The organism is Vibrio sp. dhg (assembly GCF_003443775.1).
GTDB classification, from domain to species: domain Bacteria; phylum Pseudomonadota; class Gammaproteobacteria; order Enterobacterales; family Vibrionaceae; genus Vibrio; species Vibrio natriegens.
In genome coordinates, this window is sequence record NZ_CP028944.1 from 461,371 (window position 1) to 576,713 (window position 115,343).

The 115,343-nt window shown below is 45.7% G+C and carries 99 protein-coding genes (2 of these 99 only partly in view); 34 read left to right on the forward strand and 65 right to left on the reverse strand.

From position 1 onward, the window contains the following. The 6 genes from cobA to narL form a co-directional block, all read left to right on the forward strand. Positions 1 to 66: the 3' end of a uroporphyrinogen-III C-methyltransferase gene (gene cobA / locus DBX26_RS17800; protein ID WP_065301042.1), read on the forward strand. The gene continues 744 nt to the left of window position 1, outside the view; the window shows 66 of its 810 coding nt (coding positions 745-810); its start codon lies beyond the left edge, outside the window; the stop codon is at positions 64 to 66. Between the two features lie 43 nt (positions 67 to 109). Beyond that, entirely contained in the window at positions 110 to 2,650 is a 2,541-nt protein-coding gene (gene nirB / locus DBX26_RS17805; protein ID WP_118120299.1) for a nitrite reductase large subunit NirB, read from the forward strand. A gap of 35 nt (positions 2,651 to 2,685) precedes the next feature. Further along, complete coding sequence (nirD, locus tag DBX26_RS17810) at positions 2,686 to 3,012, forward strand: nitrite reductase small subunit NirD (protein WP_118120300.1); 327 nt, start codon at positions 2,686 to 2,688, stop codon at positions 3,010 to 3,012. 89 nt (positions 3,013 to 3,101) lie between these two features. After that, positions 3,102 to 4,571, forward strand: a complete 1,470-nt coding sequence (locus DBX26_RS17815; RefSeq protein ID WP_020333804.1) for a NarK family nitrate/nitrite MFS transporter — start codon at positions 3,102 to 3,104, stop codon at positions 4,569 to 4,571. Positions 4,572 to 4,744: 173 nt separating this feature from the next. Next, on the forward strand, positions 4,745 to 6,499 hold the full coding sequence (locus DBX26_RS17820) for a bifunctional protein-serine/threonine kinase/phosphatase (protein ID WP_118120302.1): 1,755 nt from the start codon (positions 4,745 to 4,747) through the stop codon (positions 6,497 to 6,499). 109 nt (positions 6,500 to 6,608) lie between these two features. Next, positions 6,609 to 7,253 carry a two-component system response regulator NarL gene (narL, locus tag DBX26_RS17825; RefSeq protein ID WP_118121226.1) on the forward strand — a complete coding sequence of 215 codons (645 nt, stop codon included), beginning with the start codon at positions 6,609 to 6,611 and terminating at the stop codon, positions 7,251 to 7,253. A gap of 176 nt (positions 7,254 to 7,429) precedes the next feature. Here narL and DBX26_RS17830 read toward each other — a convergent pair whose 3' ends face one another. The 4 genes from DBX26_RS17830 to DBX26_RS25750 form a co-directional block, all read right to left on the reverse strand. Further along, on the reverse strand, positions 7,430 to 8,290 hold the full coding sequence (locus DBX26_RS17830) for a sterol desaturase family protein (protein ID WP_065303468.1): 861 nt from the start codon (positions 8,288 to 8,290) through the stop codon (positions 7,430 to 7,432). 7 nt (positions 8,291 to 8,297) lie between these two features. Further along, a complete protein-coding gene (locus tag DBX26_RS17835; protein WP_118120304.1) occupies positions 8,298 to 9,308 on the reverse strand; it encodes a DUF2804 domain-containing protein in 1,011 nt (336 codons plus the stop codon). A gap of 180 nt (positions 9,309 to 9,488) precedes the next feature. Further along, a complete protein-coding gene (locus DBX26_RS17840) occupies positions 9,489 to 9,956 on the reverse strand; it encodes an OsmC family protein (RefSeq protein WP_118120305.1) in 468 nt (155 codons plus the stop codon). Between the two features lie 81 nt (positions 9,957 to 10,037). Then, positions 10,038 to 10,160, reverse strand: coding sequence for a membrane protein (locus DBX26_RS25750; RefSeq protein ID WP_014233989.1), 123 nt, complete (start codon positions 10,158 to 10,160; stop codon positions 10,038 to 10,040). 364 nt (positions 10,161 to 10,524) lie between these two features. Here DBX26_RS25750 and DBX26_RS17845 point away from each other — a divergent pair, with 364 nt between their 5' ends. The 3 genes from DBX26_RS17845 to DBX26_RS17855 all read left to right on the forward strand — a co-directional run bounded on the left by DBX26_RS17845 (position 10,525) and on the right by DBX26_RS17855 (position 15,543). Then, positions 10,525 to 13,185, forward strand: a complete 2,661-nt coding sequence (locus DBX26_RS17845) for an EAL domain-containing protein (RefSeq protein WP_118120307.1) — start codon at positions 10,525 to 10,527, stop codon at positions 13,183 to 13,185. Between the two features lie 186 nt (positions 13,186 to 13,371). Further along, complete coding sequence (locus DBX26_RS17850) at positions 13,372 to 14,751, forward strand: nodulation protein NfeD (protein WP_118120309.1); 1,380 nt, start codon at positions 13,372 to 13,374, stop codon at positions 14,749 to 14,751. A gap of 9 nt (positions 14,752 to 14,760) precedes the next feature. Beyond that, complete coding sequence (locus DBX26_RS17855) at positions 14,761 to 15,543, forward strand: slipin family protein (protein WP_014233986.1); 783 nt, start codon at positions 14,761 to 14,763, stop codon at positions 15,541 to 15,543. Between the two features lie 99 nt (positions 15,544 to 15,642). On the opposite strand, the gene choV is transcribed toward DBX26_RS17855, so the two are convergent. The 13 genes from choV to DBX26_RS17920 form a co-directional block, all read right to left on the reverse strand. Further along, the gene (choV, locus tag DBX26_RS17860; protein ID WP_118120311.1) at positions 15,643 to 16,827 is read right to left on the reverse strand and encodes a choline ABC transporter ATP-binding protein; all 1,185 of its coding nucleotides are present in this window, start codon (positions 16,825 to 16,827) and stop codon (positions 15,643 to 15,645) included. A 2-nt stretch (positions 16,828 to 16,829) separates the two neighbouring features. Then, positions 16,830 to 17,672: a choline ABC transporter permease subunit gene (choW, locus tag DBX26_RS17865; protein WP_118120313.1), complete on the reverse strand. Its 843-nt coding sequence runs from the start codon at positions 17,670 to 17,672 to the stop codon at positions 16,830 to 16,832. Positions 17,673 to 17,764: 92 nt separating this feature from the next. Then, positions 17,765 to 18,703: a choline ABC transporter substrate-binding protein gene (locus DBX26_RS17870; protein ID WP_065301030.1), complete on the reverse strand. Its 939-nt coding sequence runs from the start codon at positions 18,701 to 18,703 to the stop codon at positions 17,765 to 17,767. A 46-nt stretch (positions 18,704 to 18,749) separates the two neighbouring features. Then, positions 18,750 to 20,450, reverse strand: a complete 1,701-nt coding sequence (gene betA / locus DBX26_RS17875) for a choline dehydrogenase (RefSeq protein ID WP_118120315.1) — start codon at positions 20,448 to 20,450, stop codon at positions 18,750 to 18,752. 182 nt (positions 20,451 to 20,632) lie between these two features. Beyond that, positions 20,633 to 22,093, reverse strand: coding sequence for a betaine-aldehyde dehydrogenase (betB, locus tag DBX26_RS17880; protein WP_118120317.1), 1,461 nt, complete (start codon positions 22,091 to 22,093; stop codon positions 20,633 to 20,635). An 18-nt stretch (positions 22,094 to 22,111) separates the two neighbouring features. Then, positions 22,112 to 22,711: a transcriptional regulator BetI gene (gene betI / locus DBX26_RS17885; protein WP_118120319.1), complete on the reverse strand. Its 600-nt coding sequence runs from the start codon at positions 22,709 to 22,711 to the stop codon at positions 22,112 to 22,114. A gap of 625 nt (positions 22,712 to 23,336) precedes the next feature. Beyond that, positions 23,337 to 24,095 carry an SDR family oxidoreductase gene (locus tag DBX26_RS17890; protein WP_065301027.1) on the reverse strand — a complete coding sequence of 253 codons (759 nt, stop codon included), beginning with the start codon at positions 24,093 to 24,095 and terminating at the stop codon, positions 23,337 to 23,339. 9 nt (positions 24,096 to 24,104) lie between these two features. Further along, positions 24,105 to 25,001 (reverse strand): 3-hydroxyisobutyrate dehydrogenase, encoded by an 897-nt coding sequence (gene mmsB, locus DBX26_RS17895; protein ID WP_118120321.1) that lies wholly within the window; start codon positions 24,999 to 25,001, stop codon positions 24,105 to 24,107. A gap of 46 nt (positions 25,002 to 25,047) precedes the next feature. Continuing rightward, complete coding sequence (locus tag DBX26_RS17900; RefSeq protein WP_118121227.1) at positions 25,048 to 26,178, reverse strand: enoyl-CoA hydratase/isomerase family protein; 1,131 nt, start codon at positions 26,176 to 26,178, stop codon at positions 25,048 to 25,050. A 27-nt stretch (positions 26,179 to 26,205) separates the two neighbouring features. Beyond that, the gene (locus DBX26_RS17905) at positions 26,206 to 26,982 is read right to left on the reverse strand and encodes an enoyl-CoA hydratase (RefSeq protein ID WP_118120323.1); all 777 of its coding nucleotides are present in this window, start codon (positions 26,980 to 26,982) and stop codon (positions 26,206 to 26,208) included. 50 nt (positions 26,983 to 27,032) lie between these two features. After that, positions 27,033 to 28,187, reverse strand: coding sequence for an acyl-CoA dehydrogenase family protein (locus DBX26_RS17910; RefSeq protein ID WP_118120325.1), 1,155 nt, complete (start codon positions 28,185 to 28,187; stop codon positions 27,033 to 27,035). 84 nt (positions 28,188 to 28,271) lie between these two features. After that, positions 28,272 to 29,765, reverse strand: a complete 1,494-nt coding sequence (locus DBX26_RS17915; RefSeq protein ID WP_118120327.1) for a CoA-acylating methylmalonate-semialdehyde dehydrogenase — start codon at positions 29,763 to 29,765, stop codon at positions 28,272 to 28,274. Between the two features lie 70 nt (positions 29,766 to 29,835). Then, a complete protein-coding gene (locus DBX26_RS17920; RefSeq protein WP_118120328.1) occupies positions 29,836 to 31,014 on the reverse strand; it encodes a thiolase family protein in 1,179 nt (392 codons plus the stop codon). A gap of 209 nt (positions 31,015 to 31,223) precedes the next feature. Here DBX26_RS17920 and DBX26_RS17925 point away from each other — a divergent pair, with 209 nt between their 5' ends. From DBX26_RS17925 to DBX26_RS17950, 6 genes are all read left to right on the forward strand, one after another. Continuing rightward, entirely contained in the window at positions 31,224 to 31,610 is a 387-nt protein-coding gene (locus tag DBX26_RS17925; protein ID WP_005373242.1) for a MerR family DNA-binding transcriptional regulator, read from the forward strand. 45 nt (positions 31,611 to 31,655) lie between these two features. After that, positions 31,656 to 32,825, forward strand: coding sequence for an isovaleryl-CoA dehydrogenase (locus DBX26_RS17930; protein WP_065298804.1), 1,170 nt, complete (start codon positions 31,656 to 31,658; stop codon positions 32,823 to 32,825). A 104-nt stretch (positions 32,826 to 32,929) separates the two neighbouring features. Beyond that, positions 32,930 to 34,537: a carboxyl transferase domain-containing protein gene (locus tag DBX26_RS17935; RefSeq protein WP_118120330.1), complete on the forward strand. Its 1,608-nt coding sequence runs from the start codon at positions 32,930 to 32,932 to the stop codon at positions 34,535 to 34,537. 107 nt (positions 34,538 to 34,644) lie between these two features. Further along, positions 34,645 to 35,427, forward strand: coding sequence for an enoyl-CoA hydratase-related protein (locus DBX26_RS17940; protein WP_065303458.1), 783 nt, complete (start codon positions 34,645 to 34,647; stop codon positions 35,425 to 35,427). Next, entirely contained in the window at positions 35,420 to 37,480 is a 2,061-nt protein-coding gene (locus DBX26_RS17945) for an acetyl/propionyl/methylcrotonyl-CoA carboxylase subunit alpha (protein WP_162889743.1), read from the forward strand. The genes DBX26_RS17940 and DBX26_RS17945 overlap by 8 nt, the downstream gene beginning before the upstream one ends. Then, the gene (locus DBX26_RS17950; protein ID WP_162889744.1) at positions 37,461 to 38,363 is read left to right on the forward strand and encodes a hydroxymethylglutaryl-CoA lyase; all 903 of its coding nucleotides are present in this window, start codon (positions 37,461 to 37,463) and stop codon (positions 38,361 to 38,363) included. The genes DBX26_RS17945 and DBX26_RS17950 overlap by 20 nt, the downstream gene beginning before the upstream one ends. 107 nt (positions 38,364 to 38,470) lie before the next feature. Here the strand turns inward: DBX26_RS17950 and DBX26_RS17955 are convergent, their stop codons facing one another. Together DBX26_RS17955 and DBX26_RS17960 are read right to left on the reverse strand one after the other, a co-directional pair. Then, positions 38,471 to 40,372 carry an FUSC family protein gene (locus tag DBX26_RS17955; protein ID WP_118120338.1) on the reverse strand — a complete coding sequence of 634 codons (1,902 nt, stop codon included), beginning with the start codon at positions 40,370 to 40,372 and terminating at the stop codon, positions 38,471 to 38,473. A gap of 15 nt (positions 40,373 to 40,387) precedes the next feature. Next, on the reverse strand, positions 40,388 to 40,810 hold the full coding sequence (locus tag DBX26_RS17960; protein WP_014233965.1) for a MarR family winged helix-turn-helix transcriptional regulator: 423 nt from the start codon (positions 40,808 to 40,810) through the stop codon (positions 40,388 to 40,390). 399 nt (positions 40,811 to 41,209) lie between these two features. On the opposite strand from DBX26_RS17960, the gene DBX26_RS17965 reads away from it, so the two are divergent. Next, positions 41,210 to 42,187 (forward strand): DUF1852 domain-containing protein, encoded by a 978-nt coding sequence (locus DBX26_RS17965; RefSeq protein WP_118120340.1) that lies wholly within the window; start codon positions 41,210 to 41,212, stop codon positions 42,185 to 42,187. Between the two features lie 28 nt (positions 42,188 to 42,215). Then, complete coding sequence (locus DBX26_RS17970; RefSeq protein WP_118120342.1) at positions 42,216 to 43,244, forward strand: methionine synthase; 1,029 nt, start codon at positions 42,216 to 42,218, stop codon at positions 43,242 to 43,244. A 178-nt stretch (positions 43,245 to 43,422) separates the two neighbouring features. Here the strand turns inward: DBX26_RS17970 and DBX26_RS17975 are convergent, their stop codons facing one another. The 6 genes from DBX26_RS17975 to DBX26_RS18000 form a co-directional block, all read right to left on the reverse strand. Then, positions 43,423 to 44,100: a hypothetical protein gene (locus DBX26_RS17975; protein WP_118120344.1), complete on the reverse strand. Its 678-nt coding sequence runs from the start codon at positions 44,098 to 44,100 to the stop codon at positions 43,423 to 43,425. A gap of 582 nt (positions 44,101 to 44,682) precedes the next feature. Then, positions 44,683 to 45,669 (reverse strand): N-acetyl-D-Glu racemase DgcA, encoded by a 987-nt coding sequence (dgcA, locus tag DBX26_RS17980; protein WP_118120345.1) that lies wholly within the window; start codon positions 45,667 to 45,669, stop codon positions 44,683 to 44,685. Then, entirely contained in the window at positions 45,662 to 46,684 is a 1,023-nt protein-coding gene (gene dgcN, locus DBX26_RS17985) for an N-acetyltransferase DgcN (protein ID WP_065298812.1), read from the reverse strand. The genes dgcA and dgcN overlap by 8 nt, the downstream gene beginning before the upstream one ends. 82 nt (positions 46,685 to 46,766) lie before the next feature. Beyond that, positions 46,767 to 47,486, reverse strand: a complete 720-nt coding sequence (locus DBX26_RS17990; protein ID WP_020333775.1) for an ABC transporter permease — start codon at positions 47,484 to 47,486, stop codon at positions 46,767 to 46,769. A 10-nt stretch (positions 47,487 to 47,496) separates the two neighbouring features. Further along, the gene (locus DBX26_RS17995) at positions 47,497 to 48,213 is read right to left on the reverse strand and encodes an ABC transporter permease (protein ID WP_065298813.1); all 717 of its coding nucleotides are present in this window, start codon (positions 48,211 to 48,213) and stop codon (positions 47,497 to 47,499) included. Positions 48,214 to 48,275: 62 nt separating this feature from the next. Continuing rightward, the gene (locus DBX26_RS18000; protein WP_231119411.1) at positions 48,276 to 49,058 is read right to left on the reverse strand and encodes an ABC transporter substrate-binding protein; all 783 of its coding nucleotides are present in this window, start codon (positions 49,056 to 49,058) and stop codon (positions 48,276 to 48,278) included. A gap of 204 nt (positions 49,059 to 49,262) precedes the next feature. On the opposite strand from DBX26_RS18000, the gene DBX26_RS18005 reads away from it, so the two are divergent. Next, the gene (locus DBX26_RS18005; protein WP_020333771.1) at positions 49,263 to 50,246 is read left to right on the forward strand and encodes a LysR family transcriptional regulator; all 984 of its coding nucleotides are present in this window, start codon (positions 49,263 to 49,265) and stop codon (positions 50,244 to 50,246) included. 32 nt (positions 50,247 to 50,278) lie between these two features. Here DBX26_RS18005 and DBX26_RS18010 read toward each other — a convergent pair whose 3' ends face one another. Next, positions 50,279 to 51,322 carry a nitronate monooxygenase family protein gene (locus DBX26_RS18010; RefSeq protein ID WP_118120347.1) on the reverse strand — a complete coding sequence of 348 codons (1,044 nt, stop codon included), beginning with the start codon at positions 51,320 to 51,322 and terminating at the stop codon, positions 50,279 to 50,281. A 145-nt stretch (positions 51,323 to 51,467) separates the two neighbouring features. After that, the gene (locus DBX26_RS18015) at positions 51,468 to 52,328 is read right to left on the reverse strand and encodes a mechanosensitive ion channel family protein (protein WP_014233954.1); all 861 of its coding nucleotides are present in this window, start codon (positions 52,326 to 52,328) and stop codon (positions 51,468 to 51,470) included. A 310-nt stretch (positions 52,329 to 52,638) separates the two neighbouring features. Here DBX26_RS18015 and DBX26_RS18020 point away from each other — a divergent pair, with 310 nt between their 5' ends. Continuing rightward, positions 52,639 to 53,952, forward strand: a complete 1,314-nt coding sequence (locus DBX26_RS18020; RefSeq protein ID WP_118120349.1) for a molybdopterin-dependent oxidoreductase — start codon at positions 52,639 to 52,641, stop codon at positions 53,950 to 53,952. 5 nt (positions 53,953 to 53,957) lie between these two features. Further along, the gene (locus DBX26_RS18025; RefSeq protein WP_118120351.1) at positions 53,958 to 54,617 is read left to right on the forward strand and encodes a cytochrome c family protein; all 660 of its coding nucleotides are present in this window, start codon (positions 53,958 to 53,960) and stop codon (positions 54,615 to 54,617) included. A 32-nt stretch (positions 54,618 to 54,649) separates the two neighbouring features. On the opposite strand, the gene DBX26_RS18030 is transcribed toward DBX26_RS18025, so the two are convergent. From DBX26_RS18030 to DBX26_RS18075, 9 genes are all read right to left on the reverse strand, one after another. Then, on the reverse strand, positions 54,650 to 55,252 hold the full coding sequence (locus tag DBX26_RS18030) for a methyltransferase domain-containing protein (protein WP_118120353.1): 603 nt from the start codon (positions 55,250 to 55,252) through the stop codon (positions 54,650 to 54,652). 100 nt (positions 55,253 to 55,352) lie between these two features. After that, the gene (locus tag DBX26_RS18035; protein WP_118120355.1) at positions 55,353 to 56,555 is read right to left on the reverse strand and encodes a phenylacetate--CoA ligase family protein; all 1,203 of its coding nucleotides are present in this window, start codon (positions 56,553 to 56,555) and stop codon (positions 55,353 to 55,355) included. A 9-nt stretch (positions 56,556 to 56,564) separates the two neighbouring features. Beyond that, entirely contained in the window at positions 56,565 to 57,386 is an 822-nt protein-coding gene (locus tag DBX26_RS18040; RefSeq protein ID WP_014233948.1) for an ABC transporter ATP-binding protein, read from the reverse strand. Positions 57,387 to 57,465: 79 nt separating this feature from the next. Then, positions 57,466 to 58,710: an ABC transporter substrate-binding protein gene (locus tag DBX26_RS18045; RefSeq protein ID WP_014233947.1), complete on the reverse strand. Its 1,245-nt coding sequence runs from the start codon at positions 58,708 to 58,710 to the stop codon at positions 57,466 to 57,468. 310 nt (positions 58,711 to 59,020) lie between these two features. Next, positions 59,021 to 60,088, reverse strand: a complete 1,068-nt coding sequence (locus DBX26_RS18055) for a branched-chain amino acid ABC transporter permease (RefSeq protein WP_014233946.1) — start codon at positions 60,086 to 60,088, stop codon at positions 59,021 to 59,023. A gap of 11 nt (positions 60,089 to 60,099) precedes the next feature. Beyond that, positions 60,100 to 60,993, reverse strand: coding sequence for a branched-chain amino acid ABC transporter permease (locus tag DBX26_RS18060; RefSeq protein WP_020333763.1), 894 nt, complete (start codon positions 60,991 to 60,993; stop codon positions 60,100 to 60,102). After that, positions 60,993 to 62,945 (reverse strand): long-chain fatty acid--CoA ligase, encoded by a 1,953-nt coding sequence (locus DBX26_RS18065; protein WP_118120357.1) that lies wholly within the window; start codon positions 62,943 to 62,945, stop codon positions 60,993 to 60,995. The genes DBX26_RS18060 and DBX26_RS18065 overlap by 1 nt, the downstream gene beginning before the upstream one ends. Beyond that, a complete protein-coding gene (locus tag DBX26_RS18070; RefSeq protein ID WP_020333761.1) occupies positions 62,945 to 63,745 on the reverse strand; it encodes an ABC transporter ATP-binding protein in 801 nt (266 codons plus the stop codon). The genes DBX26_RS18065 and DBX26_RS18070 overlap by 1 nt, the downstream gene beginning before the upstream one ends. Positions 63,746 to 63,986: 241 nt before the next feature. Then, a complete protein-coding gene (locus tag DBX26_RS18075; RefSeq protein ID WP_118120359.1) occupies positions 63,987 to 65,624 on the reverse strand; it encodes an electron transfer flavoprotein-ubiquinone oxidoreductase in 1,638 nt (545 codons plus the stop codon). Between the two features lie 159 nt (positions 65,625 to 65,783). On the opposite strand from DBX26_RS18075, the gene DBX26_RS18080 reads away from it, so the two are divergent. After that, on the forward strand, positions 65,784 to 66,536 hold the full coding sequence (locus DBX26_RS18080; protein ID WP_065301005.1) for an electron transfer flavoprotein subunit beta/FixA family protein: 753 nt from the start codon (positions 65,784 to 65,786) through the stop codon (positions 66,534 to 66,536). After that, positions 66,533 to 67,459 carry an electron transfer flavoprotein subunit alpha/FixB family protein gene (locus tag DBX26_RS18085; RefSeq protein WP_118120361.1) on the forward strand — a complete coding sequence of 309 codons (927 nt, stop codon included), beginning with the start codon at positions 66,533 to 66,535 and terminating at the stop codon, positions 67,457 to 67,459. The genes DBX26_RS18080 and DBX26_RS18085 overlap by 4 nt, the downstream gene beginning before the upstream one ends. Before the next feature lie 73 nt (positions 67,460 to 67,532). Here DBX26_RS18085 and DBX26_RS18090 read toward each other — a convergent pair whose 3' ends face one another. From DBX26_RS18090 to DBX26_RS18105, 4 genes are all read right to left on the reverse strand, one after another. Continuing rightward, positions 67,533 to 70,742, reverse strand: a complete 3,210-nt coding sequence (locus DBX26_RS18090; RefSeq protein ID WP_118120363.1) for an HD domain-containing phosphohydrolase — start codon at positions 70,740 to 70,742, stop codon at positions 67,533 to 67,535. Between the two features lie 197 nt (positions 70,743 to 70,939). Continuing rightward, entirely contained in the window at positions 70,940 to 71,311 is a 372-nt protein-coding gene (locus tag DBX26_RS18095; RefSeq protein WP_014233938.1) for a DOPA 4,5-dioxygenase family protein, read from the reverse strand. 188 nt (positions 71,312 to 71,499) lie between these two features. After that, positions 71,500 to 72,408 carry an O-acetylserine/cysteine exporter gene (locus tag DBX26_RS18100; protein ID WP_020333755.1) on the reverse strand — a complete coding sequence of 303 codons (909 nt, stop codon included), beginning with the start codon at positions 72,406 to 72,408 and terminating at the stop codon, positions 71,500 to 71,502. Positions 72,409 to 72,634: 226 nt separating this feature from the next. After that, positions 72,635 to 73,837 (reverse strand): MFS transporter, encoded by a 1,203-nt coding sequence (locus DBX26_RS18105; RefSeq protein ID WP_014233932.1) that lies wholly within the window; start codon positions 73,835 to 73,837, stop codon positions 72,635 to 72,637. 166 nt (positions 73,838 to 74,003) lie between these two features. Between DBX26_RS18105 and DBX26_RS18110 the strand changes: the two genes are divergently transcribed. From DBX26_RS18110 to DBX26_RS18120, 3 genes are all read left to right on the forward strand, one after another. Beyond that, a complete protein-coding gene (locus tag DBX26_RS18110) occupies positions 74,004 to 74,882 on the forward strand; it encodes a LysR family transcriptional regulator (RefSeq protein WP_020333754.1) in 879 nt (292 codons plus the stop codon). 97 nt (positions 74,883 to 74,979) lie between these two features. Next, positions 74,980 to 75,738: a metallophosphoesterase gene (locus DBX26_RS18115; protein WP_118120364.1), complete on the forward strand. Its 759-nt coding sequence runs from the start codon at positions 74,980 to 74,982 to the stop codon at positions 75,736 to 75,738. Positions 75,739 to 75,895: 157 nt separating this feature from the next. Continuing rightward, positions 75,896 to 76,501, forward strand: coding sequence for an AAA family ATPase (locus DBX26_RS18120; protein WP_014233929.1), 606 nt, complete (start codon positions 75,896 to 75,898; stop codon positions 76,499 to 76,501). A 14-nt stretch (positions 76,502 to 76,515) separates the two neighbouring features. Here the strand turns inward: DBX26_RS18120 and amrA are convergent, their stop codons facing one another. Together amrA and amrB are read right to left on the reverse strand one after the other, a co-directional pair. Continuing rightward, positions 76,516 to 77,094, reverse strand: coding sequence for an AmmeMemoRadiSam system protein A (amrA, locus tag DBX26_RS18125; protein WP_065298828.1), 579 nt, complete (start codon positions 77,092 to 77,094; stop codon positions 76,516 to 76,518). Continuing rightward, entirely contained in the window at positions 77,072 to 77,875 is an 804-nt protein-coding gene (gene amrB / locus DBX26_RS18130) for an AmmeMemoRadiSam system protein B (protein WP_118120366.1), read from the reverse strand. The genes amrA and amrB overlap by 23 nt, the downstream gene beginning before the upstream one ends. 64 nt (positions 77,876 to 77,939) lie before the next feature. On the opposite strand from amrB, the gene amrS reads away from it, so the two are divergent. The 4 genes from amrS to DBX26_RS18150 all read left to right on the forward strand — a co-directional run bounded on the left by amrS (position 77,940) and on the right by DBX26_RS18150 (position 80,643). Beyond that, positions 77,940 to 79,028, forward strand: coding sequence for an AmmeMemoRadiSam system radical SAM enzyme (amrS, locus tag DBX26_RS18135; RefSeq protein ID WP_118120368.1), 1,089 nt, complete (start codon positions 77,940 to 77,942; stop codon positions 79,026 to 79,028). 194 nt (positions 79,029 to 79,222) lie between these two features. Continuing rightward, positions 79,223 to 79,606 (forward strand): Rrf2 family transcriptional regulator, encoded by a 384-nt coding sequence (locus DBX26_RS18140; protein WP_254063615.1) that lies wholly within the window; start codon positions 79,223 to 79,225, stop codon positions 79,604 to 79,606. A gap of 89 nt (positions 79,607 to 79,695) precedes the next feature. Next, positions 79,696 to 80,079: a DUF1360 domain-containing protein gene (locus DBX26_RS18145; protein ID WP_118120371.1), complete on the forward strand. Its 384-nt coding sequence runs from the start codon at positions 79,696 to 79,698 to the stop codon at positions 80,077 to 80,079. A 381-nt stretch (positions 80,080 to 80,460) separates the two neighbouring features. Continuing rightward, positions 80,461 to 80,643: a hypothetical protein gene (locus DBX26_RS18150; protein WP_014233923.1), complete on the forward strand. Its 183-nt coding sequence runs from the start codon at positions 80,461 to 80,463 to the stop codon at positions 80,641 to 80,643. A gap of 77 nt (positions 80,644 to 80,720) precedes the next feature. Here DBX26_RS18150 and nadE read toward each other — a convergent pair whose 3' ends face one another. Then, positions 80,721 to 82,811 carry an NAD(+) synthase gene (nadE, locus tag DBX26_RS18155; protein ID WP_118120373.1) on the reverse strand — a complete coding sequence of 697 codons (2,091 nt, stop codon included), beginning with the start codon at positions 82,809 to 82,811 and terminating at the stop codon, positions 80,721 to 80,723. Between the two features lie 238 nt (positions 82,812 to 83,049). Here nadE and DBX26_RS18160 point away from each other — a divergent pair, with 238 nt between their 5' ends. Continuing rightward, the gene (locus tag DBX26_RS18160) at positions 83,050 to 84,150 is read left to right on the forward strand and encodes a sugar diacid recognition domain-containing protein (RefSeq protein WP_118120375.1); all 1,101 of its coding nucleotides are present in this window, start codon (positions 83,050 to 83,052) and stop codon (positions 84,148 to 84,150) included. Between the two features lie 2 nt (positions 84,151 to 84,152). Here DBX26_RS18160 and DBX26_RS18165 read toward each other — a convergent pair whose 3' ends face one another. The 6 genes from DBX26_RS18165 to DBX26_RS18190 form a co-directional block, all read right to left on the reverse strand. Then, on the reverse strand, positions 84,153 to 85,298 hold the full coding sequence (locus tag DBX26_RS18165; protein WP_118120377.1) for a glycerate kinase: 1,146 nt from the start codon (positions 85,296 to 85,298) through the stop codon (positions 84,153 to 84,155). Between the two features lie 63 nt (positions 85,299 to 85,361). Beyond that, a complete protein-coding gene (gene garR, locus DBX26_RS18170; protein ID WP_118120379.1) occupies positions 85,362 to 86,246 on the reverse strand; it encodes a 2-hydroxy-3-oxopropionate reductase in 885 nt (294 codons plus the stop codon). A 20-nt stretch (positions 86,247 to 86,266) separates the two neighbouring features. Next, positions 86,267 to 87,037 carry a 2-dehydro-3-deoxyglucarate aldolase gene (garL, locus tag DBX26_RS18175; protein WP_118120381.1) on the reverse strand — a complete coding sequence of 257 codons (771 nt, stop codon included), beginning with the start codon at positions 87,035 to 87,037 and terminating at the stop codon, positions 86,267 to 86,269. Between the two features lie 19 nt (positions 87,038 to 87,056). Beyond that, positions 87,057 to 88,397, reverse strand: a complete 1,341-nt coding sequence (gene gudD, locus DBX26_RS18180; RefSeq protein ID WP_118121228.1) for a glucarate dehydratase — start codon at positions 88,395 to 88,397, stop codon at positions 87,057 to 87,059. Positions 88,398 to 88,408: 11 nt separating this feature from the next. Continuing rightward, on the reverse strand, positions 88,409 to 89,920 hold the full coding sequence (locus tag DBX26_RS18185; protein WP_118120383.1) for a tripartite tricarboxylate transporter permease: 1,512 nt from the start codon (positions 89,918 to 89,920) through the stop codon (positions 88,409 to 88,411). 35 nt (positions 89,921 to 89,955) lie between these two features. Further along, the gene (locus DBX26_RS18190) at positions 89,956 to 90,369 is read right to left on the reverse strand and encodes a tripartite tricarboxylate transporter TctB family protein (RefSeq protein ID WP_118120385.1); all 414 of its coding nucleotides are present in this window, start codon (positions 90,367 to 90,369) and stop codon (positions 89,956 to 89,958) included. 333 nt (positions 90,370 to 90,702) lie between these two features. Here DBX26_RS18190 and DBX26_RS18195 point away from each other — a divergent pair, with 333 nt between their 5' ends. Continuing rightward, positions 90,703 to 91,992, forward strand: a complete 1,290-nt coding sequence (locus DBX26_RS18195) for an MFS transporter (protein WP_118120387.1) — start codon at positions 90,703 to 90,705, stop codon at positions 91,990 to 91,992. A 111-nt stretch (positions 91,993 to 92,103) separates the two neighbouring features. Here the strand turns inward: DBX26_RS18195 and DBX26_RS18200 are convergent, their stop codons facing one another. The 3 genes from DBX26_RS18200 to garD all read right to left on the reverse strand — a co-directional run bounded on the left by DBX26_RS18200 (position 92,104) and on the right by garD (position 95,302). Next, positions 92,104 to 92,514 carry a hypothetical protein gene (locus DBX26_RS18200; protein ID WP_118120389.1) on the reverse strand — a complete coding sequence of 137 codons (411 nt, stop codon included), beginning with the start codon at positions 92,512 to 92,514 and terminating at the stop codon, positions 92,104 to 92,106. Between the two features lie 154 nt (positions 92,515 to 92,668). Continuing rightward, positions 92,669 to 93,706 carry an ABC transporter substrate-binding protein gene (locus DBX26_RS18205; protein WP_118120391.1) on the reverse strand — a complete coding sequence of 346 codons (1,038 nt, stop codon included), beginning with the start codon at positions 93,704 to 93,706 and terminating at the stop codon, positions 92,669 to 92,671. 45 nt (positions 93,707 to 93,751) lie between these two features. Continuing rightward, positions 93,752 to 95,302, reverse strand: coding sequence for a galactarate dehydratase (garD, locus tag DBX26_RS18210; protein WP_118120392.1), 1,551 nt, complete (start codon positions 95,300 to 95,302; stop codon positions 93,752 to 93,754). A 547-nt stretch (positions 95,303 to 95,849) separates the two neighbouring features. On the opposite strand from garD, the gene DBX26_RS18215 reads away from it, so the two are divergent. Further along, entirely contained in the window at positions 95,850 to 96,827 is a 978-nt protein-coding gene (locus DBX26_RS18215) for a D-glycerate dehydrogenase (RefSeq protein ID WP_118120394.1), read from the forward strand. An 81-nt stretch (positions 96,828 to 96,908) separates the two neighbouring features. Here the strand turns inward: DBX26_RS18215 and DBX26_RS18220 are convergent, their stop codons facing one another. After that, entirely contained in the window at positions 96,909 to 97,748 is an 840-nt protein-coding gene (locus DBX26_RS18220; RefSeq protein WP_118120396.1) for an aldo/keto reductase, read from the reverse strand. Positions 97,749 to 98,161: 413 nt separating this feature from the next. Here DBX26_RS18220 and guaD point away from each other — a divergent pair, with 413 nt between their 5' ends. Then, on the forward strand, positions 98,162 to 99,547 hold the full coding sequence (guaD, locus tag DBX26_RS18225; protein ID WP_118120399.1) for a guanine deaminase: 1,386 nt from the start codon (positions 98,162 to 98,164) through the stop codon (positions 99,545 to 99,547). Positions 99,548 to 99,578: 31 nt separating this feature from the next. On the opposite strand, the gene DBX26_RS18230 is transcribed toward guaD, so the two are convergent. Then, positions 99,579 to 100,523, reverse strand: coding sequence for a carbon-nitrogen hydrolase family protein (locus DBX26_RS18230; protein ID WP_118120401.1), 945 nt, complete (start codon positions 100,521 to 100,523; stop codon positions 99,579 to 99,581). 148 nt (positions 100,524 to 100,671) lie between these two features. On the opposite strand from DBX26_RS18230, the gene DBX26_RS18235 reads away from it, so the two are divergent. Beyond that, complete coding sequence (locus DBX26_RS18235; RefSeq protein WP_118120403.1) at positions 100,672 to 101,553, forward strand: LysR family transcriptional regulator; 882 nt, start codon at positions 100,672 to 100,674, stop codon at positions 101,551 to 101,553. On the opposite strand, the gene DBX26_RS18240 is transcribed toward DBX26_RS18235, so the two are convergent. From DBX26_RS18240 to DBX26_RS18290, 11 genes are all read right to left on the reverse strand, one after another. Continuing rightward, positions 101,550 to 101,828, reverse strand: a complete 279-nt coding sequence (locus DBX26_RS18240; protein ID WP_020333738.1) for a putative quinol monooxygenase — start codon at positions 101,826 to 101,828, stop codon at positions 101,550 to 101,552. The genes DBX26_RS18235 and DBX26_RS18240 overlap by 4 nt on opposite strands. A gap of 12 nt (positions 101,829 to 101,840) precedes the next feature. Next, positions 101,841 to 102,347, reverse strand: coding sequence for a GNAT family N-acetyltransferase (locus tag DBX26_RS18245; protein ID WP_118120405.1), 507 nt, complete (start codon positions 102,345 to 102,347; stop codon positions 101,841 to 101,843). A gap of 63 nt (positions 102,348 to 102,410) precedes the next feature. Next, entirely contained in the window at positions 102,411 to 102,641 is a 231-nt protein-coding gene (locus DBX26_RS18250) for a cysteine-rich CWC family protein (RefSeq protein ID WP_081280835.1), read from the reverse strand. Positions 102,642 to 102,725: 84 nt separating this feature from the next. Continuing rightward, the gene (locus tag DBX26_RS18255; RefSeq protein ID WP_118120407.1) at positions 102,726 to 103,478 is read right to left on the reverse strand and encodes an SDR family oxidoreductase; all 753 of its coding nucleotides are present in this window, start codon (positions 103,476 to 103,478) and stop codon (positions 102,726 to 102,728) included. Between the two features lie 70 nt (positions 103,479 to 103,548). Next, positions 103,549 to 104,178, reverse strand: a complete 630-nt coding sequence (gene catB / locus DBX26_RS18260) for a type B chloramphenicol O-acetyltransferase (protein WP_065298841.1) — start codon at positions 104,176 to 104,178, stop codon at positions 103,549 to 103,551. 181 nt (positions 104,179 to 104,359) lie between these two features. Beyond that, positions 104,360 to 104,836 (reverse strand): PaaI family thioesterase, encoded by a 477-nt coding sequence (locus DBX26_RS18265; RefSeq protein ID WP_118120409.1) that lies wholly within the window; start codon positions 104,834 to 104,836, stop codon positions 104,360 to 104,362. A 259-nt stretch (positions 104,837 to 105,095) separates the two neighbouring features. Continuing rightward, entirely contained in the window at positions 105,096 to 105,611 is a 516-nt protein-coding gene (locus DBX26_RS18270) for a cytochrome b/b6 domain-containing protein (protein ID WP_118120410.1), read from the reverse strand. After that, positions 105,604 to 105,888 (reverse strand): PepSY domain-containing protein, encoded by a 285-nt coding sequence (locus DBX26_RS18275; RefSeq protein WP_118120412.1) that lies wholly within the window; start codon positions 105,886 to 105,888, stop codon positions 105,604 to 105,606. The genes DBX26_RS18270 and DBX26_RS18275 overlap by 8 nt, the downstream gene beginning before the upstream one ends. 302 nt (positions 105,889 to 106,190) lie before the next feature. Beyond that, positions 106,191 to 106,955: a malonate transporter subunit MadM gene (gene madM / locus DBX26_RS18280; protein ID WP_118120414.1), complete on the reverse strand. Its 765-nt coding sequence runs from the start codon at positions 106,953 to 106,955 to the stop codon at positions 106,191 to 106,193. Between the two features lie 11 nt (positions 106,956 to 106,966). Next, the gene (madL, locus tag DBX26_RS18285; protein WP_014233903.1) at positions 106,967 to 107,353 is read right to left on the reverse strand and encodes a malonate transporter subunit MadL; all 387 of its coding nucleotides are present in this window, start codon (positions 107,351 to 107,353) and stop codon (positions 106,967 to 106,969) included. 463 nt (positions 107,354 to 107,816) lie between these two features. Next, positions 107,817 to 115,343: the 3' portion of a VCBS domain-containing protein gene (locus DBX26_RS18290; protein ID WP_118120416.1), read on the reverse strand. The gene runs 5,265 nt beyond the window's last position; only the last 7,527 of its 12,792 coding nucleotides appear in the window; the start codon falls outside the window, past its right edge; the stop codon is at positions 107,817 to 107,819.

Here is a 115,343-nt window from a genome sequence, read left to right on the forward strand (position 1 = left end):
TTACAACAACTTAATAACAAGAATATGGAAGTTCTTTCCGAATCAAGTTTACGTAGAAGCGCCTAATTACACGGCCATGAAAAGTCAGAATCACTAAGGGAATGAGATTATGAGTAAGCAAAAAATCATTGTGGTCGGTAACGGAATGGTTGGCCATAAATTTATAGACACGTTGATCCAGTCTGAACAGAACAACATTGAAGTCGTGACATTTTCTGAAGAGCCACGTCTGGCTTATGACCGTGTTCAATTGACCTCATATTTTACAGGCAAAACAGTCGATGATCTGTCGTTAACCAGCGAAGGTTACTACCAGTCAAACGGCATTAAATACCTGCTGAATGAGAAAGTGAGTCAAGTAAATCCAGACGACAAACAGATTGTCACTTCTTCAGGCCGTGTAGAAAATTATGACAAATTGGTGCTTGCGACAGGCTCGTACCCGTTTGTGCCACCAATTCCTGGTAACGAAAAAGAGTTCTGCCATGTCTACAGAACCATCGAAGATCTAGACGAAATCGAACGCTCAAGTAAAGAAAGCAAAGTTGGTGTGGTGATTGGTGGTGGTCTTCTGGGTCTGGAAGCAGCGAATGCAATCAAAAACCTGGGGCTAGAAACGCATGTTGTTGAGTTTGCCCCACGTCTAATGGCTGTTCAGCTTGACCAGGATGGTGGTGATTTACTTCGCCGTAAAATTGAAGCACTGGGTGTTACCGTTCATACAGAAAAAGCGACTAGAGAAATTATCGATGGTAACGAATGCCGTTACAGAATGAATTTTTCCGACGGCACTCATATTGATACCGACATGATCGTCTTTTCGGCAGGTATTCGCCCACAAGACGAGTTAGCTCGTAATAGCTCCATAGAGATCGGTGAGCGTGGCGGCATTGTGATTAACAACCACTGTCAGACAAACTACGACGATATCTATGCGATTGGTGAATGTGCATTGTGGGAGCAACGTATTTTTGGCCTGGTAGCGCCAGGCTACCAAATGGCGAAGGTTGCAGCTCAACATATCCTTAGCACTGATGAAGCAGCCCAATTTACGGGCGCAGATATGAGCACCAAATTGAAATTAATGGGTGTTGATGTCGCGAGTATTGGTGATGTCCATGGCCAGACTGCAGGTGCTTTGTCATACACATACAAAGATGAAATTGAACAAGTTTACAAACGCCTGATCGTCTCTGAAGATAAAAAGAAAATTGTTGGCGCCGTCTTAGTCGGTGATGCGACTGCCTACGGAAATCTGTTACAGATTCGCCAGAACGATCTTCCATTACCAGAGAACCCATCCGTGTTAATTCTGCCTAACGTGGCTGAAGATGAATCTGCTGGTCTGGGTATTGACGCTCTGCCTGACAGTGCTGTTATCTGTTCATGTTTCGATGTGACCAAAGGCTCGATTAAACAAGCTGTAGCTGCTGGCTGCACAACGATGGCGGCGCTAAAAGAGACGACTAACGCGTCAACATGTTGTGGCGGTTGTAGTGCACTGGCAAAACAAGTACTCGACAGCGAATTAGAAAAGCTAGGCGTGGAAGTGAACAACCATGTTTGTGAGCATTTTGCTTATTCACGTCAGGAACTCAGTGATCTTATTCGTGTAAACAAAATCAAAACGTTCGATGAGCTGTTAGAGCAATACGGTCAGGGGCTTGGCTGCGAAGTCTGTAAACCTACCGCAGGTTCTATCTTAGCTTCCTACTGGAACGACTATATCTTGCACGATGATCATATTGAGCTTCAGGATACCAACGATATTTATCTTGGTAACATGCAAAAAGATGGTACCTACTCTGTCGTCCCAAGAGTCGCAGGTGGTGAAATTACCCCTGAGAAACTCATCGTAATTGGCGAAGTCGCTCGTGATTTCGACCTTTATACCAAAGTCACTGGTGGCCAGCGAATCGACCTGTTTGGTGCACAGCTCAATGACTTACCTTTAATCTGGAAACGACTCGTTGATGCGGGCTTTGAGACTGGCCACGCCTACGGTAAATCCGTTCGTACCGTAAAATCATGCGTAGGCAGCACTTGGTGTCGCTACGGCGTTGGCAATAGTGTCGGTTTCGCTATCGATTTGGAAAATCGTTACAAAGGCCTTCGCTCACCTCACAAGCTCAAATTTGCTGTATCTGGCTGTACCCGTGAATGTGCTGAAGCCCAGTCAAAAGATATCGGTGTGATAGCGACAGACAAAGGATGGAACCTCTATGTCTGTGGTAACGGCGGTATGCGCCCTCGCCATGCCGATTTACTGGCCACAGACCTGGACGACGAAACGTTAATTAAGTATGTCGATCGCGTTCTGATGTTCTACATCCGCACCGCAGACAGACTGCAGCGTACTTCCGTCTGGCTTGAGAACCTCGAAGGCGGCATTGACTATCTCAAAGAAGTGGTGATTGACGACAAACTTGGGTTAGCAGATGAGCTGGAAAAATCGATGCAAGACAGCCTGGCAAATTACCAGTGCGAATGGAAGACCACCCTGGAATCTCCAGAGAAACTGCGTCGATTCAGCCACTTTATTAACAGTCCTGATCGTGATGAATCACTTCAGTTCGTTACCATCAGAGAACAGAAATTTCCGAAAAACACAGCAGACGAGCTTGCTATCGAAGTGGTCGAAGTTAGCTGATACCAATCTGGATATTTAATTTTAGGAGAATCGATATGAGTAACTGGATATCAATCTGTGAATCAACTGCCATCGCACCCAACACCGGAGTTTGCGCCAAAGTAGATGATAAACAAATCGCGGTGTTTTTCAGCCAGCGCACTAACTCTTTGCACGCCATTTCTAACTTTGACCCTATTGGTAAAGCCAATATTTTATCGAGAGGGATTCTTGGTTGTGTGGGAGAGATATTGTGTGTTGCCTCGCCTTTATACAAACAACATTTTTGTCTGGAAACAGGCAAATGCATCGAAAACCCAGAGTATAGCGTGCCGATTTATGAAGTCCGAAATAACAACGGCATGATCGAACTGAGACAGTAACGAGAAGCAAACGCCAAAAACTGTGGCATTGCCTTAACAACACAATCAAGGCAATGCCTTCGAAATGAATCTTATAAGGATTATTGAACATGGAAAGCTCAAAATTCACCCTCTTTTCTTTTAGTGGAAAAATGAAGATCCTCCATTTAAGCTGGATGGCATTTTTTATTACCTTTGTTGTTTGGTTTAACTTTGCACCGTTGCTACAAATGGTCAAAGAATCACTTGGCCTTTCAAGCCAGGAAATTAAAACCTTGTTGATTCTAAACGTTGCACTGACTATCCCAGCGCGCGTACTTATCGGCATGTTTACCGATCGATTTGGTCCGCGAATTGTGTATTCAGCACTGCTGGCTATCTGCTCCATCCCATGTTTTATGTTCGCCTTTGCAGATTCGTTTATACAAGCAGCCATTGCACGATTCCTGCTTGGCTTTATCGGTGCAGGTTTCGTTATCGGTATTCGTCTTGTTTCGGAATGGTTTCCGCATAATCAACTCGGAACCGCGGAAGGCATTTATGGTGGTTGGGGTAACTTTGGTTCTGCCGCAGCCGCATTTACACTACCAACTCTAGCATTAGTCTTTGGTGGCGAGGATGGCTGGCGCTATGCGATCGCTTTGACGGGTGTAATGAGCCTTCTGTTCTCTGTTGTGTTTTACAAGAACGTATCTGACACACCAAAGGGCGCAACTTACTTCCGACCTAAACACTTGTCAGCAATGGAAGTGACATCAAAAGGCGATTTCTTCTTTCTTTTAGCAATGAAAGTACCAATGTACGCTGTACTCGCTCTACTGGCATGGAAGTTGTCACCAAGCAATATCAATATGCTTGAACAAGGTGTGGTAAACGCGATTTACGCGGGCCTCGCGTTGCTTTACGTCATCGACGCGAATCAGGTTTGGAAGGTCAACAAGTCGATTTTCAAAAAGCCCGTTGAACCTATTCATCAGTACAAATTCAAGCAAGTAGCGGTTCTAAACGTCTTGTACTTTGCGACATTTGGCTCTGAACTCGCCGTGATCTCCATGTTACCACTTTTCTTTTCTGAAACCTTTGAACTATCACCGGTCGTGGCAGGCATGGTGGCATCCGCTTACGCATTTATGAATCTGATGTCGCGTCCGGGTGGTGGTCTAATCTCAGATAAGTTTGGTCGTAAACTGACACTTCTCATTCTGACAGCAGGCCTTGCCGTGGGTTATTTCCTGATGGGGCAAGTCAATGAAAGCTGGCCAGTTTGGTTAGCTGTGGCTGCTGCAATGTCTTGTTCATTCTTTGTGCAGGCAGGTGAAGGCGCGGTATTTGCAACGGTTCCACTTATCAAGCGTCGAATGACAGGGCAAATCGCAGGTATGACAGGCGCGTACGGCAATGTTGGTGCGGTGACTTATCTGACCATCTTATCGTTTGTCTCATACCAAACCTTCTTCTTCGTGATTGCTGGTACTGCAGTGATCGGGTTTGCTGCTCTGATGTTTATGGAAGAGCCATCAGGAAAAATTGCAGAGGTTAACGAAGATGGTAGTGTCACTCTGATTGATGTGTCTCACTAAATTGCATCAGTATTAGAGGTTTATCGGGAGATATTGAGCTTTACTGATTTATATATGCAAAGAATCACCAAATTAAGTAATGCCTCAATATCGTTCAAGAGCTCGACCAGTTTTGGTTGGGCTTTTGTTCTTGTTTCTTTTGATTGTGGGAAAGTGCGGCAAGGAAGGTATCAATGTTAGTTCAGGAAAAGTCAGCTCAAGAAATACAACATATCGAATTTTCCGGATGCTCTTTGGTGGGTAAACGAGACGAAAATCAAGACGCCTTTATCGTCAAGTATCCAACGACTCGTGATGAATTGATTCACAAAGGGGTTGTGGCTTGTATTGCCGATGGCGTGAGTTGCAGTAATCATGCTCAACAAGCCAGCCAGACCGCCACCACTCAATTTGTTACCGATTACTATGCAACCCCCTCAAGCTGGAGCATTAAACGTTCTGCGATTGAATTACTCACCAGTTTAAATAGTTGGCTCTATAGTCAGGGCAAAGATCAACTTTACCATAATGGTATGGTAACGACTTTTAGTGCCATTGTGATTAAATCCAATACTGGGTACATTTTCCACGTTGGTGATAGCAGAGTTTATCTCTATCGCGATGACACACTGACTCTCCTAACCCGGGATCATCAACGCACTAATTTCGGCCACCAAAGTTATCTGACTCGAGCCCTTGGTATGGATGAAAAAGTCGAAATCGACTTTCTCACATTAGCGCTCAAAGAAAACGACACCATAGTTTTAACCACAGATGGGGTGCATGAGACCTTAACTAATGAGGAAATCAAACAACAAATTAGCAGCGCAGACTCCTCTGAAGCCCTTTCACAGGCTTTATGTAACAACGCTTTATTCAAAGGAAGCACTGACAATGTAAGCTGTACCGTATTGAACGTAAAAGAATTACCCAGCTTCAACTTGACTGAATACCAAACAGCCTTACTCGCGAACAACATTCCACCAGCATTACACCAGGGTCAAAGCCTCGATCATTTTGAAATATTAGATACCCTCTACGAAGGCCCACGCAGCCACGTCTATCTCGCTTTTGATCGACAAAAAGGTGGCAATGTTATTATCAAAGCGCCCTCACTAAATTACAGTGACGATCCGGAGACATTAAAACGATTTGCCAACGAGCAATGGTTCTCGACTCAATTGGACAGTCGCCGAGTAATGAAAATGTATCCAAGGCCCGTTCATTCAAAATTCATCTATCAGGTTTGCGAGTACATTGAGGGAATAACGCTGCGCCAATGGATGCATGACCACCCTAACCCACCTTTGGATTCAGTGCGTGAAATACTGGATGGCATCGTAAAAGCAGTTCGGGTTTTCCAACGTGCGGATATGGTGCATCGCGATTTGAAACCCGAAAACATCATGATCACACCAAATCGTGAGGTAAAGATCATCGATTTTGGTACGGTTGAGGCAAAGGGCCTGCGCGAGATACAACAAGAAGAAGCCACGTCGTTTCCGCTTGGATCGGTCAACTATACGGCTCCCGAGTACATCAATACTGGGGAAGCGAGTACACTCTCTGATCTCTTTTCTATCGGCATTATCGGCTACGAAATGCTCACCGCTCATCTGCCATATAAGGAACATTCACAGCAAACACTGCAGCAGGCTCGGCACGTCAGGTGGGATTACCACTCGATAAAAGAGTATCGGGAAGATATTCCGCTATGGGTAGATCTCGCGTTTAAAAAGGCGACCGCTGAGATCCCAACCAATCGGTATCAGGCTCTTGGTGATTTTATTGCTGATCTTTTCACGCCAAATACCCAACTATTAAACGGTGTCGACAACAAACCTTTATTAAAGCGCAACCCCATTTTATTTTGGAAGTCCCTTGCTTTGCTCGCTTGCACTGCTGCAGTGATTGAAGGGCTACTTTTACTGCGCTTTGCCCCTAATTAACCGCAAGAAGTAAGAGAATTTTTCCGAAGCTAAAAATAATTGTAGATTTAGTGGCCCTAAATCATGATGATAAAGTAATAAACACATGGAAGCGTTAAAGGAGTTAACGGTGAGCTCAGAAGAAGCAACGATAATGTTGGTCGACGATCACCCGCTATTTCGCAGTGGGTTGCGACAGCTGATTGCCTTGGAAGAAGGTTTGCAAGTGATTTGTGAATACAGCAACGGAACTGATGCAATTGAAGGTGCCGTAGAGCATGATCCGGACTTGATTATTCTCGATCTTAACATGCAAGGAATAGACGGCTTAGAAACTGTTCGCCAAATGAGAGAAAAAGGCGTCACCTCACGTGTTGTGATGCTGACCGTTTCGGACAATGAAGATGATGTTCTTAACGCAATTTCCAGTGGTGCGGATGGTTATCTGCTGAAAGACATGGAACCAGAAGACATTGTGACTAACATAAAACAAGCCGTACTAGGCCAACTTGCCTTGTCTGACCGACTGACCAAAGTACTGCTTCAGTCATGCAATAAACCGAAAAAACCTGCGCAAGAAAGCCCTCTCAAAACGCTCACCTGTCGCGAACTTGAAATTCTATCACTCATCTCTAAAGGCATGAGTAATAAGCTCATCGCTCACGAATTGAGCATCACAGACTCGACAGTAAAAGTCCATGTCAAAAATCTTTTGAAAAAGCTCAACGTCAGTTCCCGCTTAGAGGCCGCAGTCTGGATGATAGATAACCAATAGCTCGATCTTTGAATGACGACTTGCAGGAATTGAAAACCTAATAACACCATTCTAAATTCAGCATGATCACATCGACCTCAACGGAAAGAGGCTTAAGGAACAATACCAATGTGACGACTAACACCGCATTCACTTACATTGGATATAGACGACGAAAAGGCGATAAGTTTACCTTACTATGAGTCCCTGGAATCCGTTGGTGGTGAAAACAAACATTGCCAGCGTTGACGCCACGTTAGCGAGGGCTGGCAGACGTCTCGAAACATATCCTGCCACTCGGCAAAGGTCACTTTTATAGGGTTAAAGCTGTTCACTGGTTTAGATATCCCATAACGTACCGTTTCGACCTCTGGCTCAAAAGAACCAAACATACGATCCCAGATGATAAGTACGCCCGCATAGTTTTTATCTATGTATTGTCGATTGATACCGTGATGTACACGATGGTGAGACGGGGTATTAAATACCCATTCCAATGGACCAAGCGAGCGTATCGACTGAGTATGAACAAAAAACTGTAACCCCAGATTGAGCAATACCGCGAAGATCACCCATTTCGGTTCAAAGCCTATCACCACTAAAGGCAACCAAAAGATCCACATACCGGCAAGCGGATACATTAAGCTTTGACGAAAGGCAGTACTAAAATTCATTCTTTCAGAGCTATGATGGACAACATGAGCCGCCCACATCCAGCGAATACGATGGCTAGCGCGATGAAACCAATAATAGAAAAAATCTTGAAGAACCAAGAGCATTAAGAACGTAGAAATACTGATTTCAATGTCAAATAAGCGCCAGCCAAAAAGCCATAAATAAAGTTGAGAGATAAACAAACCTGCGAGAATATCTGTCGCTTGGTGAAGACCGGCCAATACAAAATTACATGTCACTTCAGGTAGGACATAAGTTGCGTTCTTCGGTAAACGACCTCTGCGCTGGCCGAACCAGTACTCTGAGAATATGCAGAGAAAAAATATTGGAGCCAGAATCAAAAGCAGCAGCTCAGGACGCTCCATCAATATTGACCAATCCATCTATTTGCTACCATTTTGCGTAGTGATCTTCGGTTAAGCCGACGACTTCATTCAACTCATGCTTATTGCCATTTCCATCAATGACAAAGCCATTAAAATGTCCCATATATTGACGAAAATTACTTTTGAGAAGCCAGAAATTCTTTCTTTCTGAACGACAGTTTAACGGCGTGAAATTGAGTTCAACTCGCCCATCCTGAGAGGTGATTTTCCATTCTTCATGTGGGTTATTGCGTGAAAAATGAAAGTGCACCGGCGCCAGCAGATGACGCTCACCATTCACCCAAAGCACATTTTCGCAATAGCCCGTTTCGTTGACACCCACGGCGAGATTAAGACCTAAACGATCGGAGTCTTGCATATGGTTGATACTCGCCCATCGCCAACTTGTTTCTCTTCGCATGTATCCTGCCGAGAAATCGTACCCTGCAGAAACTTTACTCAGATCTTGTTCTTGACCCAGAATAAACAGGTTACCAGCGACCGATAAGCCATTGTGCTTTTGCGTATACGTCCAGCCAGAGTAACCCGTTGGCGTGCATAACATCAACGGGCTGCTTTGGAGTTCAGGATGTAAGCTGATTACCGCATTGACTGAGCCAGACACAAAATGGACGTGCCATGTACCTTCCTGGATGGAAAACTGGATCGCGTCATCCGCCAAAGTTGCGGAGCTTGACCAACTTGATGGCTCAGTTTGATAACCAAGATTGAAAGGTTTCAGCCACTGCTGTTCAACGAGTTCGTTGTTTTTAATGTCATAAAGATAACAAAAACCGGAGGCCAAATAACGAATATCAGCGATCGCAATGCCTATGAGATACTCAGGAGTAACCAGAGAGACAAACTGGAATTGCTTGTAGCCGAAATACTTACGCAATTTCGATGCAGGTCGGTCCATCTCATTCCGGTATTCGAAGCGATCAAGCTGTAACGATTTAGGCATGGCTTCAAGATGACCAAACGTCGGGGTGCCGTCCGTTTGAATAAACGACTCCAGTGGGGTGCGGCTCGTCATGTCTTAATCTTGTCGGGTTAACATATGCAAACAATAACATTAATTTAACAAATGACATTTGCGCTGACGCACAACAATGTCATTTCGTCTCATCGACATAAGCTGACATTGTCGCGTGCGTCTCAGTAAATTTAGCCGATGTTATCTAGGCAAAACCCAAAGTGGAGTGGTGAATTTCGGTTACGTAAGAATATTTGTTACTACTTCAGTTTTTACAGAGTTAGCAATAAAACAGTTTTCATGCGCCATATGATGCATTTTTTCTAACTGTTCGTGCGTGGGCTGTTTGTCGCCCGAAAACACGATGCTGGGATTCAACTCCACACGAGAAACCCACTCTTTACCATTGTCCCCTTTTGTGAGCTCACCTTCAGCAGCGTCAACATAAGAGTCAATGACATACCGACGTTTGGCGGCTATCGATAAAAACACCAACATATGGCAGCTCGAAAGTGCCGCAACAAACGCTTCTTCTGGGTCGACGTTTTCCGCCACGGATAGAGGAAGAGGTACGACATGAGGGGACGGAGAAGCAGGCACCTGCAAGCCGCCGTCAAACGTCCACGTATGCGCGCGACTGTATTGATTATCGCTGAAAATCTCGCTTGCTTGGCGCTGCCACTGAACCATGGCGGTGTGCTTACTCATACGAACTTCCTATCTATTTGAATATCTGCGTATTGCTCTAATGTGTGGCAGGTGTTTGAGCGACCTGCCATAAGGTTCAAATTAGTTGAAATATGACAATAGTCGATGGAACCAAGTGATCTCTCCATAGGCAATCAAATCATAAATGGTAAAGAAGATCATACAGATAATGGCTAATTTGGCTAAACGGTAAACAATAAACATGACAAATTCCTTTGTTTTTTGACAGTTTACTATCACCTACGCTATTTATAAACTCAGATGAACATTCGTTCTCTTTTCATAAAAAAGTATGAATAGCGCCGAGTATACAGAACAAGGTTATTAGGTGGTTTTTATGGGGATCTATATGGTTAGTAGCCAGACGAGATTATGCAACGACACTGTATAACTATTTCTCTAACTCATTTTTAACAATTTGAACTTACGTCAAAAAAATATAGTATTAGATGCCATACACTTGCAAAAAACTTATACCTATTACCATTTTTTAATGCAAACATTTCGCTTATCTAACTTAAATCTCCGCTATAAGACCGCTTTATACTTCTCACTTGGTTTGCTTGGAATGGTACTAAGTTGTTTATTTATAAGTCGCTATTTTTTCCTGTATAGCATCAATCAATTAGAAGACATGGAAATTAACCATGCAAACCAGCAAGCACTCGCTGTGGTTGACTTGATGGTCTCCCAACAGACAACTAACTCTTATGACTGGGCATATTGGGATGAAACTTACGATCTGTTTCTCGATGATCCCGACATTACAGGTTACACCGAGCGAAACCTCTACTTAGAAACTCTCAATTCGTTGAGTTTGGATATGATGTCGTTTGTCACGGTCACAGGACAAGAATTGCTATCGCTAACCCGACAAAATTCCTCTGAAATATCGTCTGCTTTATCGGCTAAAGTGATACGACACCCGCTCATTCAACAGCATATTGCATCGATGAAACAAGAGCCAGATGCTGAGCGGACTCACCTCTCTGGTTTATTGAAAATCGATCAAACCATCTGGGGACTGAGTTTAACTCCGGTAAAAAACAGTGAGGGTAACCTTGCCTCAAATGGCTGGTTGTTGTGGGGAAAAAATTTGACGACACGCTTTCCCGGTGACTTTACGTCTATTCTTTTCGCTCAAAACTCATTAACTCCCCTATTATCTCCACCAACTAACGATGATCTTGTACAAGAGATTAAAAAATCCTCGGCAGGTATTACAAAATCTTCCATGTTGAGAGATCTGGAAGGTTCTCCCATTGCATGGGTAGAGACAGAAATGAAACGTGATTACTACTCTAAAGGTAATGCTTTATTTCTCTACTTATTCGCCGCTGTCGGGGTGGTGGCATCAATTATAGCAATGGCGACGTTTTTCATTTTCAGAAAAAAAGTGTCAGCTCGATTCAATCACTTCGCTGACAATATGTACAAAATCGCGTCGGAATATAAGCTTGAAGGGGTTCAGTCAATTAGCGCTGACGAACTGGAACTAGCGTCTAAACTGGTGCAGAAGCTTTCTGACAATACATCGATGACACAATCGAAGTTAAAGGATTCAATGCATAACTTCAGCGCGTTGTATAATAGTTCTTCGCTGGGTATGCTTTTCGTGATTGAGCGTGAAATTGTCGATGCCAACCCCCGAGCGTTAGAAATACTCAATCATCAAAAGCCGGATTTGATTAAACGTCCTCTCGAATACCTTTGTTCTCACAATCTAGGCGAATCTGGACTCGAAGAGATGCTGATTGAGTTAGAAAACGGCCGAACATTGTTTGAAGCGCAACTTCTCGACGGTCAAGGTGATACGATCGACTGTCTAATTGAAGCCGCATTCATCCAACACCACGGCCAGCATGCGATCATGCTGCTAATTCAGGACATTCGGGAAACCAAACAACAAGCCGAAATGATCCAACAATTGACCGATTTAGACCCAGTATCTGGGTTCTGTAATCGTCCCGTCATCGTCGAAGCGCTTGATAAGTTGGTGAAAACTCAACCCAATCAGTTCTCGTTCATTTTGCTAAAAAGTAAGCAACTTAAACAGATCGCGGAAGTATACGGACACCAAGTGTTTGATGAAGCCGTAGTTCACATTTCTCGGTTGATACGTGAGGCGTTGGGGCAATATAAAATTGGTCGTATCAGTGAATATGAATTTGTCGTCCTAATTCCTAAAGGTGTAAACCATCATGATGTCATTGAATCCACCAACCATCTGTTAAACCAACTTTCCTATAGGACCGTATTTGCAGACATTACTGTGTCTCTTAATAGCAAAGCCGTGATGATGGATCCTCAAATTACGCATCAGCCAGCCGAACATCTGTTGATGGCCGCTCGCCACTCCGCACAATCGTTAAGCGGACGTAAGATTCGAGAGGTTTTCGTTACTGGTGAAGCACAGTCTGATCAAGCAGAAACCGTGAATATTATTAACCGTGATTTAGAAGCGGCAATACATCAAGACGCCATCATTCCGCACTTCCAACCCATTGTTGATGCACAATCCGAAGATGTAATAGGTTTCGAGGCCCTTGCTCGCTGGCAACACACGGATTTAGGTATGGTTCCGCCTGATGTTTTCATACCAATGGCTGAACAAAGTAAACTCATTATTGAGCTTGGAGAGTCCATTCTTAAACAATCTTGTGCGTTTATTGGACAACTTAACCAAGTTCGCCATGCTAAAGGACTACCACAGCTTTCGGTTCACATTAACTTAAGTGCCCGTCATTTTTATCACTCAAGGCTTATTTCATACCTCACGACGCTGATTGATGAGTACCAAATCTCTTCAGGAAGTATTGTGCTTGAAATTACCGAAAGCATGTTAATGGGGACTGAAGCCGACTCAATTCACTGCATTAATGAGATAAAGCGCCTCGGCGTTCTACTTGCGCTGGACGATTTCGGTACTGGCTTTTCCTCTTTCAGCAGTATCTGCAACTTCCCACTGGATATTGTTAAATTAGACAAGTCCTACGTTGATGAAATTGAATTCAATGACCGAGCCAAAACACTGGTACGTAACATCGTCAATATGTCTCAGGAATTAGGATTAACGATCGTTGCTGAAGGCGTAGAAACAGCAAGTCAGGTGCGTAAGCTCAAAGTCTGGAACATCAATAACCTACAAGGTTTCTATTTTTACAGACCGATGCCAATGGATGATGTACTGAAAACGTTTTCTGTTCATCAGGTCAACGAGTTGCTCTAATAGAAGGGAAAATGGCTCCAACTCTTTCCCCGCTCCTTGTTATCCTCTGTTCAACCGTATCGGGTTGTTCAAACTGCCATCCGATTAAATAAATCTATAGCGCTGTGCTCATACTGTCCTGTTACTTGCGTATATACTTTAAATAAGCTTTTCAATAAGTCCCTGTCACTGCACTAGGAGGACTGTATGAAATGGACACGAATATGGCTATTATCGCTTATCCTGTTTGCTAGTCAGGCATTGGCTAACACGGTATGGATCGTCCCGGTCAACGGTGCTATTGGCCCCGCTATTAGTGATTACCTTTCCAGAGAAATAGAACAAGCCCAACAGGAAAACGTCAGTTTAGTCATTTTAAGGATGGACACACCGGGCGGACTGGATAGCTCGATGAGAGACATTATTCATGCCATCACTACTTCCTCCATTCCCGTCGCAACATGGGTTGGACCATCGGGTTCTCGAGCAGCCAGTGCGGGTACTTATATTCTTCTTGCCAGCCACGTCGCAGCAATGGCAGAGGCTACAAATCTTGGCGCTGCTACACCTGTCGCATTGGGTGGTGGTGCACCAGGAGCCCCTTCCCCTAGCGACGATCAAAACGAAAAAGCCAAAGACCAACAAGAAACTGAAGATGGCACCTCTGAAAAAGTCCCGGCTAAAACAGCGATGGAAAAGAAAGTCATCAATGACGCCAGAGCATATATAAAAGGGTTGGCTAAGCTTCACGATCGCAATGCTGAATGGGCGGAAAAAGCCGTGAGTGAAGCGGCAAGTCTCGACGCTCAGGAAGCGCTAAAGCTGAATGTCATTGACTATATAGCAAATTCACCCGAAGAGCTGGTTCAGGCTATTAACGGAACAACCGTTAAAATAAACAATCAGCCCGTGACATTATCATTGGAAAACCCTGTCTGGGTAGAAAGAGTCCCTGATTGGCGTGCGGAAATGCTTGCCGTCATCACCAATCCCAACGTTGCTTACATTCTGATCCTTATTGGTATCTATGGTCTACTTTTAGAGTTCTACAATCCCGGAATTGGCTTACCCGGCGTATTAGGTGGCATCTGCTTGCTACTTGCGATGTACGCACTACAGATGATGCCCGTTAACTACGCTGGTCTGGGGCTACTACTACTCGGCATTGCGCTAATGATTGCGGAAGCATTTAGCCCGAGTTTCGGAGTTTTGGGCTTGGGCGGTGTGGTTGCCTTTATTCTCGGTTCGATATTCCTGATGGACAGTGACTTACCGGGTTTTCAAGTCGCATTGCCTTTAATCTTTGGCCTTGCCATTTTTTCAGTTGCGCTGATCATTCTGACTGTCGGTATGCTGGTTAGAATACGGCACCGAAGGGTCACGACTGGTCTTGAAACCTACCCTGGCAAACAAGCAGTCGTAAGCGATGATTTCATTGACGGTGAAGGTCGCGTGCAAATGGATGGCGCATTTTGGACCGCCAAAGATGAACTAAACCAAGGACTCAAACAAGGTGACCAAGTTACCGTTGTCAATGTGAAAGGGCTAACCTTAACGGTAAAGCCAAATGACCGCCCTAATGAATAGGAGGCGAATATGTTGCTCTACACTGTTTCTGTAATCCTGGTTCTGTTGATCGCATTAGCGACACAAATTTTCAAAGTTCTGCGCGAGTACGAACGTGGCGTAATTTTCTTCTTGGGTCGATTTCAAGAGGTAAAAGGCCCTGGCCTGATCATCTTGATTCCCTTTATCCAACAAATGGTGCGCGTAGACCTGCGAACTGTCGTGTTGGACGTACCGACACAAGACCTTATCACGAAAGATAATGTGTCTGTTCGCGTAAACGCTGTGGTCTATTTTCGCGTCGTCGACCCGCAAATGGCTATCAACAATATTGAGAGCTACAGCGAGGCGACCAGTCAGTTAGCGCAAACAACGCTTCGTTCAGTATTAGGGCAGCATGAGCTAGATGAACTTCTTTCTGAGCGAGAGCGACTCAATAAAGATTTGCAGTCCATCCTCGATCAACAAACGGATGACTGGGGTATTAAAATAGCCACCGTTGAAGTTAAACATGTCGATTTGAATGAAAGTATGGTTCGAGCGCTTGCTCGTCAAGCCGAGGCGGAGCGTAATCGTCGTGCAAAAATCATCCATGCGACTGGTGAATTAGAAGCGTCTAACAAGTTAAAAGAAGCGGCACAAATGCTAAATGAAGCACCAAATGCCTTGCAATTGCGCTATATGCAAACGCTAACTGAAATTACCACCGATAAAACTTCGACAATTATTTTCCCGATGCCAATTAATTTAGTTGAAGCGGTACAAGATATTGCGAAAGCAGTGAATAAGGACAAAGAAAAGAAAGAGCAATGAGCAGAGTAAATTGAAATTAATTTCGACTCGATAGACAAAAGCCGCAGCGTACCAAAGCTGCGGCTCTTTTTATTCTCCGAACTTTCTGTTCTGGAGTTATCAAGCCACTTTATCTGACCTGAAGTTACCCAGTAGTGCATTGTACAACTCATTGTCGCTCAATATGCCGACCAACTGGTTATCTTCAACCATCAATAAAGGCTGGTTACTGCGCTGTTTAAGCTCTATCGCTTCACGCATACTGATATCCGGGCTAACCTGAACCAACGTATTTTCTTTCACATCATCAAGGTTCGATGATTCGCTATCCCAAAGAATCAACAGCTTATCAGTATCAATTAACCTCAATCCTTTCGGATCTTGCGACACCCAAATGTCTTTATCAGCACAGATGAGAACACGTTCTTCTTGACGTACCAGAGCATCACACGACTGCATTAAAGAACGGCCTTTAAGCACGTTTAACGGGTTAGTATGTGCCACGAAGTCAGCCACATAATCGTTTTCTGGTGTCAGAATGATCTGTTCTGGCTTGCCATGCTGAATCAGTTTGCCCGATTCCATAATGGCAATGTTGTTACCAATTTTAAGTGCTTCATCCAAGTCATGACTTACAAATAATATCGTTTTATTCAACTTCTCTTGGAGCAAAATCAGTTCATCCTGAAGCTGCGCACGAATTAATGGGTCAAGTGCTGAAAACGGTTCGTCCATCAATAAGATGTCAGTGTCCATCGAAAAGGCGCGAGCCAAGCCAACACGCTGCTGCATACCGCCAGAAAGCTCATGAGGAAACTTGTTTTCCCACTCTGACAATCCCACCATTTCTAACTGTGCACGTGCTTTTTCACGACGCTCAGCTTTGCCAATGCCTTGCATTTCCAGTCCAAACGCCACGTTATCTAAGACCGATAACCAAGGCATCAAAGCGAACTTCTGAAATACCATAGAAACACGATGAGTACGTAAATGGCGAAGCGTCTGTTCATCACAGTTCGCCAGTTCCACCATGTCGTCACCATCTTTGATTTTCAGTGAACCACGGGAGATATCGTTCAATCCGTTCACAGTACGAAGCAAGCTGGATTTACCCGAACCGGATAAGCCCATGAGCACACAAATTTCACCTTGTTTCACGCTCAACGATACGTTGTCCACACCAACGACCTGACCAGTTTCATCGATAATTTCTTGTCGCGATTTACCTTGGTCTAGCAGGTTCAGCGCTTGCGTTTGCTGTTGACCAAAAACCACATCAAGGTTTTCAATAGTAATTGCGTCCATGATTACGCCTCCTTCTGGTTTGGTGCTTTACACAAGCGATCAAGGATGATTGCCACAAGAACAATCGCTAATCCTGCTTCAAAACCTTGTGAGATGTTTACGGTGTTTAGCGCACGTACAACCGGTTTACCTAAACCGTCAGCACCCACTAGCGCCGCAATAACCACCATTGAAAGAGACAGCATGATACATTGCGTCACGCCTGCCATGATACTTGGTAATGCCGCAGGTAACTCCACCTTAAACAGCAGTTTCATACGGCTTGCACCAAACGCTTTACCTGCTTCCAACAACTCTTCCGGCACTTTAATGATGCCTAGATAAGTCAATCGAATTGGAGCCGCAATGGCGAAGATAATGGTTGAGATAAGCCCCGGTACGATACCTAAACCAAACAGAACCAGTGTCGGGATCAGGTATACAAACGTTGGTACGGTTTGCATCAAGTCCAGAATCGGTCTGAGTAATGTATATAACCAAGGACGATGCGCAGCCATAATTCCTAAAGGCACACCAATTAATACGGAAATCGTCGTCGCAGCAAAAACAAGGACAAAGGTTTCCAGCATCTCTTGCCAATAGCCAAGGTTGAGAATCGCGAGTAACGCAAGCACGATAAATACAACGAGAGGAATACTACGATGTAGGAACCACGCGATTGCCGCCGTCATAATGATTGGAGCCGCAGGTGGCATCCATTTGAAAATATCCACCACAAACATAATGATGGTTTCAAGTGTAATTGAGATAGTATCAAAGAACCCAGACGCATTGATGGTTAACCAATCAACACCCGTTTCCATCCACTGCCCTAATGGTAGTTTGTTGTCCGTAATAATATTCACAATAAACCCTTTGTGTTAATGAAGTGGGCATCACCGCCCACTACTATCCCCAAATCGTTACTCAAGTTGAGTTTCTTGGGGTATAAATCGAATTAAGCGTTTGTTTTTAGGTACGCTGTGATCGCTGCCTGTGCATCCTGGCCATCGACCGTTTTCACATCCTTAAGCCACGCTTCGATTTGATCTTGATTCGCGTTTAACCACGCTTGTGCCGCTTTCGATGGCTTTTGCTTCTGGTTAAGAATCGCTTCCATTAACTCGTTTTCCATATCTAGGCTGAACTCTAGGTTTTTCACTAGTTGACCTACATTTGGACACTCAGAAAGGTAGTTTTTACGTACGTTTGTGTAGACATTCGCCCCACCGTAATTTGGGCCGAAGAAGTCATCGCCACCAGACAGGTATTCCATCTCAACATTGTTGTTCATCGGGTGCGGTGCCCAACCCAGGTAAACAATCCACTGATTGCGACGCACTGCGCGTGAAACTTGTGACACCATGCCTGCTTCACTCGATTCGATAAGGCTGAAACCTTTTAAACCAAATGCATCGCTGTCGATCATAGATTGAATTAAGCGGTTACCATCGTTACCTGGTTCGATGCCATAAATGCGGTCTTTAAACTTGTCAGCATGTTTTACCAGGTCAGCAAAGCTCGTTACGCCCGAGTCATAAACATATTTTGGTACCGCAAGCGTGTACTTAGCTCCGACAAGGTTCGCTTTAACGGTTTCGACGGTGCCGGCATCGCGGTATTTGGCGATATCGCCTTCCATTGTTGGCATCCAGTTGCCCAGGAAAATATCAATGTCACCATTGGCCATTGATGAGTAAGTTACAGGTACAGAAAGCAGATCTGTCTTGGTCTTGTACCCTAACCCTTTTAGTATTTCTGAAGTAACGGCGGTTGTTGCTGTAATGTCTGTCCAACCTACATCAGCAAATCGAACGGTTTCACACTGATTTGCGTAAGCACCGGTTGCTAAGGTACTTAACGCGATAGTTGATACAATTTTCGTCATCTTAGACATGTTTAGTTCCTTGTAATGATTACTGACTATTTGTTGATTATTTGAATTATGAGATTGAATCTAAATTTCTTTTTGGTGGATGCATTCGTTGCATCTCTTGCCAGTTCGGTGCAATCCAAACCGGAGTATTGTTTGATTTTTGTAATGCGTTTCCGAGGATCATATCCGCAGCGCGTTCGGCAACCATGATGGTTGGCGCATTCAAGTTGCCGTTTGGAATGGTTGGGAAAATAGATGAATCCACAACACGTAATCCTTGGATGCCACGTACCTGACACTGCTCATTCAGAACGGCTAACGGGTCATCGTCCGCGCCCATTTTGCAGCTACACGATGGATGGTAAGCACTCTCTACGTTCTGCTTCACCCATTCATCAATTTGCTCGTCAGTCGTGATGTTTAAACCCGGTTGGATTTCATCGCCACGAAACTCGTCCATCGCTGGCTGATTCAAGATTTCACGCGTTAGGCGAATACAATCACGCCAATCCTGCTTATCTTGCTCGGTGGAGATGTAGTTGAATTCGATCTTCGGCTTGTCGTTCGGATTCGATGAAACAACTTCTACTGAGCCTCGGCTTTCTGGCTTATTAGGGCCAACGTGCACCTGGAATCCATGACCATTAAAGGCAGCCTGACCGTCATAACGCATCGCAGCTGGTAAGAAATGGTATTGAATATTCGGCCACTTCAAACCTTCACGAGAACGAATAAACGCGCACGATTCAAAATGGTTCGTCGCACCGAGGCCTTTACGGGTGAGAATCCACTCAGTACCGATTAACCCTTTACTCACCAAACCTAACTTACTGTTAAGTGTGATCGGCTGTTTACAGTGATATTGAAAGTAAACCTCCAGATGGTCTTGCAGGTTTTTACCCACGCCTTCCAACTGGTGATTCACCTCGATACCTGCTTTTTCCAGCACATCTTTAGGACCAATACCGGAAAGTTGCAGCAGCTGTACCGAACCAATTGAACCCGCACTAGAAATCACTTCACTGTTTGCAAAACACTGCTTAACAGAACCTGATTGCTCGAATTCAACGCCGACCGCTTTCTTGCCTTCAAGTAAAACGCGGTGGACGGTGACTCGCTTCATTAACGTGAAGTTCTTACGCTTTTTAGCACGGCTTAAGTACGCATTAGACGTCGAAGCACGCACGCCTTTATCAACAGTCATATGCATCGGACCAAAGCCCTCTTGCTGGTAACCGTTGTAATCATCCGTTTCTGGGTAACCCGCATCTTTACCAGCTTCGATAAACGCTTCGTATAGCGGGTTAAGCTTCATGTCATTACCGTTACAGGTACCAACAGGGCCATTATCGCCACGGTATTCGTCCGCGCCACCAACCCAAGATTCCGCTTTACGGAAGTAAGGTAAACACGTCTGATAGTTCCAGCCTTTTGCGCCCTCTTCTTCCCACTGGTCGAAGTCGCAAGCATGACCACGTACGTAAACCATGCCGTTAATAGATGAGCTACCGCCAAGAACTTTACCGCGAGGACAGTGCAGTTGGCGTCCATCAAGGCCGTCTTCTTTCACGGTCTCGAATTGCCAAGCGTATTTTTCGGTGTTCATCGGATAAGAAAGTGCTGTTGGCATTTGGATAAAAATACTCTTATCTGTGCCGCCCGCTTCTAGCAATAAAACAGAGTGCTGACCGCTTTCACTCAAGCGATCCGCTAAAACACAGCCGGCCGAACCCGCACCGACGATAATATAATCGTAGCGTTGTTGCATTTTGATTCTCCTTTGAGGGTCATACCAATCACAGTAAATAAGTGGACAACGATAGCGCAGGAAAAATGCTTGAGAACAAGGCGGAAATTTTCGATAAGTAGTAAGCCTACAATCAAAATTGACAACGAAGTTATCGAGCATTTTAACAAGCTAAAATGGCCAGTTATCTACTACGATTGGTATCATGCGTAAGGGCTTTCGAAATCGCTTAACTGAACCAGTACACTCTTAGTTTGCGTGTAGTGCTTCAGTGTTTCGACGCCGTTTTCGCGGCCAATACCTGATTGCTTATAACCGCCTACTGGCATTTCTGCCGGAGAATCACCCCAGGCATTAACCCAGCAGATACCCGCCTGAATTTTATGAATAACGCGATGGGCACGAGAGAGGTTCTGCGTGAAGACACCCGCTGCCAGACCATACTCCGTGTCGTTCGCACGCTCGATAACCTCAACTTCATCACTGAACTTAAGCACAGACATAACAGGACCAAAGATCTCTTGCTGTACGTGACTCATGCTATCGTCACAGTCGATAAATACCGTTGGAGCAACGAAGTTACCGTTCGCAAGGCCATTTTCCGTAACTTTGTAACCACCAGTCAGCAGAGTCGCGCCGCTTGCTTTCGCTTCTTCAATTGCAGACAACACTTTGCCTTCGTGCTCTTTTGAAATTAGAGCGCCAATTTGCGTGTTTTCATCAAGGGGATCACCGACAACCAGCAGTTCAGTACGAGTTTTAAGCTGCGCCACGAATTCGTCGTAAATGGATTCATGAACAAATACGCGGGTACCGTTGGTGCATACTTCACCTTGAGTGTAAAAGTTTGCAACCATGGCAGCCGATACTGCATCGTTCAGTTTTGCATCTTCGAACACGATCAGTGGTGACTTACCACCCAGTTCCATGGTGACTTGCTTAAGTGTTTTCGCGCTGTCACCCATAACGACTTTGCCTGTACCGCACTCGCCAGTGAACGAGACTTTCGCAATATCCGGATGCGCCGTTAGCATTTGGCCAACACGGTAATCACCCTGCACAACATTAAATACACCGTCAGGCATGCCCGCTTCTGAGTAAATTTCAGCCAGTTTAAGTGCTGTCAGCGGCGTTTCTTCCGATGGTTTGAAAATCATTGCGTTACCGGCAGCAAGCGCCGGTGCGGATTTCCACATTGCGATTTGAATTGGGTAGTTCCAAGCACCAATACCCGCACAAATGCCTAAAGGTTCACGGCGTGTGTAGAAAAACTGGTTTTCGTTTAGCGGCTGTTGTTCGCCTTGTAAGCTAGGCGCTAAGCCCGCATAGTATTCCAGTACATCAGCACCTGTCGTAATATCAACAGCATTTGCTTCTTGGATTGGCTTACCTGTATCCGCTACTTCTAAAGCGGCCAATTCGTCATTACGTTCGCGTAGAATCGCAACGGCTTTGTTAAGAATACGGCTACGTTCGATTGCCGTCATTGCAGACCATACTTCAAAGCCACGTTTTGCAGACTCAACCGCCGCTTCCATATCATGCTGATTTGCTTGTTTAACATTGGCTAACGGCTCACCATTAGCCGGATTGTATGTGGTGAAATGCTCTTCAGAGCTTCCGGTGTACATTGCACCGTCGATGTAATGTGTTTTCATTTCCATTTTGAAGACCTGTGACTTTTAAATTTTTTGTGAGTAGTACGTTAGCTGCTTTTCGAGATAGTCGTTGATGATGACTCTTGCTTTTTCTGCATCGATGCCTTGCGGGTTGAGCGTTCCGCGTAACCATATTCCATCAATGAGTGACGCAATCCCGTGAGCAACCAATTCCGCTTGCTCTGCACTTAATAGTGCTTTTAATTCTCTTCTTAGATGGGACAAAAGACGTCGTTCGTTTACACGTTGCAGACGTTTTAGCTGTTCGTCATGCATCGAATAAGACCAGAAGGCTAGCCATGTCTTGGCCACTTTATTTTCAGCTTGAAAGCCGACAAAGTTACCGTCAATAATCGCATTGATACGGTGATGATGAGCATCAGCCGGCAGCTCACGAAGCTTTTTCGTGATCGTGAATGAAAGCTGGCGAAGGATCTCGCGCATCGTTTCTTCCAATAACCCGTGCTTACCACCAAAGTAATGATTGATGATACCCGTTGATACGCCAGCTTCTTTGCTGATCAACGAGATACTCGCTGCATGTAAGCCCACCCTATCAATCACTGACATTGTCGCTTTCACCAGCTGTGGCTTCCTGATTTCAGGCATTCCCACCTTCGGCATTTCATCCCCTTTCATTTTTAATTGAACGGTTAGTTAAATATAAAATGCCTGAATTTTAGTTCGATCTCAAACTATTTTTTGTAGATTCATCCGAAGAATGTTGGAAATTTGTGCTTTGAGACACAGAGATGACGTGTTGAAAATGACTCATTAAAAGGCGATACACAGCTTAACTAAAGAAAATTAATCTTTATTTTTCAATATATTATTTACATAAAATTATTATCTTTGTGTTTTTTAATTTTCGGGTAGATTAATTTTCAAATTTATCAACACAAAAAATTTACATCGTACACTAATGATTGCACCGATACTGTTCTGTTTGCACAAACATTGCCCACGCCATGTGGTAACAGTCTCATAACATTATAATTTTCATTTGCACAATTATTGGTCGCTATGAAGTAGGATTTTTCATGTCCGATAACGGCGATTCAAAAGTGTGATCCGTAAACGGTTTTAGAAAAAGCACTTAAAGATATGTAAAGAGAAACGGGAAAGATAAATTGGCATGTAACGTAAAACAGATAGAGAGGCTCAATCTTGGTTTATGCAACTGCCATCAATGAGGAAATTTTGATGTTGGCTAACAATACAACGAACATTGTTAGCCTTGTGAGTGAGGTTACATTCGCATACCACCATCTACTTCTAATACTCTTCCAGTCACGAACTCGTTAGTTAATGCATATTTCACGGTCGCGGAGATTTCATCAGCAAGCCCCAAACGACCGACAGGAATCATCTTGATTAGCCTATCCATGGCTTCTGGTTTAATCTGGTCCGTCATCGCCGTTTTGATTACGCCCGGCGCGATAGCAACAGAGCGAATACCAAATCGGCCTAATTCCTTCGCCCACACCGTCGCCATTGTCGCCACTGCTGCTTTGGAGGCAGAGTAGTTGGTTTGACCAATATTCCCAGCTCGAGCCACACTGGATATATTGATAAGTACACCTTTACTGTCGGTGTTGAGCATCACTTTGCTCGCTTCACGACCGCATAAGAAAGTACCCGTGACATTTACGTCCATAACCGACTGAAACTGCTCCAGAGACATTGGCGTAATCTGACCGTCTTTCACTTTTATGAACATACCATCACGCATGATGCCAGCGTTGTTAATCACGCCATTGAGCTGTTTAAAGTCCACTTCAATTTGCTCAAATGCCGCGCAAACCTGTTGTTCGTTTGTCACGTTCGTCACATAAACTCGGGCATTAACGCCCAGAGATTCACACTCTGCCTGTGTCTCCCTCAATTGTTCCAAATTGAGATCGATTAACGCGAGGTTCACTCCGCTTTCTGCCAGCGATAATGCCATCTGTTTGCCAAGCCCCTGCCCAGCACCTGTAATCGCAACAACCTTATTTGCTAACTCCATAAGCGCTCCTTAGGCTTGGTTTTGCTTTTGGTAGAACTCAAACAAGCTAGAGAAATCTTTTTGTCCGTTGCCCTGACCGTTATGAAAATTAAATAGATTGCGTGCCACGCTACCCATTGGCGTTGAAGTTTGACTGGCAACTGCCGCTTCCATAGCAAGACCGAGGTCTTTCGCCATAAGCTGACTCATAAAACCACCTTGATAGCCATTACTCGCCGGCGCATTCTCCATCACGCCAGGACACGGGTTGTATAGCTCTAACGCCCAGTTTCGACCTGAGCTTTGCAGCATAATGTCAGACAGCACTTTAGGATCGAGACCGTTCTCGATACCGAGGTTAAGTGCCTCACAAGTGCCGCTCATCAGAATACCCAGCATCATGTTATTGCAGATTTTCGCCACCTGACCAGCACCAGCGTCACCCGCATGGAAGATGTTTTTTCCCATATAGCAAAGCAACGCTTTAGCCTGAACAAAGTTCTCTTGTGAGCCACCAACAATAAATGTCAGTGTCCCTGCTGCTGCACCAGCCACACCTCCCGAAACCGGTGCATCGACAAAGCTGATGCCTAACTGCTGTGCCTTTTCACCAACCAGACGCGCGGTCGCGGGATCAATGGTGGATGAATCAATCAGCAATGTTCCAGACTCAACGCTTTCTAAAATGCCATCCTGACCAAGATAGACACTTTTTACATGCTGACTAGCAGGTAACATAGTGACGACAATGCCCGCACCTTGAACGACTTGCTGAACAGAATCTGCACTTGAAGCACCAAGTGCGGTCAGTTCCGCCACAGCGTTCGGATTCAAATCAAATACTTCAACCTTCAAACCAGCTTTAACCAGGTTCTTAGCCATAGGTGCGCCCATATTGCCAAGACCAATAAATGCAATTTTATCCATGTTCTGTCTCTTCCTTGTCGCTAATCCGTTTAACTATTCCGTTCAACTAAAGTTCAGCTGTCGCCAATTGCGTGTCTTTGAGTGGGTAATCCACTGAATCAATGGGTGCAAAAAAGCGTTGCAGCTCTTGTGGTGTCACATCGACAACACTCTTGTGCATCCACGTTGGCTGATTGGTTTTATCGATGATGAGCGCACGAACCCCTTCTCTAAAGTCACCTTCTAAGCCACAACGCAATGTGAGATTAAACTCCATATCAAAACAAGCATCCAAAGACAGCCCCTGATACTGAGTCAATTGTTGGTAAGTAAGATTGAGTGAAAGAGGGCTGCCATAACTGAGTGCTTTCTGCGCGTTCACGAACCATTTATCATCCACATCAGCGTTGGCTATCGCGTCAGCTATCGTTGGTAAATCGCCGCGACAAAGCTGCTCGATCAGCCCAGCATGAGGTAACATCAAGCCCTCACCCGGCTCTTCGACTTCTAGAGTACGAAGTAGTGTCGCAATCTTCTCGTTAATGTCTGTCTCACTTTTCCAATTGATATCAGACATTTGAGAGAAGAAACCCCCTTTGCTATCAGGCTGGGTAATCCATTGGCTCAACCCTAATGCTTTCATATCGGTCGCATTAATCTGACAGGCAGTTAAACCAAGAAACAGCGCGTAGTGTTTTGGTAACTGATTCAAAAAGTAGGTCGCACCCACATCAGGATAAAGACCAATCTTGATTTCTGGCATCGCAAAGCGAGTGTTGGTCTCCGCCACGCGATGACTTGCGCCCATAAACAGACCGACCCCGCCACCCATCAGGTAGCCATGCCCCCAAGCAATAATCGGTTTTGAATAGGTATGAATCAGGTGATCGCAGCGGTATTCAAGATCGAAGAACGTCTTCATGGCTGAAAGTGCAGAGTTAAAATCTTGCTCTTTGTTTTCTAACGCGCGGTAAATGGCTTGAATATCACCACCTGCACAGAATGCTTTTTCACCCTTCGCATGCAAACACACCGCAACGATGTTGTCATCGATTTGCCACTTGAGCAGCTGATTGTATAGCTGCTCAATCATTACATAACTCAGTGCGTTGAGCACCGCTGGATTATCTAACTCCAGTACACCAATGACAGAACCATCGGCACATTCAAGCTCTGACACGTTTACTTTGCTGGTCATCTCTACGTTGCTCGCCATGGTGACTCCTTAGCTATTGGTCCAGTTTGGCTTACGCTTTTGTAAGAAAGCGTTCACACCCTCTGTCTGATCTTGCGTATTGAAAAGCTGTAAGAACAGTTCACGTTCCAAAACCAGCCCTGCAGCATGTGTCTGGCTGCGTCGATTTTGGATGAGTGTTTTGCAAGCAGATATAGACTTAGGCGATTGACCCGCGACACGCTGTGCCAGTTCCATTGCGGTTTCCAACGCTTGTCCTTTTTCAACGACTTCTTCGACCAAACCAATTTTCTCGGCTCGCTCGGCTGTCACACGTTCACCACATAGGATCATGCGCTTCGCCCAACCTTCACCGACTAACGCAGTGAGATTTTGCGTTCCTCCGGCACAAGGCAATAAGCCAACCGACGCTTCTGGTAACGCCATTTGTACTTGCTCTTCAGCGATACGAATGTCGCAAGCCATCGCAACTTCCAAACCACCGCCCATTGCATAGCCATTGATCGCCGCGATAGACACCCCATCAAACGCTGACAAGGCTTCAAACGCTTCACCAAATGCAAACGCCATATCGGCGGCTTGCGATTTGTCACCGGATGAAAAGTTGTTAAGGTCCGCACCAGCAGAAAAGAACTTCTCCCCTTCACCCGTTAGTACCAAAGCGTAGATAGAGCGATCGTTGCTGAGTTCAATTGCCAACTCTTTAAGCTGATTCAAAGACTCAAGCGTCCACGTATTCGCAGGTGGATTGCTGATGGTTAGCTTGGCAATGTGATTTTCACGCTCTAATTTGATATGTGCTGTCATAATCTTTCAATCCCTTTTTTATTCTTTAAGGTAAGGCTCTACCGCGCAGGCTAAACCAGCTCAACGCCTTCCGTGAGTAGGCGTCTTGAGATGATAAGACGCATGATTTCGTTGGTACCTTCAAGAATTTGGTGAACACGTACGTCTCTGAAGTGACGCTCAACTGGATATTCTTTGATGTAGCCATAACCGCCGTGAATTTGCAGTGCCTCGTCACAAACCTTGAAGCCCACATCCGTTGCAAAGCGTTTCGCCATTGCGCAGTACGCACTTTTTTCTGCGTGTTGAGCATCGAGTTTTGCAGCCGCAAGTCTCACCATTTGACGGGCAGCGACCAGCTCTGTTGCCATGTCCGCCAGCTTGAATTGCAGCGCCTGGAATTGAGCTAGTGAACGTCCAAACTGTTTACGCTCTGTCATGTACTGTTTTGCTTCGTTCAGCGCTTGTTGTGCCGTACCAACAGAACAGGTAGCGATATTGATTCGGCCACCATCAAGACCGAGCATAGCGAATTTAAAGCCTTCACCCTCTTCACCCAACAAGTAGTCAGCCGGAATTCGGACGTTTTCGAATGTGATCATGCGCGTTGGTTGGCAGTTCCAGCCCATTTTGGCTTCTTTCTTACCGTAACTGATGCCTTCGCTGTCAGCAGGCACAACAAAAGCAGATACACCGCCAGCACCTTCTCCACACGAGCGAGCCATAACAACGAGTACGTCCGTATCACCCGCGCCAGAGATAAATACTTTGGCACCATTCAAAATAAACTCATCGCCATAACGCACTGCACTCGTCGTCAGAGATGCCGCGTCAGAACCTGCATTTGGCTCAGTGAGGCAGTAAGAAGCGAGCTTTTCACCCGTGATCAATTCACCACTAAATTGTTGAGCAACTTCCGGTTTGGCAAAGCTTGTGATCATCCAAGTTGCCATATTATGGATAGTCATAAACGCTGTAGTTGCCGTACAACCCATCGCCAATTGTTCAAAAATAATCGCAGCATCCAAACGGGAAAGCCCAAGGCCACCGTGCTCAGGTGGCGTATAGATACTCAAAAAACCCAGTTCACCCGCCTGACGAAGTACATCTTTAGGGAAGTGTTGTTTTTCATCCCACTCTGCGGCGTGCGGTGCAAGCATCTGTTCTGCGAACTGTTTAGCTGCGTCTGCGAATGCGATTTGATCTTCGTTTAATTCAAAATCCATCTTGAAGTCCTAAGGTCTAATTCATTGCATTTGAATCTAGGCCAAGCAGGAATAAGCTTGGCCATATTCTGTTAACGTGGGTAATTAGCTAAGCTGAATGGTCATGTTCGGACCGCTTGGAATGTCATCTTCAAACCAGCGTGCGGTGACCGTTTTCGTTTCAGTGTAGAAGCGAACCGCTTGTTTACCGTAGGCATGCAAATCGCCATAGAAACTGCCTTTCCAACCCGTAAATGAGAAGAATGGCAACGGAACTGGGATTGGCACGTTAATACCCACATTACCCACTTCAATATTGTGCTGATACTTTCTCGCGGCAGCGCCATTCGCTGTGAAAATAGACGTACCGTTACCAAAACGGTTCGCGTTGATAAGCTCAATCGCCTCGTCCAGATTATCCACTTCCATGGTCAGCAGCACTGGGCCAAAAATTTCTTCCTGATAAATCGACATGTCTGTCGTCACGTTGGTAAACAGTGTTGGACCCACCCAGTTGCCGTCAGGGAAACCAGCCACTTCGCAGTTGGTACCGTCCAGAACACAGTTCGCGCCAGATTCTTTGCCTTCATTAATTAAGTTCACCACACGTTGTTTCGCTTGCGGGCTAATAAGCGGTCCATAACCTGCTGATTCATCATCCCACGCGCCTGGCTGAACTTGAGCTAACGCCTCTTTAAGCTCTGGAATCCATTCTTTGGTTTCGCCTACAAACACCGCGACCGAAATCGCCATACAGCGCTGACCTGCGGCACCAACTGACGCGCCAACAAGGTTATTAATCACTTGCTGTTTATTTGCATCAGGCATAATAACCATGTGATTCTTCGCACCAGCAAATGACTGAACGCGTTTTAGGTTGTCAGTGCCCGTTTTGTAGATGTACTCTCCAACCGGCACAGAGCCAACAAAAGAGATAGCGCGGACGACTGGATCGGTAAGAATGCGGTCAACCTGCTCTTTACTGCCGTGGACAATTTGCAATACACCTTTTGGTGCACCGGCCTGTTCAAACAGTTCAGCCAGTTTCATCGCGGTTAGCGGCACTTGCTCCGACGGTTTTAAAATAAAGGTATTACCGCAAGCAATCGCCATTGGGAACATCCACAATGGAATCATCGCCGGGAAGTTGAAAGGTGTGATACCAGCACAAACACCGAGTGGCTGAATGTAAGAGTAACCATCAATATTCGTTGCGACATTCTCAACCGTTTCGCCCATCATTGAGCTACAAATGTTTGCCGCTTGTTCAACGACTTCAATCCCGCGCCAAACATCACCTTTAGCATCCGCTAGGGTTTTACCTGTCTCGCTTGAAAGCAATATTGCCAACTCGTCGTGCTGCTCTTTTAATAGATGTTGGTAACGCAGCATCAATCTTGCACGCTCCGGTGCAGCCACTTCTTTCCAACGCTTAAACGTCTCTGTTGCGCTGGCGATCGCCGCATTCATTTCTGATTCCGTGGCACAAGGCACTTGTGCAATCACTTCATTGGTTGCCGGGTTAGTTACATCTAGCCATTGTTTTGAGTCGGAGATGGCGAATTCACCACCGATATACTGCTTTACTTGTTCTGTCATGATGACATCCTTGTATTTTTCAGCTTGTTACTGACTACTGTTATGTAAGTGAAACTTTGTTGAGAATGAATTAGCAGGTTTCAATCGCGATCGCGGTTGCCTCACCGCCACCAATACAAAGCGATGCAACGCCACGTTTTCCGCCAGTTTGCTTAAGCGCGTGAATCAACGTCACGAGGATGCGGTTACCACTGCCACCAATAGGATGACCTAACGCACAAGCACCACCGCGCGGGTTAACTTTGTTCTCATCGAGTTCGAGTACTTTCACTGCATATTGAGTGACAACAGCAAAGGCCTCATTAATTTCCCAAAGGTCAACGTCCGATTTGTCCCAGCCCGTTTTTTCCAGCAGTTTTTCAATCGCGAAGACAGGTGCGATGGTGAACTCTTCTGGCAGCCTTGCATGTGTGCTGTAACCCACGATTTTGGCGAGAGGTTGAAGGTTTTCCTGACGACCAAACTCGCTATCGACCAATACCATTGCCGAAGCGCCATCTGAAATGGAGCTTGAGTTTGCCGCTGTTACGCCACCATCTTTAGCAAACGCAGGGCGCAAAGTTGGAATTTTGGCAACATCGAGTTTGCTCGGTTGCTCATCGTCGGCAACTAAGATGTCGCCGCGTCGACTTTTCACGTTAACAGGCACGATCTCTTCTTTGAACAAACCTTGCTCAATTGCTTGCTGCGCACGAGTCACCGATTGCTGCGCCCAAGAATCCATGCTTTCACGATTAAACTGATACTTTTGCGCTGTTTGTTCAGCAAAGACACCCATCAGCTCGCCTTGATAAGCATCCTGTAAACCATCATAAAACATGTGGTCGAGCACTTGTTCGTGACCTAAACGGAAACCCTCGCGCGCTTTCTTTAATAGATAAGGAGACGAAGACATGTTTTCCATACCACCAGCAATAACCGCGTGCGCGTTGCCAGATTGAATAAGATCATGAGCAAGCATCACGGTCTTCATGCCCGAACCACACACTTTGTTCAGCGTGGTACAACCGATGGATTGTGGCATGTCAGCTTTTAAACTCGCCTGTCTTGCAGGGGCTTGTCCCACACCTGCTGGCAGAACACAGCCCATCAGTACTTCATCTATTTTGTCTGCATCAAGCTGACTTTCTGCTAAAGCGCCCTGAATGGCTGTCGCCCCGAGTTCAGTGACATCGGTTGAAGCTAATGCCCCTTGAAAAGCACCGATAGGCGTTCGTTTAGCGGCAACAATCCATGTTTCGTTTTTCATTCTGTTAACCTTTTGTTGACGTTTACGTCATAACTATACTAACATTTACGTTAACGTCAAGTTTGAGGTTATTGTTTGTTCGAGTGAATCGTCAGTTTCGGGTAAACGTCAGTAATATCAAGGCTCAAGAGTGTTCACTAGTTGTTTACTTTAACGTTAACGAATTGTATATTCGGATAAATGTTATACGAAAGTCGTAAGGTTAAAGAATGAATACATTTAAGATCAGTGAGCTCGCTAAGGAGTTCGATATTACAACCCGAAGTATTCGCTTTTACGAAGATTTAGGTCTGCTAACTCCAGAACGTAAAGGCAACACTCGAATCTACAATGGTCGCGATCGAATTCGACTAAAACTGATTTTGCGAGGTAAGCGATTAGGCTTTTCTCTTGCAGATATCAAAGAGTTGTTTGAACTCTACGATACCGATCAAAGTACTGAGCAGTTGAACTATATGATTCGGTTGATCGAAGAGAAGAAGGCAGCATTGCAACAGCAGGCGAATGACATTCAAGCGGTAATGATGGAATTAAATGCTGCGCAGTTGCGATGCCAAAACACACTGAGATCCATGAAAGGCGAAAAAGTCACCTGACACCTCAGCACTGGGATGTAGGTGACGTAAAGGCAAGGACACGCAATGAAATCTACCTACTCTTCCCTAAACTTTGTTTATGACGAAAATACCGATTTGCTTCGCGAGCAAATCAATAGTTTTGCTGCAAGAGAAATTGCGCCTCTCGCGCAATCTATCGACCAATCTAACGACTTTCCAAACCATCTTTGGTCCAAATTAGGTGAAATGGGTCTTTTAGGTGTGACCACCAGCGAAGAGTTTGGTGGCGCAAACATGGGCTACCTCGCCCACGTGATAGCGATGGAAGAAATCAGCCGGGCATCAGCTTCGGTTGCTTTAAGCTACGGTGCACACTCCAACCTTTGTGTTAACCAAATCCACCGCAACGGGACACAAGCTCAAAAAGAGAAATATCTGCCTAAACTTATCTCCGGTGAACATATTGGCGCGCTAGCAATGAGCGAGCCTGGCGCAGGTTCCGATGTGGTATCCATGCAGCTCAAAGCCGAACGTAAAGGCGATATCTTCCTGCTAAATGGCAACAAAATGTGGATCACTAACGGTCCAGATGCACATACCTATGTTGTCTACGCAAAAACCGATCCAAGCCAGCACTCCAAAGGCATCACGGCCTTTATTGTAGAACGTGGATACCCGGGATTCACTCAAGCGCAAAAGCTCGACAAACTAGGCATGCGCGGTTCGAACACTTGTGAATTAGTATTCCAAAACTGCGAAGTCCCTGCTGAAAACATTCTTGGTGAAGAAAACCAAGGCGTGAAAGTGTTGATGAGCGGTTTGGACTACGAACGCGTTGTGCTTGCCGGCGGCCCGCTTGGCATTATGCAGGCATGTATGGATATCGTTGTGCCATATATCCACGACCGTAAACAGTTCGGCAAATCCATTGGCGAATTCCAGCTTGTACAAGCGAAAATCGCGGATATGTACACACAAATGAATGCTGCTAAAGCCTACGTTTACGCTGTGGCAGCCGCTTGTGATCGCGGTGAAACCACACGTAAAGACTCCGCTGGTGCGATTCTCTACAGCGCGGAACTGGCAACCAAAATGGCTTTGGATGCGATCCAGTTACTCGGTGGAAACGGCTATATTAATGAGTTTGATACGGGTCGTCTGCTTCGTGATGCCAAACTGTACGAAATCGGCGCGGGCACTTCGGAAATCCGACGCATGCTTATTGGTCGCGAATTGTTTAACGAAAGCGCCTAGACATCATTCAACCCCAGGCGGACTGACTCAACACATTTCATTATTCAACCTAAATTGGTGACAGGCAATCTGTGCCTGTCACTCCGAATGGAGATCGGCTATTTATGGCTTGTTTGACGACCAATATTAATACCCACTCAGAGCAGTATCAGGAAAACTACCGCTCTATGGCGTCACTTGTGGATCAACTTTATACCGTGACCGCCCAAATAGAAGATGGTGGCGGCGAAAAAGCGCGAGAACATCAGCAGAAGAAAGGCAAGCTCCCTGCTCGAGAGCGCATTCTGGCCCTACTCGATCCAGGTTCGTCCTTTTTAGAAATCGGTCAGTTTGCTGGCTGGGATGTGTACCCTGATTACGTTCCATGCGCCGGAGTAGTTGCAGGTGTGGGTGTGATAGACGGCACAGAGTGCATGATCGTCGCCAACGACGTGACGGTAAAAGGCGGCAGTTACTATCCACTTACCGTTAAAAAGCACTTAAGAGCTCAGGAAATTGCAGAAAAATGCCAACTACCGTGTGTTTACTTAGTCGATTCTGGCGGCGCTAACCTGCCTCGCCAAGATGAAGTATTTCCAGACAAAGATCACTTCGGTCGTATTTTCTACAACCAAGCCCGTATGTCGGCCAAAGGCATCCCACAAATTGCTGTCGTGATGGGGCTGTGTACTGCTGGCGGCGCGTACGTTCCTGCCATGTGTGATGTTTCCATCATCGTAAAAGAGCAAGGTACGATCTTCTTAGCGGGTCCACCTCTTGTAAAAGCAGCGACTGGTGAAGAAGTGAGTGCTGAAGATCTTGGCGGTGCCGATGTTCACTGCCGTACATCTGGCGTAGCCGACTATTATGCAGAAAACGATCACCATGCGTTAGAGCTAGCAAGACAGGCCGTTTCACAAATCAACCACTTAAAGCCGATCCAACTTAAGCAAAAAGCGCCACAAGAACCACGTTTCTCTGCGCAAGAGCTTTACGGCATCGTCGGTACCGATCTTAAAAAGCCGTTTGATGTAAAAGAAGTAATTGCTCGAATCGTCGATGATTCCCAGTTCGATGAATTTAAAGCCTTGTTCGGTGAGACCTTAGCCTGTGGCTTTGCTCATATCCACGGGATGCCAATTGGCATCGTCGCTAACAACGGCATTCTGTTTTCAGAGTCGGCACAAAAAGGCGCCCATTTTATTGAGCTGTGTGCACAGCGAAAAATTCCTCTGCTTTTCTTGCAGAACATAACAGGCTTTATGGTCGGTCAAAAATACGAGGCAGAAGGCATCGCTAAGCATGGCGCAAAAATGGTGACCGCTGTGGCATGTGCGGACGTGCCTAAATTTACCGTTGTTATTGGTGGCTCGTATGGCGCAGGTAACTACGGTATGTGTGGTCGAGCTTATGATCCAACCATGATGTGGATGTGGCCAAATGCGCGTATTTCCGTCATGGGTGGCGAGCAAGCTGCGGGTGTAATGGCGCAAGTGACCCGTGATATTAAAACGCGCAAAGGTGAAAGCTGGAGCGCAGAGGAAGAGGAAGCGTTCAAGCGTCCAATTGCGGAGCAATATCAGACACAAAGCCACGCTTATTACGCCAGTGCTCGTCTGTGGGACGACGGCATTATTGATCCCGCGAAAACCCGAGATGTTGTCGGCATTGCTCTGTCTGCTGCGCTGAATGCACCGATACCAGACAGCAAATTTGGCATCTTCCGTATGTAGTCGGATACAAAGCAAACCTTAACTCCTCGCTATCTATCAGTGATGAATAAAGTGCTGACTAGCGAGTATTGGAATATCAGACTGAAATGTCAGACAAAGGAAGTCACATGACCGGACTACTGCTTGAAAAAGACAGCAATGGCGTTGCCTGGTTGAGCCTGAATCGGCCAGAAAAACACAACGCGTTTAATGACGAATTGATTGCCTCACTGATTGAGACACTAGAGCAACTCGAAAAGGAAGATTCTATCCGTGCACTGGTGTTAACTGCACAGGGAAAACACTTTTCTGCGGGGGCTGATCTTGGCTGGATGCAGTCAATGGCAACCAAAACCAAAAGTGAAAACCTTCAAGATGCACAGCAACTAGCAAAACTTTTGCATACGCTGGATACCTTCAGTAAACCAACGATTGCCATGGTGCATGGCGCAGCATTTGGTGGTGCGCTTGGGCTGATTTGCTGCTGCGATATTGCCATTGGCACACCTGAGAGCCGCTTCTGTTTGAGTGAGGTGAAACTCGGCTTATTGCCCGCGACCATCGGACCTTACGTAATCCGAGCGATTGGACAACGACAAAGCCGACGCTATTTTTTAACCGCGGAACTGATTGATGCCGAGACTGCGCTTTCGATGAACATTCTTCATCAAATCGATCCCCAGCCAAAAGAGGCGGTCAATCGTATGGTTGATCACCTGATTAATAATGGTCCGCAAGCCATGCAGGCGGCAAAAGCACTTTGTTTACGTTGTGATAACCAACCTATCGACCACTCATTAATTGAATACACCAGCCAAGCGATAGCTGCTGCTCGTGTATCCGCAGAAGGACAAGAAGGCCTGACTGCTTTTTTCGAAAAGCGTGCCGCTCATTGGAGGAATCATGTTTAAAAGAATACTGATTGCAAATCGCGGTGAAATCGCATGCCGAATCATTAAAACCGCAAAAAGCATGGCCATCGAAACCGTTGCCGTCTATTCCGAGGCCGATCGCAACAGCCTGCACGTCAAACATGCGGACTTTGCCGAATTTATTGGCCCCGCTCCGGCGAGTGAGTCGTATCTGGACATTGATGCCATCATCGGTGCTGCAAAAAAATGGCAAGCCGACGCTATTCACCCTGGCTACGGCTTTCTTTCGGAGAACCCGAAACTGGCGAAAGCGTGCAGTGAAAATGGCATTGTATTTATTGGCCCTTCCACCAGCGCAATCGAGGCAATGGGTTCTAAATCTCAAGCCAAAGCAATCATGTCAGAGGCGAACGTACCATTGGTTCCCGGCTATCACGGCACAGACAACAGCGTAGAGCATTTATTGGCAGAAGCGGAAAAAATCGGTTACCCGGTGATGCTAAAGGCGACTCAAGGTGGTGGCGGTAAAGGCATGCGAGTAGTCAACAGTGCGGCTGAAATGCCGTTAGCCATTGACGGTGCGCAGCGCGAAGCACTTTCAAGCTTTGGCGACAAACAGCTTCTGATTGAAAAATGCATATTGCAGCCGCGCCACGTGGAAGTGCAGGTATTCGCCGATCAACATGGCAACTGCGTTTATCTTTCTGATCGCGATTGTTCCATTCAGCGTCGTCACCAAAAAGTCGTCGAAGAAGCGCCTGCTCCCGGTCTGAGTGATGAACTACGTAAACAAATGGGTGAAGCCGCTGTTCAGGCCGCTCAGGCGATCGACTACGTTGGCGCTGGTACGGTTGAATTCTTACTTGATAACCGTGGTCAGTTCTACTTTATGGAGATGAATACCCGTCTGCAAGTTGAACACCCAGTCACTGAATTGATAACAGGTGTAGATTTGGTTGAATGGCAGTTCAACGTTGCGGCTGGCGAGCGTTTGCCTATCTCACAAAACGAAATCACACATAACGGTCACTCAATCGAGCTACGAATTTACGCCGAAGACGCCGAGAATGACTTTATGCCATCAACTGGCCGCATTGATTACTTGAAAGAACCCGTCTCAGACAGCAATGTTCGCTTGGCGTGTGTGCGTGTCGATAGTGGTGTCACACAAGGCGATGCCATTAGCGAGTACTACGATCCAATGATCAGTAAACTGATCGTCTGGGGTCAAACGCGCGACATTGCACTCAAACAGCTTAAACAGGCTTTAACTCAGTATCACGTGCGTGGCGTCACCACCAACATCGGTTATCTGCACAGCATTATTTCGCAGCCAGCCTTTGCTGATGTTGAGCTTGATACTGGATTTTTGGTCAAACATCAGCAAGGCATTAACGAGCAACAAAAAGTGTCTGATTCGATCTGGCTCACATTGGCCGCCATTGCGCGCTGGAACGATATCACCTCGACGTCTGGCGACTCATCATTACCGTCCCCTACTAAACAAGGTTTTAGGCTATCGGTGGAGAACGTGTATCGATTTAACTTCACGGATGGAACGGCTAACCATCAAGTACGCTTACACCATTCTGCTAAGGAGTCCGGTTTCCAGCATCCTGACCAATTTACGATTCAATGTGGTGATCAAGTACATCAGGTCTGCCTGCTTGAAAAAGATGGACAGTTCATCGTTGATATCGACGACGTACGTTACACCTTTAATGCACTCAACGACGAGCAGAAAACGACGCTGTTTTATCTTGGTCAGCAACGTACATTTGCGCACCAACCAAGCTTTGAATCACCAAAAGGCAAAGAGGATGAGCTTAGCCCAACCGCGCCACTTAACGGCGTGATCTCAGCCGTCATGGTGAACAAAGGCGACGAAGTGGCGGCTGGCGATCCACTGTTAGTTCTCGAAGCGATGAAGATGGAGTACACCATCACCGCTCCGGTAGCTGCTACTGTTGATGAGGTTTTTTATCAGCATGGAGACCAAGTACAGCATGGTTCGATACTGCTGCATTTAGCTTCGGCATCAGAGAATGTCTGTGTCGATAAGGAGCGCGAGTATGCTACCAGCGAAGGTTAATATCGTCGAAGTTGGCGCTCGCGACGGCCTGCAAAATGAAACCGCAGTGACGTTGGTGGATAAAGTCCGCTTGATCGATCAATTGAGCCTCAGCGGGTTAAAACACATTGAAGCGGGTTCTTTCGTCTCGCCGAAATGGGTGCCACAAATGGCCGATTCTGATCAGGTATTTGCAGGGATCACTCAACAACCAGACGTGGTTTACAGCGCGCTCACACCAAACTTAGCAGGTTTAGAACGAGCACTGGAAAGCGGCGTAAAGCAAATTGCGGTATTTGGCTCCGCTTCTGAAGCGTTCAGCCAGAACAACATCAACTGCAGTATTGCGGAAAGCCTCGCGCGGTTTGAACCTGTGATCGCGTTAGCACAGCAGCATAACATTCCTGTGCGTGGGTATTTATCCTGCACCATGGTTTGCCCCTACGAGGGCGAAATCAAACCAGAGCAAACCACTGCGGTAGCGAATACGCTGTTTGATATGGGGTGTTATGAAATTTCTCTGGGCGATACTGTTGGTAAAGCAACCCCAAATCGCGTTATTGCCATGCTTGATTCGCTGTTAACGCAACTACCAAAAGATGCGCTCGCAGTACATTTTCACGATACTTACGGGCAGGCATTGGCCAACATCTACCAAGCCTTGCTAATTGGAATCAATACTATTGATAGCGCCGTTGCAGGTTTGGGAGGCTGCCCTTACGCAAAAGGAGCGAGTGGCAATGTCGCAACAGAAGACGTGCTTTATCTGTGTGAGCAACTTGGTATTGAAACGGGCGTTGATCTCAACGCTGTCAATGAAGCAGGTTGGCAAATCTGCCGCGCATTAGGTAAACCACCAGCGTCAAAAGTGGCACTCGCACTTGGCGATCCTAGAAGCCTTTAACCGAGAAGCCTATAAAGTGACTACGCAGTAACTCAGGGTAATCTGGCGATGTAAGCCAGCCAACCTGAGTTACTGCATCATAGTCAGCCTAATCATAAACCTACAAATTACCCGACCCAACGACTCCAAAGTGGCTGGGTTTGTGCCAACTCTTCCGCCGCACTTGAAGCCTGCGCGCTGAGGAGTGGCGTTCGATGTTTCTCCATCTCAGCATAGCGATGTAATAGCGCTAACGTGTCTTGTGGTGACTGACGTAATGCCTGTTGCAGGCGCTTACACCAAACCTGATGCCGTGACTGATGATACCCTTCTGGCGACTCTGCTGCTTCTCGGCGCAAGTTTTCAACACACTGACCAAGCATCAGAAGCCCGAGCCCTGCGCGACCATGCTGCGGCCAGTCCAAACTGGTTTTTCGAGTCATACTCGTTAGCCTGACAACTCTGTGTTTCATACGCGCCTGCCAAAACGGGAAAGACGTGGTATCTGAAGCTAGAGAGGAAAGAGAACGCCACATCGCCTGCATGAGCACTTGTTGTCTGCGAAGCAAATTGGTTGGAAAGATAAGCTTAAATGCCAATAGTGCCAGTGTCGGTCCGGCGATGATTGCGACGCCTTTGATAGCCATTTCGCCTGCATCAGGGGTATAAGGCAAACTTGGTGTCGAGAGCAACAAAAAGATCATCACATAATCCATCGATCCTGACATCACCTTAGGGTAAGCAAACGGAAGTGTGATGAGCAAAATAAACGGAACCATCATAACTAGCATTTGCCATTCCGAGTTCGCCAATGGCCACAACAACAATTGACAGATAGCAGTTGCAGCCACTGCCACCACTTGCCATAAGGTGATGTGTTTCATAATAAGTGCCGGACTCTCAAAGGTAGAGAACAGCGTCACCATTACAGATGTTCCGAGTAAAACGTATGCCCCTATCGGCGAGCCGGTAATAGCCCAACCTGAACCCGCAATAAGGATAAGCGCACTAGTGCGATACATAGCCTGCAAAGCACTTACCCAATCACGATGAAGTACAACGTGATAAGGCGATTGTGTGGTAGTCATTCGACCGTGTTGATTAAATGCGTGCCTACCAGATAACGCTTGTTTTAGTTCAGCCAGTCCCTGAGCGACATGAGGTGTGTTACAGGCTTGAATGGCATAAGTCAGGTTAGATACCACTTGCTCAAGAGGAGATTTCAGATCATGCGCATCAATGACTTTTTGTAAGTAATCCGCCAGCTCATCATTGCGAAGAACAGGACGCTTTTCGGCCAGTATCGTTAAAAGAGAGACATGCGCAAACACCACAGCACGCATGGATTGGACGGTACGACGAGAACGAAGTGAGCCTGCGCTATGTGGATCTAACGCTTCTTCAATTTGTGAAGCTTCCAATAGAAGTTGTTCAACTGACTGAGAAAGCGGCTCTTGTCGAACCTGTTGCTGTAACGCACGCAGTACGGATACTGTCAGAGTTCGAAGTCGCCAGATCAGCGCGTCCTCGTCACTTCGATGGGCGAACACAAGGCCGACCACAAGTGCCACAATGACACCAGTAAGAACTGTGAGAAGGCGGTCCGCGCCAAGCGTCCAGATGCTTTGGTGGTTGACCTCACTTAAAAGCACAACCAGTGAAGCAGAATAGCCAGACAGTAAGGTACAGTAGCTAAACAAACCATGGATGACATTACCTGCAGCTGTACATAGACCAACCCATAATGCCAAGCCGATAACCAGCAAAAATAACTGGTCACCGCAAAGATGCATTAAAGCCAACCCAACTAGCGTACCGATAAGTGTTCCCAGAATACGGAATAGCCCTTTCTCTATCAGCATGCCCCGCCCTGGCTGGGAGGCTGCCCAAACAGACATCGCTGCCCAGGATGGGTGATCTAACCCGAGTAACCATCCAATAAATAACGCCACACAAGACGCAACGGCCGTCCTAAACGCAAAACTAAGACGGCTGGTATCGAATCCCCAGTGTACTAATCTCTCCAGCATTCGGCCTCTCACTACTTAACTTTTAAAACGAGTGGTTAACTTATTCAATACGCCCAGCATGGTGTTTATCTCCTCATCAGAAATATCAGACAGCATATCTTCTTCAATTTCTTGCAAATGGCCACGTAACACCGAAACCTGCTGGCGACCCTCACTCGTTAAATAAATTCGTTTTGTCCGACGATCATGTTGGTCGGCTTGGCGAGTGATGAAGCCTTTCTTTTCTAAGCTATCGAGAAGGCGAACCAGTGATGAGCCTTCTATGCCAACAGAAGATGCCAACGCTTTTTGGCTGATACCATCACCAAACTCGTCTAAGTGCAAAAGCGGTGACCAACTCACATCGGTAAAACCTACCTGAGCTAGTCGTTGGTCGATGTGTCTTCGCCATAAACGGGAGGTAATCGAAAATTGAATACCGAATTTTAATCTGCTCATAATAACTTCAATTAATATAATTTGAATTCAAACTATTTGAAATGATAACAGCATTCTTGCAGAGATCAATCTCTCTGTCGTTATCGTCTCGCTTGGGACTTACGAGCTTTGATTAAGCAGATTTAACACTGAGAACAAGAAAATTATTGAGCCTCTCCCTCCTCTCTATGCCACACCATGAATATTTTTCATGTGCCACATTAAGTAAAAGCGTTTTAATTCATGTGGCACGAAGGGTATAAAAAACACTCTATCTATAACTCATAATAATATTGAATTTGAATCTCTAATCGATTTTTTGTCACTAACAACATACATAACGTCAGAAAAAATTTAGAAAGAACAGAGATAGCTAGGAATAAGTTCAGGTTTACCTTAGGTATAGGATGTCAGCTCAAAATGAATAAAGACTTTACATTTACGATTAATAGCATTTGCTTTGATGAAAATTATCAGCCTTCTGATAACACACGTATCACGACAAACTTTGCCAACTTGGCAAGAGGTGAGAGTCGCCAAGAGAACTTACGCAACACCTTAAAGATGATTAACAATCGATTTAACGCCTTAGCGAGCTGGGATAATCCCGCTGGCGATCGTTATTCAGTAGAACTGGAAATAATTTCTGTTGATCTGGATATTGAAGGCAGCGGTCAAACCTTCCCTTCGATTGAAATATTAAAAACGAACTTTGTTGATCATAAAACTAATGAGCGTATTGAAGGCATTGTTGGCAATAACTTTTCTTCTTATGTTCGAGATTATGATTTTAGCGTATTACTTTTGGATCATAACAAGAACCAAAATCAATTTAGCATTCCAGAGAACTTTGGCGATTTGCATGGCAAGATATTCAAGAGCTTCGTAGATTCAGATACTTACAAGAAAAACTTCAAAAAAACGCCGGTTATCTGCTTGAGTGTTTCAGACAACAAAGTCTATCAACGTACAGAGAACCATCACCCTGTGCTGGGCTTTGAGTACCAACCTAATGAGTCTTCTTTGACTGAACAGTACTTTAAGAAAATGGGCTTACAGGTTCGCTATTTTATGCCACCAAATAGTGTCGCGCCTTTAGCTTTCTACTTTTTTGGTGATCTACTCAATGATTACACCAATCTTGAGCTCATTAGTACGATCAGTACGATGGAGACCTTCCAAAAAATATATCGTCCTGAGATTTATAATGCTAATTCGACGGCAGGAAAACGCTATCAGCCAAATTTAAATAACCTGGATCATTCATTAACTCAAATTGTTTATGACCGAGAAGAACGTAGCCAGTTAGCTATTCAACAGGGCAAGTTTACTGAAGAACATTTCATCAAACCGTATAAAACGATTCTTGAGAATTGGTCAGTTAACTACGCTTTATAATCAACGAATATAGACAGCAGCCTTTATTATGAAAAAATTATTACCTACTTCGACGTCAGGCAGTTTACCTAAACCTTCTTGGCTCGCTCAACCTGAAACACTTTGGTCACCTTGGAAATTACAAGGTGAAGAACTAACGGCCGGTAAAGAAGATGCGTTACGTATCTCTTTACAAGAACAACAATTCGCAGATATTGATATTGTTAGCGATGGCGAACAAACGCGACAACACTTTGTAACGACGTTTATTGAGCATCTCAGTGGCGTTGATTTTGAGAATCGCAAAACGGTTAAAATTCGTGATCGCTATGATGCGAGTGTTCCAACCGTAGTGGGCCCTGTTTCTCGCCAAAAGCCAGTTTTTGTTGAAGATGCTAAGTTCTTGCGCCAGCAGACCGATAAACCCATCAAATGGGCATTGCCAGGTCCTATGACGATGATCGATACGCTGTACGATGATCATTATAAAAGTCGTGAAAAACTGGCTTGGGAATTTGCCAAAATACTCAACCAAGAAGCAAAAGAACTCGAAGCTGCAGGTGTGGACATCATCCAATTTGACGAGCCTGCGTTTAATGTGTTCTTTGACGAAGTCAATGATTGGGGCATCGCAGCATTAGAAAGAGCCATTGAAGGCCTGAAATGTGAAACGGTTGTCCACATATGCTATGGCTATGGCATCAAAGCCAATACCGACTGGAAAAAAACGTTGGGCTCAGAGTGGCGTCAATACGAAGAAGTTTTTCCAAAGCTGCAAAAATCTAATATCGATATCATCTCATTAGAATGTCACAACTCTCGAGTCCCTATCGAGTTGCTCGGGCTTCTTCGCGGTAAAAAAGTGATGGTTGGGGCAATTGATGTCGCAACGGATACGATTGAAACACCAGAGGAAGTCGCCGATACGTTGAGAAAAGCACTTGAGTTTGTTGATGCCGATAAGCTTTACCCTTGCACCAACTGCGGTATGGCACCGTTGCCTCGCCAAATAGCGAGAGGCAAACTTAATGCCCTAAGTGCCGGGGCAGACATCGTTAGAAGAGAACTATTGGCTTAACCGTTCTCAAACTAAAGCGAGGGTTACCGTGTTCGAACAGAATGGATTCTGAATCCATTGTCCAACTGGTAACCCTTCATCATATGTGATTGTCTATCTTTGCCTTTAGAATTAGGCTTGGGCAAACAGATAGAAATCTGAGTAATCTAAGGTTTCGGCCTAACTTAACGGTCAATTATCAGCGAAAAATCGTTTGATACTCTCCCGTTTTCTTATTGATAACATGCTGTTCTCTCACTTGTTCGGTGCCCTTTTCATTAATATCATCGACCCAGTAACCGTCGTAACTATTAACACAAGTGACGGATTCACCGCTGTTCCACGAGTCGTATACTGACACGTTATCAACTCTCATGCCGTGCCCTTTAAGGATATCAGCGTATTTTGCCCCAAAGTCCAAACAAAACTGAATGCGTTCATCGATCATGGCCTGACGTTTAGCAGCTTGTTCTTGTTCTCTTTTCTCGCGCTCTAAATTTTGGCGTCTTTGCTCTTCTTGTGCCACTTGCTCGGTCAGGCTAGCCAGAACTGCAGTCTTGTTGTTGCCACTAAACCTGCGGTGTAGATAAATCTCTGAACTTTCGTCATAGGCAATGGCGTAACCCGTATCAGTAACTCCGACAACACTACAGGTCAGAACACCACCCTTAAAATCTTCAGCAACAACTGGCAATTGGTTTAAAACGAGCGATGACACTGACATTGATGGTTGGAACTCTTTATCTTGAGTGACGACTAGTCTACCGAGCTCTTCACACTTTTCTACGTGTACATCCGATAAAACAGGATTACTAGTAGATGTCGTAACACACCCTGCTAGGCTAATTAACACAGCCAAGGAGATAATTTTTTTCATATACAGTCTTTTACTCAGCGCTACTCGCACAAATATTGAAGCTCGAAGGTATTACATCAGTCTTTACTGTGGATGTATAGTTTGCTTTCCGTTTCATACACGGTTTTTAATCAAGTCAGCCAAAGCAATCGATTCCCCGAGACAAAGAACTAAAATGCGCTGTAAGTCAGCAGCATTGCTCTCTTTGCCGATGTAATTTTTCCTTCTTTACATAATCGTCGCCGTCATCTTATCAACATAGTTGCAACTTAGGGAGTGCTGAACGCCATTTTTTAGCTCTAACAACCAGTTAACTTATAAAAAGAACAACATCCTACCAAATGACAGGCAACATTGCTTTCAATGCGACTCCTGCACTTACGATACCTCATCATCAATTGACCATTCGGAGCCAATACATTCGAAGTCAATAAATGGTTACAAGAAATTACCTGTCCCTCAGAGGGCTAAGCCAAGCGTCACTATGACTAAGTTATACGATCAGGAATTCGCTCTCGCCAAAATAACAAAAAAGCCATGGTACTTGACCATGGCTTTGAACGAGATAAAAGTTAGACCGTAGATATAAGTCAGGCTGCAGTATTATCCCCATACACCTTCTGTCGGCTCGACTACGCTCTCGCGATAATTGAGCGCAGGTGTTCTGTCTTCTGATAACAAAAGTGGCCCATCAATATCGACCCATCGAGCTTGTTGAGCGAGAAGCAGTGCCGGAGCCATAGCAAGAGAAGTCCCAATCATGCAGCCGACCATCACTTCAAAGCCCATCTCCTGCGCATCTTTAAGCAGAGCCAATGCTTCTGTCATGCCACCGGTTTTGTCCAGTTTAATATTCACCGCCTGATAGCGTCCTTTCAGAGCAGCTAGCGAGGAACGATCAATACAAGACTCATCAGCCGTAATGGGCAACAACGGCGTGATCGTTTCCAGTAAGTGCTCTTCTTCGAACGACAACGGCTGCTCAACCATTTCCACACCGAGTTCAGCAAGAACTGGCAAATACTCACACAGCTGTGCAAAGCTCCAACCGGTGTTGGCATCAATCACCAAACGGGTATTAGGCGCTGCTTCACGTACTGCACGGACACGTTCTAAGTCACCATCCCGACCGAGTTTTAGCTTCAGAATTGGGCGATGTTTTTGCGCTTCAGCCGCTTTGCCCATTTTTTCAGCACTATCGAGTGATAAAGTGAATACCGTTGTTACTGGCTGAGGTGCGTCACTAAAACCCGCCATTTGCCATGCTGGTTGCTGTTTTAGCTTGGCTTCCAATTCAAATAAAGCACAGTCAACGGCATTACGTGGCGCAGCAGATGGTAACAACTCACCGAGTTCTTCACGGCTGATACCCGACTCTACTGCTTGAACAACAGACTCAACATCCGCCAAGACATCGTAAGGGTAATCGGGCTCGAAGACATTCATCCGTTCGCACTCGCCACGCCCTACGAGTCCATCTTGTTCTATCTCAACCACCACTACTTCACCATGCAGCATTGGATCCATGCGTGAAATAACAAATGGTTCATGCAGTGGCCACCTTTCAACGCGCACACTCATCTTACGCATAGCAAACCTCTTCGATGCCATCGACAATTTTCGCCACGCCTGTACGGACAGGGTCGACCACAGGTACACCAAATTGTTTCTCAATGCGTGCGATTTCAGCGAGTGCCTCTTCTTCACTCAAATTGACCGTGTTCAGCGCGATACCACCCAGACGAATATTCGGGTTCGTCACGCGGCCCATCGTAAGGTTAATGTCGATAACCGTCTGTAGATCAGGCACGCTGTAACCTTCCATTTCATCCATTTGTGTGCGACCAGCCTCGTGACAAACGATGATCACATCCGCTTGAGCACCATGTAACAAGCCCAAGCTTACCCCCGCATAAGCTGGATGCAGAAGTGAGCCCTGCCCTTCGATAATGTCCCAATGTTCTGGTGCGTTATCTGGAGAGAGCGTTTCAACCATGCCAGAAATGAAGTCGGAAACCACGGCATCTACAGGCACACCGCTACCTTCAATAAGAATACCGGTTTGGCCAGTGGCGCGGAACGTTGCCGGTATACCGCGTTTTTCCATCTCTCGATGAATCGCTAGCGTGGTAAACATTTTTCCAACACAGCAATCAGTACCAACGCTCAGCAGACGTTTACCAGTGCGCGGAAGGCCTGTGCCACATACCATTGGCCCTTGAGGCACGCGAACATCCAGAAGTTTTTGACCCGTACGTTCAGCCGCTGCAACCAGTTCAGGGATGTCGTTTAGGCGCATGTGTAAACCACTTGCGACGTCCATTCCCGATTCCATCGCTTCAATTAAGATGTCAATCCAAGCCAGTGGCAACGTGCCACCTACGGGTGCTAGGCCAAGAATAAAGGTTTTCGCGCCACACGCAGCCGCTTCGCGCGGTGACATTTCAGCGATGCCGAGGTCTGCTTTTGCGCCCGGAAGTCGATATTGCGCCAGACACTTTTCTGGTCGCCAGTGAGCCACACCTTTAGCTACTTTCGCCATTAGAAGATCATTTGCATCGCCCAGAAACACCAAATACGGCGTTTTCAATTCAATCTTGTTCATTGTGTTGATCCTTTTTTAAAGTCAAACGAGCCCACAAGAGTCTTTGCTCCTGTTGCCATCAGGTTGTGGTAGGGTTGAAAAATCAGGTCGTAGCGACAGTCGCTGGCTGTGTGCCTGGCGTTCGCTGGATCTGATGACGATAGAGATACCGTTCTGCCTGACGCCAGGCCATTACAAATACAGTTGCAATCACCAAATACATCGCTGCCGCCAGAAAGTACGTCGAGATATCAAAAGTCTGAGAAAATGCGCGTCGAGTTTGTCCCATCAAGTCCATAACGGTAATCACACTCGCGACTGCGCCGCCTTTGAGCATTAAAATACATTCATTCCCAAGAGCAGGAAAAGCAATACGATACGCAAGCGGCATGACGATGTGTCTGTACAACAAGCTATTATTCATGCCCATTGATTTGGCCGCTTCTATCTCACCTGCATCTACAGACTGAATTGCACCGCGTAATATCTCGGTCTGATAAGCCAGTGAGTTGAGGGTGAACACCAATAGCGCACAGTTAACTGGATCGCGGAAGAAACCCCACATTCCCATTTCCATTAGCCAAGGGCGAAACTGACCAGAGCCGTAATAGAGTAAAAACAGCTGAGCAATCAGTGGCGTTCCCCGAAAGAAAGAGATAAAGAGCTGTGCTGGCCAACGATAGATGCGCGCCCGCTGAATACGCAATAGTGACATAGGCAATGCCAGCAAAGCCGCTATCGAAACCGAAATAAAGGTGATTTTCAGCGTCATCCATGCCCCATCGAGCAACATCGGAGCGACCTTAGCAATAAAATCCGTCATAGCTTTCTCCTTAGCGACTCACTCGAATACCACGTTTTGAGTGTTGCTCCATTGCTGCCAATAATCTTTCGCAGCACAAGCACACCGCCCAATAGGCCAAACAAACCGTCAGGTAGAACAAAAATGGCTTTTTGGTGGCACCTACAGCGATGTTCGCCGCACGCATCAAGTCATCGAGTGCAATGACCGACACCAGAGCGGTATCCTTTAATAAGTTGATCCACAAGTTACCTAACCCCGGCAGAGCCAAACGCAGCAGTTGCGGGCGCTCGACCAGCCAGAATATTTGAAGTCTAGACAACGCGAGTGCGTATCCGGCCTCACGCTGACCTTTATCCATCGCTTTCCAGGCACCACGCAGCACCTCTGCCGCGTAGCCGCTAAAGACCAGACCAAGTGCAATCACACCTGCACCAAACGGATTCAGTTCGAAAAAACCGTTGCTAGGGTCAATCCATTTCAGCGTTTTGTTAATCAGCAGACCGACGCCATGGTAGATAATAAATAGAGTCAGCAGCTCCGGAAGCCCGCGCAGTACCGTGGTATAAACATTGGCAAACCAACGGTGGCTCTTGTTGGTACTTATCGACAGCGCGGCCACGCCCGTTCCCAAAAATAATCCCACAGGTAAAGCACACAGAGCTAACCCAAGAGTCACCACTAAGCCTTTAAGCAGCTCGTCTCCCCAGCCAGTGTCACCCAGACTCAGATACATCAGATAATCCATCGCGTCGCTCTCTTTTTGATTTACTACTCAGTGGCGACATAGGCCGCCACATTTGATCTGACTTATTTCAGAGTCAGCAAGTTAATCGAGAAGAACTCGTCGTTGATTTTCTGATAAGTACCATTTTTGATGATGCTCGCTAACGCCTGATCTAAACGTTGGCGAAGTTCCTGATCTTCTTTACGAAATGCAATACCCACGCCATCACCCACATATTGTCGATCCATGATCAGGTTGCCGACTTTCTCACAACACGCGCCATCTTCAGAGCTTAACCAGTCCGTCATTGGCATGATGTCGCCCGCTTGAGCGTCAATACGGCCGCTAACCAAGTCGAGGTTTACTGCATCCTGTGTCGGGTATAAACGCACTTCAGAATCTGGGTATTTCGCTAACAGGTACTCAGCCTGTGTCGTCGAGCCTTGCGCACCGATGATCATGCCTTTCATCGCCTCTGGGGACACATCTTTAATACCTGACTGCTTATCGACAACAAACGTCATCGCAGATGCCTGATATGGAGCGCTGAACGCCACTTGTTGTTTACGCTCATCGGTAATGAACATGGAAGCCAGAATCATGTCGTATTTACCCGCCAAAAGCGCCGGAATAATACCGTCCCAATCCTGTGCGACGAACTCACATTCGACTTTCATCTCGCTGCAGAGTGCTTTACCGATTTCGATATCGAAACCAGCTAGCTGGCCGTCTGCGGTGTAGTAGTTAAACGGAGGATACGCACCCTCTGTACCAATTTTGATTGTTTCTGCGTTAACGCCCGCTGAAGCAGCGACGGCCACGGAGGTAGCAAGCAAAGCACCTAAAAATTTTCCTTTTGACATCATGGATTCCCTTCTACTTTTGTTATCGTTTCATTCCAGATTCTCGCTCGCTAAGAAGACATCTCCCTTCTACTTCAGCAAACGGTCACAAAGACAGTATTGAGTATGTGAAAAAAGTAGTTAAAAGCCATAATGATGAATTAGTATGATATACATAGCCTATCGCTATGGGTGTTCGTTCAAGTAACCATTCAAGGAAAGAAGCACATGCTCAACCCTAAAGACCGCCTTTTACGTAATCTCGACTGGAACTTACTGTATACGTTCTTAACCATTGTTAACGAAGGTGGTATTAGTGCTGCTGCGCGCAAGTTATCGCTCAGCCAACCCAGCGTAAGTAATGCGTTGAAGCGACTTGAAGAGCACGTAGATAAACGGCTCATCCTGCGTAAAAAAGGCGTGTTCTCTCTTACTCTGCACGGGATGCGAGTTTACGAGTATGCATCATCAGTGAGTCGTATCATTGGCAACATGGCGGATCAATTTGTTGATCAAGCGGATAATATTCAAGGCGAGCTGACGATTGAGATAGCCAGTCATCTGCAGTGCCCGGCGTTTGATGCCACACTGGCGAACTATCACGCGCTGTACCCTAACGTTATTTTTAACGTTAATACCCATCCAAGCGCTGACATCGTCAGTCACGTCGCTGACGGTTTATTGCACATAGGATTGAGTAATAAGAAAATAGCAAAAACAGGCATTCGCTGTGACTTTCTCGGCTACGAACAGATGGGTTTTTATTGCGGACGAACCCACCCGTGCTTTGGTCGCGAAGACTTGACCCTCGACGAAATTAAAGGCTTGCCCTACATCTCTTTTGAAAGCGACCAGCCAGGAGAAGGACTGGACGCTATCGCCCACTTTCGTGAACAACAGCAGTTTTGGGGTAAATTAGTTGCCGTTTCGTCCAATGTTGAGGAAGTTCGCCGCATGATCATGGCAGGAATCGGCTTTGGTGCACTGACTGTCGAAAGCGCCAAACCTTACGTTGCACAAGGACTACTGTGGCCACTTCCTCCCTACGAATCACTGCCCGTAACCGAAATGTATTTGGTAACGCCAGAAACGGTCTCGTTGAGCGATATTGAAGTGCAATTTGTTAAACTGCTCAAGCAACAAACTCAAGAGTTGGTGCGCGACACCCTTAATGCGATTCAGAGTGCTCATCATCAGCCTCAGGGAGATTAAGTCGTACTACCAATCTCTATAAATATTGAAAATTAACGCAGCCCAGCTAACGCAAGTGTCATCTCTTTTGCCGATATTTCTTGGCAACCTTGCGTATTTTGACCACACCATAAAGGCGAGAAGTCATCCATACCTTGGCTTTCAGCTTGTTTTCGTAGTTCCGTCATTTCAATCGAGGCGAATGGGAATTCCGGCACAGACGAGCTCATATAACCCAGTTCTCTCATTGCTCGATTGACAATGCCACGCGCTGGTTTTCCAGAAAAGATATTCGTTAATGCGGTATGTTGTGATTTCGTTTCTTTCAGAGCCTGTCTATGCAATGGTGATGTTTGAGCTTCTGTACATAACAGATAAGCCGTTCCGACTTGTACCGCTGTCGCTCCTAGCTGTAAACAAGAATGCACTGAGCGACTGTCAGTGATACCACCTGCGGCTATCACCGGAACGTTGACTCGATTTACAATTTGAGGAAGAAGTGCAACCAACCCCATTTGCGTCGAGATATCTTTGGATAAGAACATTCCGCGGTGGCCACCAGCTTCTATGCCTTGTGCAATTATGCCATCCACTCCGCGAGACTCTAACCAAAGAGCTTCCTCTACCGTCGTCGCAGATGACACGACTTTGGTGCCCCATTGTTTGACTCGATCAAGTAAGTCACTATCGGGCAGACCAAAATGAAAGCTGATGAACTCCGGAGAAAACGGTTCAATCGCATCCGCTATCTCATGGCTGAATGGCACCCTATTCGCGCCACCAGCCGCAAGCTTCATATCTAAATCAAGTTCATCAAAAAACGGTTTTAACTCACTTTGCCAAATCGCTTGGCGCTGTTGATTGAAAGGCGATGCATCATGACAGAAAAAGTTGAGATTAAATGGTTTGCTAGTTGCCGCTTTGATCGCCTCAATTTCACTCACGATTTGATCGATACTCAACATGCCACAAGGTAAGGACCCTAGCCCTCCTGCTTCACTCACAGCAATGGCCAGATTACTTCCTTGGACACCCGCCATCGGCGACTGAATAACGCAAAGTTCGGTACCTAATAAATCCTTATATCTTGTGTTCATTATTTCCCTGCTTCTCTAATGAAGAAAACGAAGCACACATAATGCAACCTTTTGCGCATTCATACAATCCGCGAGTATCGCTGAGGTTCAAGGTTTTAAAGGTTAAGGAGCCATCACATGAAACGGTGAATCAAGGCAAGGTTGGCTAACGCTCCCGAGAAACTTTAATTTCGCCATCAATATGGACATCACGTTGAGGGAATGCTATCTCAATGCCTTTTCGCTCAAAGGCTTCATAAATTTCAAAACGTATCTGACTGGATACCGCACGAATCCCTCCTTCAACCGTTGAATGGATCCAAAAATACGATTCAAAGATAAGAGCGTTATCACCAAAGTCCTGGAAGAATACATCGGGCTCTGGGTTACCAAGCACTTGTTCTTGTTTTAACGTCACTTCTTTCATTAACGACGCGACCAGTTTTACGTCACTTCCATAAGCAACACCGACCACGACGGTGCCTCTTACCAACCTGTCGCAGAGTGTCCAGTTAATGACCACGTTTTCAATCAACTGACTGTTTGGTATTAACATGTGCACACCATCAGTACGTCTGATCCGCGTAGAACGGGTATTAATTTGCTCGACAGTGCCTTTTGCTCCTTCTACTTCCAAAAAGTCACCAATCCTAATCGGCTTTTCACCAATCAAAATCCAGCCACTAATAAAGTTATTAATGATGTTTTGAGCACCAAAACCAAAGCCAATCGCGACAGCACCAGACAAGAAGGCAAACGCGGTAATAGGTACATTAATCAACGAAAGAGTGGTGAGGAAAATAATCCCGAGAGCGATGACGAACAATATCCGTTTTACCAAATGGATAACATTCGGATCTTTCCCTGCTGACGCCATTCTGGACGTAACCGCTTTAATAAGTATTTTGGACAGCCATAAACTAACCAGTATCCAAGTGGGAACCATCAATATTGCCCACAAAGTGATGGGTTGATCATTAAAGGTAAATAAGGTGGTCTCTAGAAAGGAAATGACTTTATCGAACATAAAAGCTCACTTTTATCTTATTGTTTTTGAGTAATACAACGCGTGTTAATTAAATTGTAATCCACATAACGACAAATGAAGGTTTTAAGCCTTATCCGAATCAAAATAGAACCTGTAAATCCGAAAAAGCATCGAAGTGTGCTGATGAGGAGCATATTTCTCACAAATATTGTTAAGGCTATCAATAGTCGACTAATGTTAGTGATGTAAAACTTATTTCGGACGTTATTTGTAGAGTTCGGTGAAACGACCTGCAGAACCATAAAAGTACAGAGATGTTCTTGGGCGTTAGCCGATAAAGGAACGCATCATGAGTGAGAACGAGAAAAACAAGCCGCAAGGGATTTATAAATATTATGAAAAAAATCCTGAGTCTGCGGATGAGAAAGTCTTTGGAAGAGTCAGTCATCCTGACAGGCGAGGCTTTTTAAAAGGCGCGGGATTAGCAACAATGGCAGCCGTGCTTGGCGGAGCCATTCCCTTCCACCGAAACATGCCCGCTGGGATTATCCCGGCAGCATTTGCGGAAGGGCTCGATGACGTAATGATTGAAGGTAAAGATGGTCTGACTGTGCTTAACGACAGACCAATGAATGCTGAAACGCCACCTCACCTTCTCAACGACGACATCACCCCTACACGCAGACACTTTATACGCAACAACGGCATCCCTCCAACCGCAGTCAACGCTGAAGCGTGGAGCTTAACCATCGATGGTATGGTGGACAAACCCATGACACTTACGATTGCCGATCTGAAGAAAAACTTCGATGTGATTGAGCAACAACTCGTCGTGGAATGCGGCGGTAATGGCCGTGCATTCTTTGATCCTAAAGCATCAGGTAATCAATGGACTTATGGTGCGGTTGCCTGTTCAAGCTGGACGGGAGTGAGGCTAGCTGATGTTCTCAAAGCTGCCGGTGTCAAAGACGGTGCGGTTTATACGGCACATTACGGTGCAGATAAACACCTTTCGGGTCAGGAAGGTAAGTTACCAATTTCTCGCGGCGTACCCATTGCCAAGGCGATGGGCGCTGAAAACCTTATCGCTTTCGAACAAAACGGTGAACCTCTTCACCCAATGAATGGTGCGCCACTACGTTTGGTTGTCCCAGGTTGGCCAGGCTCTTGTTCGCAAAAATGGCTGACACGAATTCAAATCCGCGATCAGGTACATGACGGTCCGAAAATGACAGGGACATCCTATCGTGTGCCTAACAGACCAGTGGCTCCCGGCGAAGAAGTTGCAAAAGAGGATTTTGAAATCATCGAGCGTATGCCGGTGAAATCCCTCATCACTTCACCACAAACAAACTCACAAGTGGATGGAAACGAGGTTGCGGTGCGAGGTCATGCCTGGTCTGGAGACCGTAAAGTGACAAAGGTTCAGCTTTCCATTGATTTTGGCGCAACCTGGATGGATGCCGATCTCGCCGCCCCAGCAAACGAAGGAGCTTGGCAGACCTTTAGTGCTAAAGTGAAATTCCCACAACCGGGCTACTACGAAGTTTGGGCAAAAGCGACCGATGATCAGAATGTTAGCCAACCTTTTGCCATCGCTTGGAATCCAAAAGGATACCTAAATAACACCTTTCATCGCGTTGCTTTGGTCGTTAAGGGGTAACCACAGTGAAAAGTCATAACCTTAGAGAGCGGGTCTTCCCGCTCTCTCTATCACTATTAAGCCTTGTTAGCGGGCCTACCTTTGCAAACACAGAGTTAATTGAAGCGGGCGAACAACAAGCAATGGTATGTAAAGCTTGTCACCAATTTGAACCCAATGGCGTCACTGTGGTTGGTCCGCCACTGTGGGGGCTGGCAGAACGTTCTATTGCTAGTTTTGCGGGCTTTAATTACAGCGAGGGAATAAAACAGCATCAAGGCAAATGGGATGCTGAAAAGCTTGATGCATTTTTAGCGTCCCCCACTGAGTTCGCACCAGGCACCAACATGGTGTTTCCGGGAGTGAAAGACCCAGGGGCTCGAGCCGCCATCATCGCGTGGCTTGCGACTAAGACCCCCTCACCTCCTGACTGGGTCACCCCTTCGTCCGGAATGGAAGTAAAATCAGCAGGGAATGGAATCTTAACACCGGGAGAAAACATGGAACTGGTTGCGGCAATATGCTCTGCTTGTCATTCTTTACATATGGTCGCTCAGCAAGGTTTAAGCAGAAAGCGTTGGGATAAAATGCTCGACTGGATGATAGAAGAGCAAGGTATGGAAGAATTATCGCAAGACGACCGGGAAGCCGTACTAGATTATTTGTCAACGCATTATGGTCAGTAGCGATTTGTCTGATTTGAGACCCCAACAATTCACTACTTCTTCTGCCACACCATCCAATACTCTTTACCTTTAAACACGTCGACGCTGTCAGTCACTGGTGCGGATTCTATGAGAGAAAACGACTTATCTAACCGCCTTTCCAACTCGCCGCTGCGCAAACAAAATGGAGGAAAGCGAGATAGATAGTCGTTATCGATAACAAAATAACCCACCAGAAGACCTTTGCTTGGTAATAACCGCTGAATCATTGCAAAGTAATCGTCCCACTTCTCTTTTGGTAATGCGGCTAAAAATGCTCGTTCATAAATCACGTCAAACGGCTCGGAAAATTCAGCACTAAACACATCCCCTAACCTGACGTTATCTTTGTGCCTGCCTAGCTTTGATTGAGCCATTTTCACGGCTTCTTCGCTGTAATCCATCGCGACAACATCATGTCCATGATCGACGAACTGTGTTACCTCATACGCTGCACCACAACCGGGAATAAACACAGATTGAGCATCACCGGAGATTTGGCTTAGGTAACGTTTTAGGTCTTCGGGCGCTTGATTTCGATCCCACGGCATTGTGCCTTTGACAAACAAATCATCCCAGAAATTCACATCGATACTTGGTGAGTCTGTCGTTTTCATTGCACTTCCTTTAAAGCGGTATTGTTTAATTTAAAAAGGGATACGCGACTTATCTCGGTATCCCTTTTATCCTAGCCTTACCCTGTTATATCTAACGTTGCTAATTACGTAAATCGTTAATCAGAGGTTGCTCCGCGCTGTTCGGCACAAACTGGACCTTGCCCTTGAGCTTAGTAACAGACTGCAACGTTGCTTGAATATCATCGGCGGAAACGTGATCTTCCTGGCAACAGAATGTAATCGTATCGCTGAAACCATCGCGCTCAATTTTTAACGAGCCGGTAATTTCATGGCGACGGCACACTTCCTGTATCTGGTGCGGATAAACAAATAAGCCTTTAACTTTGACTGCCGAATCGGCGCGCCCCATCCAGCCCTTTATGCGCATATTAGTACGTGGTGAGTCAGATTCTCTTTCGATGTGAGCAGAGAGATCACCGGTTGCGTAGCGAATAAGCGGAAACTTTTCATCCAGAGAAGTCACCACCACCTCACCGATTTCACCTGATTGAACGGGGATACCATCAGGGTCAACGATTTCGACAATAATATCTTCTGCAATCACTAAGCCTTGTTCACCAGAAACCTGATAAGCAATCAAACCAAGTTCTGCGCTCGCATACGCTTGAGACACTGCAATGCCCATGTCTGAAAACGCTTTTTGCATGTCTGCAGTGACCGCTTCTCCAGAAACCAGAGCCTTGTTAATGCTCGGCTTCTCACCATATTGCTCTTGATATTTGGTTAGCAAAGTAATTAGGTAAGATGGTGTCCCGGTGTAGCCCGTCGGCTGAAGCTGCTTGATCGCTTCAATCTGCGCTTCACTATTCCCTACTCCAGCCGGAAACACAGCACAGCCGCAGGCTCTTGCTCCGCCATCCATAATAAATCCGCCAGGGGAAAAATGATAAGAGAGCGTGTTGTGGACTAAATCCCCACGGCGAAACCCAGCCGCGTGAAACGCACGCCCCATACGCCAGAAGTCGGCTTCATCCGTTTGTGCCTCATACAATGGGCCTGGAGATTGAAACACGCGAGCCATTTGCCCGATACTGACGCTGTTCAAGCCCCCAAACGGCGGCTTGAGTTGCTGCTGGCTGGGCACATTAAACTTGCGTGTAATCGGCAACTTCGATAGCCCTTCGCGACAATTTACCGCGATAGGATCAATATCTGCGAATAGTTTGGCGTAATGCTCGCTGTGCGCTTTTGCATTTTCAATCAGTGTCGGCAGACGTTTAAACAGAGATTCTTCTCTCTCTGTTGACGGCAGAGACTCTTTCGCATCGAATAATTCGTTCATCACCACTCCTTACAACCAACGCTTACGACGTTTGTAAGATTTTAAGTTCTTAAAGCTCTTGCGCTCTTCATCGCCGCCGCCAAGGTAGAACTCTTTCACGTCTTCATTGTTAAGCAGCTCATGCTTGGTGCCATCGAGCACAATCTTGCCTGATTCCATGATGTAACCATAATCGGCTGCATGAAGAGCAAAGTTCGCGTTCTGCTCCACCAGCAACATGGTAATGCCTTGGTCTTTGTTGATCTTCTCAATGATACTGAACACCTCTTTCACCAAGAGTGGCGAAAGCCCCATCGACGGTTCATCAAGTAAGATCATTTTTGGGCGAGCCATGAGTGCACGGCCAATTGCGAGCATTTGCTGCTCACCGCCAGACAAGTAGCCAGCGAGACCAGTACGTTCTTTGAGTCGAGGGAAGTAGTCGAACACCATTTCGATGTCTTTCTCAACCTCGTTGTCGTTGCGGGTAAACGCCCCTAAACGAAGGTTTTCAATAACCGTCATGTCTTCAACGATTCGACGCCCTTCCATCACCTGGAAGATACCCGAACGAACAATTTCTTCCGGACTCTTGTTGTCGATACGCTCGCCCATGAAGGTAATTTCACCACGAGTCACTTCACCGTCTTCGGTTTTCAACAAACCCGAAATCGCTTTTAGTGTGGTAGATTTACCCGCCCCGTTTGCGCCTAATAGCGTCACGATTTGACCTTTAGGCACTTCAAGGCTTACACCACGCAGTACCAAGATTACTTCGTCGTAGACCACTTCGATATTGTTTACAGAAAGCAGAATTTCTGCTGGTTCGATATTCGTTGCTAATTCACTCATCAAGCCACTCCTTGTGCAGGTGAGAGTTGCCTCTCACCTATCCTATTCTTAGTAATCGTTTTGCTTAGTAAGTAGAAGATTAGTAACCTAACCAATCATCACGACGTGACAATGTAACTTGAGACACTTTCTTGATGTCTACCGCGCCCCCTTGGTTATTACCCATAAACACGTTTACGGTAGTGGTGCCACGGTGATCTTCTGGTTGCCAGTTAGCAGGAATACATACTCCCTCTAGACCTTTTGGTACCCAGTTTTTGTGGACGTACATGCCTTTCTTGATGTTATCACCGGTAATACCACCGTTGTCTTTCGCCCACTCCATCGCTTCTTTCATGTAGAACGCAGAGCACACGCCACGGATGTAGTGGTGAGTTCGAAACTCTCCTGGTTCCGATTCTGACAGTTTGGAAATTTCCTCTACCAGTTTCATTCCTTCTGTATCATCACCCCAGAATGCGGTCATACCCGGGAAAACGTAGTCTTTCAGACCATCACCCGCCGCTTCAATAACCGGTTTATCACCGCCCCAGATGTTCGCCATGTATTGGAAGTCGGTGCCGACCGTGTTACACGATTTCACCAGAGAAATAACCGAACCACCTAAGTTTGCGATGTAGCCGTAGTTGGTACCAGACTCTTTAAGCGACAGACATTGCGCTTTGAAATCGCCCGGTTTAAGTGACACAACCACTGGGTTTTGCACTTCAAAGCCCAGTTCTTTGGCATACTCTGCACACGCCTCTTTTGGCGCATTCGGGAACGGGTGGTTATCACCGATGTGAGTAAATTTAGGCGCAGTGGTATTGCCTTTCGCTTCCCAGTCTTCTTTCGCCCATTTCACTAATGCACGACAGGCATCTGAGTAAGAAGCGCCGTAGAAGAAGTTGTAAGGAGCAGGTTTGGCTGTTTTCGGGTTTTTACCCGTTGGGTCAGTTAAGTGGCCCGAGTAAGATGCCGAAAAGACAGGCACTTTGTCTTTGGTGACAAAAGAGATTAACGCTTCGGTATCCGCCGTACCCCAACCTTGCAGCGCGACCATGTTCTTACGGGCAACCCAACGTTTGTAGTTAGAAATCGCAACTGGCACTTTGTACGCCATATCCACCGTTTCAAATTCTAATTCGGTACCGTTGATGCCGCCATTTTCGTTAATCCACTGCAGTGCATCTCGCACACCAGAGCCGTACGGCTTACTTACATAAGCCGTCGGACCAGAGAAGTCCACCAGATGCCCGACAAACACGGAATCTTTTGCCCAAGATGCGGTAGTAAACAGTGCCGAAGATAGCACCAACGTTGTCGCTAAATGTCCTTTGTTCATAACTCGTTGTCCTTGTTATTGAGGTATATTCCACTTAAGTACCCGGAGGGTCTGTTTATCTTTCGTGATTAATTTTTGTTCGAGATAAAAGCGTTATAATCGCGGCGAGAGGTTTGTAGCCTAGTCATTCTAAGCAAAATACCTCTCAACAAAGAGTAGAACGCTTTTAGCCGAACCCTTTGGGCAGCGTTTGTGGGTCCCTTCTACTGCGTTATCGGCTTATCAGGTAGTGCACTACATTTCAAAGCCTCTGCCTTGTATAACGAACCCACAAACTGCTGCAAAAATCAGCTCGAAAGGTCAACAGACCCTAGTAAGAGAACGGATAATGTTTCCAATATGCTCGAATCTGCTGCCAGCGATGTGACAACCCTTGAGGTTCGAAAATCAGAAACAGCATGATCACCAGACCAATTGCCATTTCTTTGAAGTAAGCCAGACCATCAATAAACGAAGTGTTATCGCTAAATGCAGCCAAACCCGTTACGCCAAACTCTAAAACTTCTGGCAGCAATACGATAAATATCGTGCCCATTAATGTGCCTTTTACAGAGCCCAGACCACCGATGATGATCATCGCCAGGAACTGGATAGACATCATGATGGTGAAGCCTTCCGCAGAGACAAAGCCTAAGTAATGACCGTAGAGTGCGCCGCCGATACCTGCGTAGAATGCGCAGACACCAAAAGAGAGCAGACGATACTTGGTCAGGTTGATACCCATGATTTCTGCGGATAAATAGTGATCTCGAACTGAGACAAACGCACGTCCATCACGTGAACGAATCAGGTTCGATGCCCACATGTACATAAAGATCAGCGCAAACAGTGCAACATAGAAGAAGCTTTCATCGGTCGAAAATTCGAAACCAAACAGATTGATTGGGTTTGCACTTGCACCGTATGAACCACCACTGAACCACTCAGCGCGAGCAAAGAAATCTTCTAAGATGAACTGCGCGGCTAAGGTTGCGATTGCGAGGTACAACCCTTTGATGCGCGCCGCTGGCAGACCAAAGATCATCCCGACAATCATGGTCAGGTAACCCGCGAGCGGAATGGCAAGCACCACAGGAATGTTGTATTGGTTATTCAGCCATGCCGATGCAAAGGCGCCAAAGCCAAAGAACGCACCGTGACCTAACGAAATTTGCCCGGTAAAGCCAACCAGAATGTTCAAGCCCAGCGCTGCAATACCCAGATATGCAATCTGAATAAATAGGTTGAGGAAGTAGATATCCAGAACCAGCGGCGCTGCCAACATCGCGATAACACCCGCTATCGCTAGTCTTCTAATGGTTTTGGTTTCAAAAATCGGCGTATCACTTTTGTATGTGGTTCGAAAATCCCCACATGGGCGCATGCTAAGTTGAGCCATGTTATTTCTCCTTATATACGCTCAATATCTTTGGTACCAAACAGGCCATATGGCTTGAAGGCAAGAATGATTAAAAGCACATAGAAAGGTGCGATGTTGTACAGGTTACCCACTTGCAGGTATTGGCTATCAAAGAACTCAGCCAGATTCTCTAGTAACCCGATAGTGATACCACCAACAATCGCCCCGACCACCGAGTCCAAGCCACCTAAGATTACCGCTGGGAATACTTTGATGCCGATGATGGATAGCGCGTCAGAAACACCGTTTACAATCCCGATAACAATCCCTGCTGTCGCGGATACCATCGCCGAAATAGCCCAACTGATCGCAAACACTTTCTTGATGGAAATGCCAAGACTCTGGGCTACTTGCTGGTTAAATGCTGTCGCTCGCATCGCCAAACCCATTTTGCTGAATTTGAAGAACCAGTAGAATGCACCCATGATGATCATTGAGAAGATCAAGCTAAGGATGTAAGCAAACTCGACGTTTAAACCACCAATATTCACCACGTTTGTTTCGAATACTTGCGGGTACGATACCGCTGATACGCCAAATATCCATTTCATCAGTGCCTGGAAGAACATCGACAGACCGATCGTCACCATAATGACCGAGATGATCGGCTCACCGATTAAAGGTCTGAGTACAATGGTTTGCACAGCAATACCAAACACCATCATAAAGGCGAGTGTCAGTAAGAAGCCGACAAAGAACGGTAATTGAAGGTGAACCAACGCCGCCCAGCACACCCATGCGCCGATCAGTAGAAATTCACCTTGCGCGAAGTTCACCACCTGAGTCGATTTGTAAATCAATACAAAGCACATGGCGACCACGCCATACAACATGCCAACGATTACGCCATTAATGACGAGTTGCAGTAATAAATCCGTATTCACTATGCGATCCTCCGTTGTTCGCTATCCACCAGTGTCAGCTCATGTTGAATAAGCGTTTCAATCACCAGTGACGTTTGAATGCGTGTCTTAGTCCCATCCTGATAAGTAATCACCGTATCGACATCGACATTTGGCGCTGCACTGTAAATGGTTTCGATGATGTCACCGTATTTCTCCGCAACCACACCACGACGAACTTTACGCGTACGGGTTAACTCGCCGTCATCGGCATCCAGCTCTTTATAAAGCAGAATAAATTTGCTGATTTTCTGTGCGTCCGGCAGAGACTCGTTCACTTTGAGTACTTCTTCGCGAATCGCTTTATACACCTCAGGTTGCGCAGAAAGGTTGGTGTAATTGGTGAACGCAATACCCTTTTGCTCTGCCCATTTGGCGACGATCGCGTAACGAATACAGATAATTGCAGAGAGCCAAGGTCTGTCTTTGCCCACCACAACCGCTTCCGCGATAAATGGTGAGAACTTGAGTTTGTTTTCAATAAACTGCGGAGAGTAACGGTCGCCATGACTGGTTTCCGACATGTCTTTTAGTCGGTCAATCACCACTAAGTGACCAGAATCCTTAAAGTAGCCCGCGTCGCCAGTGTGCATCCAGCCATCTTGCACATCTTCATCGTAAGCGGCTTGGTTGTTGAGGTAGCCGGTAAACATACCAGTACTTTTGGCAATGATCTCACCCACCCCATTGCTGTCTGGGTTGATGACTTTCACTTCCGCATTGTCAAACGCCACACCGACTGAGTCGTAGTCCACGTCATTCGCTTTATGCACGGTGTACGCGCCACACATTTCGGTCTGACCATAAAGCTGTTTGAGTGGCACACCAATCGCTTGCAAGTAACGGAAAGTATCTGGGCCCATTGCCGCACCGCCTGTTGCCGCAGAAGTCAGATTCGAGAAACCTAAACGGTCTCGCAGTGCACGCAGAAGTATCCATTCGGCTAGCTTGGAGCGTTTACCCTGATCCAAGGCTTGATTCGCCAACTTCATGCCGAGTTTGTACATTTTCTGCTTAAACGGTGTAGAGTCCATCATTCGAGCAGACACGTCTGCCACAATGTTTTCCCATACTCGCGGAGCCAATAAAACGAAGTTTGGGCCAATCTCGCGTAAGTCCGCCATCATGGTTTCCTGCTCTTCGACAAAGTTGACGATTTGACGGGAAATCAACGCCTGACCAACCACATATACCTGCTCCATGATCCAAGGCAGAGGCAGTACCGAAACGTAGTTATCACCTGGAGAACGTGGATCGGCACGAAGATAAGCCGCACAGTGATCCAAAAACGTGCCGCTATGAAGTTGGGCGAGCTTTGGTTTAGAAGTCGTACCCGAAGTGGTACAGAGAATCGAAAGATCGCTGCCTTTGGTTGCCGCAACCATATTCAGATATTTGTTAGGGTCAGCTTTGTCTATTAACTGACCTTTTTGGTAGGCTTTCTCGACATCGATAAGTCTTGGATCATCGTACTTGCGCATTCCGCGTGGATCACAATAAATGATGAACTCAACGCTCGGGATCTCATCGCCCAACTCAAGCAACTTGTCACATTGCTCTTCATCTTCTGCAATCACTACTTTCGCTTTGGCATAGTTGATTAAATACGCCACTTCCTCGTGCATCGAGTCTTGATAGATGCCCAGTGAATAACCTTTGATCGCATGCGCGGCCAATTCGCCCCACACCCATTCAGGTCGGTTGTCGCCTAAAAGCCCCACAACGTCTTGCTCACCAACACCTAAATCTTGCAGTGCAAGCGCCATCCACTTGACTCGATCTTCATAATCCTGCCAAGTAAATTCTCGCCAAATACCAAATTCCTTCTCGCGCATAGCGACCTGATCTGGCCAGTGCTTGGCGTTGTGCTGCAACACTTTTGGAAAGGTATCTAAGCTGGTTATATCTGCCCAATCATTATGTTGCTGTGCCATTATGCACTCTCCTCTAATGTCGGAAGTTCTTCACCCAAATAAGCTTGTTTCACGTGTGGATTCGCCATGACTTCTTCTGGCTCACCCATCGCAATGTGTTTACCAAAGTCCAAAACGAGCACCCGATTGGAGATGTCCATGACCACACCCATATCGTGCTCGATCATGATGATGGTGATGTCCAGTTCTTCGTTGAGATCCATGATGTAACGTGCCATGTCTTCCTTTTCTTCAAGGTTCATACCGGCCATTGGTTCATCAAGCAGAAGGAGTTTTGGTTTCAAAGCAATAGCGCGAGCGAGCTCAACACGCTTACGTAACCCATAAGAGAGCGTGCCAGCTGTGGCTTTACGGATGTGTTGGATTTCTAAGAAATCGATGACGTCTTCTACGTACTTGCGGTGTGCCATTTCTTCTTTTTGTGCGTTAGAGAACCAGTAAAGCGGGCCTGTCACAAAATTGTTTTTTAACAGGTGGTGGCGGCCAACCATGATGTTGTCGAGTACAGACATATGAGAAAAAAGCGCCAGGTTCTGGAACGTTCTACCCAGACCTAACTCTGCTCGTTGACTCGGTGTACGCTTGGTGACGTCATTTCCGGCAAACACTACGGAGCCTTTGTTAGGCGTGTATCGTCCTGAAATGCAGTTGAGCATTGATGTTTTACCAGCACCGTTGGGACCAATGATTGAAAAGATTTCCTTTTCGTTCACATGGAAGCTCACATCGGTTAAAGCTTTAACCCCACCAAAGGCCAATGAAATATCGTTTACCTGCAAAAGAGGTGTTTCCGATACCATAGTTGATCTCCCTTTCTTTTTGAGTGCGTTCCGTGAAGCACTATTTCCATATCCAGCCTGACGTTGATACTGGCAACTGCTTATACACCTATGCATCAACTCATTTATTCAGTTTACGTAAACGTCAAGTTAAAGTCAGAATAGTGCCTAGAAGTTGAAGTTGCAATCCAGTTCATCGATTAAGATTTGAACTAACGCAAACTTTAAGTAAATAAATTGTTAATAGAAATTACATGCAAAATTACATGTTCGGATAGTTAGGGCCACCGCCCCCTTCTGGAGGTGTCCAGGTAATGTTTTGACTTGGGTCCTTGATGTCGCAGGTTTTACAGTGAATGCAGTTCGCCGCATTAATTTGTAATTCAGCTTGTTCCTCACCCTTTACAATTTCATACACCCCAGCAGGACAATACCGCTGTGCTGGCTCGGCGTAGAGTGCCAAGTTCTGCTCTATTGGGATTCGCTGACTAGTAAGATGCAGATGACAAGGCTGATCTTCTTCGTGGAAGATATTGGACAAATAGACTGAAGAGAGGCGATCAAAACTCAATACGCCATCCGGTTTTGGATAGGCAATCTCATGGCTCTTTTCTGCCAAAAGTAACGACTGATGATCAGGATTATCACAGCGTACGTTCCACTTCGCTTTGCCTTTTAACACGTTGTGTTCCAGCATCGCCAAGCCTCCACCTAACCAAGCGCCAAAGCGGTGAATACCACTCGAAAAGTTACGCGCCTGATACAGTTCTTCATATAACCAAGACTGTTGGAAATGTTTCTGGTAATCAGCACTAACCGACTGATTTAAAATTGCTTCGAATACCGCTTCGGCGGCAAGCATCCCCGATTTCATTGCGGTATGAGTGCCTTTAATTTTGGCACCATTGAGCGTTCCGGCATCACAGCCAATCAGTAATCCCCCAGCAAATTGTTGAGTTGGAAGGGAGTGGAACCCACCTTTAGTGATCGCTCTCGCGCCATAGCTGATGCGCTTACCATTTTTAAGGTATTGCTCAATCATCGGGTGATGTTTGAACCGCTGGAATTCGTCAAACGGGCTGAGATGAGGGTTGGTATAATTAAGGTCGACGATCAGACCAACCGCAACTTGGTTACCTTCCAAATGATAAAGGTAGCTTCCCCCTGTTGCCTCACTCGCAAGTGGCCAGCCTAACCCATGCACAACTAACCCTTGCTGATGCTGCTCGGCAGGAATTTCCCACAGCTCTTTAAAACCAATCGCATAGTGCTGAGGCGTTTTATCATCAGCCAGATTAAATTTGTTAATCAGTTGTTTACCGATATGTCCACGTGCACCTTCGGCAAACAGAGTAAACTTAGCGCGAAGCTCAATACCCGGCTCAAAATTGGCTTTCTGCTCGCCATTTTTATCCAAGCCCATATCGCCAGTAATTACCCCACAAACACGGTTTTGCTCGTCAAAGATAGCCTGACTGGCACTGAAACCAGGGTAAATTTCTACGCCTAAGTTTTCCGCTTCATTCGCCATCCAGCGGCATAAGTTACCTAAGCTTATTATGTAGTTACCTTCGTTGTGTAACGTATTAGGCACTGCCCACGTTGGCAGCTCATGACCATTAAGATCATTACTCAGATAGTAGGTTTTATCCTGATTGACTTTAGTATTCAGTGGGGCACCCATTGCCTCCCAACCAGGAAACAACTCCTCCAGACTGCGCGTTTCAAACACAGCACCAGAGAGAATGTGCGCTCCGACTTCTGAACCTTTCTCGACAACACAAACTGAGATTTCCTGGTTTTTTTCCATTGCCAACTGTTTAATGCGGCAGGCAGCAGACAAGCCCGCAGGCCCTGCACCAACAATCAGAACATCAAACTCCATGCAGTCTCTTTCCATGGTTGTATTCCCTTCTTCTTTTTGCATGTTGCCAACTTGTTAAACAACAATATATTTAAAGTTGACGCAAACGTAAAGGTAAATTAACATCAATTTAAAGACGTCATCACATCGTCTTCACTGTAAACACATAGTCTTCACTGTAAAAAGGAATCTAACGTGAAAATACTAGTGCCAATTAAAAGGGTCATTGATCCTTACATTAAGGTCCGTGTTAAGTCGGACAACAGCGATGTTGAAACCAATAACGTCAAGATGACTATCAACCCTTTCTGTGAAATCGCCGTTGAAGAAGCTGTGCGACTTAAAGAACAGGGGATTGCAGAAGAAGTCATCGTTGTGAGTGCGGGTGGCACACAGTGTCAGGAACAATTGCGTACTGCCCTAGCGCTAGGCGCAGATCGAGCCATTCATATTGAAACTGAAGACAAGATTGAACCGCTGGTTGTATCGAAACTACTAAAAGCGATCGTCGAGCAAGAGCAAGCTCAACTGGTGATCACCGGTAAACAGTCTATCGACACCGACAACAACCAAGTTGCACAAATGCTGGCAGCTCTGCTTGACTGGCCTCAGGCAACCTTCGCTTCGGAAGTGAAGATTGAAGATCAAAAAGTTCAGGTAGTGAGAGAAGTTGACGGCGGTTTGATGACAGTAGCAATGAACTTACCAGCGGTGATCAGCACTGATTTACGCTTAAATGAGCCTCGCTTTGCGTCTTTGCCAAACATCATGAAAGCCAAACGCAAACCACTAGATACGATTACTCCCGAGAGCCTGGGTGTTGAAATTGTATTTAGCCAGACCATCACTGAAGTCACGCCACCAGCGCAACGAAAAGCAGGCATCAAAGTAGAGTCTGTCTCTGAACTTATTGATAAGCTACGTAACGAAGCGAAGGTGATTTCATGAAAAATCTAATTATTGCAGAACATGACAACCAGCAACTGCATGCCGATACGCTGAAAGTTGTGAATGCTGCGAGTCAGGTGAGCCAAGACAATACTCTACTCGTAGTTGGTTATCAGTGTGAAGACGTTGCCCAACAAGCAAGCCGAGTTGATGGTATTGCCAAAGTGATTTGCATTGACGACGAATCGCTGGTGCACCAATTCGCCGAAAATATTGCTCCTGTTGTGTCAGGGCTAGCCGACGGATTTGACGGCATCTGGGCAAACTCTTCATCAAAAGGGAAAGATCTTGCGCCACGCATCGCAGCTAAATGCGGAGTTGGACAAATCTCAGATATCGTTCAAGTGGTGGATGACAAGACATTTATCCGACCAATTTATGCGGGTAACGCGTTCGCTAAAGTAACATCAAACGACTCATTGCGTGTGGTCACCGTGCGTGCTTCGGCCTTTGACCCGGTTGCCTGCAATAGCCAAGTTGACATTGAACATCAGCAAACCACCGTTCAATCTCCAGTTGTTGAGTTGGTCGCTATCGACAAGACCTTTTCAGAGCGACCTGAACTCACCGCCGCTGAAATCGTGATTTCTGGTGGTCGTGGCGTGGGCAGCAAAGAAAACTTCGAGCTTATCGAAAAAGTTGCCGACAAACTTGGCGCAGCGATTGGGGCGTCTCGCGCTGCCGTCGATGCTGGTTTTGTCGCGAATGACTTACAAGTTGGCCAAACCGGTAAAATTGTCGCACCTAAGCTTTATATTGCGGTTGGGATCTCTGGTGCAATCCAGCACCTTGCAGGTATGAAAGAGTCAAAAGTCATTGTTGCGATCAACAAAGATCCAGACTCCCCTATCTTTGAAGTTGCTGATTACGGGCTAGTCGGCGATCTGTTTGAGATTTTGCCACAGCTTGCTGAACAACTGTAAACAGTCAAACAAAGGGCGAGCAGGTAGATGCTCGCCCTTTTTGATCCTCTTATAATAAAACCTCGCGCTTAAACTAGAACCCACCACTTACGTTCTGAGTTTCAGGCTCTAAAGGCTTGCTACAATTTTGTGACTCTTCAACATCAATCTGCTCATCTGGTAGGAATGTTTTCGCATACTCGATGTGAAGGTTATGATTTAACATCAGCTCAAACAAATCCTTATCTAAGTGCCCGTCTTGAACCATAAAATTGAGTATTTTTATCGCTTCACTTAGTGGTTTGGCTTTTTTATACGGTCGGTCAGATGCGGTGAGTGCTTCAAATACATCGGCAATGGCTAAAATTCGAGTTGCGGTCGGCAATTCATCTGCACTGAGTTGTTTTGGATATCCGTCACCGCGGAGGGTTTCATGATGACCACCTGCATATTCTGGAACACGCCTTAATTCTTCCGGTAATGGCAAAGCTTCAAGCATTCGTATCGTAGAAACAATATGTTCGTTAATTCGGTAACGGTCTTCTGCAGTTAACGTACCTCTGCCGATACTCAAATTATACAGCTCTCCTTGATTTGCCTGATATTCAGGAGCGCGCATTTTAATCTCTTCACCAGTTTTACTATTAGGGTCTTGCGGCCATTTAATCAAATGCTCTGGCTTATCAGACAACAGATTTTCTTCACACGGCACACTCTGAGACTCTATGCTTTCAATACGTCGGCTTTCTTCTGGCGACAAACCCAGCCGGTCATCTAAGTGGCGAATCCAGGTTTGAGAGGCTATTTCCTTCAATCTATCCAAGTGTTCATCAGACATAAACTCGCCACCCACATTACATTGGGCAACAAAGGCAAAGTCATCTTTAATCTGCTCCTGACGCTGAGCAAGCGCACGTTTCAATTCGTCGGCATCTTTACCAGATTCAATGCCTTTCCAATAGTCAATTTCCGCCTCTCTTAACAACACTTCAAAACGCATTCTAACCAGATGGATTCGGTTAAATATCGCTTCAAGCTTGGTGCCTTTGTCGACGATATGTTCTGGTGTGGTCACTTTACCGCAATCATGCAACCACGCGGCAATTTCAAACTCCCGCCACTCTTCTTCTGTTTTCAGTTTGAAATCTTTAAAGGCTGGCAAATTACTCTTGTTAGCGGCTTTCGCGAGTTCAATCGCAAGTATTGGTACCCTCTCACAGTGCCCCGCCGTATAAGGAGATTTGTCATCTATGGCTTGAGCAATCAGCTTGACGAACGAGTCCATTAATTCTTGCTGATGTTTTTGATATTCTTCGATCGAGCGAGACATAGAGAACATCGAGTCCGAAAGCGCCGAAAGCTCGGCTATCCAACTTGGTACTTTCTCTACTGAGCTAAAATCCCGCTTCTTGATTTTTTCGCTCTCACCAAATAATGCCCGAACCGGTCGAACAATGACATTGGCGAAAAACAAAAGTACTGGCAAAAGCAACAACATCGCACCAAACGTGATGACCGTAGACTTGTTCACTTTATCCATATACGGCGCTTGAATTATCTCGGTAGGGAGAACAAACCCAATGTATTCTTTGGAGCCCAGGCTTACTTCGACTCGCTGCACATAAAGGGTGTACGGTTTGCCGTGACTTTCAATTGAGGCCAATACCGGACTGTCCGTTTCGCTCTGTTTTGCCATGTTGACCAGTTCACGAAACGGCACAACCCCCGCTTTAAGAGAACGGACAATATTGTTGTTTTGACTGCTTTGATCGCCCTGATCTTCTAACCATTTCTTTTCTAGCGATTGCTTCTCTGTGTCAGAAACAGATGCCATGGCTTTGTTAAGTAAACTCACCAGTGGCTTTTTATCTTCAGCAACCATTATCGACAACGTTTGATCAAAGCCTTGTATTGCTTGATGTACCTTTAACTCACTAAGAGAATAGGCACCAACCAAGTAGTCTGCGACTCGCTTAGACTCCAACGATGCATCGGCTGATCGGTTTTCCACCGCTTTAAGTGCACTTAGACTGTCCTTCACTTTTAGAACATTTATATTGGGATAATCACGCTGAATACGCTCAACCAATCCCGATCCCACCGAGATAGCCAGTGACTTCCCTTCTAACTGATCTAAGCTGCTGACGTTTGGATGTTCTTTTCTGGTGACAATCGCGCTGGATAGCTCAAGATACGGTGTGGTCGATAAGCCCGTGTGTGGCGTTAACGGCAGCTCGGGGACTGACTGTTGAATATCGATATTACCAGATAGGTACAGAGCGTTTAAATCTTCCCAACTGTATCCGTTAACGTATTTGACGTCTAAACCGAGTTTTTTGGTTAAGAGACTCACCAGATCGGTAGAATAACCTTGCGGTAACCCGCTGTAAGAGAAATCGAATGGTGGCCAGTTTGATTTATTCGCGATCCGAAGAACACCAAGCGAATCGACATAATGCTTCTCTTCGGCAGTCAACGCTATCGGCTGTGTTGGTAAAGCATCAGTGTCACTGGCTAACTCGAAGGAGTGTGCATGAATGCGTCCGTTGGTATCAAATATCATGGCTTCGCCATCGGAGTTATTCTTAGCAAGAAATGCGGATAATGATGTAAGAGAGATATCTGCTGCGATAACGCTATCGGTATTTTTTATGCGTTTGGCGTAAGTGACACCCGGCGTTTGTAGATTGTGGAAAAGATAAGGCGCAGTTTTGACGACTTCATTGCTGTTGATGGCTTTTCGATACCAGGGACGTCTATTTGCAGAATACGTCGTGGGCTCTACATTGCGGCGAGTGAGGTTGAAATTACTATCGTAATATTCAGACAATCGCTCCTTTCCTCCTCCTGATTCATAAATTTTAACCACTAACCAACTTTCATCTGTCGCCGCACCGTGTTTGGATTTTAAATTCTCACTGCTGCCGAGATTTATCAGCTCATAAAAGTCGCCATTTCCATAACCAATGTATACCCCATATAAATTATTATTTTTTAACATCGCTTGCGCGATCACTTCTCGGGCTGAGTGTTGAACACTGGTTTCGACTTCCTGATCTATTTGGGGAAAGTGTGAGAGTACATTGATGAGGTTACTTGTTTGTGTATTGAGTGAATCAATTTTTTCGCTAAAGCCATTTGCAGTCCGGTTGAACGCAGTTGATGCGGCATCTTTGGCAAGTCCCTGACTAAAGTAATACTGTAATGAAAGGGCTAAGATAACGATTAATGAAGATAAAAATAGAAATACGGAAACCACTGTTACTTTCATACTGAAAGTACTTTTCTTGACCGCTTCGCTCATGTTCCCCAGCCTCCCTGGATAACAAATCACCTGCCAACGATATGATTATTCTTATTGTTAAAATATTAGGTTAGATCAGATACTTAAATATTCAAGATTTAACATAACCTCTAAGTTGCCTTATCCTGGCTAAACACAAAAAGAAAGGAGCCGCGAGTGCGACTCCTTAACATCCATTCGGCTGGTTATAGGCTCTATCAATCTTCTCTTTCTGATGTCGCTTCGAAAACAGATAAATCCAACGCAAGGCTTTCACCGAGCCAATACGCATACAGAGTATGATCTTCCCACTCGTTACCTGAAAGCGCGTGAACCAAAATTGACAAACCTTCTCGATTTTCATCTAACCATGGAATGAGCTCATCAAAATCCTTAGACGTGAACTTGAGCTGACAACTCCATTTCGGGTGCGGACCAACCAATTTCTCATGGACTCGTCCCATTTTTACACGAAACCTTTCTTCGGCTTCTCGGCATAGCCCTGACGCAAACGCCACCGTTTGGTGATCAAAATAGACATGGGCATGATAAGCCCGATGAGAATTTACAGGTCGTTTAATTTCGTTCATGTTGTACTTCCATATCCTTTTTAGTTAAGGACTTATAAATATTAACTTAACTGTCAGACAGTGTAGACTATCTCAACCGCCTCCATAGATGAAGTTGAACGTAATCATCCATACCGCAGGTTAATTCTGAACGATTAAGCTTCTTTCCCAGGGTGGAATATCGCCGCCAAAACGCTCTAACACTACCTCTAAACCGACGACACCAGATCAGCTTTTCTCCTAAACCAACGTCGACCAAATACGTTAATCACTAACCCCACTGCTATGACAATTACACCCATCACCTGATACAAGCTCAGGCTTTCATCTAATAGAATCCATGCGCTAAGCAAGCCAAATACCGGAACTAGCAAAGACAAAGGCGCAACCAAAGCAGTTGGATAACGACTCAGCAGGTAACTCCAGCCTCCATAGCCGACAATAGTCGCCAAAAGTGACAGGTAAACAATTGAAAACAGGTTGTGCCATTGCATGTTTAACAACGAGCTCTTGATAACGTCTGGTCCCTCTATCGAAACAGAGGCAATGGCAAATGCGAAGGTGGGTACTAACGCGCTCCAGACGATCAGGGACATAGTCGGCACGCTGTAGTTTTGCATGATCACTTTATTGGTAATGTTGCCAAGCGCCCAACAAGTTGCAGCACCTAAAATGAGTATCAAGGTCACACCAGTAAGCGATGCAGCACCATCATGTTGCGCTGCAGCAAGTAGGTAAACGCCACAACCAGCGGTCACAACCGCAATAACATTGTGACGCTGCACCTTTTCTTTGAGCAGTAATATTCCAAATCCTAGCGTGATAAATGCCTGTGCCTGTAAAAGAAGTGACGCTAACCCTGCCGCCAAACCAACATTCAGCGCCCAGAAAAGTAACGCAAACTGTCCAAAACTGATGGTTAAGCCATAGGCAACAAGCCATTTTAAAGGCACTTTAGGGCGAGGAATAAAAAGCAACGCAGGAAACGCGACTAAAGCAAAGCGCAATCCCGCCAGTAACAGAGGCGGCATCCCTTGTAGGCCGACTTTGATAACCACAAAATTGACACCCCACACCAATACGATGGTGAGAGCTAATAACCGATCACGTAATGACATTATGCTTCCTTTCAGGCGTCCACCGTGTCACGTAATACGGATAGTTGGCAAAAGCGGCTTACCGATTACCCCTCGGGGGATGAGTTGGATATAGAATCGAACTTCCAGACTGCCTGAAACATGGAATTAACACAAGAGTTGCATATGTTTTACTTCATCCAAAATGAAAAAGAGCCCGCGACAGGCTCTTTTAACGCTACACTAAACACATTCATACACAGAGCATTTATGACATAGCATGAGAGTGATTGTCTTTGTATATTTTGATCCACTGGTAAATGATCACCAATAGGATACAAAGCGCGAGTGCGATACGTGTGGCTCCCAGAATACCCTGCCATCCCCAGGCTTGATAAAACGGCTCTAAGAAAAAGACGCCTAAGCTCGCACCTGAGTAGTAAAACAAACTGTATAGCGCTTGGGCACTGCCTTTAGATTTAGTGGCTTTTCGACCAATCAAGGTACTGGCTTGCGCATGACAGAAAAAGAATCCGACCGATACCATCACCATACCAATGACCATGGTATAGATATTTGACCAGCTCATTAAAAAGTTGGCCATCAACATAATGATTGCACCAAACGCCACGCCAGCAATCTGACTGTGTTTTTTCGCAAACTGACCAGCAAGCGAAGAGCTGGTTGTACCGCCAAGTAACGTTAAAAACATCAAACTACGTACATCGCTAGGCAGGTTGTATGGGTAATCGCTTAACACCATCATCAAATAATTAGAAAGGTTAACAAACGTACCGAATGCCAAACCGATGAGTAGATACAACACCACCAGCTGAGGGTTTTTAAGATGATAGCCATACGCTTTGAGACATTTCCCCACGCGAAGAGGAGCTGGTTTAAAGTGACGCTGCTTAGGCAATAAACAGTAAATGATGACATAAAGAACCACACTGATACCAGCAATCATATAGCCAGCGTATGCCCAGTTACCCAGTAGTTCCGTGCTGAGTCCACCCATTAAGCGACTGCAGATCCCGCCAAGTGTGTTAGAGGCTACGTAAAAACCGACCGCGCCTGCTAGCCAACTTTTTCTCAGTTCCTCGCCCATAAGCGGCACGGCCAATGCCGGACATACCGCCAAAAACATACCCTGAAGAAAACGTAAACTTAAGAAAACGTCATAGCTTTTTACCATAGGCAGGGCAAGCGAGACCAAAAGCCCAATCGCGGTCCCTACTAATAACACTTTGCACCGTCCGATAGCGTCAGACAAACTGGCGAAAATCAATAACCCCAGCCCCATACCAAATAAAGGTGCTGACATCGCTAAGTTTGCAGCCAAAGAGCTAACCTGAAACTCTTTCTGAAGCACAGGCAGCAAAGGCTGCAACCAATAGATATTGGCAAAAGTGACGATGGAGAAGAGACAGACACAAATGACGACTCTGCTGTAATGGGCTGATTTTTTCACTGCAAACTACTTTTTCTTGTCAATTAATGAAACTGGTTACAGCGCTAGGGTATCGACCAATTGACAATAAAAAAAATATTTTGTATTTATCAGATCCATAAATAAAATTTATATGCATAGATAAATCGAAGCCGTCATTGTGCGATCTAGGTAAGGATGAGTGGATATGGAATTACGTCAGTTAAGGCACTTTGTTGCCGCAGCAGAGCAGAGCTCTATTTCCGCCGCAGCGAGGTTGATGAACTTAGCGCAACCAGCAATTAGCAGTAGTATCAAGAAGCTGGAGCAGGAACTGAAAACGCCACTGTTTAATCGCAGAGATCGTGGTATTACTTTGACCGTCGCTGGCAATGAGTTTCTTTCGCACGCTATACAAATCTTAAAACAGGCTGATGATGCCAAACTGGCGATGCAGGCAATGGAAGGATTAGATCAGGGTTTGGTTGACGTTGCCGTACCCAGCATGCTCGGCTCTTACTACTTTCCGCCTCTTGTGATGGCATTCAGGCATCAATATCCGAATATTGATATGAATATCCTCGATACAGGCACGCGTAATATTCGACGAATGTTACTTGAAGGAGAAGTGGAGCTTGGTGTCGTGGCGAGTAAAGATCTCACACCGGAATTAGAAAGCGGCCCACTTATCCGCGAAGAAATGGTCGTTTGTATGGCCGTCGATCACCCTTTAGCAGAGAAAGAGGTGATTGAATATTCTGATTTTCTTGCTCACGATTTAGTCCTGTTTCAAAAAGGCTACTATCACCACACCTTAATCGACCTAGTTTCTCAACAAGTTAACATGAAACCGAAAGTCGCGTTTAGCAGTAATTTACTGCCTTTAATCAAAGCAGTGATTCGCCAAGGTTACGCCATTTCACCGATGTGGAAAGTCGCAATCAGAGATGATGATGAGATCGTTACTCGTCCATTTGCCGAAACGTTCGAAATTGACCTAAGTTTGGCCTGGCGTAAAGATAGCTACCTTTCGCGTGCCAATCAAACGTTTCGCGACTTTCTTTTATCTGAAGTCAATAAGAATTAACGACGCTCTAAAGCGACGACTTATAAGTGCAAACTGCCCTTTTTTAGCCTGTGCTATTCTTGAGTAAGGTATCACTGATATAAGTAAGCTAGTGATCATGAGCAGTCCATCTGACTTACCATTACATACTCGCTTCTCCCGAAATACGTTGGGAAAAGATCTGTTTGTTGGCGATATTCATGGTAATTTCGAGCTGTTTATTCATGCGTTAAAGGCGCTTCACTTCGACAAATATCGAGACCGCGTATTTTCGGTTGGTGATTTAACCGATCGAGGTGATGACTCTTTACGATGTTTAAACCTCGCGAGAGAAAAATGGTTCTTTCCCGTTCTGGGAAATCACGACAGCTTTATTTTGGAAAGATTCGATCAAGACCCATACAGAAAGTCCATGTGGATGATGAATGGTGGCGAATGGTGGTTGTCCTTAACGCAAGCCGAAAAAGAAGCCGCCAGAGAAACAGTTGCATCTTGCTTTAGCCTGACGCTTAGTGTGGAAGTTAACCACTGGCGCATCGGTGTACTTCATGCGGAATACCCATTTACTCTGTGGCCACCCGACGAAAAATCCGTAGATAAAGACTCGATTAAGACCATGCTTTGGGGGCGGGATGATATTTTAAGAAGTACAGGTAAGCACATTGATAATGTTGATTTTGTTGTGTCCGGCCATACCCCGTTAAACAGCCCCAAAATGAAGAAAAATAAGTTATTTATTGATACTGGCGCAGGTTACAGTGCGAACAACTTTATTCCTGACCCTCGTATTACTTTGTGTGAGTTCCATCAAGGATCCATCGAAATGCACTCGATCAATATGCATGATGAAAAACGACTTGCGTTCGAGGTTATTTAGACAGCACGAATCATTCATGGATTCAGAAATATTTGTACTGCCTAGTTTGTAAGTGGCTTATAGAGCCAGCCATTTATTAAACCTAACATTACCTAACTTTGTATATTTTTTGACTATGCTTTAAATATCAACTAACTACTTGAAGTCAGAGGCTAGGATGAGAAAGCAGTTACAAGTCGTGGTAACCGGCGGCCCGGGCGGAGGGAAAACGACTGCATTGGATCTCTTTCGCAGAGAACTGAGGGATAAAATTGTGGTTGTTCCTGAGGCAGCCACACTACTTTTCTCTGGTGGTGTCGAACGTTCTGACAACGAACAAAGTACTAAGATGGTACAAAAGACCATTTTTCAACTGCAAAAAAATCTCGAAGACATCTATAAAATCCAGTATCCAGACAGATTATTAGTCTGTGACCGTGGTTCGCTTGATGGACTCGCCTACTGGCCCAATTCAGAAAGTGACTTCTTTAAGCAAATAAACTCTACTTTCGAGCAAGAACTTGAACGCTATGATGCCGTGATCTTTTTTGAGTCTGCTGCTGCATCTGGACAAGACATCAGCAGCAACAATCCAACCAGGAGTGAATCTCTGGAACAAGCAGCAAAATTAGACAAAAAGCTGCAACGAATCTGGTCCAAGCACCCCCACTTTTACTTTGTTGGCAGCTCGGAGTCTTTTGTTAGAAAAATCATGTTTGGAATCATGACTTTAGAAAATGTGATAAACCGCTACCCCACCCATGCTCTGCAAAGTCAGAAATAGAACCAGCGGCGAAACTATATTTCAGAGATCACGGTGGTTGTAAAATGATGGATAACAATGTCTTCGTCCCAATAAGTTTCTGGCCACCCTCCTTTGCGCTTTAACGCACGAACAAACTGTTCAGGGGTCGGCAAAACTTCCCACACAGAAGGAAGAAACACAGCTCGGTGCCATTCATCTTCTAATAGCAGCCCATCAATACCGGGACGCAATGTTGCCAGTAAGGTTGCTTCACCATGATTTGTTAGAGGTTTTAAGTTTGATAAGACGGATATATCGACATTCAATCCAGATCGGTCACTCAGTGTCAGAGGTAGGAACCGAGAATCCTGAAAACCGCTGGCATACGCATTTTTACAGACATTAATCCACAGAGGTTCATTCGCTTCTAATGAACCAATGCAGCCGCGTAACTTCCCGTGATGCTGTAACGTAACAAAACAGGCGGCTGGCTTGAGTAACTCTTTAAGATCTGGCTCTGGTGGTAGCTGTAAACCATTACCTCTTAGTGCTTCATCAAGAACCTGCCAAACCATTTGCAAAAGACGTGTTTTGGCCTCCTGAGTCAATTCAAAACAAGATGAAGCTAGCATAACCAACGACTCCTTCAGACGGCTCTGGAGCGCGATTTTCATGATGGGCCATCACATCTCCTGAATTGGTGTAATTAATACACTTAATCTCCCAGTGTTGTTCCTTGGCGAAGTCGAGCAAGCCATTGATTGCATTACACCCACAGGCTCGTTCGGGGTGAATGTTACTACCAAACGACAAAACACGCTGAATGGTATCGGCATCAATCTCATTGGCTTCGCTGTAAGGATGGTAATGACTGAGGTCGCTACTCACGACGATGAGAGTATTGGGTGTTTGAGTCACCGCTTCCAATATTCGCTTAACGTATCCGTGTAAATCGCGTCCCACGACTATTGGTAAGAGCGTGAAATCATTCAGACAATATTGTAGGAAAGGCAACTGCACTTCTAACGAATGTTCCCAATGATGCGCTTGATCTGATGTTGCGACCAGATCTTGTGACAGCAAATCCTCAACACCCTCACGATCTATCATCACCTCTCCCGTTGGGGTAAGAAATACATCACTGTCCGGGACGGCACAGCCATCTAATGCGACATGGTGGCTGGGTCCGAACAATACAACGCGAGAAAACGTATTTTTGCTATTGCTCAACAGGCGAAAAGCCTTAGCCGCTACTTCGCCGGAAAAAAAGTAGCCTGCATGGGGCACGATAAGTGCCTTTGGCGCCTCAGTTAGTAGTGCTTGCTCGGCAAAATAACCGTCGAGCTGAGTTATGAGTTCATTTGCTGTTGCGGGATAAAATCTTCCGGCCACCGCGGCTTCCCGATATTTCATTGCATTCCTACTCGTATGGCATCAACTATACTTTTAGTGTAGGTCATTAGAGGGTGAATTCACTATGCAAACCTCTCCTCCCGATTATTTCCCAACTCGCTACTGGCATAAGCTAGAGGACGGTCGCGTATGTTGTGATGTATGCCCACGCAAATGCACACTGCGAGAAGGAAAACGCGGCGCTTGTTTCGTGCGTATGCACCGGCAGGGAGAAATCGTCCTGACCAGCTACGGACGTTCCTCAGGTTTTTGCATCGATCCCATTGAGAAAAAGCCGCTCAATCATTTCTATCCCGGCTCCAGTGTTCTGAGCTTTGGGACCGCTGGTTGTAACCTTAGTTGCCAGTTTTGTCAGAATTGGGACATCAGTAAGTCACGCGAATTTGACACCTTATGTGACACCGCTATGCCAGAAGAGCTAGCGAAAACGGCATTGAAATACGGTTGTAAAAGCTTAGCGTTCACCTACAACGACCCAGTTGTGTTTATGGAGTATGCCATCGATGCAGCTATCGCGGCTCGTAATCTTGGTTTGAAAAGTGTTGCGGTCAGCGCAGGTTATATCTGCGAAGAACCGAGAGAAGAGTTCTACCGTCATATGGATGCCGCAAATATCGATTTGAAAGGCTTTACAGAGCATTTCTATCACAAGATATGTCACGGTCACCTACAACCTGTTTTAGAAACCTTGCTGTACTTGAAAAAAGAAACCGACGTATGGTTTGAAATCACCACGTTACTCATTCCTGGTGAAAACGATAGTGATGCTGAACTTAATGCCATGTGCCAGTGGATTTTTGAGAACCTGGGGGCAAATGTGCCACTTCATTTCAGCGCCTTCCACCCGGATTTCAAAATGCTAGACAAAGGCAGAACCCCGCTGAGCACCTTATTGCGAGCCCGGGATATCGCTCTCTCGCACGGATTACACTTTGTCTATTGTGGCAATGTTCACGATCCGGACTCCGATGCCACTTATTGCCCTTCTTGCGGTAAACCGATCATTGAAAGAGATTGGTATCAACTCGGAGAATACTATTTAGACGACACTGGCCACTGCAACCACTGTGGCCACAAAATCCCTGGGCGATTTGCAGGACCAAGAGAGAACTTTGGACCTCGACGCATTCCTGTCGCGATTCATCGGCGATGATTGATTTCCCCCAGACAACTAAGATAAGGGAAGCCATGCCACTTCACTTCACCAATTACACGTGCTGAACACTGACGATATTGTTATGATGTCGGCTCTTATTCAGTCGGATTTACAATAATTTTATGAATTTAGACAGCCGGTTATCACGCGTACTTCACATCTTGCTTCACTTGGCTCACGAAAATAAACCAATGAGCTCGCAGCACTTTGCTACTATGCTCGGAACCCAGTCTGCCGTCATTCGTAGAACCATGGCTGGTTTGAACAAAGCAGGTTATATAACGTCGACAAAGGGCAAGAACGGCGGCTGGTCTATCAGTTGTGACCTGGAAAAAGTGACACTTCTTGATATTTACCAAGCCATCGGTGAACCCAAAGTATTTTCTATTGGCTTTGATAACCAAAATCCTAACTGCCTTGTCGAGAAGTCGGTAAATACATCGTTAAACGAAGCGCTACAAGACGCTGAAGCGCTGTTACTCAAACGCCTGTCACAAGTCACCCTCGCCTCTTTGAGTGACGAGTTTACCCGTCAATATACCGAGCACACAGAAGCAACACACCAAAACGAATAAAAAATACCCAGCTTTGTTTTGTGGTTGATATTCGCACAAACTTTAATGTATCTTTTGATGATACAGTTTGAGTTAAGTAAGATCGTTTTATGTTTGAATTATTAAGTACAACGCAAGCAGAAAGCTTGTGGGTCTGTTTTGTGTTAGCCGTTGCTGCATCCAGTATCTCTATCACCATCACGCAAACTGAACTTTTTGTTCCTGTGCAGAACCTTGCCAATAAGTGTGGGTATATGATTGGCTACCTGTTTAAGTGCTTCTATTGCATAAAGCATTGGGTCGTCATTCTTGGTGTCGCGCTCTATCAACCCAGAGTCATTGTGAGCGATTTCGCGTTGGTGGATTGGATTGTTTCCGCCTTTTTTACCATAACGATAAGTAGCTTAGTCAGTGGCGTGATGTTTAACGTTTTTATCAGAGCCATGAACAAAAAGCTAAAGCAAATAGAAGTTCAAGAAGCCTCTCAAAATTAGTTTAGCTACTTTCGAGACAGAGCGATTTCACAAACAACATCGTCGTCGCTCTGCGTTTGCAACTCGCCGTGTTTGGGCCAAACGCCCATGCAGCTTTGTTTAAATTATTTCTACCAGCCGAAGTGGCAACAACCCGTTAATTTCCTTTTTGAGTAAGACAAATTGACTGCTTAATTAGGCACTAAAAAAATAAATCACCTGTGAGTGGATTGGTTTTTAACTTGGTAATGTCTTTGTTATTCAAAATGATATTTCCATTTCTAGCGCATAAGAAACCTGTCAAACTCATTTGGTTAAACTTATGTTTCGTTTTTAACTAGTGTGCAACTTAAATAAACGGATTAGTTTAAGTAGCACGTCAATGACAACGGAGCGACGACGATGAAAGTACTCATTCAATATACTCAAGCAGGTAAATACCGAGATCAGGCATGGGAAACATTAACGCTTAAATCTAAAGGGCAAGTTCAGGCAGTTACCCCTGCATGTGCGGCGCAATTGATTGAACAAAAGAAAGCAAGCTTAGTCACATCTGACGATGATCAGATCATCTTCTTCACCTAATCATCTTCAACATCAATACTTTAAATATCAGGACAAAGAGAAAGCTAGGGAGCAGTTAGAGCGGATCTTGAATCACGCTAGCTGTCTTTCATCCAGCAATTATCCTCGATGAAGGCTAGCTCCTCTTGGTATCCAGAGCTTAGAAGCGGAAAACGTTTATAGGTTTTCGGATCCAGGCTATTGAGTTCGATATGAAAACCCGGAGCCTGACGATCGCGTTTCCATTGATTTCGAAACAGCAACTTGAAAAATTTGACGATATATGTGGCCATGGTTTGGTTGTCTACGCGTTCAAATTCTTCCGTCATTGCATCAAAAATATCCTTTGGTGACATACCGGCTTCTAAAGTCAAAAAAACCATACGATCGAGCACATCATAAGGCATCAAATCCTCTTCATCGCTTTGTTCTTCGGGGCGCAACTCCGCCGTTGGACGTTGATTATTGATATAAGAAAGCGCTTCTAGCTTCATGATGTGATTACCAGTGCAATAAAATCCTTTTTGCTCTAGCCACACCAGTAACTTGAGAATTCGACTTTTAGTTACTCCAGAGATAGGCGCGAGTACACCAGAAGAATCACCATCCATTGTGCAGTATCCTACCGCCCCTTCCGACATGTTGCTCGTTGTCAGCAGCAGTTTATTTTCCAGATTAGCGATGAACCAAATACTTGGAGAGCGCACACGTGCCTGAATATTTTGCAGCGCAATATCATGATCATTCCAATTGAGCTCTAGATTGGTTGCTTTTGATATCATCGACTCGTAATTCTTAACCACCTCGGCAACACTGAGGTTTAGAAATTTCGCACCAAATGACTCCGCTACTTTTTGCGCAGCAGTACGAGTAACGGAACCGCTGTTCGCGCTGGCTTGATACGCAGTTGTCAGCATGTTCGCCATTATTGCTGATGCCGTATCCCTGACGAATTGCTCTAGTTTGTTTGAAGACCCCGCCTGTTTGAATCTACTCCTTTGATCTTCGCTCAAAAATTGACTCAAATGGTCTGGTAGTGAACACTCATCACCTTTCTCTGTTTTGGTAACCAGCTCCCAAAGTTCCAGGATAACGGATGTATAAACAGCACTAGCGACCAAAGCAGAGTCTGCTCCGCCACTTAATGAAAGCGCGTAGCCACCAGTATGTGTCTTTCTCAGCCAATCGCGTAAACCTATTGCTATCGCACGCAAAGCTTCTTCATGTTCCAGATATTCACTGTCTTCCCAAGGCTGATTTAGCGGCGGTACATGCAACTTTGGAGAGTTAAGAGATTTACCGAGCGTGACTTTGACGACAGCCTCTGTATCAAAGTCATGTTCCTCATAATAGCGTTGACTACTATTGATTTGGCCAATCCTGCTGCGGGACAAGTCGACATCGGCTGTCACAACCTCCACATCACTCATGTGAAAACGTTCGCCTTTGGCAACCAAACTGCCATCAACTGCAATCATCACACCAGCATCATAAATTGCCCTGCCAGATTCACACCCTGATAGATTGGAATACACATAACAGGCCGAATATACACGGCTTGACTCTTCCACCAGCCGCTTACGAGTGAGCGATTTACCTATCGCAAAGTGACTAGCACTTGGGTTAGCAATCACTTCAACACCTTGGTTGAAGAAACGTTCTGAAGTTCGGTCGGCAACCCAGGCATCTTCGCAGATTTCAAAACCGACTTTGACACCGTTAACACTGTAAACCAGATTGCCAACGCGCACAGGTGGTGTCCCCTCTTTGAGTACCACCGTCGCGTTTTTATCTCGAGTCCATGGCGTAAACCAACGTTGCTCATAATGAAGACCATTCGCAGCTAAATTACGCTTTAAAGAGATCCCTTGAATCCCCTCATGCGTAAGCAGCGCAACACCGTTGTAAACACGATTGTTGATCATCACGGGTAAGCCAACCGACACCGCCATGTTATTGGGAATCGACTGCACTAATTCGAAGACACTTTTAAGCGCACGCTCAGAGACATGAGGGCTGTGAAAGAAATCTTCACAACCGTAGCCAGAAATGCATAACTCTGGCGTAATAAGAAGCTCCGCACCGACTTCATTCGCTCTATCGATGGCTTTCTGAATGTTATGCAGGTTTCCACTCCAATCCATTGGAGTCTGGTTTAATGAGCATGAGCTAATACGCAGTTTCTTCACAAGACTTCCTTTCCTCAACTTCTGGCCTTAAGCCAATACTCAATAAGTATTAGTGATTGAAACGAAAATGACCAAACGTGGGCGTAATTTATCCTTTTCCAACAATAGTATGGAGTGCGAGTGTGATCGCGGTTAGTGACTATTCTGTCATGTATTATGGCTTGATATCTTCGATTATTCGACTATGAGTTAAACATAGCTTCCACTCCACTCTGACCATAATTAAGCAAGAGAAGTCATGCAATTACACGAGAAACTAGCACAAAGGATTGTAGATAGGGCTCAGAAAATCATTAAGTACCCTCTCAATGTAATGGACGAAACAGGGATCATCATTGCTTCGACGAATCCCGCCCGAAAATATCAGAAACACGGCGGAGCGGTTCTTGCCTTAAGTGAACTTAAGACAATTGAAATTTCAGAAAATATGCTGCCTGAATTTCCTCATGTAAAACCGGGGGTCAACTTACCCATCGTGTTTAATGAAGAACCCATTGGTGTTATTGGTATTTCTGGCCCATTGGACGAAGTACGTCCATTTGGTGAAATGGTGAAAATGGCGGCTGAAATGGTGGTTGAATACACCTCGATGATGGAAATGACTCGTTGGAGTGAACGTAAACTGGAGGAGTTGCTACTTGAATGTATCGACAGAAATGCCTCACAAGAACACATCATCAATATGGCCGCTCAGTTGAAGGTTGATATTTTTCACAACCATGCAATCTGTGTTATTGAAGTGGAAAACACGGAAAACCAAAAAGAAGTCAGTCAGGTTCTTAATAACTGGTCACGTAAGCGACTTAAAGCGGAATACTCTTACACCACGAGTCTGGTGTTGTTGAACGTGTTCGACTCTGAATTTGAGTCTGACAAAACCATTGATGATTGGCAAAGTATTATAGGTTATCTTACAGACTCACTGAAAGTCCCTTTTCACTGCTCATTAGGTGCGGTCTATAACAAGCCAGAAGAACTTCCGTTTGCCTTTGAAAGTGCTATGGCCGTTATGAAGAGTGGCCAGAGGCTGCAACCAAAAGCGCGTTTTTATCTGTATAAAGAGTTCGAGCTACCGGCTCTATTCGAGGGGAGCTTATCTCACTGGCAACGAGACAAGCTTTCCACTCATGGGCAACAGTTGGAACTGAATGACGCAACGCTCATTCATACGATTTTGTGCTGGTTTGAAAATAATTGTGATATTAAGCAAACATCAGCCAAACTGTATATCCACCCTAATACGTTACGCTATCGTATGAAACGAGTAGAGGAAATTTGCGACATTAACTTACATCACTTTAGCGACATGTGCCGCTTGTATTTTAGTTTGATTTTATAGTGTTAACGTTTGAGCTGTTGTCCTAACTTTAGGGCAGCAGCAATGTTGAAGGAACTACGAATGACATTCGCTTTGGCCTGAGCCACGATTTCGTTAAACGTCGTAATTTTGTAAACCGTGTCAAACGCCGCATCGATACCATGAGAGTACACTTCCTCAAAGTCATCAGCTAATGCGCCGGCAATAGCTATCACTGGTAAATTATAACGTTTAGCAATATTGGCGACGCCAACGGGCACCTTACCGTTGATACTCTGGCTATCGAGACGACCTTCACCCGTAATAACCAAATCGGCATCTTGGACTAACTCTTCCAGTCCTACCGCTTCCGTCATGATGTCGATACCTGGACGCAGATCCGCATTTAAAAAGGCGCAGAATGCCGCTCCCATACCACCCGCGGCACCTGACCCTGGTATATCGATTATTTTCTTATCCAGGTCCCGTTCAACCACTTCAGCGAAATTGGTCAGTGCTGCGTCAAGGCGCACAACCATTTCTGTTGTGGCTCCCTTTTGTGGTCCATAAACATATGACGCACCATTAGTACCCGTTAATGGATTGGTGACATCACAGGCCACTTCGATCCAACATTCGCTCAAGCGAGGGTCAAGCTCACTGACGTCAATGTGTGCCAGGGTCTCCAGCGCTAAACCACCATAAGGAAGTTCTCTGCCCTGCTCGTCTTGAAACGACACGCCCATCGCCTGCATCATGCCACAACCTGCGTCATTGGTCGCACTGCCACCAATACACAAAATAAGGTGTCGAATGCCCTGTTCAAGCGCATGTTCAATCAACTGTCCCGTTCCATAGCTGGTCGTCGTGTAAGGATTACGTTGCTCTGCAGGAATGAGCTCAATGCCACTTGCAGCGGCCATCTCAATGAATGCCGTCTTTCTGTCACCAGAAATACCATAAAATGCCTGATGTGGTTCTCCCAACGGACCAACAACCTGTGTTGTCACCAGATGACCACCAGAAGCATCGACAAGGGCTTCGACCGACCCTTCTCCGCCATCAGCCGCCGGACATTTGATATATTGCCAGTCAGGAAAAACCCGCTTAAATCCGATTTCAATAGCCTCTGCGACTTCAATCGCACTGAGGCTTTCTTTATAAGAATCTGGAGCGATTACAATTTTCATCAATAGACACCAATCGATAAAAGGAAAGAGCAGCAGGTTCCCTACAAACCTGCTGCCAGACCATTAGCTCTCAATAGTAACCTGAGCTAATTTTTCATAGTGAAGCGCAAGCGCACTGTGGTCTTTAGTTTCTAGACCATCAGCTTTAAGCGCCTGCATCATTTCCATCACTTGAGCCGTTAATGGAAGTTGCGCGCCTACGCCATGTGACGTATCGAGCGCATTGGCTAAGTCTTTAATATGAAGGTCGATACGGAAACCTGGTTCGAAGTTACGATTCAGAACCATTGGCGCTTTCGCATCTAGTACCGTGCTACCCGCCAAACCACCACGGATCGCTTGGTAAACCAACTCAGGATCAACACCCGCTTTCGTTGCGAGCGCGAGCGCTTCAGACATGGCTGCAATGTTCAGCGCAACAATCACCTGGTTAGCAAGTTTAGTTACGTTACCCGCACCGACGTCTCCGGTATGTACAACAGAGCCCGCCATTGCTTTCATCACATCGTAGTACTCATCAAAGATTGCTTTATCACCACCAACCATGACGGACAACGTGCCATCAATCGCTTTTGGTTCGCCGCCACTCACTGGAGCATCGAGCATTTTCATGCCTTTTTCTGCAAGCGCTGCAGCAATTTCCTGACTTGCTAATGGCGCAATAGAGCTCATGTCGATAAGCGTTAGCCCTTCTCGAGCGCCTTCTATCAAACCGTTCTCGCCTAATGCCACTTCCTTAACATGTGGTGAGTTAGGCAGCATAGTGATGATCACATCACTCGCCTGTGCGATTTCTTTCGGAGAGGTTGCTAGTTCAGCCCCAGCATCAACCAGTTCCTTTACTGTATCTTGGTTGCGGTCCAGAACGACCAGAGAGTAACCCGCTTTTAGCAGGTTCTTACTCATTGGTTTGCCCATAATGCCCAGGCCGATAAATCCGATTTTCATAATGCTTCCTCTTACCTTAATTACTTAATAAACTTCTGACACAGAGCTTGTGTCGCTGCCTTAAACACCCCTAGATCGCTCCCGACTGCGACTAGGTTTGCCCCCCACTCGATATAACGCTGCGCGTCATCATGGACCGGTGCCAAAATGCCGATCGTTTTACCTTTTGCCTTACCTTTTTCAAAAATCGTCTGGATAGCGTCTTGTACATCCGGGTGATTAGGGTTACCCAGATGCCCTAAAGCCGCGGCTAAATCACTCGGCCCAACAAATACACCATCGATACCATCAACGGCTAAGATGTCGTCCAGATTATCTAGCGCTTGTTGGCTCTCGATTTGAACAACGACACAAATGTTGTCATTAATATTTTTGAAGTAGTCTGGGATCGTGCCGTAGCCGTTGCTGCGGTGGCCGACAGATACACCACGAATGCCTTCTGGTGGATAACGAGTAGCCGCTACCGCAAGCTCTGCTTGTTCTTTCGTTTCCACAAACGGTACGATCAGGTTGTAAAAACCAATGTCTAGCAGACGTTTAATGACCGTGACATCATTCACTGGTGGACGTACTACTGGCACGCTGTCACTGTCTTTCAACGCCATCAGCTGTGGAATAAAGGTTTGCACATCGTTTGGTGCGTGCTCACCATCAAGTAGAATCCAGTCGAACCCTGCTAGTCCCAGAACTTCGGTCGTAATTGGGCTTGCCAACGCACTCCAGCAACCAATACGTTTTTCTTGATTAAGCAAAGCGGCTTTAAATTTATTTGGGTAAATATTTTCGTTCATTCCGTTGTCCTCACTGTGCTTAGCGAACCAAGCAAGGTTTCTTGTTATCAAATTTCCAATCTGGGATCAGGTACTGCATACCAAGGGAGTCATCACGAGCACCTAAGCCCATGTTTTTGTACAGCTCGTGAGCTTTTTCAACCTGAGCCATGTCGATATCAATACCCAGACCTGGCTTATCCGGTACAGCAACAAAGCCACCTTTAATTTGTAGAGGCTCTTTAGTAAGGCGCTGATTGCCTTCCTGCCAGATCCAGTGAGTGTCAATAGCAGTAATCTCACCAGGTGCCGCTGCTGCAACCTGCGTAAACATCGCTAGTGAAATATCGAAGTGATTGTTTGAATGAGAGCCCCAAGTTAGACCCCATTCGTGACACATCTGAGCCACGCGAACTGAACCTTCCATTGTCCAGAAGTGTGGGTCAGCTAATGGGATATCGACTGACTGTAGCGAAATGGTGTGACCCATTTGACGCCAGTCTGTCGCGATCATGTTAGTTGCAGTTGGTAGACCAGTTGCTCGGCGGAATTCGCTCATCACTTCACGGCCCGAGTAACCTTGCTCAGCACCACATGGATCTTCTGCGTAAGCCAGCACATCTTTCAGCTCTTTACCTACACGGATTGCTTCATCCAATGACCACGCACCATTCGGATCTAGGGTAACTCGAGCTTCAGGGAATCGACTTGCCAGAGCTTTAATCACTTCGGCTTCTTCTTCAGCGCGTAATACACCACCTTTTAGTTTGAAGTCGTTAAAGCCGTATTTTTCGTATGATGCTTCAGCCAAACGCACCACACCTTCTGCTGTGAGCGCTTCCTCGTGGCGAACACGGTACCAATCACAGCTCTCATCTGGCTGACTCTGGTACGGTAGGTCTGTTTTATTGCGGTCGCCGATAAAGAATAAGTAACCCAGCATTTCAACCTTGTCACGCTGTTGTCCTTCGCCAAGAAGTGACGCCACTGATACATTTAACGCCTGACCCAGCAGATCCAACATTGCGGATTCAATTGCTGTTACCGCGTGGATAGTTGTGCGTAAGTCAAAAGTTTGAAGGCCACGACCACCCGCATCACGATCAGCAAAAGCGTAGCGAACCTGGTTCATGATATTTTTATATTCACCCAGACCACGGCCAATAATAAAACCTTTCGAGTCTTCCAGGGTCTTGCGGATACTCTCTCCCCCAGGTACTTCACCCAGACCAATATTTCCTGAGTTGTCTTTCATAATCACAATATTACGTGTGAAGTACGGAGCATGTGCACCACTTAAATTCAGTAGCATACTGTCATAGCCGGCAACCGGAACAACCAACATACTTTCAATTACAGGCATACCTTTATCAAAATTCATAATATTCACCATTAAGCTACTTTCTTATTCGCGTGCGAGTGTTTTTTTGATTTAACGACCGAGCGAATCGCATAAATAATTGAAGCCAGAATAATTACCCAGAGGAACATTGCGATTGGGCTTTTCGTAAAGAACACTGACAACGTGCCGTATGACTCGATACTCTTTACAAAATAAACTTCTGCTGACTTGCCTAAAATAAATCCAATAATGAATGGAACCACTTCCAATCCCAGCTTCGGAGCTAACACACCGAATACACCAAACAGAATCAGAGTCCAGACATCAAACATAACCCCATAGTTGATCGCGTAAGCGCCGATAACACACATCATTACGATGATTGGGTACAGAATGTATTTCGGAATCATGACCACTTTCGCTACGTGACGTATCGCGAAGAACATAATGGCGAACATTACGAAGTTAGCGAAAAACAGCGAGATGATCATAAAGTCCCAGGTTTCTAGGTTCTCCGTGATAAACAAAGGACCGACTTGAATACCTTGCAAAGTAAAGGCACCAATTAAAACCGCCGTTGTTGAGTCACCAGGAATACCTAGCGAAAGCAGCGGAATCAAAGCACCACCAGTTAGGCCATTGTTCGCAGATTCCGAAGTAATGATGCCCTCTGGAGAGCCTTTACCCATCTCGTCTTTGTTCTTACTGATATTTTTCTGTTGGGTGTAAGCCAGTACTGAAGCCGCACTGCCTCCGATACCAGGTAGCATGCCAACAAACGTACCAATTGATGAAGAACGGATTAAGTTAAATGTCTGCCCCTTAAACACTTTCCAGTCAAAGCGAGCTTTTTTGTCTAACTTGATCATGTCACTTTTGATATCGCCATTTTTGTTATTGCAGCAGGCAATAATAATGGTAGCGAGACCAAACAGACCAATAAGCACAGGTAGCAGCGAGAAGCCAAAACTTAACTGCTCTTCCAACATCTGTGGCATGAGTCGGTATTCACCATTACCACCAACAGAAATATCGTAAGCGCCGACCAAACTAAACAAAATACCCAGCAAACCACTGAAGATACCCATCAAATGGTGCTTAGAAAGGGAAGAAATTACCGATAAAGCCAGAAAGATGAGCAGGAACTTTTCAACCGTAGAAAACTTAATAGCAAAGTTCGCTAAAAACGGGGCAAAGAAGTACAGTACTGCTGCACTAAACAGGCCACCGAACAGTGATGAAGCAACCGCTACTTTTAATGCTTTCTCTCCCTGGCCTTTTTGTGCCATTGGGTAACCATCAAACGTCGTTGTAATAGAAGATGGTGTACCAGGAATGTTCAACAATACTGCAGGTACTAGTCCTCCAGAAATACCCCCCACATACAAGCCAATTAATAGCGCTAAACCATCAGTTAAGCCTAGTGAATAGGTTAACGGTAGACATACAGCTACAGCCAACGTGGCTGTCATACCGGGAATCGAACCAAATATAATACCTATTAAAACGCCTATAGTGCTTAATAGAAACAAATTGGCTGATAAGTGCGATAAAATTTCCATATGATTATCCACATTCAAGTTATATATTGCTTAATTTAAGGAAGGGTAATTGAAAACAGTTGCCCTAAAACCAACCAAGCTATAACAGGTGACAAGATAGAGTTAATGCTAATAAAAATAACTTTTCTCTTCGTAATTTCTTTTTCAATAAGAAAAGGAATCACAAAAAGAAATGGAATGGTTGCTATTAAAAAGGCATAACCTGTATTCGGAAATAACTCGCTAAGCGCTTCCATACTTAGAATGTAAACACTAATTAAAGCGAGAAACAGGTAAGCTTTATAGTTATCTTTATTAAGCAAAGTTTTAAAAGAAAACCCTTGAATCGATTTGATTATGGTTTTTCTTTCTTTCACCAAGATAATCACTAACAAAAATACTAAGCAGGTAATGATAATTTTGGGAAAAAACCAATGCGATTGATCGAAGTTGATACTTACATCTAACATATCGTTTTCCTTGTATAGGGTAGTTTTTGATTTTATGAAGCTAGTATAGAACTATCAGATGTGTCAGCGCTTTAGTAAAACGTACAAAAATACCCCCTACTTAACTCAAGATCTTGTAGAGTTGAACAATCTTATGTGACATCAACAAAATATAACTTAAAGCTTTGTTTTTAAAGAGATAATATGAAATTAAGACAAAATAACTCATTGTAGATCACGTCTTTTTGTAGCAAATTACAAAACGAGACAAATATGTCACAAATTACAAAAACAGGGATCACTACAAGTCATAATTTATTTTAAAATTTAAAAAATATTTTATGGTTAAGTCTTATGAAAACACTGCCCGTTAGATACACACTGGTTTTGATGCTGATGTTAGCCACCAGTATATTTTTTGGAGCGCGCTCTATTCTTTCTATTTCTGGGGATAGTATTAGTGAAGAGCTTTCTTTATCCACCATACAGCTTGGATATCTGTTTTCCTCATTTTCTGTGACCTACGTCTTATTTCAAATCCCATGTGGGCTGTTATTAGACAAATTGGATACCAAAAAACTGTATTTATTCTTCTTGATCTTTTGGTCGCTCGTCAGTATCGGAACATTTTCCGTTTCCTATATCCCTAATGAATTTTGGCTGTTTATTCTAATTTTTGCTTTTAGACTGATGATGGGGTTGTTCGAAGCACCAATATTTCCGGCGAACAGTCGAATTGTTTCTCGGTGGTTCCCAAGACACGAAATTTCGTTAGCATCCGCAATTTTTGGCTCTTCACAATACTTATCAATATTCATTTTCTCCCCGCTGATTGCTTGGGTCACCTATAACCAGGGCTGGCAATTTAACTTTCTCTATATGGGCGGGGCTGCGCTAATACTCGGACTGCTGTTAAAAAGTTGGCTGCATTGGCCAAAACAGCATCCATTTATATCAATTCAAGAACGTGACTACCTTGAGCAACACTTAACGCCAGCTGCACACTCAACTCAGTTCGATAACAGTGGCACTTTACAGCGGATAAAGTTTCTTTTGACCAACCGTACTATGTTAGGGGTTTGCCTTGGCCAGTACTGTATGAATGCGATTACTTTTTTCTTTTTGACTTGGTTTCCCATCTACTTACTTGAAATGAAAGAGATATCGCTACTTAAAGTCGGTATCATCGCTTCAATACCTGCGTTATTTGGATTTTTGGGCAACCTGAGTGGTGGCTATATTTCTGATCGAATGATTCGTATGGGAATGAGTACAGCGACAGCACGAAAAACACCCATAATAACGGGGATGGTGTTGTCGACAGCGATGCTTCTGGCCTTATTTACCGATTCAGAATTTTGGATCGTTGTCTGGATGTCAGTGGCATTCTTTGGCAAAGGTTTCAGTTCACTAGGTTGGACAATCGTTGCTGATATCGCTCCTCGTCCGTTATATGGATTATGCGGTGGCATCTTCAATACATGTGGCAACTTATCTGGCATCATCACGCCAACGATCATCGCGTATGCCATCGATGCTAGTGGAATTTTTGACTTTGCACTCTATATCACCGGCCTTCACGCTATTCTTGCCATCGTCTGCTTCATATGGCTAGTTGGCGATTTAAACAAGATTGCAGAGTAATAGCCCTCCGCTTTGGTTTACATGCTGAATAATGTAAAAAAGCCCACTTAACGTGGGCTTTGTGGATCAACCTAGTTCAGGTCAATTTAATCTACTGCCTTAACTAAGTAATCATGAAACAATACTGTAAAACTTCATGTCTTCCGCCAGCCTTTCATGCTGATCTTTTACCACCTCATCTGGCACATCTTTCTTGTATTCATTACAACATTGGTTGGTCATCACCATACTAAATACTCGATACCCTCTCTCTTCTGCTAACGCGTAGAAGTAATCCATGTCCGCACATGTCGAGAAAGTGTTTGTGACCGCAATCGTTTGAACATCTTTGTCCATCAGCTCTTTTACACCATTGCGACAAAATTCGTCTGCAAAAGGTTTTAGCTTTTCATTCCACTTGTTCTGACCGTAATGTCTATAGTAGTCCCAACATGAAACAATGTTGTCGTCATCTAATAGGGTTTTGATGAATTCAGTTTTACCTGTACCGAATGGACCACGAATAATGTAAAGGTTTTTCATGATACGTCCTCACATAAGTTAATTTGGAACTACATAAAATAGTTAAATAAGTCACGAACCAGATAGCACTCAGGCAAACTAATATAGAAAAATTGAGAGTAATCCGTTTTAGTGTCAAATAAGCCCACCGAAGTGGGCTTTAATGTGACAGTGACTAATCAGTAATATTATCCAATACTTCTTTGTATTTATCGTTTTTCTCTTGCAGGTGTTTCAGTGCATCTTCTGAGTTGCGATAGTTTGGCACAAAGAACGCTTTTTCAAATATTTTTTGGATCTTTCCTTCATCGTAAATCTCTTTCAGAGCTTTATCGATATAAGCAATTTTCTCTTTTGACATATTCTTGTTGTACAAGAAGAAAAACTCTTTATCGAAAGTAAAGTTTGTTGTCGCATCCATAGGTACTACGACATTCGGCTCAGCGTATGAATAAATTTGATCTTGGCTTAATTCCCCAAAACCGTTTGTATTCACTTTTGCGATAGTATCCTTGGTCGAAGTCAGCCAAACAAACTTCATCGCTTTTTGATCAGATTCAGGTAAGCGGGTGAACTGTTCGTTCGCTGGTAAACTACCTTGAATCATATCGGCTAAGCCATCAAATAACTGTTGGTTTTTATCCGCTTGAGAGCCTGTATTTACCGCAACTAAGTTCTTCTCTTGGCCTGGATATTTCAGTTTAATCGCGTTTTTCACCGCACTATAACCAATCTCAGAAACGCCGCCTGGCTGAATCGCTACGCGAATGGTTTCGCCACTACCTGCCGCATCAATTACCTCTTCCAAAGTGTTGTAAGGAGACTTTTTCGGTAACAGGTAAGCGTTGGCAGGGTTCGTAGCAAACGTAGGACCAATGATGTACTCGTCGAATATATCGTAGTAACCGCGAGTGCCGTACAAATTACCCAGATATGACTGATCGTGGAAAATCATAATAGTGCTGCCGTTTCTGACTCGCTTCAGAGTGCTGAATGCTGCACTAGAGCCTACCGCATCTACTTTGATGTTCGCGTCTAGTTTTTTTGCCAATTCTTCAGAAACAATGGCAGCCGCTTGATATGTATCCCCGCCCGTGGATTTTGAACCAATAACTACGCGAACGTTGCCGAAGTTAGGTTTGTCCGCGCTGATTGCGACCATAGGTAACGCCATTAAAGACAGAGCAATGGCATTTCTCACAAATTTTTTCATATCTTCCTCTCGTTTCACGTTAAATGTAGGTTTTATAAGTATTCATTAAGTTATTGGAGCGGGGTTAAATACCGCAAGTGCATTATGTAGCCCCCATTGATCGGAATATGTTTGTTTTTCACCGCTGGCGACAGCCAAAATGTGATTAAAAATTTCCCAGCCCATTTCTTCGAGTGTGTTTTCTCCCGTAGCAACGGTGCCCGCGTTAATATCCATCAAGTCATGCCAGCGTTTTGCTAAAGACGTTCGCGTCGCCACTTTGATCACTGGTACAGCTTCAAGTCCATAGGGAGTACCACGCCCGGTCGTGAACACCTGTACGGTAATACCGGATGACACTTGCTGCGTTCCACATACGAAATCACTGGCTGGTGTTGCAGCGAAAATCAAACCTTTCTTAGTAGGACGTTGTCCAGGAGAAAGGACTTCAACAATTGCACTACTTCCAGACTTCGCAATAGAGCCCAATGCCTTTTCAACGACGTTTGCCAAACCTCCTTTTTTGTTGCCCGGAGAGGGATTTTCTCTTCGGTCTGTTTTGCCTAAGCTTAGGTAGTTGTCATACCAAGCCATTTCTTCCATTAAACGCTTACCAACCTCTTCATCCGCACAGCGGGGACCAAGCAAGTAAACTGCATCACGAACTTCGGTCACTTCAGAAAACATTACAGTAGCGCCACAGCGAACCAATAAATCAGAGGCATATCCAACGGCTGGGTTTGCCGTTACACCAGAAAATGCGTCACTGCCACCACATTGCATTCCTACAACCAGTTCAGACACCGGGCAATCTTCGCGTTGGCGTTGATTGAGCTTTTCCAGATGTTTCTCTGCCGTCGCGAGAATGCTACGAACCATGGACTGAAAACCGACGTGGTTGTCGCTCTGAAGAGAAATGATGCTGTCTGGCTCTATTTCGATCGCCTGTACGTCATCGGTCCCTTTGAGCAATTTTTCTGGTTGTAGCTTTTCACAACCCAAGCCCACGACCATGACCTGACCACCGAAGTTCGGATTTAGCGCTAGATTATGAATGGTTCGGATAGGTACAACTGCGGCAGGTGCATTAATTGCAACACCACAGCCATATAAGTGATTGAGAGCAACAACACCGTCAACATTAGGATATTTAGGCAATAAATCACGCTTAATTAGATTTACAACGTAATCTACGACACCCGCCACGCAGTGAACACTGGTTGTAATGCCTAACAAGTTTTTCGTACCCACACTACCATCCGGATTACGGTAACCTTTAAACGTGTAATCTGTTAACGGAGGCAAAGGCTCAGGGATACGGGTAGCAAGTGGAATATCGTCCAGCGGCGGGGCTTCAGGAATATCAACGAGAAACTCGTTAATCCATCCACCTTTGGGGATAATTGCATTCGCATAACCGATGACTTCACCGTAACGTAAAATTCGGTCTCCAGGGTTGAGATCCTCTAAGGCGACCTTATGCCCCTCAGGGATATCTTCCTGCAAAGCGAACTCGTCATTGAACAGAGTACCTTTCGGTAACCCTCCGTCATTGACAACAATGGCTACATTGTCATTTGGGTGAACTTTTATGTAACGAGGCGACACATTTTTCATAGTAGGGTTTCTTGTTTTGAATCGACTCATTAAAAACTAAATCATCAGCATCAACTTAACATCAGAACTCTTATCAAAAAGCTCACTTTTTATTCATTGCTCTTTTGTTATAAATTACAAACACAGCGACAAATATCACAATGAAGAGGCAGAAATTGGACTTTAGTCTAATATTTATAACTTACAGAATAATTTTAATTTATAAAATTTAGTTACAAAGCATGCGTCAGATCACAATATTATTTCATTTACAAATTTACTTTTAACTTCTACATATAAAACCAGCGAGTTTTATAAAGTTAACATTATTAGTAATTATTCATTCAAAAAATAATATTAAAAAATTACACAAAACACTTTTCAATTAATTAACTTTCAGATTAATGTATATAACATCGTAAATAATTAGCTTTTTACATCTTCCTATATTTATTTCGTATTTGCCTGTAAAAATTCAGTGATTATTATTTTCGTATTGCGTTGTGACATTTCGTCACCGAAAGCCTAGGGTTAATACCACTCAAAAACAGCCAGTTAAGGAGAGCTCATGAAGCCGAAAGTTGTACTTTACAAAACCATTCCTGACCAAGAGTTGGCTCAATTAAACAACCATTTTGAAGTCACTTTGTTCAACGGCGTGAATGGCAACAACAAAGACGCCTTCTTCGCTGCTATTGAGAGTGCCGATGGGATCATCGGCTCTGGAGTCACGATACCAAATGCAGTAATAGATCGAGCATCAAACCTTAAAGCGGCTGCTACTATCTCTGTTGGTACAGATCACTTTGATCTCACCTACCTAGCGAATCGGGGGATTCCGTTGATTCACACCCCAGGCGTCCTTAATGAAACCGTCGCTGATACTGTCATTTTGCTGGCATTGGGCGCAGCTCGCCGGGCCGCAGAACTTTCCATTATGGTGCGTGAGGGGAAATGGCTCAAAAATCTCACAGAAGAACATTTCGGCGTAGATTTACATGGAAAAACCATGGGTATAGTGGGCATGGGACGTATTGGTTGCGCGGTCGCAAAACGTGCTCACCACGGTTTTGGCATGTCCATTTGCTATTACAATCGATCAGAAAATAGTGAAGCAGAACAGGAATTTAATGCAGAGCGTTTGCCACTAGATCAACTGTTACAAAAATCGGATTTTGTTGTCATGCTGGTGCCCTTGAGTGCTGAAACTGAACAAATGATTGGCAAAAAAGAGCTTGATCAGATGAAGTCCAGCGCCATTTTCGTCAATGCAGCTCGAGGGAAAGTAGTCGATGAACAAGCCTTGATAGAAGCGTTACAGCAAGGTGTGATTCGTGGAGCAGGTCTAGATGTATTTGAAGTCGAGCCACTACCATCATCTTCTCCTCTGACTCAGTTAGACAATGCATTTTTGCTCCCTCACATAGGTTCTGCCACAGCAGAAACCCGATTAAGTATGGTCCAATGTGCTGTCGAAGGATTTATTGCAGCAATGCATGGCGACTATTCAAAAAGCTGTGCAAACGCCCATCTTTTAAATCAGTAATTATTGATCAGTAGGCAATGTCACTCAGGATAAGAACTTTGAGATTCTTATCCTGATTTTTCTGCTATCCAGAGAAAAGAATCATCGAATGGCAATCCTTCCCTCATGCTGGTTAACAGGTGCGGGAAAGGCTTTGTCTAGCTCTCGAATATCCTCTTCGGTCAGTACAATTTTTACTGAATCTAGATTCTCTTTCGTACGTGCAATCGAGCTGGACTTGGGAATCGCAACCACGCCTTTTTGTCGAATCAGCCAGGCTAATGCGATTTGAGCGGCCGTCGCTTGGTGACGTTCCGCGATAGTTATCAGTTCTGGATGGTGTACCAAAGCGCCCTGATCGAGTGGGCAGTACGCCATCATCGCCATGTTGCGTTTGTCGCAAAACGGTTTCACAGCCCACTCCGGTTCACGATGCGAAAGGTTATAGAGTACTTGATCTGTTGCGCATAGCCCAACCTTGTCAGCCGCGCAAAAATCTTCCAGCTCATCGATATCAAGATTACTCACCCCATAGTCACGAATTTTACCTTGGGTTTTTAGCTGATAAAGTGCTTCCAGCGTTTCCTCAAACGGGACGGTACCCGACCAATGCAGCAGATAAAGATCGAGATGATCCGTATTCAAACGGGTCAAGCTTCGCTCACAAGCCGCAATTACGCCTTCTCTGGAGGCGTTGTGGGGATAAAACTTACTAACCACATACAATCTGTCGCGATATCCAGCCATTGCCTCACCAGCAATACGTTCGGCTTCACCTTCGCCATACATTTCTGCACAATCGATTAACTTCGCGCCATATTCAATACCAAAGCGTAACGCGTCGATTTCCTGTTGTCGCGATCGTGGGTCCTCGCCCATGTACCAGCTTCCCAGCCCCAACTGTGGTATCACGTTACCACTGGGTAAAATAAATTCAGCCATCCCACCTTCCCTGCGCTTTATATTTTGTGTCGCTCGGCATTAATCCGTGCAGTCTGCGAATCACTTGATTTGGGTTACACATATAGAAATGTAGGCGTGTTCTCGCAGCTCGTAAACAAGCAATTCAATCAACCATTGCCACGATGTAATCCGCCAAGTCAATGCACCACTTAAGGTCAAAGGTTCTATATCCCTCACCAGTTTGGTTCGAATATCGACCCTATTCCGGCAACATAAATGCACTGAATCATCAATCTATATAGAAACATAGCGAATTTCTAAGCTGGCATACTTCTGGCTTAGTCACTTTGCTTTTAATGGTTTTCGGTTGTTACATACACTACTCTATTGACAAGGGCTTACGCAGATAAGTCAAAAACCATGGGTATCAAACATATTCAATGGAGTGACTTATGAACCACAAATCGAACGTTCTATACTTAAAGAATACTGAACCATTTTCTTCTGACTCGATGCCGAAAACGATGGCGATACGTGCGAGCTTGCTCCACTTTCTCGAAGATCCTGCCAAGGTCACCAACCCCAAACACGCTTTTCAATATTTTGAAGACGGTCTGTTAGTCGTTGAAGATGGTCTCATCAAAGACGTGAAAGCGTTTAGCGATTCAGATATAACTCAATATGCCGACATCGTGGATTATCGCGGCAAACTTATCGTGCCAGGCTTTATTGATACTCACATTCACTACCCTCAAACAGAGATGATTGCTTCGTATGGCAAACAACTACTCGAATGGTTAGAGAATTATACCTTCCCAACCGAGAAGCAGTTTGAAGACAAAATACATGCAAAAGTGATCTCCCGATTCTTTATTAATGAGCTGCTAAAAAATGGCACCACCAGCGCTTTAGTATTCGGTACGGTTCATCCCGAATCCATCGACGCTCTGTTTGAAGAAGCGCTTGAGAAAAACATGCGTATTATCGCCGGTAAAGTCATGATGGATCGCAATGCACCGGACTACCTACTCGACACGCCAGAGTCCAGTTACAAAGACAGCAAGGCACTGATTGAGAAATGGCATAATCACAAACGCCTTCAATACGCCATTACCCCAAGGTTTGCTCCTACGTCGTCGCGTGAGCAATTAACAGCAGCTGGCAAACTCAAAGCAGAATTCCCAGATGTTTACGTTCAAACCCACCTCTCTGAAAGCAAAAATGAAGTGGAATGGGTGAAGTCTCTTTTCCCTGAACACGAAGACTATTTTTCTGTCTACCAACACTACGGTCTGGCTGGTGATCGCTCCGTCTTTGCCCATGCGATTCATCTCACTGAACGGGAGTGGAATGCGTTTGAGGACACGGATTCTGTAATCTCGTTCTGTCCTACCTCGAATCTGTTTCTTGGTAGTGGGCTTTTCGACTTAGAGAAAGCCGAACAGAAGAATGTACGCGTGGGATTAGGGACTGACGTGGGTGCTGGCACCAGTTTTAGCCAGTTCCAAACCTTAAATGAAGCTTATAAAGTCATGCAGTTACAAGATAAAAAACTGTCCCCATTTAAAGGATTATATCTCGCGACTCTTGGCGGGGCGAAATCACTCAGTATCGACGACAAAGTTGGTAACTTTGAAATAGGCAAAGAAGCCGATTTTGCAGTCTTAGACTGGGCCGCAACAGACTTACAACACCTTCGACAGCAACATGCGAAAAGTTTAGAAGATAAGCTGTTCGCGCTGATGATATTAGGGGATGATCGAAACGTAGATGCCACCTACGTTGATGGTAAGTTGGTCTATTCCTCCACCGATCACTTAGTGACAACACTAACCTAAAGCGAAATCCCCCATCTGATGGGGGATTTTCTTACTCGGCTTCCCTGATACGCAGAGATCTTTGCGGCGCTCGATTTACGTTGAGTGTAAATATGTCTGGGCGAGAGTAATGGCCTGCAACGTCGAAAGAGCGTCTGGCGGCAGCAACTTTATCTGTATCAATATCGCAATACAAAATCCCTTCCTCTTCATGCAATGGGGCAACTAACGTCTCCCCGCCGGGGGCGATGACGGTGGAGTCTCCGCCGTTAATCCACTCGTTTTTATCAGGATAGAGGGTTTCTTTTTCTGGGAAGTCATCAGGCAGATCGTTAACTCTCAACAAATTACCACTGCCGACAACGTAGCATCTGCCCTCTCTGGCGATATGGCGCAAGCTTTCAGTCCAGTCGGAGCCGCTGTCATAAGTAGGCGCAATGTAGATTTCGACGCCCTGAGCATAAAGCGCATAACGTGCCAACGGCATGTAATTTTCCCAGCAAACGAGTGCGCCAATCCTGCCAACCGGTGTGTCTATTACCCGTAATCCAGTCGCATCACCAAAGCCCCATACCATTCTCTCTGGGTTAGTCGGCATCAGTTTTCGATGAACATTGATGAGATTGCCCTCATGACAAACCGTGATGTAAGTGTTGTATAGCGTTGTTCGGCTGACGCTGGAGTCGCGTTCATTAATGCCGCATACAACCGTGACGTGATGACGCTTTGCCGCTTCATAAATCGGCTCTAAATCCGATGAGCTTAAATCAACCGCGTTGCTCATTAAGCGTTGATAAAGACTGTCTGTTGTCCCCCAATCTTTACCAGGGCGCAAACGCCATAACCAGACAGGATAACCAGGAATAAAGGCTTCAGTAAAAACAACAAGCTCTGCGCCGTTATTGGCAGCAGACTGAATACTTTCAACCACCAACGCGATGCTCTGCTGCTTATCTAAAAATCCAGACGCACGTTGAACCACAGCTAACTTTTTCATGACTACACCTCCCTCAGAAACTCGGTTCTCACTCTATTAATGAGCAAACTTTTTAATGTGCAATATCAGTTTAGGTGTGCAAAAATTAAAACGTTATCCCCAAAAAATGCCCATTAACTGTGCAAAAATGCACACAAGGACGGTTTGTATGAACTGGGATGATCTAAAGATATTTTTGGCCGTCGCTCGCCGTGGTTCTGTCAGTGGTGCAGGCGCTGAGCTTGGGGTACAACACTCCACCGTTTCAAGACGCCTTCGAGCAATGGAAAACAAGCTTGGCGTGCGCTTAGTAGAGCGTATGCAAGGAGGCTATGGACTGACGCTCGCGGGTGAAAAACTCAGAGCGACTGCCGAGCATGTCGAGCGAGAAGTACTCAACGCTGAAGACATGTTGTCTGGCCAAGATAAACTTCTCAAAGGCACGCTGCGAGTGACGGTCGTTCACCACATCGCATACGCTTTTTTCCTTCCCATATTTGCTCGTTTTCACCAAACGTACCCGGATATCGATCTGGAAATACAATCTTCAAACACGTACTTGAGTATGCCGCACCGAGAGACTGACGTCGCACTGCGAGTCACTAATAATCCAGCGGAAGTACTGATTGGTAAGAAGTTAATCACTTTTGCATCAGCGATATACGGCAGCAAATCTTATCTAGAGCATTTAAAGAAAACGGGCGACAAGCCAAATTGGATCGGAACTGAGTGCTGCGACTTCCACCGCGCCTGGACGAAAGAGGTCTGCCCGGAAGGAAAGCACGACTTCACCGTTGATGATACGGGATTAGCACATATGGCGATAAAACAAGGCGTCGGACTCTCTTTCTTACCCTGCTTTATCGGTGATTTTGATGACGAATTGGCTCGATACGATGAACAATTCTCTGCTTTCTATGGTCTGGATTTGTGGATGTTGCTCCACGAAGACCTAAGACATACCGAGCGTGTACGAGCGTTTCGAAACTTTGTCATTGAAGAAGTTGAAAAGCAGCGCGACAAACTGGAAGGTCGTTTGAGAAAAATTTAATCCAGCAATATCTCATAATGGCGTTCTACATTATTGGTCACTTTCCCCCAATGTGACTCCTTTACCCTTACTTGGTGAGCCTCAAATGCAGCCTCATCGACGAACTCTTCGTACACATCAAATCGCAATGAGTTTTCTGCACTTTGGGTAACGCGAAATGTAATGCAACCAGCTTCTTCCAACGTCAGGCGCTTATGTTTTTCTAGTTCTTGCTTTACCACCTGCAATTCCGATTCTGGCACCAAAATATGGCCTTTCAAGATCACTTTCGACATGGATTAACCTAATTACAATAACTTGTAGAAGTAAACTGTCGCTTCGAGCTCACCATTAGAGCTACGCGCGAATTGAGGAATTTGCCCTGCTTCGTTATAGCCAATAGCGCGATATAATGAGGATGCGATATCACCGAGTCGCGTGTCCAATACCAGTAAAGACAAACCGATTTCTGCAGCTGTATTTTCCATCAGTGACATCAGTTTTTTACTTACACCTTGCCCTCTCGCACTGGTTTTTACCATGAGCTTTTCAACTTCACCCCGGTGTGAACCGTTGGCTTTTGAGCACAGAGAAAGCTGGACTGCGCCAATAACGCTTCCGTTGTCGTAAGCTAAAAAGATCTTTCTGGAACCAGCCAGAAGATCCGCCTCTACCGACTGCCAATAAGCATCAACTTCCTGCTCATCAACTGGCGTTAAAAATCCGACTGACGCACCACTTTCTATGCAATCAGTAAGAAGCGCATGCAATTGAGCAACCAAACCAGTGATTGAACTGACTTCTTTTATGTCCACTTAACTTCCCTTGTTTAGACGAGCACGCTCAGTTTAATTAACAAACCGAGCGGTCAACGTGTACTAACTCTCTTTAATACTGTTCTGATACTTTAACGCGCACGCTTTGCAAATACATGCTTTTCTTCTTTTTTCTTCAGGAACTTGGGAAAGGAGCCCTTCGGGAAATTTTATCGACGGATCGTTACACCAACACGATTTACTGATGTCTTTATCACCTAAATTGAGACAGGAATTCGGCTGACCACACAGAGGGCATACAAGCGGGTCTGGAGTGACGGATTTGATTTTCACATGATATCCTTTAATTGACGACGCCCAGCTAAACAGCAAGTAACCAATAGCGATCAGAGGTACTAAACAAGGCTTGATTGTCGATTATAACCCACCAGCTAAATCCAAATAATTCCCCGTTGAGAATGACGACTTCTCAGACGCTAACCAATAAATGGCCTCAGCGACCTCTTCTGGCTTTCCGCCCCTTTGCAATGGAATGACACTTTTGAGCCTTTCAATTCTCTCGGGTTCTCCTCCATCCGCATGCATATCGGTATGAATTAAGCCAGGTCTCACGCAATTGACGCGGATACCTTCAGACGCGACTTCTAGGGATAAGCCTTTGGTTAATGTGTCGATCGCGCCTTTTGACGCCGCGTAATCGATGTATTCGTTCGGAGATCCAGAACGAGAAGCTCCGGAAGATACATTCACAATCACGCCACCTACCCCGCCATGGCGCGTAGACATGCGCTTAACGGCCTCGCGACAACATAAAAAGTAACTGGTGACATTATTGACGAGTATTGCGTTAATTCTGTCTGCCGTCATCTCTTCTAAACGCATCTGTGTCTTTAAGATACCGGCATTGTTCACTAGCACAGCAATTTGGCCTAACTCTTGGTCCACGGTAGAAAACAGTCGGGCAACATCCTCTTCTTGAGATACATCGGCCTGAACAGTAATGCATTTGCCGCCGTTACGGGTGATGGCTTCCGCTAACTGGGCTGCCGCTTCTGAATTGGATTTATAGTTGATGCATACCGCATATCCATTATTTGCAAAAAGTTGCGCGGTCGCTGCACCAATACCTCGGCCGCCACCCGTTATGATGGCCACTTTTTGTGTCGTCATGAATCCGTCCTGTTATAAAATGATTTTATTGATCACAGCAGCCAACACTTCCTGACGCAGGGCTACTTTTCTACACGCGTATTTCATCAAGCCAATACTGATGAAGGCCTTCTATATCAGCAGAACATAGCAGCGTGATACAACCTTTTAATTGGCTATCTGACCAGTTCCACCACTCCATTTCTAAAAGCATCGCAATTTGCTCAGAAGAGAAGCGGAATTTGATATGTTTCGCGGGGTTAGACCCAACCACTTCATAAGGTGCAACGTCTTTAGTGACAACCGCTCGGCTGGCAATGATTGCACCGTGGCCAATGGTAACACCAGACATGATCATGGCTTCTGAGCCTATCCATACGTCATTTCCCACCACCGTATTTCCCGCACATTGAAAACCATCCACTGCCTCGGCAAAATCTTCATTGTCTTGGTAGAAAAATGGAAAGGTACTTATCCAGTCGTTTCGGTGTCCCTGATTACCTGCCATCATAAAGACAGCACCTGAACCAATAGAACAGAAGCTGCCGATGATTAGCTTATCAACGTCATCTCTGTCAGGACTCAAATAACGCACGCAGTCATCAAAACTATGACCATGGTAGTAGCCTGAATAGTAACTATGACGTCCAGCGATAATATTAGGGTTAGTGATTTGATCTGTTAAAGGGATACCAGAAAATGGAGATTCAAAATAGTTCATGTTTTTGATTTACCTTTAAAATACGTAACACCAGATTAAGGCGCTAGAAACGAATCCATTGTGTCACATCTTTACAAACTACTAAATATTGAGATGTTTACGTAGAAACTTTCCAACCAGCGCGAATCCCGTACATACAGAAATGCTACGTTCTATAGATAAACCCTGTAAATTTCTTTAATCATTTCCCAGAAAACCAGCTATTAGGTACTTGAACCGCAACAACTTTGGCAGTGCAGCAGAGAACACCATCAGAAAAAAGTTCGCAGTTCACTGTCATCTTATTTCCGTTGATTTCTTCTACGATCGCCACCAACTCAACACCTTTATCAATGGGTACTGGCTTAAGGTAACTAACTTCTAATTTCCCTGTCGCGTACCATACTGCTTCACCTGAGCCAATTTCTCGTCCCTGTAACTGATAACCTTTGGCAATTGCGGTGCAGATACAATGGCAATCAATTACTGTAGAAATGATCCCACCATTTAGGAACTGTGTAGGACCTGCACAGTGATGAGCAGACGGAATAAATGTACAAGCGGATTTATTTTCCCCCACCCAATGGCTCTTAATTTGTAAGCCAGACGCATTCTCTGGTCCACAGCCAAAACAGTGGTTATTTGGTATCTGATCTTGAAACGCTTTTCCCTGCTGCATACTTCCTCCTAGAACCGACTCTTATTTATTATCGAAATACTAACTAATCTTTCAGCCAGCATGTCACTTTAACTAAATTTTAACAAGTTTAGCTTCAAAAATTCAAAGGCTTATCAAAAATCAGGCAGGCTCAAATAAAACGGTGGGATCTAACAACAATCTGGTGAGCTGAGTGGAGTAAGGACGTAATCGACTCTAAGAAGAAAAGTACAGAAAGCAACTGAGGAGTGTTGCTTTCTGCGCCTCACTTTAAGACTGGCTATTTTTCTCGCTCGCCAGGAAGCATATTTTGTAAGTAGGAATGGCCAGTAATTCGCGTCATCAAAACCACAGCGCCAACATGAACGCAAACGCACACGAAGGTTAAGTTAACTGCGGTCTCGTGAATTTCTTTAACCCAATCTTCTCCCCAGAACCGGTCTGTTTCCATCAGATACCCTGAGATTCCGATAGCTATCAGCCCTATCCACATGCACCAAATCATTATCGCGCCTGCAGGATTGTGACCATGGTGATCATCAACTCGGGTTTGATACACCTCTTTTAAATGCCCTATCGCTTTAGGAACGGAGGGTAAGAAGGAGGTAAGACGCGCCGGAGGTTTGGCGACACATCCCCATAGTAACCTTAAGACAACGGCTCCAACCGCAATATACCCAACCCACTGGTGTAAAGTGCTACCGTCCTCGGTAATGAAATAGTTTATCAAGAACAAACTAGCCACAAGCCAGTGGGTGAGTTTAACGACTCGATCCCACTGCGTTTTCTTAGTCATCGACTTCCTCTTTTACTATCGTCATATCAACCGGGTTGTAATAGATTTCAACACGCTTACCACTGGTGTCGTAGCCATATAATTCGTAGCATCCTGTATCGGTTTGTTTAAACTTCTTAACTTTATAGCCTTGTGACTCAACCATTTTCTGAGCCGCGTCGAATTGCATCCAGTTATCTGGGCTTTCTTCGGTACATGTTGGGTCAGAAGCATAAGCACCAAAAGAAAGTAGTCCTGCTATTACCATTGTTGAAGTTAAAAATGTTTTACGTTCCATATGATTATTCCTGTTAGTGGTAAGAAAGATTCAAACTCGCCACCAAGATTAATCGCCATAACTTAAGAACCGCTTAAGAATCATTGCATAGAGGAAAAAATTAGCATTCGATTGAAATAGATAACGCTGGCTGGAGAATCGAAGAGGATTAAATGAAGGAAGAAAAAATGGAAGGGAAACAAACGTCATCTACAAGGTAACTGCCCCATACCTTATAGATGAAATCCGTCTTTCACAGATGATGGACAAAACAATGGGTTTATTTTGTTGGTATTGGCGAGCGTTTGAATTATTGCTAGCTATTACGCAACGATACTAACAACAGCGAAGTACAATAGTGACGGACCAAGCAGACAGCCTAAAGCCGTATAAAATGCCGCTGTGATACAACCGTAGGGCACCAGCTTTTCATCAGTAGCAGCTAACCCTGCGGCGACACCGCTAGACGTGCCAATCAGACCGCCAAACACAATCGCAGAGCGAGGTGAATTTAGGCCGATATATGGCGCGATAAAAGGCGTTAGAATCATCACCAGAATTGATTTTACCAAGCCTGCGGCAATAGAGAGCGCCATCACTTCAGAACTTGCGCCAAGAGCAGCACCTGTCACTGGCCCCACAATGTAAGTCACGGCTCCAGCTCCAATCGTCGTAATACTTACCGCATCGGTATATCCGAACGCCATCGCAATGGCGGCACCAGAAATAAAGGACATCACCACACCCAAAATGAGCGCTGTCACGCCAGACATCCCAGATTTCTTGAGTTCATCCAATTTGACGCCAAAGCCAGTAGCAATAATCGCGAAATCACGTAGCATTGCGCCGCCCAATAAACCAATTCCGGATAAGAGTGGAATATCAACAGCTCCTTTTGTTCCCCCACTTATCGCTCCCGAAACGTAAGCTAACGTTAGGCCTAACATAATCGCTATCGCTGAGCCGTGAATTCTTCCTTTGGTCCACTTTTCAGATACCCAGAAAGAGAACCACATCATTAAACCAATGACCGCAAAGCCTACGATTAGCTCATATTTATTTGATACAGTGATAAGAGATTCAAACATTAGCGCCCCACTTATGCTTGTTGATTGTCTAGTTGGGACACTGAACTTGTTCCCATTTTAGTAATAACCGGTACTAACGCAAACCCAACGGCAACAGCCGCAACGCCCGCAGTAATCGCCATCGGTCCACCGGTAATGGCACCAATCACATTTTGCTTAGCTGCCATCGCAACAACGATTGGGATGTAAATCGCGCTCCAGAACGCAACCCCTTGTTCCGTTTTGACATCGATCTTTTTATGTTTCTGAAGATAATCACTCGCAACAATTAAGATCACCATTGCGATACCAACACCCCCAACATTTGAAGGTATGCCAAGTAAAAATCCCAAGACTTGCCCTATCGCCAAGCCCGCGAGTGTACAAAGTGAAAGTAGAGCTACTCCGTAAATGATCATTAAGTCACCTCCAATATGTGATACTTTCGTTTCCAACCTCACCAATTGTTATCACATTGTTAACTCCAATCAATTAACGTATTGCCAAAACTGTTAACCTCAGGGTAATTAATTTTCAGAAAAGTAAGGTGATAATTCAATCAATAAAAACTTAATTAATATATATCAATTAGTTAAATTATGATTTAGTATTGTTCCATGCTATTTGGTTGGCGAGAGTTAAAGACGTTTAAAACAAGAGTTTGTGATCCACAAGAAAGTTTAATCAAACAATTTATTTACATTGAAATGTAAAACGAGGTAACTCATGGAGAGCTCACATAATGCAGCCACTACCATTCCGCCACTGTCTTTAGGTTCTCAAGTATCAAGTCGCCGTGCTTTTAATTACAGGCAGTATGGATGAATTAAATATCAAAAGAGCCGCATATCGCGGCTCTTTTAGTTTCAAGCAGAATTCTTTCTAGATTTGATTGTGCATGTCATTGAGCCCTGAATTTAACAGGTCATCATCACTATGATGATCATGATTATCTGGCGTTTCTTCTAACCCCTTATCATGGGCTTTCGCCAAATCTTTATCATGGTCATGCACTAACGCGTCGGAAAGGTCGGCATCATGATTTGGTACTGGATTTACATCAGATAAGTCATCGACTAACTGAGTACTGCTGTGCAGATAATGATCAAGTTTAGTTTCTGCTGCAGGGGCCACTTCACTCGGTGACAATCCAACCATATTGAGATAATGATCGACAGGACGTGTTTGATCATCGGCTGGTAAAGACTTGTGCAATGAACTATCCGATTGACTAGTGTAATCAGCTCCTGTCACATCATCCGACAGCAAAACGGTAAATTCAGCCACCGGTTCGATATCTGTCCCTACCTCATCATGCTGAGATGCTGGGGGCGCAGGACTAACACCGGATGCAGAGGTCACGGTCATATCAACCAGATGGGTCGATTCCTGATTGTGACCACTATGCCCATGCACGTAGGTAACATCTAAATTGACCTTTACGTCCACATTCGAAGCATGAACATCATGATACACAATCTGGAAGAGGTCATGATGTTCTTCAGAAGAGGTTTGCCCGGCCCAATGTGTACCGCCTGCCGTTTTATCGCCGGGTACTGGAGCGTCACTATAGATATACTCGACATGTCCAGTATCCGGGTCTATCGTCAGTGTTCCGTACTGGCCTTTTAGGCTTGTCATCGTATGGCCTTGACCATCAGATATTGCCCAGCCTCCTCCTTGCTGAGTTGGCATTAACTGCTGTAACAATGGGGGGACAACTAAATCTCCCGATATATGGGAACCGATTCCTCCCCCACCTGTTGGAGTTGGTGGTGTTAGGAATGACATCGAAGGCACAGGGTTCGTTGTATCCGGTATAAATAATGGACTCGTCGAGGAAGCAGAATTACCAGCTTGATCAACCACGGTTGCAACCACGCTATTCAATCCACCGGGAAGAGCACTAATATCTGTCGCATCGACTGTCGTACTCCATTGCTGATTTACAACTGTGGCATGATAGTCTTGTCCGCCCAATGATATGTTAACGATTTGTCCATCTTCAACACCATTTACTGTGCCAGAAACAATAAGATCCTCGTGATGTTCAGTGGGATCCAACATGTTATCTCCACTGAGAAGGTCAATATCTATGGAAGCTGAATCATCAACGCTATATTGATGCGTATCCGTTACGGTGGATTTATTGCCAGCAATATCTTCTGCTGAGACACTGGCGACAATTTCACTATTTGCTCCTAATACTCCTCCCGGAACATCAACGGCAAAACTGTGATTTGTATCGACCACAGCATTGTAGCTAGAGCCTCCAATATCTAATGTCACGACAGAACCGGGAGAGACTTCACTCCCAACTGAACCACCGACCGAGACAACACTACTCAGCTCACTATGATTAAGTACATCATCTGAAGTAATCGGATCAAGCTTGATGGATACCGGAGGGGGCGTTGTGTCGATTTCAATATCCAGAACGCGTGACTGTCCGGTACCACTACCCGAAGGATCAACCGCTGAAGCGACCAACTGATGAGTCGATTCAGGAAGCTGTGGCAATGTAACCTGATAGTGACCACTGCCATCTGACAGTGCATTAGCCACTACAACACCATTTTCAGAAATAGTGACTGCAGAGAACGGTATCGAGGTAGTACCCACAATGGTTGGCGTGTCATCATTTGTGATATGGTCCTGATCAGACACGCCACTATCGCTGGTTACGTCAAGCTGTAGTGTGACTGTATTAGTCAGTGACGGTGTAACAACGTGAGAGTTCGCCACCGTTGTGGTTGGGACTGGCGGTGCGAGTACCTGTGTCTGAATCGTTGGCTGTGTTGTGCCTGCGACTGGAGCAGAAAGCGTACCACTAACATCAAAGGTAAGATATTTAGTCTCCGTACCGCCGTGGTTATCTGAAACTTGAACTTCGAACGTATCTTGACCGCTGTATGTCTGACTGGAGGCTTGGTAAGTCATACCCGTGACTGTTGCATGCTGTGTATACACGTATGCACCAGTCTGAGGGTTTAGTGCTAAGTCCCCAAATAGACCTGAAGGCTGGCTGACGCCAAACGTATGAGTATCTGAGCTGTCTACATCGTTTTCGACGAGTGTTCCCGTAGTCATACCTTGCGTATGAACAGTCAGTGTCGGGACGTCATTTGTCCCAGTCACTATAATAGTCAAATCTTGTGTATCAGTAGCACCCGCATTGTCGGTCACAGTGACCGGAATGGTCAGCGTCTGACTTTGTCCTGCTGGCAACGATTGATAGGCGGCATCCGTTGGGTCAAACACCCAGCTACCGTCAGGGTTGAACGTCAGACCAGATACCGGACTGGCAATCGAATAGCTCAGCGTATCACCCACATCCGGGTCGGTAGCGATGAGTTGGCCGGACGCTTTCTGGCCGTCTTCATCGACAGAAACCGACGCTATCGGGGTCAGCGTTGGCGCATCATTGACATTGTTAACGGTTAAATCAAAGGTGGTCGACACCTGAGCACCGTGACTGTCTGTCGCCGTAACCGTGACTTGATTTCTGCCCACATCACTGTTGGTTGGCGTGCCGCTAAAAATTCCGGTGGATGCATCAAAATGCAGCCAGGTTGGTAGGCTAACGGTAGATAGGGTCAAGGTATCGCCATGGTCAATATCACCAAAGGTGTCAGTTGGCAGTGTGAACTGCAACGCGCTGTCTTCATCGATTTGCTGGCTAGCGATAGAGTGCGCCACGATTGGGGCGTCATTCGTCCCTTCAATCGTCACTCTGATGGTATACGGGGTGCCATCGACACTGGTGACAGTGATGGAGTCTGTTAATGGCTCACCCGCCTCCAGTTGTTGGATAGCGGGCTGAGTATTATCAGCGTGATACTGCCACTGCCCGTCGACACTGAGTGAGAAATGACCATAACCTGAATTACTGGTGACATCCGTGATCGGCGCGAATGCGGCTTCACCGCTGTCTACATCCTGAACCGTTAACTGCCCGTTCGCTTCCAGCTCTCCCGACGCTGAGACCGCCGAGTCTTCTTTCAGCTGCGCTCCAGCACCAGATATGACGGCGCCATCGTTGGTGCCATTCACGGTAATGACTAAGTTCTGAACATCGGTCGCACCTGCGGCGTCTGTCACCGTAATCGGAATGGTCAGTGTCTGACTTTGCCCTGCTGGCAACGATTGATAGGCCGCATCCGTTGGATCAAACACCCAGCTCCCATCTGCATTGAACGTCAGTCCGGATACTGGATTGGCAATTGAATAGCTCAGCGTATCACCCACATCCGGATCGGTAGCAATGAGTTGACCGGACGCTTGCTGGCCGTCCTCGTCGACAGACACCGACGCTATCGGGGTCAGCGTTGGCGCATCATTGACATTGTTGACGGTTAAATCAAAGGTGGTCGACACCTGAGCGCCGTGATCGTCTGTCGCCGTCACCGTGACTGGCGTGCTGCCCACATCGCTGTTGGTTGGTCTGCCACTGAAGGTGCCCGTCGAGGCATCAAAGTGCAGCCAGGTTGGTAACCTACCGGTGGAGAGTGTCAAGGTATCGCCATGGTCAATATCACCAAAGGTGTCACTTGGCAGCGTGAACTGTAACGCGCTGTCTTCATCAACTTGCTGACTGGTAATGGTGTGCGCCACGATTGGGGCGTCGTTCGTCCCTTCAATCGTCACGCTGATGGTGTGCGGGGTGCCATCGACACTGGTGACAGTGATGGAGTCTGTTAATGGCTCACCCGCCGCCAGTTGTTGGATAGCGGGCTGATTATTATCAGCGTGATACTGCCACTGCCCGTTGGCACTGAGTGAGAAATGACCATAACCCGAGTCACTGGTGACATCCGTGATCGGCGTGAATGCGGCTTCACCGCTGTCTACATCCTGAACCGTCAGTTGCCCACTGGCTTGCAACTCACCCGATGCTGAGACCGTCGAGTCTTCTTTCAGCTGCGCTCCAGCGCCAGATATGACTGCGCCATCATTGGTGCCATTCACAGTAATGATTAAGTCCTGAACATCGGTCGCACCCGCCGCATCCGTCACCGTGACAGGGATAGTAAGAGTCTGGTTTTGTCCTGCTGGCAACGATTGATAGGCTGCATCCGTTGGATCAAACACCCAGCTACCGTCAGGATTGAACGTCAGACCGGACACCGGACTGGCAATCGAATAGCTCAGCGTATCGCCGACATCCGGGTCGGTAGCGATGAGTTGACCGGACGCCTGCTGACCGTCTTCGTCAACAGAAACCGACGCTATCTGGGTCATCACCGGTGTATCGTTGGTGTTATTGACGGTGAGGTTAAATTGCGTAGTGACACTCGCCCCTTGCGAGTCCGTGGCAGTCACGCTAATCGGCACACTGCCCACATCGCTGTTGGTTGGCGTACCGCTAAAAGTGCCTGTCGCCGCATCAAAGTGCAGCCAGGTTGGTAGGCTACCGGTAGAGAGAGTCAAGGTATCGCCATGGTCAATATCGCCGAAGGTGTCGCTTGGCAAAGTAAACGGTAAAGCGTTGTCTTCATCGACTTGCTGGCTAGCGATGGAGTGCGTCACGATTGGAGCATCGTTCGTCCCCTCTATCGTCACGCTGATGGTGTGCGTAGTGCCATCGACACTGGTGACGATGATGGAATCCGTTAATGGCTCACCCGCCGCCAATTGTTGGATAGCGGGCTGATTATTATCAGCATGATACTGCCACTGCCCGTCGGCACTGAGTGAGAAATGACCATAACCCGAGTCACTGGTGACATCCGTGATCGGCGTGAATGCGGCTTCACCGCTGTCTACATCCTGAACCGTTAACTGCCCGTTAGCTTCCAGCTCTCCCGACGCTGAGACCGCCGAGTCTTCTTTCAGCTGCGCTCCAGCGCCAGATATGACTGCGCCATCATTGGTACCATTCACGGTAATGACTAAATTCTGCACATCTGTTGCGCCTGCGGCGTCCGTCACCGTGACAGGGATAGTAAGAGTCTGACTTTGCCCTGCTGGCAACGATTGATAGGCTGCATCCGTTGGGTCAAACACCCAGCTACCGTCAGGATTGAACGTCAGACCGGACACCGGATTGGCAATCGAATAGCTCAGCGTATCGCCCACATCCGGATCGGTAGCGATTAGTTGACCAGACCCTTTCTGGCCGTCCTCGTCGACAGAAACCGACGCTATCGGGGTCAGCGTTGGCGCATCATTGACATTGTTGACGGTCAAATCAAAGGTAGTCGACACCTGAGCACCGTGATTGTCTGTCGCCGTCACCGTGACTAGCGTACTGCCCACATCGCTGTTGGTTGGCGTGCCGCTGAAAGTGCCCGTCGAGGCATCAAAATGCAGCCACATCGGTAGGCTACCGGTGGACAGGGTCAGCGTATCGCCAATGTCGATATCGTTGAACGTATCTGATGGCACAGTAAAACTGAACGCGCTATCTTCATTGATTTGATGATTTACTACGCTGTGCGCCACGATTGGGGCGTCATTCGTCCCCTCTATCATCACGCTGATAGTGTGCGTGGTCCCGTCCACACTGGTGACGGTGATGGAATCCTTTAATGGCTCACCCGCCGCCAGTTGTTGGATAGCGGGCTGATTATTATCAGCGTGATACTGCCACTGCCCGTCGGCACTGAGTGAGAAATGACCATAACCCGAATCACTGGTGATATCGGTGATCGGCGTGAATGAGGCTTCACCGCTGTCTACATCCTGAACCGTCAGTTGCCCACTGGCTTGCAACTCACCCGATGCTGAGGCCGCCGAGTCTTCTTTCAGCTGCGCTCCAGCACCAGATATGACTGCGCCATCATTGGTGCCATTCACGGTAATGACTAAGTTCTGAACATCGGTCGCACCAGCCGTATCCATCACCGTGACAGGGATAGTAAGAGTCTGGCTTTGTCCTGCTGGCAACGATTGATAGGCGGCATCCGTTGGATCAAACACCCAGCTACCGTCAGGATTGAACGTCAGGCCGGATACCGGATTGGCAATTGAATAGCTCAATGTATCGCCCACATCCGGGTCAGTGGCGATAAGTTGACCGGACACTTTCTGGCCGTCTTCATCGACAGAAACCGACGCTATCGGGGTCATCACCGGTGCATCGTTGGTGTTATTGACGGTGAGGTTAAATTGCGTGGTGACACTCGCCCCTTGCGAGTCCGTGGCAGTCACGCTAATCGGGACGCTGCCCACATCGCTGTTGGTTGGCGTACCGCTAAAAGTGCCTGTCGCCGCATCAAAGTGCAGCCAGGTTGGTAGGCTACCGGTAGAGAGAGTCAAGGTATCGCCATGGTCAATATCACCAAAGGTGTCAGTTGGCAGCGTGAACTGTAACGCGCTGTCTTCATCTATTTGCTGATTTACTACGCTGTGCGCCACGATTGGGGCGTCGTTCGTCCCCTCTATCGTCACGCTGATGGTATGCGGGGTGCCATCCACACTGGTGACAGTGATGGAGTCTGTTAATGGCTCACCCGCTGCCAGTTGTTGGATAGCGGGCTGATTATTATCAGCGTGGTACTGCCACTGCCCGTCGGCACTGAGTGAGAAATGACCATAACCCGAGTCACTGGTGACATCCGTGATCGGCGTGAATGCGGCTTCACCGCTGTCTACATCCTGAACCGTTAACTGCCCGTTCGCTTCCAGCTCTCCCGACGCTGAGACCGCCGAGTCTTCTTTCAGCTGCGCTCCAGCGCCAGATATGACTGCGCCATCATTGGTACCATTCACGGTAATGACCAAGTCCTGAACATCGGTCGCACCTGCCGCATCCGTCACCGTAATCGGAATGGTCAGTGTCTGACTTTGCCCTGCTGGCAACGATTGATAGGCCGCATCCGTTGGATCAAACACCCAGCTACCGTCAGGATTGAACGTCAGACCGGACACCGGACTGGCAATCGAATAGCTCAGCGTATCGCCGACATCCGGGTCGGTAGCGATGAGTTGACCGGACGCTTTCTGGCCGTCTTCATCGACAGAAACCGACGCTATCGGAGTCATCACCGGAACATCGTTGGTGTTATTGACGGTGAGGTTAAATTGCGTAGTGACTCTCGCCCCTTGCGAGTCCGTGCCAGTCACGCTAATCGGCACACTGCCCACATCACTGTTGGTTGGCGTGCCGCTAAAAGTTCCGGTGGATGCATCAAAATGCAGCCACGTCGGTAAGCTACCTGTGGAGAGCGTCAAGGTATCGCCATGGTCAATATCACCAAAGGTGTCAGTTGGCAGCGTGAACTGTAAAGCGCTGTCTTCATCAACTTGCTGGCTAGCGATAGAGTGCGCCACGATTGGGGTGTCGTTCGTCCCTTCAATTGTCACGCTGATGGTGTGCGTAGTGCCATCGACACTGGTGACAGTGATGGAGTCTGTTAATGGCTCACCCGCTGCCAGTTGTTGGATAGCGGGCTGATTATTATCAGC

Bases quoted from the DNA above. Each gene is read 5' to 3' on its own strand.
- nirB (WP_118120299.1), top strand. From the start codon at position 110: ATGAGTAAGCAAAAAATCATTGTGGTCGGTAACGGAATGGTTGGCCAT.
- nirD (WP_118120300.1), top strand. From the start codon at position 2,686: ATGAGTAACTGGATATCAATCTGTGAATCAACTGCCATCGCACCCAAC.
- DBX26_RS17815 (WP_020333804.1), top strand. From the start codon at position 3,102: ATGGAAAGCTCAAAATTCACCCTCTTTTCTTTTAGTGGAAAAATGAAG.
- DBX26_RS17820 (WP_118120302.1), top strand. From the start codon at position 4,745: ATGTTAGTTCAGGAAAAGTCAGCTCAAGAAATACAACATATCGAATTT.
- DBX26_RS17830 (WP_065303468.1), bottom strand. From the start codon at position 8,290: ATGGATTGGTCAATATTGATGGAGCGTCCTGAGCTGCTGCTTTTGATT.
- DBX26_RS17835 (WP_118120304.1), bottom strand. From the start codon at position 9,308: ATGACGAGCCGCACCCCACTGGAGTCGTTTATTCAAACGGACGGCACC.
- DBX26_RS17840 (WP_118120305.1), bottom strand. From the start codon at position 9,956: ATGAGTAAGCACACCGCCATGGTTCAGTGGCAGCGCCAAGCAAGCGAG.
- DBX26_RS25750 (WP_014233989.1), bottom strand. From the start codon at position 10,160: ATGTTTATTGTTTACCGTTTAGCCAAATTAGCCATTATCTGTATGATC.
- DBX26_RS17845 (WP_118120307.1), top strand. From the start codon at position 10,525: ATGGTACTAAGTTGTTTATTTATAAGTCGCTATTTTTTCCTGTATAGC.
- DBX26_RS17850 (WP_118120309.1), top strand. From the start codon at position 13,372: ATGAAATGGACACGAATATGGCTATTATCGCTTATCCTGTTTGCTAGT.
- DBX26_RS17855 (WP_014233986.1), top strand. From the start codon at position 14,761: ATGTTGCTCTACACTGTTTCTGTAATCCTGGTTCTGTTGATCGCATTA.
- choV (WP_118120311.1), bottom strand. From the start codon at position 16,827: ATGGACGCAATTACTATTGAAAACCTTGATGTGGTTTTTGGTCAACAG.
- DBX26_RS17870 (WP_065301030.1), bottom strand. From the start codon at position 18,703: ATGTCTAAGATGACGAAAATTGTATCAACTATCGCGTTAAGTACCTTA.
- betA (WP_118120315.1), bottom strand. From the start codon at position 20,450: ATGCAACAACGCTACGATTATATTATCGTCGGTGCGGGTTCGGCCGGC.
- betB (WP_118120317.1), bottom strand. From the start codon at position 22,093: ATGGAAATGAAAACACATTACATCGACGGTGCAATGTACACCGGAAGC.
- betI (WP_118120319.1), bottom strand. From the start codon at position 22,711: ATGCCGAAGGTGGGAATGCCTGAAATCAGGAAGCCACAGCTGGTGAAA.
- DBX26_RS17890 (WP_065301027.1), bottom strand. From the start codon at position 24,095: ATGGAGTTAGCAAATAAGGTTGTTGCGATTACAGGTGCTGGGCAGGGG.
- mmsB (WP_118120321.1), bottom strand. From the start codon at position 25,001: ATGGATAAAATTGCATTTATTGGTCTTGGCAATATGGGCGCACCTATG.
- DBX26_RS17900 (WP_118121227.1), bottom strand. From the start codon at position 26,178: ATGACCAGCAAAGTAAACGTGTCAGAGCTTGAATGTGCCGATGGTTCT.
- DBX26_RS17905 (WP_118120323.1), bottom strand. From the start codon at position 26,982: ATGACAGCACATATCAAATTAGAGCGTGAAAATCACATTGCCAAGCTA.
- DBX26_RS17910 (WP_118120325.1), bottom strand. From the start codon at position 28,187: ATGGATTTTGAATTAAACGAAGATCAAATCGCATTCGCAGACGCAGCT.
- DBX26_RS17915 (WP_118120327.1), bottom strand. From the start codon at position 29,765: ATGACAGAACAAGTAAAGCAGTATATCGGTGGTGAATTCGCCATCTCC.
- DBX26_RS17920 (WP_118120328.1), bottom strand. From the start codon at position 31,014: ATGAAAAACGAAACATGGATTGTTGCCGCTAAACGAACGCCTATCGGT.
- DBX26_RS17925 (WP_005373242.1), top strand. From the start codon at position 31,224: ATGAATACATTTAAGATCAGTGAGCTCGCTAAGGAGTTCGATATTACA.
- DBX26_RS17930 (WP_065298804.1), top strand. From the start codon at position 31,656: ATGAAATCTACCTACTCTTCCCTAAACTTTGTTTATGACGAAAATACC.
- DBX26_RS17935 (WP_118120330.1), top strand. From the start codon at position 32,930: ATGGCTTGTTTGACGACCAATATTAATACCCACTCAGAGCAGTATCAG.
- DBX26_RS17940 (WP_065303458.1), top strand. From the start codon at position 34,645: ATGACCGGACTACTGCTTGAAAAAGACAGCAATGGCGTTGCCTGGTTG.
- DBX26_RS17945 (WP_162889743.1), top strand. From the start codon at position 35,420: ATGTTTAAAAGAATACTGATTGCAAATCGCGGTGAAATCGCATGCCGA.
- DBX26_RS17950 (WP_162889744.1), top strand. From the start codon at position 37,461: ATGCTACCAGCGAAGGTTAATATCGTCGAAGTTGGCGCTCGCGACGGC.
- DBX26_RS17955 (WP_118120338.1), bottom strand. From the start codon at position 40,372: ATGCTGGAGAGATTAGTACACTGGGGATTCGATACCAGCCGTCTTAGT.
- DBX26_RS17960 (WP_014233965.1), bottom strand. From the start codon at position 40,810: ATGAGCAGATTAAAATTCGGTATTCAATTTTCGATTACCTCCCGTTTA.
- DBX26_RS17965 (WP_118120340.1), top strand. From the start codon at position 41,210: ATGAATAAAGACTTTACATTTACGATTAATAGCATTTGCTTTGATGAA.
- DBX26_RS17970 (WP_118120342.1), top strand. From the start codon at position 42,216: ATGAAAAAATTATTACCTACTTCGACGTCAGGCAGTTTACCTAAACCT.
- DBX26_RS17975 (WP_118120344.1), bottom strand. From the start codon at position 44,100: ATGAAAAAAATTATCTCCTTGGCTGTGTTAATTAGCCTAGCAGGGTGT.
- dgcA (WP_118120345.1), bottom strand. From the start codon at position 45,669: ATGCGTAAGATGAGTGTGCGCGTTGAAAGGTGGCCACTGCATGAACCA.
- dgcN (WP_065298812.1), bottom strand. From the start codon at position 46,684: ATGAACAAGATTGAATTGAAAACGCCGTATTTGGTGTTTCTGGGCGAT.
- DBX26_RS17990 (WP_020333775.1), bottom strand. From the start codon at position 47,486: ATGACGGATTTTATTGCTAAGGTCGCTCCGATGTTGCTCGATGGGGCA.
- DBX26_RS17995 (WP_065298813.1), bottom strand. From the start codon at position 48,213: ATGGATTATCTGATGTATCTGAGTCTGGGTGACACTGGCTGGGGAGAC.
- DBX26_RS18000 (WP_231119411.1), bottom strand. From the start codon at position 49,058: ATGATGTCAAAAGGAAAATTTTTAGGTGCTTTGCTTGCTACCTCCGTG.
- DBX26_RS18005 (WP_020333771.1), top strand. From the start codon at position 49,263: ATGCTCAACCCTAAAGACCGCCTTTTACGTAATCTCGACTGGAACTTA.
- DBX26_RS18010 (WP_118120347.1), bottom strand. From the start codon at position 51,322: ATGAACACAAGATATAAGGATTTATTAGGTACCGAACTTTGCGTTATT.
- DBX26_RS18015 (WP_014233954.1), bottom strand. From the start codon at position 52,328: ATGTTCGATAAAGTCATTTCCTTTCTAGAGACCACCTTATTTACCTTT.
- DBX26_RS18020 (WP_118120349.1), top strand. From the start codon at position 52,639: ATGAGTGAGAACGAGAAAAACAAGCCGCAAGGGATTTATAAATATTAT.
- DBX26_RS18030 (WP_118120353.1), bottom strand. From the start codon at position 55,252: ATGAAAACGACAGACTCACCAAGTATCGATGTGAATTTCTGGGATGAT.
- DBX26_RS18035 (WP_118120355.1), bottom strand. From the start codon at position 56,555: ATGAACGAATTATTCGATGCGAAAGAGTCTCTGCCGTCAACAGAGAGA.
- DBX26_RS18040 (WP_014233948.1), bottom strand. From the start codon at position 57,386: ATGAGTGAATTAGCAACGAATATCGAACCAGCAGAAATTCTGCTTTCT.
- DBX26_RS18045 (WP_014233947.1), bottom strand. From the start codon at position 58,710: ATGAACAAAGGACATTTAGCGACAACGTTGGTGCTATCTTCGGCACTG.
- DBX26_RS18055 (WP_014233946.1), bottom strand. From the start codon at position 60,088: ATGGCTCAACTTAGCATGCGCCCATGTGGGGATTTTCGAACCACATAC.
- DBX26_RS18065 (WP_118120357.1), bottom strand. From the start codon at position 62,945: ATGGCACAGCAACATAATGATTGGGCAGATATAACCAGCTTAGATACC.
- DBX26_RS18070 (WP_020333761.1), bottom strand. From the start codon at position 63,745: ATGGTATCGGAAACACCTCTTTTGCAGGTAAACGATATTTCATTGGCC.
- DBX26_RS18075 (WP_118120359.1), bottom strand. From the start codon at position 65,624: ATGGAAAGAGACTGCATGGAGTTTGATGTTCTGATTGTTGGTGCAGGG.
- DBX26_RS18085 (WP_118120361.1), top strand. From the start codon at position 66,533: ATGAAAAATCTAATTATTGCAGAACATGACAACCAGCAACTGCATGCC.
- DBX26_RS18090 (WP_118120363.1), bottom strand. From the start codon at position 70,742: ATGAGCGAAGCGGTCAAGAAAAGTACTTTCAGTATGAAAGTAACAGTG.
- DBX26_RS18095 (WP_014233938.1), bottom strand. From the start codon at position 71,311: ATGAACGAAATTAAACGACCTGTAAATTCTCATCGGGCTTATCATGCC.
- DBX26_RS18100 (WP_020333755.1), bottom strand. From the start codon at position 72,408: ATGTCATTACGTGATCGGTTATTAGCTCTCACCATCGTATTGGTGTGG.
- DBX26_RS18110 (WP_020333754.1), top strand. From the start codon at position 74,004: ATGGAATTACGTCAGTTAAGGCACTTTGTTGCCGCAGCAGAGCAGAGC.
- DBX26_RS18115 (WP_118120364.1), top strand. From the start codon at position 74,980: ATGAGCAGTCCATCTGACTTACCATTACATACTCGCTTCTCCCGAAAT.
- DBX26_RS18120 (WP_014233929.1), top strand. From the start codon at position 75,896: ATGAGAAAGCAGTTACAAGTCGTGGTAACCGGCGGCCCGGGCGGAGGG.
- amrA (WP_065298828.1), bottom strand. From the start codon at position 77,094: ATGCTAGCTTCATCTTGTTTTGAATTGACTCAGGAGGCCAAAACACGT.
- amrB (WP_118120366.1), bottom strand. From the start codon at position 77,875: ATGAAATATCGGGAAGCCGCGGTGGCCGGAAGATTTTATCCCGCAACA.
- amrS (WP_118120368.1), top strand. From the start codon at position 77,940: ATGCAAACCTCTCCTCCCGATTATTTCCCAACTCGCTACTGGCATAAG.
- DBX26_RS18140 (WP_254063615.1), top strand. From the start codon at position 79,223: ATGAGCTCGCAGCACTTTGCTACTATGCTCGGAACCCAGTCTGCCGTC.
- DBX26_RS18145 (WP_118120371.1), top strand. From the start codon at position 79,696: ATGTTTGAATTATTAAGTACAACGCAAGCAGAAAGCTTGTGGGTCTGT.
- DBX26_RS18150 (WP_014233923.1), top strand. From the start codon at position 80,461: ATGAAAGTACTCATTCAATATACTCAAGCAGGTAAATACCGAGATCAG.
- DBX26_RS18160 (WP_118120375.1), top strand. From the start codon at position 83,050: ATGCAATTACACGAGAAACTAGCACAAAGGATTGTAGATAGGGCTCAG.
- DBX26_RS18165 (WP_118120377.1), bottom strand. From the start codon at position 85,298: ATGAAAATTGTAATCGCTCCAGATTCTTATAAAGAAAGCCTCAGTGCG.
- garR (WP_118120379.1), bottom strand. From the start codon at position 86,246: ATGAAAATCGGATTTATCGGCCTGGGCATTATGGGCAAACCAATGAGT.
- garL (WP_118120381.1), bottom strand. From the start codon at position 87,037: ATGAACGAAAATATTTACCCAAATAAATTTAAAGCCGCTTTGCTTAAT.
- gudD (WP_118121228.1), bottom strand. From the start codon at position 88,397: ATGAATTTTGATAAAGGTATGCCTGTAATTGAAAGTATGTTGGTTGTT.
- DBX26_RS18185 (WP_118120383.1), bottom strand. From the start codon at position 89,920: ATGGAAATTTTATCGCACTTATCAGCCAATTTGTTTCTATTAAGCACT.
- DBX26_RS18190 (WP_118120385.1), bottom strand. From the start codon at position 90,369: ATGTTAGATGTAAGTATCAACTTCGATCAATCGCATTGGTTTTTTCCC.
- DBX26_RS18195 (WP_118120387.1), top strand. From the start codon at position 90,703: ATGAAAACACTGCCCGTTAGATACACACTGGTTTTGATGCTGATGTTA.
- DBX26_RS18200 (WP_118120389.1), bottom strand. From the start codon at position 92,514: ATGAAAAACCTTTACATTATTCGTGGTCCATTCGGTACAGGTAAAACT.
- DBX26_RS18205 (WP_118120391.1), bottom strand. From the start codon at position 93,706: ATGAAAAAATTTGTGAGAAATGCCATTGCTCTGTCTTTAATGGCGTTA.
- garD (WP_118120392.1), bottom strand. From the start codon at position 95,302: ATGAAAAATGTGTCGCCTCGTTACATAAAAGTTCACCCAAATGACAAT.
- DBX26_RS18215 (WP_118120394.1), top strand. From the start codon at position 95,850: ATGAAGCCGAAAGTTGTACTTTACAAAACCATTCCTGACCAAGAGTTG.
- DBX26_RS18220 (WP_118120396.1), bottom strand. From the start codon at position 97,748: ATGGCTGAATTTATTTTACCCAGTGGTAACGTGATACCACAGTTGGGG.
- guaD (WP_118120399.1), top strand. From the start codon at position 98,162: ATGAACCACAAATCGAACGTTCTATACTTAAAGAATACTGAACCATTT.
- DBX26_RS18230 (WP_118120401.1), bottom strand. From the start codon at position 100,523: ATGAAAAAGTTAGCTGTGGTTCAACGTGCGTCTGGATTTTTAGATAAG.
- DBX26_RS18235 (WP_118120403.1), top strand. From the start codon at position 100,672: ATGAACTGGGATGATCTAAAGATATTTTTGGCCGTCGCTCGCCGTGGT.
- DBX26_RS18240 (WP_020333738.1), bottom strand. From the start codon at position 101,828: ATGTCGAAAGTGATCTTGAAAGGCCATATTTTGGTGCCAGAATCGGAA.
- DBX26_RS18255 (WP_118120407.1), bottom strand. From the start codon at position 103,478: ATGACGACACAAAAAGTGGCCATCATAACGGGTGGCGGCCGAGGTATT.
- catB (WP_065298841.1), bottom strand. From the start codon at position 104,178: ATGAACTATTTTGAATCTCCATTTTCTGGTATCCCTTTAACAGATCAA.
- DBX26_RS18265 (WP_118120409.1), bottom strand. From the start codon at position 104,836: ATGCAGCAGGGAAAAGCGTTTCAAGATCAGATACCAAATAACCACTGT.
- DBX26_RS18270 (WP_118120410.1), bottom strand. From the start codon at position 105,611: ATGACTAAGAAAACGCAGTGGGATCGAGTCGTTAAACTCACCCACTGG.
- DBX26_RS18275 (WP_118120412.1), bottom strand. From the start codon at position 105,888: ATGGAACGTAAAACATTTTTAACTTCAACAATGGTAATAGCAGGACTA.
- madM (WP_118120414.1), bottom strand. From the start codon at position 106,955: ATGTTTGAATCTCTTATCACTGTATCAAATAAATATGAGCTAATCGTA.
- madL (WP_014233903.1), bottom strand. From the start codon at position 107,353: ATGATCATTTACGGAGTAGCTCTACTTTCACTTTGTACACTCGCGGGC.